This window comes from Streptomyces sp. NPDC002076, from assembly GCF_053593835.1.
On record NZ_JBSFDI010000030.1, the window covers coordinates 1 to 114,330 of the forward strand.

The 114,330-nt window shown below is 69.4% G+C and carries 98 protein-coding genes and 14 pseudogenes; 71 read left to right on the plus strand and 41 right to left on the minus strand.

The features are described 5' to 3' along the window. Positions 1–981: 981 nt before the first annotated feature. Complete coding sequence (locus ACWCQS_RS40475) at positions 982–1,998, minus strand: aldo/keto reductase (protein WP_451009135.1); 1,017 nt, start codon at positions 1,996–1,998, stop codon at positions 982–984. Positions 1,999–2,138: 140 nt separating this feature from the next. Here ACWCQS_RS40475 and ACWCQS_RS40480 point away from each other — a divergent pair, with 140 nt between their 5' ends. Beyond that, positions 2,139–3,023 (plus strand): helix-turn-helix domain-containing protein, encoded by an 885-nt coding sequence (locus tag ACWCQS_RS40480; protein WP_451009136.1) that lies wholly within the window; start codon positions 2,139–2,141, stop codon positions 3,021–3,023. A 757-nt stretch (positions 3,024–3,780) separates the two neighbouring features. Here the strand turns inward: ACWCQS_RS40480 and ACWCQS_RS40485 are convergent. Then, positions 3,781–4,611, minus strand: coding sequence for a helix-turn-helix transcriptional regulator (locus ACWCQS_RS40485; protein WP_451009137.1), 831 nt, complete (start codon positions 4,609–4,611; stop codon positions 3,781–3,783). Between the two features lie 190 nt (positions 4,612–4,801). Between ACWCQS_RS40485 and ACWCQS_RS40490 the strand changes: the two genes are divergently transcribed. The 4 genes and pseudogenes from ACWCQS_RS40490 to ACWCQS_RS40505 all read left to right on the plus strand — a co-directional run bounded on the left by ACWCQS_RS40490 (position 4,802) and on the right by ACWCQS_RS40505 (position 7,812). Beyond that, a complete protein-coding gene (locus ACWCQS_RS40490) occupies positions 4,802–5,800 on the plus strand; it encodes an aldo/keto reductase (RefSeq protein WP_451009138.1) in 999 nt (332 codons plus the stop codon). Between the two features lie 546 nt (positions 5,801–6,346). Beyond that, positions 6,347–6,508, plus strand: a pseudogene (locus tag ACWCQS_RS40495) (dihydrofolate reductase family protein); the annotation flags it as partial. A 206-nt stretch (positions 6,509–6,714) separates the two neighbouring features. Beyond that, positions 6,715–7,251, plus strand: coding sequence for a hypothetical protein (locus ACWCQS_RS40500; RefSeq protein WP_451009139.1), 537 nt, complete (start codon positions 6,715–6,717; stop codon positions 7,249–7,251). A 153-nt stretch (positions 7,252–7,404) separates the two neighbouring features. Further along, positions 7,405–7,812, plus strand: a complete 408-nt coding sequence (locus ACWCQS_RS40505) for a hypothetical protein (RefSeq protein ID WP_451009140.1) — start codon at positions 7,405–7,407, stop codon at positions 7,810–7,812. A gap of 42 nt (positions 7,813–7,854) precedes the next feature. On the opposite strand, the gene ACWCQS_RS40510 is transcribed toward ACWCQS_RS40505, so the two are convergent. Beyond that, complete coding sequence (locus tag ACWCQS_RS40510) at positions 7,855–9,198, minus strand: RNA-guided endonuclease InsQ/TnpB family protein (RefSeq protein WP_451009141.1); 1,344 nt, start codon at positions 9,196–9,198, stop codon at positions 7,855–7,857. A gap of 53 nt (positions 9,199–9,251) precedes the next feature. Here ACWCQS_RS40510 and tnpA point away from each other — a divergent pair. Beyond that, positions 9,252–9,656: pseudogene (tnpA, locus tag ACWCQS_RS40515) on the plus strand (IS200/IS605 family transposase); the annotation flags it as partial. A gap of 197 nt (positions 9,657–9,853) precedes the next feature. After that, complete coding sequence (locus ACWCQS_RS40520; protein WP_451009142.1) at positions 9,854–10,222, plus strand: VOC family protein; 369 nt, start codon at positions 9,854–9,856, stop codon at positions 10,220–10,222. A 132-nt stretch (positions 10,223–10,354) separates the two neighbouring features. On the opposite strand, the pseudogene ACWCQS_RS40525 reads toward ACWCQS_RS40520, so the two are convergent. After that, positions 10,355–10,567, minus strand: a pseudogene (locus ACWCQS_RS40525) (IS5/IS1182 family transposase); the annotation flags it as partial. A 152-nt stretch (positions 10,568–10,719) separates the two neighbouring features. Between ACWCQS_RS40525 and ACWCQS_RS40530 the strand changes: the two are divergent. Then, positions 10,720–11,364, plus strand: a complete 645-nt coding sequence (locus ACWCQS_RS40530) for a dihydrofolate reductase family protein (protein WP_451009143.1) — start codon at positions 10,720–10,722, stop codon at positions 11,362–11,364. 20 nt (positions 11,365–11,384) lie between these two features. Here ACWCQS_RS40530 and ACWCQS_RS40535 read toward each other — a convergent pair. After that, a pseudogene (locus ACWCQS_RS40535) lies at positions 11,385–11,992 on the minus strand (helix-turn-helix domain-containing protein). A gap of 120 nt (positions 11,993–12,112) precedes the next feature. Then, positions 12,113–12,892 (minus strand): class I SAM-dependent methyltransferase, encoded by a 780-nt coding sequence (locus tag ACWCQS_RS40540; protein WP_451009144.1) that lies wholly within the window; start codon positions 12,890–12,892, stop codon positions 12,113–12,115. 249 nt (positions 12,893–13,141) lie between these two features. Here ACWCQS_RS40540 and ACWCQS_RS40545 point away from each other — a divergent pair, with 249 nt between their 5' ends. The 3 genes from ACWCQS_RS40545 to ACWCQS_RS40555 all read left to right on the plus strand — a co-directional run bounded on the left by ACWCQS_RS40545 (position 13,142) and on the right by ACWCQS_RS40555 (position 15,195). Then, positions 13,142–13,378: a hypothetical protein gene (locus tag ACWCQS_RS40545; RefSeq protein WP_451009145.1), complete on the plus strand. Its 237-nt coding sequence runs from the start codon at positions 13,142–13,144 to the stop codon at positions 13,376–13,378. Beyond that, positions 13,375–13,917 (plus strand): hypothetical protein, encoded by a 543-nt coding sequence (locus tag ACWCQS_RS40550; RefSeq protein ID WP_451009146.1) that lies wholly within the window; start codon positions 13,375–13,377, stop codon positions 13,915–13,917. Before ACWCQS_RS40545 ends, ACWCQS_RS40550 begins: the two co-directional genes overlap by 4 nt. Positions 13,918–14,646: 729 nt before the next feature. Then, positions 14,647–15,195: a DUF4142 domain-containing protein gene (locus tag ACWCQS_RS40555; RefSeq protein WP_451009147.1), complete on the plus strand. Its 549-nt coding sequence runs from the start codon at positions 14,647–14,649 to the stop codon at positions 15,193–15,195. Between the two features lie 435 nt (positions 15,196–15,630). Here the strand turns inward: ACWCQS_RS40555 and ACWCQS_RS40560 are convergent, their stop codons facing one another. Then, entirely contained in the window at positions 15,631–17,343 is a 1,713-nt protein-coding gene (locus tag ACWCQS_RS40560) for an MFS transporter (RefSeq protein ID WP_451009148.1), read from the minus strand. A 276-nt stretch (positions 17,344–17,619) separates the two neighbouring features. Here ACWCQS_RS40560 and ACWCQS_RS40565 point away from each other — a divergent pair, with 276 nt between their 5' ends. The 3 genes and pseudogenes from ACWCQS_RS40565 (at position 17,620) to ACWCQS_RS40575 (ending at position 19,601) form a co-directional block, all read left to right on the plus strand. Continuing rightward, positions 17,620–18,414 (plus strand): TetR/AcrR family transcriptional regulator, encoded by a 795-nt coding sequence (locus ACWCQS_RS40565; RefSeq protein WP_451009149.1) that lies wholly within the window; start codon positions 17,620–17,622, stop codon positions 18,412–18,414. 99 nt (positions 18,415–18,513) lie between these two features. Continuing rightward, a pseudogene (locus ACWCQS_RS40570) lies at positions 18,514–18,630 on the plus strand (hypothetical protein); the annotation flags it as partial. A 44-nt stretch (positions 18,631–18,674) separates the two neighbouring features. Further along, positions 18,675–19,601, plus strand: coding sequence for a hypothetical protein (locus ACWCQS_RS40575; protein ID WP_451009150.1), 927 nt, complete (start codon positions 18,675–18,677; stop codon positions 19,599–19,601). A gap of 69 nt (positions 19,602–19,670) precedes the next feature. Here ACWCQS_RS40575 and ACWCQS_RS40580 read toward each other — a convergent pair whose 3' ends face one another. Both ACWCQS_RS40580 and ACWCQS_RS40585 read right to left on the minus strand, forming a co-directional pair. After that, positions 19,671–19,823 (minus strand): hypothetical protein, encoded by a 153-nt coding sequence (locus ACWCQS_RS40580; RefSeq protein WP_451009151.1) that lies wholly within the window; start codon positions 19,821–19,823, stop codon positions 19,671–19,673. 212 nt (positions 19,824–20,035) lie between these two features. Next, the gene (locus ACWCQS_RS40585) at positions 20,036–20,434 is read right to left on the minus strand and encodes a VOC family protein (protein ID WP_451009152.1); all 399 of its coding nucleotides are present in this window, start codon (positions 20,432–20,434) and stop codon (positions 20,036–20,038) included. Positions 20,435–20,527: 93 nt separating this feature from the next. On the opposite strand from ACWCQS_RS40585, the gene ACWCQS_RS40590 reads away from it, so the two are divergent. Next, on the plus strand, positions 20,528–21,517 hold the full coding sequence (locus tag ACWCQS_RS40590) for a helix-turn-helix transcriptional regulator (protein WP_451009153.1): 990 nt from the start codon (positions 20,528–20,530) through the stop codon (positions 21,515–21,517). Between the two features lie 706 nt (positions 21,518–22,223). Here the strand turns inward: ACWCQS_RS40590 and ACWCQS_RS40595 are convergent. After that, positions 22,224–22,402, minus strand: a pseudogene (locus ACWCQS_RS40595) (integrase); the annotation flags it as partial. Between the two features lie 14 nt (positions 22,403–22,416). Between ACWCQS_RS40595 and ACWCQS_RS40600 the strand changes: the two are divergent. Next, a complete protein-coding gene (locus tag ACWCQS_RS40600) occupies positions 22,417–22,572 on the plus strand; it encodes a hypothetical protein (protein ID WP_451009154.1) in 156 nt (51 codons plus the stop codon). A 168-nt stretch (positions 22,573–22,740) separates the two neighbouring features. Here the strand turns inward: ACWCQS_RS40600 and ACWCQS_RS40605 are convergent, their stop codons facing one another. Then, the gene (locus tag ACWCQS_RS40605; protein WP_388635283.1) at positions 22,741–22,989 is read right to left on the minus strand and encodes a hypothetical protein; all 249 of its coding nucleotides are present in this window, start codon (positions 22,987–22,989) and stop codon (positions 22,741–22,743) included. Positions 22,990–23,164: 175 nt separating this feature from the next. Beyond that, positions 23,165–23,291 (minus strand): annotated as a pseudogene (locus tag ACWCQS_RS40610) (CGNR zinc finger domain-containing protein); the annotation flags it as partial. A gap of 612 nt (positions 23,292–23,903) precedes the next feature. Between ACWCQS_RS40610 and ACWCQS_RS40615 the strand changes: the two are divergent. The 8 genes and pseudogenes from ACWCQS_RS40615 to ACWCQS_RS40650 all read left to right on the plus strand — a co-directional run. Continuing rightward, a complete protein-coding gene (locus ACWCQS_RS40615; protein ID WP_451009155.1) occupies positions 23,904–25,028 on the plus strand; it encodes an alpha/beta hydrolase family protein in 1,125 nt (374 codons plus the stop codon). Between the two features lie 510 nt (positions 25,029–25,538). After that, entirely contained in the window at positions 25,539–27,710 is a 2,172-nt protein-coding gene (locus ACWCQS_RS40620) for a SpoIIE family protein phosphatase (RefSeq protein ID WP_451009156.1), read from the plus strand. A gap of 623 nt (positions 27,711–28,333) precedes the next feature. Further along, the gene (locus ACWCQS_RS40625) at positions 28,334–28,792 is read left to right on the plus strand and encodes a hypothetical protein (RefSeq protein ID WP_451009157.1); all 459 of its coding nucleotides are present in this window, start codon (positions 28,334–28,336) and stop codon (positions 28,790–28,792) included. A gap of 279 nt (positions 28,793–29,071) precedes the next feature. Then, on the plus strand, positions 29,072–30,658 hold the full coding sequence (locus ACWCQS_RS40630; protein ID WP_451009158.1) for a S8 family serine peptidase: 1,587 nt from the start codon (positions 29,072–29,074) through the stop codon (positions 30,656–30,658). Positions 30,659–30,738: 80 nt separating this feature from the next. Then, positions 30,739–31,293: pseudogene (locus ACWCQS_RS40635) on the plus strand (RNA-guided endonuclease InsQ/TnpB family protein); the annotation flags it as partial. Positions 31,294–31,389: 96 nt separating this feature from the next. Continuing rightward, positions 31,390–32,310: a GNAT family N-acetyltransferase gene (locus tag ACWCQS_RS40640; protein WP_451009159.1), complete on the plus strand. Its 921-nt coding sequence runs from the start codon at positions 31,390–31,392 to the stop codon at positions 32,308–32,310. A 99-nt stretch (positions 32,311–32,409) separates the two neighbouring features. Further along, a pseudogene (locus tag ACWCQS_RS40645) lies at positions 32,410–33,420 on the plus strand (ThuA domain-containing protein); the annotation flags it as partial. A gap of 26 nt (positions 33,421–33,446) precedes the next feature. Next, positions 33,447–33,673 (plus strand): annotated as a pseudogene (locus tag ACWCQS_RS40650) (SpoIIE family protein phosphatase); the annotation flags it as partial. A gap of 38 nt (positions 33,674–33,711) precedes the next feature. On the opposite strand, the gene metG reads toward ACWCQS_RS40650, so the two are convergent. Beyond that, positions 33,712–35,241 (minus strand): methionine--tRNA ligase, encoded by a 1,530-nt coding sequence (gene metG, locus ACWCQS_RS40655; RefSeq protein ID WP_451009160.1) that lies wholly within the window; start codon positions 35,239–35,241, stop codon positions 33,712–33,714. A gap of 341 nt (positions 35,242–35,582) precedes the next feature. Here metG and ACWCQS_RS40660 point away from each other — a divergent pair, with 341 nt between their 5' ends. The 4 genes from ACWCQS_RS40660 (at position 35,583) to ACWCQS_RS40675 (ending at position 43,230) form a co-directional block, all read left to right on the plus strand. Beyond that, positions 35,583–39,203, plus strand: a complete 3,621-nt coding sequence (locus tag ACWCQS_RS40660) for a hydantoinase B/oxoprolinase family protein (RefSeq protein WP_451009161.1) — start codon at positions 35,583–35,585, stop codon at positions 39,201–39,203. Between the two features lie 316 nt (positions 39,204–39,519). Beyond that, positions 39,520–40,050: a (2Fe-2S)-binding protein gene (locus ACWCQS_RS40665; RefSeq protein WP_451009162.1), complete on the plus strand. Its 531-nt coding sequence runs from the start codon at positions 39,520–39,522 to the stop codon at positions 40,048–40,050. Further along, on the plus strand, positions 40,037–41,026 hold the full coding sequence (locus ACWCQS_RS40670; RefSeq protein ID WP_451009163.1) for an FAD binding domain-containing protein: 990 nt from the start codon (positions 40,037–40,039) through the stop codon (positions 41,024–41,026). Before ACWCQS_RS40665 ends, ACWCQS_RS40670 begins: the two co-directional genes overlap by 14 nt. Continuing rightward, entirely contained in the window at positions 41,023–43,230 is a 2,208-nt protein-coding gene (locus tag ACWCQS_RS40675; RefSeq protein WP_451009164.1) for a xanthine dehydrogenase family protein molybdopterin-binding subunit, read from the plus strand. Before ACWCQS_RS40670 ends, ACWCQS_RS40675 begins: the two co-directional genes overlap by 4 nt. Positions 43,231–43,408: 178 nt before the next feature. On the opposite strand, the gene ACWCQS_RS40680 is transcribed toward ACWCQS_RS40675, so the two are convergent. Both ACWCQS_RS40680 and ACWCQS_RS40685 read right to left on the minus strand, forming a co-directional pair. After that, positions 43,409–43,939 (minus strand): hypothetical protein, encoded by a 531-nt coding sequence (locus ACWCQS_RS40680; RefSeq protein WP_451009165.1) that lies wholly within the window; start codon positions 43,937–43,939, stop codon positions 43,409–43,411. Positions 43,940–44,011: 72 nt separating this feature from the next. Further along, entirely contained in the window at positions 44,012–44,941 is a 930-nt protein-coding gene (locus ACWCQS_RS40685; RefSeq protein ID WP_451009166.1) for an alpha/beta hydrolase, read from the minus strand. Between the two features lie 109 nt (positions 44,942–45,050). Here ACWCQS_RS40685 and ACWCQS_RS40690 point away from each other — a divergent pair, with 109 nt between their 5' ends. Beyond that, complete coding sequence (locus ACWCQS_RS40690) at positions 45,051–45,497, plus strand: MarR family winged helix-turn-helix transcriptional regulator (protein WP_451009167.1); 447 nt, start codon at positions 45,051–45,053, stop codon at positions 45,495–45,497. A 124-nt stretch (positions 45,498–45,621) separates the two neighbouring features. On the opposite strand, the gene ACWCQS_RS40695 is transcribed toward ACWCQS_RS40690, so the two are convergent. The 3 genes from ACWCQS_RS40695 to ACWCQS_RS40705 all read right to left on the minus strand — a co-directional run bounded on the left by ACWCQS_RS40695 (position 45,622) and on the right by ACWCQS_RS40705 (position 48,610). Further along, entirely contained in the window at positions 45,622–46,293 is a 672-nt protein-coding gene (locus ACWCQS_RS40695; RefSeq protein ID WP_451009168.1) for an enoyl-CoA hydratase-related protein, read from the minus strand. A 176-nt stretch (positions 46,294–46,469) separates the two neighbouring features. Next, positions 46,470–47,513, minus strand: a complete 1,044-nt coding sequence (locus ACWCQS_RS40700) for an SLAC1 family transporter (protein ID WP_451009169.1) — start codon at positions 47,511–47,513, stop codon at positions 46,470–46,472. An 80-nt stretch (positions 47,514–47,593) separates the two neighbouring features. Next, entirely contained in the window at positions 47,594–48,610 is a 1,017-nt protein-coding gene (locus ACWCQS_RS40705) for an alcohol dehydrogenase catalytic domain-containing protein (protein ID WP_451009170.1), read from the minus strand. 220 nt (positions 48,611–48,830) lie between these two features. Between ACWCQS_RS40705 and ACWCQS_RS40710 the strand changes: the two genes are divergently transcribed. After that, complete coding sequence (locus tag ACWCQS_RS40710) at positions 48,831–49,403, plus strand: TetR family transcriptional regulator C-terminal domain-containing protein (protein WP_451009171.1); 573 nt, start codon at positions 48,831–48,833, stop codon at positions 49,401–49,403. 100 nt (positions 49,404–49,503) lie between these two features. Then, complete coding sequence (locus tag ACWCQS_RS40715) at positions 49,504–50,223, plus strand: hypothetical protein (protein ID WP_451009172.1); 720 nt, start codon at positions 49,504–49,506, stop codon at positions 50,221–50,223. 72 nt (positions 50,224–50,295) lie between these two features. On the opposite strand, the gene ACWCQS_RS40720 is transcribed toward ACWCQS_RS40715, so the two are convergent. The 5 genes from ACWCQS_RS40720 to ACWCQS_RS40740 form a co-directional block, all read right to left on the minus strand. Continuing rightward, positions 50,296–50,562 carry a hypothetical protein gene (locus ACWCQS_RS40720; protein WP_451009173.1) on the minus strand — a complete coding sequence of 89 codons (267 nt, stop codon included), beginning with the start codon at positions 50,560–50,562 and terminating at the stop codon, positions 50,296–50,298. Between the two features lie 469 nt (positions 50,563–51,031). Further along, positions 51,032–52,234 carry a PP2C family protein-serine/threonine phosphatase gene (locus tag ACWCQS_RS40725; protein ID WP_451009174.1) on the minus strand — a complete coding sequence of 401 codons (1,203 nt, stop codon included), beginning with the start codon at positions 52,232–52,234 and terminating at the stop codon, positions 51,032–51,034. An 81-nt stretch (positions 52,235–52,315) separates the two neighbouring features. Beyond that, positions 52,316–52,639: a hypothetical protein gene (locus tag ACWCQS_RS40730; RefSeq protein ID WP_451009175.1), complete on the minus strand. Its 324-nt coding sequence runs from the start codon at positions 52,637–52,639 to the stop codon at positions 52,316–52,318. Between the two features lie 159 nt (positions 52,640–52,798). Beyond that, on the minus strand, positions 52,799–53,872 hold the full coding sequence (locus tag ACWCQS_RS40735; RefSeq protein WP_451009176.1) for a carbohydrate kinase family protein: 1,074 nt from the start codon (positions 53,870–53,872) through the stop codon (positions 52,799–52,801). After that, positions 53,865–54,923 (minus strand): LacI family DNA-binding transcriptional regulator, encoded by a 1,059-nt coding sequence (locus ACWCQS_RS40740; RefSeq protein ID WP_451009177.1) that lies wholly within the window; start codon positions 54,921–54,923, stop codon positions 53,865–53,867. Before ACWCQS_RS40740 ends, ACWCQS_RS40735 begins: the two co-directional genes overlap by 8 nt. 149 nt (positions 54,924–55,072) lie before the next feature. Between ACWCQS_RS40740 and ACWCQS_RS40745 the strand changes: the two genes are divergently transcribed. The 11 genes and pseudogenes from ACWCQS_RS40745 to ACWCQS_RS40795 all read left to right on the plus strand — a co-directional run bounded on the left by ACWCQS_RS40745 (position 55,073) and on the right by ACWCQS_RS40795 (position 64,784). Next, entirely contained in the window at positions 55,073–56,197 is a 1,125-nt protein-coding gene (locus tag ACWCQS_RS40745; protein ID WP_451009178.1) for a substrate-binding domain-containing protein, read from the plus strand. A gap of 145 nt (positions 56,198–56,342) precedes the next feature. Next, entirely contained in the window at positions 56,343–57,377 is a 1,035-nt protein-coding gene (locus ACWCQS_RS40750) for an ABC transporter permease (protein WP_450986336.1), read from the plus strand. Continuing rightward, a complete protein-coding gene (locus ACWCQS_RS40755; RefSeq protein WP_388635315.1) occupies positions 57,374–58,156 on the plus strand; it encodes an ATP-binding cassette domain-containing protein in 783 nt (260 codons plus the stop codon). The genes ACWCQS_RS40750 and ACWCQS_RS40755 overlap by 4 nt, the downstream gene beginning before the upstream one ends. Positions 58,157–58,173: 17 nt before the next feature. Next, positions 58,174–59,187 carry an aldose epimerase family protein gene (locus tag ACWCQS_RS40760; protein ID WP_451009179.1) on the plus strand — a complete coding sequence of 338 codons (1,014 nt, stop codon included), beginning with the start codon at positions 58,174–58,176 and terminating at the stop codon, positions 59,185–59,187. A gap of 203 nt (positions 59,188–59,390) precedes the next feature. Beyond that, positions 59,391–59,924, plus strand: a complete 534-nt coding sequence (locus ACWCQS_RS40765) for a hypothetical protein (protein WP_451009180.1) — start codon at positions 59,391–59,393, stop codon at positions 59,922–59,924. Positions 59,925–59,934: 10 nt separating this feature from the next. Then, positions 59,935–60,945 carry a hypothetical protein gene (locus tag ACWCQS_RS40770; RefSeq protein ID WP_451009181.1) on the plus strand — a complete coding sequence of 337 codons (1,011 nt, stop codon included), beginning with the start codon at positions 59,935–59,937 and terminating at the stop codon, positions 60,943–60,945. Positions 60,946–60,966: 21 nt separating this feature from the next. Continuing rightward, positions 60,967–62,301: a Dyp-type peroxidase gene (locus ACWCQS_RS40775; protein WP_451009182.1), complete on the plus strand. Its 1,335-nt coding sequence runs from the start codon at positions 60,967–60,969 to the stop codon at positions 62,299–62,301. A gap of 288 nt (positions 62,302–62,589) precedes the next feature. Beyond that, positions 62,590–62,961, plus strand: a complete 372-nt coding sequence (locus ACWCQS_RS40780; protein ID WP_451009183.1) for a hypothetical protein — start codon at positions 62,590–62,592, stop codon at positions 62,959–62,961. Positions 62,962–62,994: 33 nt separating this feature from the next. Further along, the gene (locus ACWCQS_RS40785) at positions 62,995–63,141 is read left to right on the plus strand and encodes a hypothetical protein (protein WP_451009184.1); all 147 of its coding nucleotides are present in this window, start codon (positions 62,995–62,997) and stop codon (positions 63,139–63,141) included. Positions 63,142–63,229: 88 nt separating this feature from the next. Next, a pseudogene (locus ACWCQS_RS40790) lies at positions 63,230–63,631 on the plus strand (sigma factor); the annotation flags it as partial. 13 nt (positions 63,632–63,644) lie between these two features. Beyond that, on the plus strand, positions 63,645–64,784 hold the full coding sequence (locus ACWCQS_RS40795; RefSeq protein ID WP_451009226.1) for an LCP family protein: 1,140 nt from the start codon (positions 63,645–63,647) through the stop codon (positions 64,782–64,784). Positions 64,785–65,019: 235 nt separating this feature from the next. Here ACWCQS_RS40795 and ACWCQS_RS40800 read toward each other — a convergent pair whose 3' ends face one another. The 3 genes from ACWCQS_RS40800 to ACWCQS_RS40810 form a co-directional block, all read right to left on the minus strand. Then, a complete protein-coding gene (locus ACWCQS_RS40800) occupies positions 65,020–65,760 on the minus strand; it encodes a polyprenol monophosphomannose synthase (protein WP_451009185.1) in 741 nt (246 codons plus the stop codon). Positions 65,761–65,902: 142 nt separating this feature from the next. Beyond that, positions 65,903–66,667 (minus strand): hypothetical protein, encoded by a 765-nt coding sequence (locus tag ACWCQS_RS40805; RefSeq protein WP_451009186.1) that lies wholly within the window; start codon positions 66,665–66,667, stop codon positions 65,903–65,905. Further along, positions 66,664–66,975 (minus strand): PadR family transcriptional regulator, encoded by a 312-nt coding sequence (locus tag ACWCQS_RS40810; protein ID WP_451009187.1) that lies wholly within the window; start codon positions 66,973–66,975, stop codon positions 66,664–66,666. The genes ACWCQS_RS40805 and ACWCQS_RS40810 overlap by 4 nt, the downstream gene beginning before the upstream one ends. 85 nt (positions 66,976–67,060) lie before the next feature. Between ACWCQS_RS40810 and ACWCQS_RS40815 the strand changes: the two genes are divergently transcribed. From ACWCQS_RS40815 to ACWCQS_RS40825, 3 genes are read left to right on the plus strand one after another with little or no spacing between them, the layout of a single operon-like run. Then, the gene (locus ACWCQS_RS40815; RefSeq protein ID WP_451009188.1) at positions 67,061–68,086 is read left to right on the plus strand and encodes a hypothetical protein; all 1,026 of its coding nucleotides are present in this window, start codon (positions 67,061–67,063) and stop codon (positions 68,084–68,086) included. Between the two features lie 11 nt (positions 68,087–68,097). Then, the gene (locus ACWCQS_RS40820) at positions 68,098–69,045 is read left to right on the plus strand and encodes an ABC transporter ATP-binding protein (protein ID WP_451009189.1); all 948 of its coding nucleotides are present in this window, start codon (positions 68,098–68,100) and stop codon (positions 69,043–69,045) included. After that, complete coding sequence (locus ACWCQS_RS40825) at positions 69,032–69,829, plus strand: ABC transporter permease (protein ID WP_451009190.1); 798 nt, start codon at positions 69,032–69,034, stop codon at positions 69,827–69,829. Before ACWCQS_RS40820 ends, ACWCQS_RS40825 begins: the two co-directional genes overlap by 14 nt. A 110-nt stretch (positions 69,830–69,939) precedes the next feature. On the opposite strand, the gene ACWCQS_RS40830 is transcribed toward ACWCQS_RS40825, so the two are convergent. Continuing rightward, positions 69,940–70,716, minus strand: a complete 777-nt coding sequence (locus ACWCQS_RS40830) for a methyltransferase domain-containing protein (protein ID WP_451009191.1) — start codon at positions 70,714–70,716, stop codon at positions 69,940–69,942. Positions 70,717–71,174: 458 nt separating this feature from the next. On the opposite strand from ACWCQS_RS40830, the gene ACWCQS_RS40835 reads away from it, so the two are divergent. Further along, entirely contained in the window at positions 71,175–72,092 is a 918-nt protein-coding gene (locus ACWCQS_RS40835) for an NADP-dependent oxidoreductase (RefSeq protein WP_451009192.1), read from the plus strand. Positions 72,093–72,685: 593 nt separating this feature from the next. Here the strand turns inward: ACWCQS_RS40835 and ACWCQS_RS40840 are convergent. Beyond that, a complete protein-coding gene (locus ACWCQS_RS40840; RefSeq protein ID WP_451009193.1) occupies positions 72,686–73,192 on the minus strand; it encodes an NUDIX hydrolase in 507 nt (168 codons plus the stop codon). Positions 73,193–73,335: 143 nt separating this feature from the next. On the opposite strand from ACWCQS_RS40840, the pseudogene ACWCQS_RS40845 reads away from it, so the two are divergent. The 3 genes and pseudogenes from ACWCQS_RS40845 to ACWCQS_RS40855 form a co-directional block, all read left to right on the plus strand. Further along, positions 73,336–73,679 (plus strand): annotated as a pseudogene (locus tag ACWCQS_RS40845) (MerR family transcriptional regulator); the annotation flags it as partial. Then, positions 73,561–73,932: pseudogene (locus ACWCQS_RS40850) on the plus strand (transposase); the annotation flags it as partial. The pseudogenes ACWCQS_RS40845 and ACWCQS_RS40850, both read left to right, overlap by 119 nt. Positions 73,933–74,069: 137 nt before the next feature. Continuing rightward, positions 74,070–74,540 carry a tyrosine-type recombinase/integrase gene (locus ACWCQS_RS40855; protein WP_451009194.1) on the plus strand — a complete coding sequence of 157 codons (471 nt, stop codon included), beginning with the start codon at positions 74,070–74,072 and terminating at the stop codon, positions 74,538–74,540. A 217-nt stretch (positions 74,541–74,757) separates the two neighbouring features. Here the strand turns inward: ACWCQS_RS40855 and ACWCQS_RS40860 are convergent, their stop codons facing one another. Further along, entirely contained in the window at positions 74,758–75,282 is a 525-nt protein-coding gene (locus tag ACWCQS_RS40860) for a transglycosylase SLT domain-containing protein (RefSeq protein ID WP_451009195.1), read from the minus strand. A gap of 415 nt (positions 75,283–75,697) precedes the next feature. Between ACWCQS_RS40860 and ACWCQS_RS40865 the strand changes: the two genes are divergently transcribed. From ACWCQS_RS40865 to ACWCQS_RS40885, 5 genes are all read left to right on the plus strand, one after another. Further along, positions 75,698–76,780 carry an SDR family NAD(P)-dependent oxidoreductase gene (locus ACWCQS_RS40865; protein ID WP_451009196.1) on the plus strand — a complete coding sequence of 361 codons (1,083 nt, stop codon included), beginning with the start codon at positions 75,698–75,700 and terminating at the stop codon, positions 76,778–76,780. Between the two features lie 130 nt (positions 76,781–76,910). Next, positions 76,911–77,330, plus strand: coding sequence for a CBS domain-containing protein (locus tag ACWCQS_RS40870; RefSeq protein WP_451009197.1), 420 nt, complete (start codon positions 76,911–76,913; stop codon positions 77,328–77,330). Positions 77,331–77,807: 477 nt separating this feature from the next. After that, entirely contained in the window at positions 77,808–78,770 is a 963-nt protein-coding gene (locus ACWCQS_RS40875) for a DUF1259 domain-containing protein (protein ID WP_451009198.1), read from the plus strand. Between the two features lie 89 nt (positions 78,771–78,859). Next, a complete protein-coding gene (locus ACWCQS_RS40880; RefSeq protein WP_451009199.1) occupies positions 78,860–79,108 on the plus strand; it encodes an acyl carrier protein in 249 nt (82 codons plus the stop codon). A 292-nt stretch (positions 79,109–79,400) separates the two neighbouring features. After that, positions 79,401–80,123, plus strand: a complete 723-nt coding sequence (locus ACWCQS_RS40885; RefSeq protein ID WP_451009200.1) for a dienelactone hydrolase family protein — start codon at positions 79,401–79,403, stop codon at positions 80,121–80,123. A gap of 229 nt (positions 80,124–80,352) precedes the next feature. On the opposite strand, the gene ACWCQS_RS40890 is transcribed toward ACWCQS_RS40885, so the two are convergent. Further along, on the minus strand, positions 80,353–81,471 hold the full coding sequence (locus ACWCQS_RS40890; protein WP_451009201.1) for a PP2C family protein-serine/threonine phosphatase: 1,119 nt from the start codon (positions 81,469–81,471) through the stop codon (positions 80,353–80,355). A 91-nt stretch (positions 81,472–81,562) separates the two neighbouring features. Between ACWCQS_RS40890 and ACWCQS_RS40895 the strand changes: the two genes are divergently transcribed. The 4 genes from ACWCQS_RS40895 (at position 81,563) to ACWCQS_RS40910 (ending at position 91,218) form a co-directional block, all read left to right on the plus strand. Next, complete coding sequence (locus ACWCQS_RS40895) at positions 81,563–84,379, plus strand: SpoIIE family protein phosphatase (RefSeq protein ID WP_451009202.1); 2,817 nt, start codon at positions 81,563–81,565, stop codon at positions 84,377–84,379. A gap of 194 nt (positions 84,380–84,573) precedes the next feature. After that, positions 84,574–85,560 carry a L,D-transpeptidase gene (locus ACWCQS_RS40900; RefSeq protein WP_451009203.1) on the plus strand — a complete coding sequence of 329 codons (987 nt, stop codon included), beginning with the start codon at positions 84,574–84,576 and terminating at the stop codon, positions 85,558–85,560. A gap of 313 nt (positions 85,561–85,873) precedes the next feature. Continuing rightward, positions 85,874–88,159 (plus strand): SpoIIE family protein phosphatase, encoded by a 2,286-nt coding sequence (locus ACWCQS_RS40905; RefSeq protein WP_451009204.1) that lies wholly within the window; start codon positions 85,874–85,876, stop codon positions 88,157–88,159. A gap of 953 nt (positions 88,160–89,112) precedes the next feature. Next, entirely contained in the window at positions 89,113–91,218 is a 2,106-nt protein-coding gene (locus tag ACWCQS_RS40910; protein WP_451009227.1) for a HelD family protein, read from the plus strand. A 172-nt stretch (positions 91,219–91,390) separates the two neighbouring features. Here ACWCQS_RS40910 and ACWCQS_RS40915 read toward each other — a convergent pair whose 3' ends face one another. Beyond that, on the minus strand, positions 91,391–91,744 hold the full coding sequence (locus ACWCQS_RS40915; protein WP_451009205.1) for a VOC family protein: 354 nt from the start codon (positions 91,742–91,744) through the stop codon (positions 91,391–91,393). A 97-nt stretch (positions 91,745–91,841) separates the two neighbouring features. Here ACWCQS_RS40915 and ACWCQS_RS40920 point away from each other — a divergent pair. Next, positions 91,842–92,016, plus strand: a pseudogene (locus ACWCQS_RS40920) (transposase); the annotation flags it as partial. Positions 92,017–92,076: 60 nt separating this feature from the next. On the opposite strand, the gene ACWCQS_RS40925 reads toward ACWCQS_RS40920, so the two are convergent. Beyond that, complete coding sequence (locus ACWCQS_RS40925) at positions 92,077–93,018, minus strand: NADP-dependent oxidoreductase (RefSeq protein WP_451009228.1); 942 nt, start codon at positions 93,016–93,018, stop codon at positions 92,077–92,079. Positions 93,019–93,118: 100 nt separating this feature from the next. Here ACWCQS_RS40925 and ACWCQS_RS40930 point away from each other — a divergent pair, with 100 nt between their 5' ends. Then, the gene (locus ACWCQS_RS40930) at positions 93,119–93,532 is read left to right on the plus strand and encodes a winged helix-turn-helix transcriptional regulator (RefSeq protein ID WP_451009206.1); all 414 of its coding nucleotides are present in this window, start codon (positions 93,119–93,121) and stop codon (positions 93,530–93,532) included. 105 nt (positions 93,533–93,637) lie between these two features. Here ACWCQS_RS40930 and ACWCQS_RS40935 read toward each other — a convergent pair whose 3' ends face one another. Both ACWCQS_RS40935 and ACWCQS_RS40940 read right to left on the minus strand, forming a co-directional pair. Further along, positions 93,638–94,204, minus strand: a complete 567-nt coding sequence (locus ACWCQS_RS40935; RefSeq protein WP_451009207.1) for a TetR/AcrR family transcriptional regulator — start codon at positions 94,202–94,204, stop codon at positions 93,638–93,640. A gap of 163 nt (positions 94,205–94,367) precedes the next feature. After that, entirely contained in the window at positions 94,368–95,246 is an 879-nt protein-coding gene (locus tag ACWCQS_RS40940; protein ID WP_451009208.1) for an SDR family NAD(P)-dependent oxidoreductase, read from the minus strand. Positions 95,247–95,405: 159 nt separating this feature from the next. On the opposite strand from ACWCQS_RS40940, the gene ACWCQS_RS40945 reads away from it, so the two are divergent. From ACWCQS_RS40945 to ACWCQS_RS40955, 3 genes are all read left to right on the plus strand, one after another. Further along, positions 95,406–96,071, plus strand: a complete 666-nt coding sequence (locus ACWCQS_RS40945) for an ArsR/SmtB family transcription factor (protein ID WP_451009209.1) — start codon at positions 95,406–95,408, stop codon at positions 96,069–96,071. Positions 96,072–96,073: 2 nt separating this feature from the next. Continuing rightward, positions 96,074–96,817 carry an SRPBCC family protein gene (locus tag ACWCQS_RS40950; protein WP_451009210.1) on the plus strand — a complete coding sequence of 248 codons (744 nt, stop codon included), beginning with the start codon at positions 96,074–96,076 and terminating at the stop codon, positions 96,815–96,817. Positions 96,818–96,954: 137 nt separating this feature from the next. Further along, positions 96,955–97,527, plus strand: coding sequence for a dihydrofolate reductase family protein (locus ACWCQS_RS40955; protein WP_451009211.1), 573 nt, complete (start codon positions 96,955–96,957; stop codon positions 97,525–97,527). Between the two features lie 516 nt (positions 97,528–98,043). Here ACWCQS_RS40955 and ACWCQS_RS40960 read toward each other — a convergent pair. After that, positions 98,044–98,895, minus strand: a complete 852-nt coding sequence (locus ACWCQS_RS40960) for a S1 family peptidase (protein WP_451009212.1) — start codon at positions 98,893–98,895, stop codon at positions 98,044–98,046. Positions 98,896–100,134: 1,239 nt separating this feature from the next. Here ACWCQS_RS40960 and ACWCQS_RS40965 point away from each other — a divergent pair. After that, positions 100,135–102,429 (plus strand): SpoIIE family protein phosphatase, encoded by a 2,295-nt coding sequence (locus ACWCQS_RS40965; RefSeq protein WP_451009213.1) that lies wholly within the window; start codon positions 100,135–100,137, stop codon positions 102,427–102,429. Positions 102,430–102,534: 105 nt separating this feature from the next. Here ACWCQS_RS40965 and ACWCQS_RS40970 read toward each other — a convergent pair whose 3' ends face one another. Next, complete coding sequence (locus tag ACWCQS_RS40970) at positions 102,535–102,759, minus strand: hypothetical protein (protein ID WP_388635934.1); 225 nt, start codon at positions 102,757–102,759, stop codon at positions 102,535–102,537. Between the two features lie 145 nt (positions 102,760–102,904). Beyond that, positions 102,905–103,744, minus strand: coding sequence for a patatin-like phospholipase family protein (locus ACWCQS_RS40975; RefSeq protein WP_451009214.1), 840 nt, complete (start codon positions 103,742–103,744; stop codon positions 102,905–102,907). A 138-nt stretch (positions 103,745–103,882) separates the two neighbouring features. On the opposite strand from ACWCQS_RS40975, the gene ACWCQS_RS40980 reads away from it, so the two are divergent. Beyond that, complete coding sequence (locus tag ACWCQS_RS40980) at positions 103,883–104,539, plus strand: TetR/AcrR family transcriptional regulator (protein ID WP_451009215.1); 657 nt, start codon at positions 103,883–103,885, stop codon at positions 104,537–104,539. 40 nt (positions 104,540–104,579) lie between these two features. Here the strand turns inward: ACWCQS_RS40980 and ACWCQS_RS40985 are convergent, their stop codons facing one another. Together ACWCQS_RS40985 and ACWCQS_RS40990 are read right to left on the minus strand one after the other, a co-directional pair. Then, positions 104,580–106,211 carry a sigma-70 family RNA polymerase sigma factor gene (locus ACWCQS_RS40985; protein WP_451009216.1) on the minus strand — a complete coding sequence of 544 codons (1,632 nt, stop codon included), beginning with the start codon at positions 106,209–106,211 and terminating at the stop codon, positions 104,580–104,582. A 317-nt stretch (positions 106,212–106,528) separates the two neighbouring features. Continuing rightward, positions 106,529–107,674, minus strand: coding sequence for a serine hydrolase domain-containing protein (locus ACWCQS_RS40990; protein ID WP_451009217.1), 1,146 nt, complete (start codon positions 107,672–107,674; stop codon positions 106,529–106,531). A 150-nt stretch (positions 107,675–107,824) separates the two neighbouring features. On the opposite strand from ACWCQS_RS40990, the gene ACWCQS_RS40995 reads away from it, so the two are divergent. Continuing rightward, the gene (locus tag ACWCQS_RS40995; RefSeq protein WP_451009218.1) at positions 107,825–108,028 is read left to right on the plus strand and encodes a hypothetical protein; all 204 of its coding nucleotides are present in this window, start codon (positions 107,825–107,827) and stop codon (positions 108,026–108,028) included. A gap of 44 nt (positions 108,029–108,072) precedes the next feature. Here ACWCQS_RS40995 and ACWCQS_RS41000 read toward each other — a convergent pair whose 3' ends face one another. Continuing rightward, on the minus strand, positions 108,073–108,648 hold the full coding sequence (locus ACWCQS_RS41000) for a hypothetical protein (RefSeq protein WP_451009219.1): 576 nt from the start codon (positions 108,646–108,648) through the stop codon (positions 108,073–108,075). Positions 108,649–109,033: 385 nt separating this feature from the next. Here ACWCQS_RS41000 and ACWCQS_RS41005 point away from each other — a divergent pair, with 385 nt between their 5' ends. After that, positions 109,034–109,726 (plus strand): DUF899 domain-containing protein, encoded by a 693-nt coding sequence (locus ACWCQS_RS41005; protein WP_451009220.1) that lies wholly within the window; start codon positions 109,034–109,036, stop codon positions 109,724–109,726. A gap of 965 nt (positions 109,727–110,691) precedes the next feature. On the opposite strand, the gene ACWCQS_RS41010 is transcribed toward ACWCQS_RS41005, so the two are convergent. Next, positions 110,692–111,183 (minus strand): hypothetical protein, encoded by a 492-nt coding sequence (locus ACWCQS_RS41010; protein WP_451009221.1) that lies wholly within the window; start codon positions 111,181–111,183, stop codon positions 110,692–110,694. Between the two features lie 384 nt (positions 111,184–111,567). Here ACWCQS_RS41010 and ACWCQS_RS41015 point away from each other — a divergent pair, with 384 nt between their 5' ends. Genes ACWCQS_RS41015 through ACWCQS_RS41030 form a run of 4 tightly spaced genes read left to right on the plus strand, consistent with a single transcriptional unit; the run spans position 111,568 to position 113,866 of the window. Beyond that, entirely contained in the window at positions 111,568–112,002 is a 435-nt protein-coding gene (locus ACWCQS_RS41015; protein ID WP_451009222.1) for an SRPBCC domain-containing protein, read from the plus strand. Then, positions 111,989–112,339: an ArsR/SmtB family transcription factor gene (locus tag ACWCQS_RS41020; RefSeq protein WP_451009223.1), complete on the plus strand. Its 351-nt coding sequence runs from the start codon at positions 111,989–111,991 to the stop codon at positions 112,337–112,339. Before ACWCQS_RS41015 ends, ACWCQS_RS41020 begins: the two co-directional genes overlap by 14 nt. Before the next feature lie 39 nt (positions 112,340–112,378). Next, positions 112,379–113,044, plus strand: a complete 666-nt coding sequence (locus ACWCQS_RS41025; protein WP_451009224.1) for a copper chaperone — start codon at positions 112,379–112,381, stop codon at positions 113,042–113,044. A gap of 54 nt (positions 113,045–113,098) precedes the next feature. Next, complete coding sequence (locus ACWCQS_RS41030) at positions 113,099–113,866, plus strand: DUF899 domain-containing protein (RefSeq protein ID WP_451009225.1); 768 nt, start codon at positions 113,099–113,101, stop codon at positions 113,864–113,866. Positions 113,867–114,330: the final 464 nt, after the last annotated feature.

Below are 114,330 nucleotides of genomic sequence, written 5' to 3' on the forward strand. Positions count from 1 at the left end.
AACTCCGGCGGATAGTTCTTCATGACCACGAGATGTCCGTTCTCAGATCCTCAGGATCCAGTGTCTCGTGTGTCCAAGATCAGGGGTCAAGGCCCAGCCACGACGGCCCGGCAGATGGCCCCGGGTGCTTCGCCCGGGTATTTGTCAGCCCCGAGCTCGATGGCTGGACCTTCGTGGCCGGCCGGTGGTGCGACCCGATCGACAGCGAACGCGCGGACGAAGTGCTCCGGGGCCTGCGAGAGACTCAGCGCCCGTTACGGCCGTGCGCAGGCGTGCTGCAACGGCGCCCAAGGGGCCGGATCCGCGTGGGTCGTCGCCGAGAACGGTGTCGTCATCCGTCGCTGCAGCGAGGCCGGCGACGGCGATGACCGCCTGCTGACGATCGGAAGCCCGCTGCCGTACGAGCGGGACCGCCGCGTCGAACTGGGACTGGCTCCCGTTTGGAACGCGGCCCACGCCTCGGAAGACGAATGGAAGTGGGCGGTGTTCGATATGGCTCCAGTCCTCGCCCAAGCCATCGGCCTAAGCCCTGTGACCATCGGCTCCGATACCCCGATGCGCGGAACGGGGGTACTGGCCCTCACTGAGTACGGCACTGCCAACGGAGTACCGCCAGGTGCCTACAGCATCCAACGAACCATGACGCAGCGGCAGACGAGGAAGCGTGTCGGCAGGCTGTCATCGAATGCCCAGGGTTACTTGCGACTTCGCGGCAGCTGCGGGTGTACTGGGCCTCCTTGCGGAACCGATTGCGAGGCCGGAGCGCGAGTGCCGGCCGGTCGGACGTGGTGAGGGCTGCCCGCGTCGGTGATGCAGAGGCAGGCCACGACCTGGGGCTACGCGCACCGGCCCGCGTGGGCGGCCATGCGGGTGGAGTTGTCCAGGAGCACTGCATTGGCACCGGCCTGCAGGAGCATGGGTGGGAATCCGGTCGGGTCCAACGGTCCTGCAGGCCGTAGTACACGGCCCTGCCGGCGTGCCTCAGCGGCGTCGCAGGCGCTTGTCGGTGAGCGGTGGGGTGGGGTCGATGTAGAAGTCGCCGGGGTTGACATCGACGCCGGGCGGGACGATGTCGTCGATGCGGTCGAGGAGGTCGTCGTCGAGTTCGACGTCGGCCCCGGCGAGGAGATCGTCGAGGTGCTCGGGCCGGCGCGGGCCGATGAGTACCGCGGTGACGGCCGGGTGGGCGCGGACGAAGGCGGCGGCCAGATGGGGCAGCGGCAGACCAGCCTCGGCGGCGAGGGCGGTCAGCTTCTGCACCGCGTCGGCCTTGGCCCGTACAGCGGGCCGGGACAGGTCGAACATCTTGGCCCCGGCACCGGCGCTGCGGTGCCCGGCAGTGGGATCCCCACGACCGGAGAGCCAGCCGGAGTTGAGCGGCCCGAAGGTGAGCACGCCCATGCCATAACGCTGGGCGGTGGGCAGCACGCGGCTCTCCACACCGCGGGTGAGGATCGAGTACGGCGGCTGCTCGCTGCGGAAGCGGTGGTGCCCGCGCCGCTCGGCCGCCCACTGTGCCTCCACGATCTCCTCGGGCGAGAAGAAGGAGCCGCCGATCGCGCGGATCTTTCCGGCCCGGATCAGGTCAGACAGGGCGGCAAGTGTCTCGTCGATGCCGGTGTAAGGATCCGGCCGGTGCATCTGGTACAGATCGATGTGGTCGGTGTCCAGCCGACGCAGGCTGTCCTCCACCGCTCGGTGGATCCAGCGGGCCGATCCACCGCGTCGGTTGGGATCGTCACCCATGGCCAGCCCGAACTTGGTGGCCAGGATGACGTCGTCGCGGCGGCCCTTGATCGCCCTGCCGACGATCACCTCCGACTCTCCGGCGGAGTACACGTCGGCAGTGTCGATCAGGTTGATTCCGGCATCCAGTGCGGTGTGGATCATGCGGACGGACTCGTCGTGGTCCGTGTTGCCCATCGCTCCGAACATCATCGCGCCGAGCGCGTACTCGCTCACCGACAGCCCGGTGCTGCCGAGGATCCTGCGCTTCATCACTACCTCCTGGTGTTCGATGGCTCTTCCAGTAGCCAAGCACCGGCCGCTACCGCAGTGGGAGATCCACCTGTACCGGGGGTCCAGCAGACCCCCTTTGGCGCGGCCATCACCCTGTCGGGCCGGACTACCGTGGTGGCATGGCCCAGGAACCCAACACCGAGCTGCGGGAATTTCTGCGCTCCCGCCGCGCGAAGATCACGCCGCAGGAGGCGGGCCTGGAGCCCCAGGCCGGTGCCCGGCGGGTTCAGGGCCTGCGGCGTGAGGAGGTCGCACGGCTGGCCGGCGTGAGCGTTGACTACTACGTCCGCCTCGAACGGGGCCGGCCCCTGAACGTCTCCGCCTCCGTGCTGGACGCGGTAGCTCGGGCCCTGCGGCTGAATGATCTGGAGCGCACCCACCTGTTCCGGCTCGCCAAACCGGCCCTCACCCGTCCCCGCCCGCTGCCGAGGCAGCGCGTCCGTCCCGGCCTGCGCCTGCTCGTGGAGAGCCTGACCGACGTCCCAGCCCTCGTCTACGGCCGGCGACTGGACGTCCTGGCGTCCAACCAGCTCGCCCGCGCCCTGTACACAGACTTCGAGGCTCTGCCCGTACGCAGCCGCAACATGGCGCGTCTGGCCTTCCTCGACGACGGCTTCCGCTCGCTGTACGCAGACTGGGAAGAGGCCGCGCGGGGCATCGTCGCCTCCCTGCGCCTGTACGCCGGACGCCACCCCCACGACCCCGCCCTGGCCGAACTGGTCGGCGAGCTCGCGGTCCGGGACACCGACTTCCGCCGCTGGTGGGCCTCGAACGATGTGTTCCAGCGCACCCACGGCACCAAGCACTACCACCACCCGGTGGTGGGCGACCTCATCCTGGGCTACGAGGCCTTCACCCCGGCCGACGACCCGGAGCAGACCTTGGGCGTCTCCACCGCCGAACCCGGATCGCCGTCCGCGGAACGACTCAGCCTGCTCGCAGGCTGCGCCGGGTCCGCTCACCATCCGCATCCAGCTCCGCAAGCGGACAGGCCGCGCCCGTGACACCGCTCATCGTGCACCGGGGCACGTCCCGTGCCCACGGCCGGTAACAGTGGGTCAAATCCCGCATGGATGACGCCTGTTCCGCCAGGGCCGGCAAGGCCGCGAGCAGGGTATCGGGGCGGGGAAGTCTCTGTCCTGCGCGGCTTCGCAGCCTCCGGTGGCCTGCCGGCGCATGACCCGGTAGCGGAAGTCAGCTGGGGAGGGCTCGCGGGGCCCGCTGGTGCAGGGGGCCGCGGCCAGCAGGCCGAGCGCCTGGTCGCGGCCGTGAGCCGGAGTCCGGTGAGCGCCGGCCCTGGGGAGAGTGCGGACGCGTGGACCCAGCGGATGACGACGTTGGTGGATGCCGCCACGGTCGTAGCCGACGGCATCGAAGATGCCCTTGTGGGCGGCGGCCCAGGCGATGCCGCCGGTCGCGGGGGAACGATGAGGGCGGGGCGGGCGGGCCCGGGCAGGGGTTGTTGGTGACGAGGCTGCCGAGGATGACGGGAAGGCGAGCCGGTACAGCAGCCCCACCGCGAAGGCGGAATCGGCGACAGCGGGCAGGCGGTGTGTGGAGCCGATGGAGCTGGCGACGAACGTCGCCGGCATGCGTACTCGCCGTCGACGGCGAGTACACCGTGCCCTGACAAGCGGCTACTCGATCCGAGCGGCACCGTCCGGGGCCAAAAAGAGGCCCGCGGCTGAAGGCACCCTGGCCACCAGGCCAGGGTGCCTTACGCTGCCGGCATCGCTCGGCGTGGCACCAGGCCGAGCCGGCTCAGCTCATGAGCCTGCGCAACGCCCTCTCGGACGGCGATCCGGGCTCGACGGTGTACAGGCCGAGCGTCTGGTCGGTGTCGCCCATGGGTGTAAAGGCTTCGAAGCCGAGGGTCAGGTCCCCCACCAGCGGGTGGTGGTAGTGCTTGACGCCGTGCCGAGGCAGGAACACCTCGTGGTCCGCCCACCACCGGCGGAAATCCCGGTCCGCGGCGGACAGTTCGCCGACCAGTTGGGCGAGCCGGGGGTCCTGCGGATGATGGCTGCCATACAGGCGCAGCATGCCCACGTTCTCCCGGGCGGTTTCGGGCCAGTCGACATACAGCTCGCGGGCCGCGTCATTGAGGAACATGTAACGGGCCATGTTCCGCTCCTCGGACGGCAAGGCGTCGAAATCCACGTACAGGGCACGGGCCAGACGATTGGTGGCCAGAACATCCAGACGGTGTCCCAGGAGCAGAGCCGGTACGTCGGCGATGTTGTCCAGCGCCCTGAGCAGTCCGGGCCGGGCCCGCTGCGACGACACGGCGCGCGGCCGCCCCCGGGTGGCCGCGGCCAGGGCGAACAGATGAGCACGCTCTGTTTCGTCGAGCTGCAGCGCGCGAGCCACGCCCTCCAGGACGGAAGCGGAGACGCTCGAGCTGCGCCCGCGCTCCAGCCGCACGTAGTAGTCGACGCTCACCCCGGCCAGCTGCGCGACCTCCTCGCGCCGCAGCCCCGGCACACGTCGCGCCCCCAGATGTGGGGTGAGACCTGCCTGCTCCGGGGTGATGCGGGCCCTGCGGGTCCGCAGGAAATCCCGAAGATCCGTCTCGGGCCTGTGCTCAGTCACGTCCTTCAGGCTAGCGCCGCCTGCCGGCCCCGTCCGTCCTCGGCTCTTGGGGGGTGTGCTGGACCCCCGGTCGGCCGGCCCCCGGGACAAAGGCTGCTCTTGCTGGATTCCGGCGCCCGATGGTGCCCTGGGTGTGTGACGACCTCGGCCACCGGGCCGGGGCACATCTTCCGAGAACGGAGAGACAGCCATGCGACGGATCCCACTGGGTTCAGACGGCCTCACGGTGAGCGCCGAGGGGCTGGGCTGTATGAGCATGAGCACGACTTACGGGCCGAGCGACGAGCAGGAGGCCCGCGTCACGCTTCGGCGCGCGGTGGAACTGGGAGTGACCCTGTTCGACACCGCCGAGTCGTACGGGCTGGGCCACAACGAGCGCCTCGTCGGCCACGCCCTGGCCCCCGTCCGCGACGATGTCGTGATCGCGACGAAGGTCGGTTTCGGGTACACCGAAGACGGCCAGATGGCTGTGATCGACGGGAGGCCGGTTGTGGACGGGCGGCCGGAGCACATCGTGCGGGCGATCAAAGGCTCGCTGGGACGACTCGGGATCGAGCGGATCGATCTGGTGTACCTGCACCGGATCGACCCCACGGTACCGATCGAAGAGACCATCTCGGCCATGGCCGGCCTGGTGAAGGCCGGACAGGTCCGCCACCTCGGTCTTTCCGAGGCGTCGGCGGCCACCGTCCGGCGGGCACACGCGGTGCACCCGATCACGGCCGTACAGACCGAATACTCACTGTTCGAGCGCGGGGTCGAGGCCAACGGTGTCCTCGCCACCGTACGCGAGCTCGGTATCGGGTTCGTGCCGTACTCCCCGCTGGGCCGCGGATTTCTGACCGGCCGACTCAACCCGGCGGACCTGCATGCGAGCGACTTCCGCAACAGCGATCCGCGGTTCCGGGGCGAGAATCTCGGCCCCAATCTGCGGATCGTCGACGCGATCGTGCGGATCGCTGCCGAGAAGGGAGTGGCCCCCTCGCAGCTGGCCATTGCCTGGACCATCGCCCAGGGCGGGGTCCCGATACCGGGCACCCGTCGGGTGCGGTACCTGGAGGAGAACATCGCTGCCGCGGACATCGCCCTGACCGCCGACGAGCTGGTTGCGCTCGACGTGGCCGCCCCGGTCGGCGCAGCCTCGGGCGACCGCTATGGAGCCGGAAACATGGAGCTCCTCACGCAGTAAGAGGGCAGGCTGTCGGACGGCTCTGTCCCACTCCGCCTCGGACCGGTCCTCACAAAGGCGTTGGCCGTGTGTGACGAGCCAGGAGAAGGTCCGCTGACACAGGCCACGGCCGGGGCATTGCCCAGCAGCGGCTGCAGGTGGGTGACGTCGTTGCGTCTGCCGCCGGTCTGTGACACCGCGAGCGGGATGCCGTGGCCGTCGGTGAGGACGTGGCCGTCGGTGAGGACGTGGTGCTTGCTGCCCGGCAGTGCGCGGTCGACCGGGCCGGGACGCGTTTTGGGTTCCGCCGAGCCGCCCGCGCTTGGGTGAGTCAATCACCGCCGGCGATCAATCCAGCTTCTTCGCCGCGGGCCAAGGGAGGAAGCGCGAAGCTCCATGGCCGGCCCTTGCGTGCCGGGTCCGCTCACGCCGCAGCTAAGTGATCAGCTTGCCGAACGGCCGCGGACTCGACCCGGTGAACGGGGCCGGCCCGGACGGCTACGGCGCCGGTGGGGTCGGCAACCCCGCGTGACCACGATCTGTCCGACGCCGTCACCGCCGCGCGGCTCGGCTCTCGCCCCCGGGCTGGTCGACGCGCTGACGCTGCACCTGGCGCCCGTCGTGCCGGGCACTGGAACTCACCTTTTCACTGGCGGAGCGCCACACACTCCGGTGCACCGGAGCGTGACCTCGACCTCGCCCGCGACGCACCTGACCAACGGCGTCCTCCGACCACGTCGTGAAGAAGCGCTCAGCGTTCGATGCGACAGATCAACAGGTTGTCGCGTGTCAGCGGCTCTTGAGCGTGCGCTGTCGAAGTTTGAGTGGTGTAGGGCGTCTCCGGCCGATCCTCCGGAGTCGTCAGACCCTGGCATCATCGGCGGGTTACTGTACGGACACGCCGCGCTGCTCACGGTCAGCTGAGGAGGATTCCTGTGCCATCGCCCTGCGACCCCCAGCACGCTCCCGTCGGGGATGTCGGCGCAGCACTCATGATGATCGACTCTCGGCTCAAAGCCATCTACGACGACAAGACACAGACCGATCCCGAACAACAAGCGCTGACCGACCAGTTCGCCGCGTCCTTGGGGCCCAGCGGAGTCGATGACATGCTGGACGGCGCGTGCACGCTCATCTACATGTACATGCAGTGGCTGCGGATGGCGTACGAGGACCATGGCAAGGATGTCATCGAGTGCGTGGTGCCCAATCTCGTGGCCACGTTGCGCATGATGCCCAAGAGCGTGCGCCCCGAGGCCATCCCCACCATGGCCGGCCTGCTGATCGCTGCAGGCACCGGGCTGAGCCCCAGCCTGTGGCGCAAGCAGTACGGAAACTGGACCAAGGCCGAGATGAATCCCCTGGAAGCCACCGCCTTCCTGCTCGCCGAACACATCAACCGACTCACCGACGACCGCGACTTCGCCACCCGCATGATCACCGAGGCTCTGTCCAGTGCGGACGAATGCTGACGTACACCCGCGCACATGATCAACGGTGAGGGGCAAACGGACGGAAACCGGACAGTGTTCTCCAGTCCGAATCGAAGGGTTGGCCACACGTCAGGCACGCGAAAGCCTGGTCTACCGCATCAGGCCAACCGCGTTCTGGACACGAGGAGAATCATGGTTCGCACAAGCCTTGTTCGGCGGCTTGCCTGGGTGGCTTCCATTGCCGCGCTCACGACCCTCGGGCTTGCCGGCACCGCCGAGGCGAACGACACCGGATCCTCGCTGCCGACCGCGACGCACTGGTACATGACGCCGAATCCCGGCAACGATTGCGCTCTCAACATCCGCAGCTCGGCAAGCACCAGCGGCGCCATCGTCGGCCATCTGTCGAGTTGCAGCCAGGGCGCCTGGTGTTGGTACCAGACTTCCGACTGCGGTTCATCGGTCACGGGCGGCTTCTACACGTGCAATTACGCAGACGGCAGTACCGGACTGCACAGCAATGTGTGGGTGCGCGTGGCCGACAGGAACGGAAAGCTCGCCTACGTGGCCAGGTGGTGCGGCTTCTCTCAGCAACTTTGAAGTTCTCCCCTCCCTTCGCAAGCTCAGGGAGGGGATTCCCGTCTACCTTTCGGCGACAGGCTTGACGGTTTTACCCGCCCTACGACCGCGCCTTCCGGCGGCCGGGATCTCCATGATGACGTGGCCGATCCGATACAGGTGCAGGATGTTCCGGGCCGCGTTCCAGTCGGCGTTTCCGGTCCATCCACACTCGGTGTTCTTGCACGCGAACAGCTCTTGGGTCTCTCGGCTGCCTGGCATGATGAAGCCGCACGCTGAGCATCGCTGAGAGGTGTACGGGGCCGGTACCTTGACCAGCTCGCCGCCGCACCGGGCGAGCTTGTACGTCAGCATCGTGACCGTCCGCCCCCACGCCTCTTGTGTGATGGAGCGGTTCGTACCGGCCTTGGCCTTGGCCCCGTTGCGCAGGAAATTGCCTTCGTTGTCGGGGTCGGGCTTCGGCTTGGGCGCTTTGGTCATGCCAAGGATGTTGAGCTGTTCGACCACGACCGTGCCGTAGGTGCGGGCGAGGTAGGTGGTCGTCCGGTGCTGCCAGTCCAAGGCTCGTCGCGTGGCTTTTGCTCTAAGCTGCTTGATCTGGTCGTAGGTGTGCTGCAAGCGGCGGGAGGTCTTCTCCCCCTTCTTGCGGAAAGACTTCTGGTGTGCGGCCTGCCGCTCCAGCGTGAGGAGCTTGGCCTTCTCCTTCTCGGTGAGCCACTTGTCCCGGTCAGCGGTTTGGTCCGGGAGACGGGGCGGACGTCCGTGGTCCTGGTGGTCCTCGTTGGACAGGGCGAGGGGGATGTTCACTCCGGCGTCGATGCCGACGTCCGGGCCCTGGCGGGGCTGCGGCTCGGCTTCGAGGGTCTGCACGCGGAATGCGATGTGCCAGCCGAGCGCATCTTTGACCAGCCGGGCGCCAGTGATCCGGTTCTCCTTGGTTGCTTTCTTGCCGACGGGCAGGTCTTTGGTCCAGCGGAAGCGGACCCGGCCCACCTTGGGGATGTTGACCATGCCCCAGCGGCGATGGACGCGGACGACGTTCAGGTCCCGACCCTGCGGGATGTCCACGGACATCGCGCAGCGGAAGCGGCCCTTGAAGTTCGGCTCGCCGGCGCGGCCTTCCCAGCAGTTCTTCCAGCTCTGGAAGTACGTCTTCAAGACAGCCTGCGCGGCCTGCGCGGGCAGCTTGCCGAGGTAATCGAGATCCTTACGCCCCTGCCGTATCGCTTCGTCGGCGGCGGCAAGAGTGCGCTTGCCCTTGGGGAGCATCGTCCACCAGGAGTGCACGCAGTTCCACATCGTGCGGGCCGCGTGCGCCTGGTCGTCCAGGAGTCGGATTTCGGCAGAGATGAGCGCCAGTCGGGCACGGTGCCCGAACTGCCGTTTCACCAGGCCGAGTTCGCTCACAGCGATCACCATACTACGGTTGGTCCATCTCACCACGCTAGAACCCTCATCCTGATGTCAGGACCGGACGCCACGTCGTCTACAACCTTCACATCCACTTGGTGTTCGTCACCAAGTACCGGCGTAAGGCGTTCACCGACGAGATGCTGACGCGCTGCGAAGAGATCATGCGAGAGGTGTGCACCGACTTCGAAGCCGAGCTGAAGCAGTTCAACGGCGAACAGGACCATGTCCACCTGCTCGTGCACTACCCTCCCAAGGTGCAGCTCTCCAAGCTGGTCAACTCCCTCAAGGGCGTCTCTGCCCGGCTGCTGCGCAGGGAGTACGACGCGCACGTGCGCCGGTACCTGTGGGGCGGACACTTCTGGTCCGGCTCCTACTTCGCCGGAAGCTGCGGCGGGGCGCCGCTGACCGTCGTACAGCAGTACATCGAGCGGCAACAGCGCCCCGTGGGCTGAGGTAAACAGTGCCGCCCCGTGCCCACGTGCGGGTCAGAACGGGCTTGAAACGGCCTTCACCACCGCCCTGAAGAGCGGCGCACTGGCCAAGATCAAAGGTCGAGGCCCTCGGCTCGTCCGGCAGGGTGGTTTTACCGATGAGTTCACCGTCCTCGAACGGTCTACCCAGCGACACGACCGTTCTCGACAGGAGTGCCATGTCCACCATCCAGCCAGTGATCATCACTGCCGACCAGGACGTCCTGCTCGGCTTCTATACGAAATTGTTCGGCGCTGAGGAGATCTTCCGGATACCGACGGAAGGCCCCGCCTTCTACCTCGGCTTGCGCATCGGCGACACCGACCTCGGGCTGGTGGCCAAGGCGAACGCGGGGACTGGGGCGGCGTCGCGGATCCTGCTCAGCATCGGTGTCGACGACGTAGACGAGACGCTCGGCCGGGTGGCGGCGCTGGGCGGCTCGGTCCGCAGCGGCCCCAACGACATGCCGTGGGCACAGCGCGTCGCCCACATCCAGGACCCCGACGGCAACCCGGTCAACCTCACTCAGCCGATCCCGGCCCGGTGACGCTGTTCCGGGGGGCCTGTGCTGATCGTGGGCTACCTGCGGTAGAGATCCATTGTCGGTAGTGGTCTCGATGTTCGTCAGGACGAGCAGCGCGCGAAACAGGTGGGTGGCGCGGGCGAGGTCAGTACGGAGCTTGGTGAGGATCCGCCAGTTCTTCAGGTGGGCGAAGCCGCGTTCGACGGCGACGCATCCGGCGGCCAGGACCCGGTTGGCCTCCTTTCCGGCGGATGCGAGCCTGCGGGCGCGGGTGGCCTTGAAGCCGGTGACGACGACGGGATCCTCCGCGTCGTCGTCCAGGCCGAGGAAGCCCAGGCCGACCAGGACCCCGAGGCCGGCAGCACGCAGGTGGGAGGGTCACGCCGCCAACGCGGCCGCTTCCTGACGCGCCGCTGGAAAAAGGTTGCGGGCCGCTGTCGATTCGGCCACGTCCCGTTCGACGTCATGATGTGCGGCGCCTCGCCACACGATGACGCGACAGGACCTGACGAGGGACACAAGTGGATCAACTGCTGAGAGTCATGAACTTCAACGTCTCGAGTGACGGAATCGGTGCCGGTGAGCACCAGAGTCTCGAGCGGCCGTTCGGCCTCGACCATCCCGAGAGGCTGTTCGCCTGGGCCGGAGCCACGGCGAGCTGGCCCATGCGCACGGATCCCGGGGGGAGCCGGGGCCTGGACGACTACTTCACGCGCGACTTCGCACACAACATCGGCGCCGAGATCATGGGCCGCAACAAGTTCGGGCCCCAGCGCGGGCCCTGGCACGATCACGAGTGGCGCGGCTGGTGGGGGGAGGAGCCCCCGTTCCGTACTCCGGTGTTCGTCATGACCCACCACACGCGTCCTTCGTTCACGCTCTCCGACACTACGTTCCACTTCCTCGACAGCGACCCGGCCACCGTCCTCGAACGGGCGCGGGAAGCGGCGCAGGGCAAGGACGTCCGGCTCGGCGGCGGGGTCACCACCATCCGGCAGTTCCTTGATGCCGGCCTTGTCGACACCATGCATGTGGCGGTCTCGCCGGTAGAGCTCGGATCCGGGCTACGGCTCTGGGAGTCCCCCGATGAGCTGCTCGACCGGTTCCACCTGGAGGTCGTGCCCAGTGCGAGCGGCGTGAGGCACCACCTGTTCTGGCGAAGGTGAGGCGAGGGGCCCACGCGAGTTCAGGCTGGGGCTGCGAAGGGGCGTCCGCCCCATCGGATGCCCTTCTCGCTGCAGATGCGCGCGCGTTCCTTGCACTGGGCGGCGAGTATGGCGTGGTGGCGGGCGTTGGCGTTGCGCCGGCGCAGGTAGCGGTGCAGGGCCTGGGTCTGTGCGGAGTGGCGGAGGTGGTGGGAGTTGGCCAGGCTGAACTGGCGCAGCGGGGCGAAGTGGGCCTCCGTGGGAGTGGGGGACGCCGTGGGTGCGGTGGTAGGTCGCCGGCAGGGGGTTGCCCTGCTTCGCCCAGCAAGAGCCCGCGGTGGGCCGGATCCCCAACGGCCCGAACTCGTCCTCGTCGTCAGGGGTGAGCACGCGGGGACGGCCTCCTGCCCAGCGGGGGTCCAGGCAGGTCAGGCTGATCTCGTTGAACCGGTGGATCACATCCGGGGACGGTGTCCTCGTCGGCCTGCACCAGGTGGGCTGTCACCGGCAACCTGGTGCCGCCCGCCGAGGCGAGCGGCATCATCTCGCGCCGGTAGCGCACCGAGCTGGTGCTGCTCCGGCGCACGATCTGCTGCAGCTTCTGCCCCTCGTGGGAGATCGGTCTGCGCACACGGACGGGCTCAGCCACCGCGCCTCCACCCGTCGATCGGACGTCACCGCACATCCAACCGCCACGACCGCCAACCCGGCGAACCTACGCGGTCACAGCACTAGCCGACGATGTCACGGCCCTTGTCGACGTGATGCTTCACAGCCGCCGGACGCGCAGCACGCCGGTCAGCATCGGGAGGGTGAACTCGCCGCGGGCGGTCTCCGGTGTGCTCGCCAGGAAGGCGCGGATCCGGCCCAGCGTGGCATCCCGTTCCTGTTCCGGCATGACCAGCACCCCCGCGCGTGTCGCGATGGTCGCGACGAGGGTGTCGGCGGTGCGGCGCTGCCCGTGCGGGAACTCGGCCTGCTCCGGCGAGCCGAACCGGGCGGCTACACCGGTCTTTGGCAGGTGCATGTTTGCCGTCTCGGCGCGCCAGCTGGTGGGCGTGTCACGCGGGCCGATGGCCGCGCTCCCGCTGATCTGCGCGAGCCCGGCAACCCACTCGACCTGGTCGTCCATGACGTTCCACAGGCCGGCCAGGATACCGCTTGGCGCTAGGACCCTGGCGATCTCGGGTCCCGCCACGGCCATGTCGAACCAGTGCATGGCGTTGCCGGCCAGCACGGCATCGACGGACGCGTCTGGTAGCGGTATGGCCTCGGCACTACCCGACAGGGCGCGGACAGCCGGCAGCGAGCGGCGCAGCTCGGTGAGCATCGCCGGGTCGGGCTCGACTGCAATGACTTCGAAACCCAGTGCGACCAGCGTGGCGGTCAGCTTGCCTGTGCCGGCGCCGAGGTCGAGCACGCGCGGGCCGGGCGCGGGTTCGAGCGCCCAGCGGACCGCGGCATGCGCGTAGTCCGGACGGTGCTCGGCGTATGCGACCGCCGCTGCGCCGAACGACGAGGCGTGAAGCAGCCGTTCATCCCAGGCCATGGGATTACGCTATCCGTGCTGCCGACGGTCGCCCACCCCGCCGCACCACTTCGGCGACGGCCACCCGCACACTCGGACCAGGGGCACCGCGGGCGGCCTCGGACACCTCCGCATGCATCGGCCAGCCCCGCCCGCGCCTGCCCAGCGATACGCCGCCGACGTCGACCGCTCCCGCGACACCGCCATCGACGGGACTCACCCTGCCCCAGTGGCTCGGGCCCGGTCGAAGGCCATGTCAACCCGATCACGATGCTCAACCGCCAGCTGTCGGCCGCGCCCGATTCCAGCTCCTCCGCGAGTGCGTGGTGCTGCACTCGTAGGGCCGAGGTGAACCACCCGGTGTGCGCCGCGGAAAACAAGCCGGCAGGCATCGAAGAGCTCGTCGATCTGCTCGGCCAGGCGCTGGTCTGGGTGGTGGAACTCGGCTGGGGCTTGCACGTACTGGACGGGCGGGTACGCCTTCGCTGGGTGAAGCTGAAGGAGTGAGCATCAGTAGCGAGCGCCCGGTAAGTACTGAGCAGATCTACGCAGCGCTGGCCGCTCTGGCGGCTGAGCCGGTTGCGGATCAGGAGAAGCGACCCGAGGGGCCGCAGGAAGAAGACCGCCTGCACCTGCTGGGCAGTCTGCTGGCGAAGACGGAGCTCGAGATCACCGCCGCAACCCGTCTGACCGAGGAAGGGGAGATCGAGGACGTGCTTGAGACGTTGCTCGGCTGGGGGGAGCAGGTAGGAGATCCCGGCCTCGCGGTCAACGTCCTGACAAACCGGCTGCAGCGCACGGCGGTGCAGGTCTCCGAACCCGAGGCGGAAGAACTGCCACCCGGCCGGGAGGCCGCCTTCGCCGCCGTCATGACAGCGGTGTACACCCTCAGCGCTCAGCTGCACGCCGAGCGCGGCGATACGGAGGGAACACGAAGCGCTCTGAGTGGGGCGGAAGAAGCCCTCATCGACATCCTGCAAGGCATGCATGACCTGCGCGTCGCCATCGGCGACGCGGCCGGATCGGAGGACCAAGCCGACGACTGATCCGCAAAAGCATGCGCCACAGCGGGTCGAACACTGCCGCTACCTGGCTCGTGAAGGGCCTCGCTACTGGTCGTGGGTATCAATCGTGAGGAGGACTGACCAACAAGTGCCATCTCACCTGTGACGTCAAGAGGCGCGCGGACGATGAGGAGTCGCTCGAGCCGGCTCCTTACCAGTCGCTGACGTGCCCGTCATCGGCCGGTCCTGCGCTGTACGCGCCTGCCATAGTGGGTGCGGTGCCGGGCTGTCCTGCGCGGCGCATCCGCCGCGCTCCCCGCGTCAACACAAGGCCAGGTCCGGGCTGGTCTCGGCAGCAAGGATTGTCGGCGTGGGCTGGGAGGGGATGATCGGTGGTCCTGCGGTCCGCCTGACCGGACAAGAGGCCGTCGCTGCGGCACAGGAGAAGCGGCTGCTGCAGTGACAGGGCGCCCCGGGCTGCTGCCCGGGGCGCCCGCATCGCCAGCGGCATCCCCTCGATTTTAGGCAGTGTTGCCGTATCTGCACCTGGGGTGGAGAAGGGCCTGGGAGCGGGCAGCGCCGAGGCTGGGCCGTGTCTGATGGTTCGAGTCGCTCGACATGGCGTCTCAGGCGCCGACACCGAGGCGCCGGCGTCCTCGGTTGCCGAGCAACTCAACCGGGTGAACCATGACATAGGTACTGTTTCTCACTCTTCGAGCAATAGGGATGGGGCTTTCGTCGGGGCTTGCACGTGCGACCTGTGGAGGATTCATGGACACGACTCGATCCGCTGCCCGTTTCACCGCCGTCTGCGCCGCCGCTTTGTCCCTCATGGGCGCCGCGTCGCTCCCGGCTCTCGCTTCGTCGACGGCCTCGCCGTCAGCGGTCTCCGCTCTGGACAGGCAACTCCTCACCGCAGCCCACCAGGGCAACCTGTGGGAGATCACCGCCAGTCAGCAAGCTCAGAGCGCCGCGACCACAGCCTGCGTCAGGCGGGTCGCCGCCCACTTCATCCGCGACCACCGCGCCCTCGACGCCGGTGTCGTCAAGACCGCGCGACAACTCGGGGTGACACTGCCGTCCGGGCAAACGGCCGCGCAGCTGAGGCAAACCGCCGCCCTCAAGTCCCTCGCCGGGACGCGCGCGTACGATGCCGCGTGGCTCAAGGCCCAGTACCCCGCCCACGTACAGACCCTTGCGCTCATCGACAAGGAGATCGCCTCGGGCACCAACCCGCTCGTCAAGTCCCTGGCCAAGAGCGCGCGCCCGGTCGTGACACGCCACACCCAGATGGTCAACCACGGCGTGTGCCACGCATAGCGCCCGCCGACTCACGGACATGATCCCGGCCCACTGATGTGTGCCTTGGCGAGTGTGCCGGTTGGAGCGGCTCGTCCGCAGCCACTCCCCACTCCACGTCGGTCTCGGAATCGCTGTGCATGGTCCGGGACGCTGCAGGGCGCGCTGCGCTGCCGTTGCTGCGGCACGACCGAGACGTGGCATCGACTCGTCCTCCTCCGCGGGTCTCTCTGAGGTGTGACTGCACACTAACCGGCGTGCGTTTCAAGGGTCGTTGAAGGCCCTGTTGCTCATCGGCAACAGGGCCTTCTGTATACCCGCACACCCCAGGAGACCTGCCATGCCTCCTCCCGAATTCTTGCGGCCCGCTCGGGCCGGGCGTCGACGGAAACTGGCCGGCCGGACAGCCACCGCTAGGTGGTGCCCGGCCGTTCGTCTCGCCGAGGCTGCCGGGGCTCAGTGACCGGCAGAACCCTCGGGGCGTGCGTGCCGCGGCAGCAGGAAGGAGAGCAGGAACGTCAGGACGAGCATGCCGTCGACGATCCACAGCACCGTCTTCATCACGGAGCCGAAACCGCTGCGGAAGGCCGACGTCGCGGTGGTCTCCAGCGCGCCGGGTATCCGAGCGCCGGCCTGCGGCGATGTCACGGCGGACCGGGTGTCCTTCTCGAGGCGGGCGCAGGACGCCGGGGTGGCGGCAGGATCCTTGGCGACGGCACGGTCCGAGGCGCACCTCCGCAGGTCTGCCACGAGGCGGTCCTGGGCATCCGGTGCCACGTGCGCGGCGCTCAGCTGACCCCGCAGGCCGGCCGAGTGGTGGTCGACGGCGGTGGCGATACCACCGCCCAGCAGGCCGAAGAACACGGTGCCGAGGAGCGCCACGCCGAAGGCGCCGCCGAGCTGCTGCATCGCGGTCATCGTGCCGGACGCCGAGCCCGTCTCGTGCTGCTCGACGCTGGCGAGCACGATGTCGAAGAAGGGGGCCATGAGCAGGCCCATCCCGATGCCGGTGAAGAGCAGGGCCGGCACGAGCTGCCAGGGGCCGACGCCGCTGCCCACCGTCTCGAGGGTCAGCCACACACCGAACACGCCGAGCGCCATGACCACCGTGCCCGCCTGGAGCACGGCCCGGCCGAACCTGGCGACAGCCTGAGCGACACCGAAACCGACGATCATGCCGGCCGACCAGGGCACCATCACCAGGCCTGCCTTCAGCGGCGAATAGCCGAGGCCGATCTGGGTGTAGAGGTTGAAGACCAGCATGAAGCCCTGCATGGTCGAGAAGAAGACCAGCCCGAGCGTCATGCCTCCGCTGAACCCGCGCTTGCGGAAGAGGCTGGGGACGACCAGCGGGTCCCGGCCGGCCTTGCTGCGGCGCGACTCGTAGATGGCGAAGGCGACGAAGACGGCCACCGAAGCGGCCATCATCGCGAACGTCCACCCGGGCCAGTCGTACTCACGGCCCTGCACCAGCGGGAAGATGATGAGCAGCGCGGCCAGCGAGACCAGGAGCATGCCGGGTATGTCGAGGCGCGGCTTGTCGCCGGACCGGCCCCTGGGCAGGTAGCGCAGGGCCCCGAGGAAGGCCGCGGCACCCAGCGGCAGGTTGATCAGGAAGATCATCCGCCAGCCGGTGCCGAAGTAGTCGGCGTCGACGAGCCAGCCTGCCAGGATCGGCCCGCACACCGCGGACAGCCCCATGATCGGGCCGAACATGCCGAAGGCCTTCTGTGATTCCTTCGGCGGGAACATCTCCTTGATCATGCCGAGGCCCTGCGGCAGCATCACCGCGCCGAACAGGCCCTGCACGACACGTGCGGCGATCAGCATCTGGGGAGACACGGCGACCGCGCACAGCAGCGAGCCCAGGGTGAAGCCGGCGGCGCCCACCAGGAACATCCGGCGTCGACCGTGGATGTCCCCGAGCCGGCCGCCGGTGACGAGTCCGACGGCCATCGAGAGGGTGTACGCGGCGGCGAGCCACTGGAGGGTGGAGGCGCCGCCACCGAGGTCGGCCCGCATGGAGGGGCCGGCGATGTTCGTGACGACAGCGTCGAGGAGGTCCATCACCTCGGCCGCGAGGATCACGAAGAGCGCAGCCCAGCGCCACCGGTAGGGCGCTGGCGAGTCGGTGGGCGTCTCGGCGGACGCGACACCGGTGGTGGACATCGGAAACTCCTCACGGAAGGCCGCGTCGCGTCTAGGTTCCGCGGGCGCGGTGGGATGGCTGGACGGAAACTGCCCGGCTCGCTGGTGCGGTCCAGAAAGACAGGAGGCCGGACGCTGGAGAACAATGTTCACCGTAGCAGAACACTGCTCACCAAGAGAACGGCGTTCATTAAGATATAGCGCAATTCTTGGGCTTCGACAAGATATATCGCGTCTGGCAGTGAGACACATCCACCACGAGCAGAACACTGTTCTCTGGATCCCTAGACTGGTCCCATGAGCGACGCGGCCGCCGACACCCCAGCACCCCCTCCGCCATCCCCGTGGGAGCGCGAGCGCCCCGCTCGCACCCACGTCGCGCCCGTACGCATGCCACTGTCGCGCAAGCGCGTCGCCGAGGCCGCCCTCACCGTGCTGGACCGGCACGGGCTCGACGGCCTTTCGATGCGTCAGGTGGCGGCCGAACTGGGGGTCGCGGTGTCCGCCCTCTACGCCCACGTCAGCTCCAAGGACGACCTCCTGGAGCTCATGTACACGCGGCTCTTCGACGACTACGCGTTGCCCGCGCCCGATCCGGAGCACTGGCAGGAGCAGTTGCGGGACTTCGCCCGCGCCTGGCGTCGACGTCTGCTGTCCCACCGGGACATGGCCAGGATCTCCATGGGGCACGTCCCCTTCACCGCCGAACTGCTCCCGCATGTCGAGGCGTTGCTCGCCATCTTCCGCACCGCCGGGCTGCCCGACCGCATTGCGGCGGAGGCCGGCGACCTCATCTCCACGTACATCGACGGGTTCGTCCTGGAGGAGGGCATGTGGCGGGACCGGGCCGCTCAGCACGGCGGTCACGCTGCCTCGCCGGCCCGGCCCGACTGGCGCGAGATGACCGACGAGATGCAGAACTACTTCGCGTCCCTGCCCGCGCAGGACTTCCCCCACCTGCGCGCTCTGGCCGGGCTGATGGTGACGGACTCCTCCGACGAGCGGTTCGACATCGGCCTGGAAATCATCCTGCGCGGCCTGGCGAGTTACCTGCCGGACCCTACGACGGGCCCGGTACCGGAAGCCGACTGAGTCCGGAAGCCGAACGAGTCCCGGAGTCCGGCGCAGCCCGGGAAGCCCGGCGGCGCATGTGGCACGCACCGGCGCTGATCGGCCGGGGACGTCTCAGCCGCTCATGACCAGACGCCACTGGTGTTCCAGGAGGCGTTCGCCGCACCGTGGCCGACCGCAGCAGCCGAGCGCACCATCCGTCACCTTTCGCGGGGTGGGAGAGAACGTACTGAGTAGGAGAACTCATGTGCGTCATGACGCGGGCTGGCAGGCTCCGCGGCATGACAAGCGGCAGAGGGGCGCTGACGGCCCTGCATCTCTTCTTGGTATGGGCGACGATGGCGGCCGCGATGCCGGCGCTCGGCTTCGAGTTGGTGGTGACGGCCTGGGGCGGTGGCGCCGGGGCGGCGGTGCCGGTCCTCGCGTTGGGCGTGCCGCTGATGGTGGGCCTGCTGGCGTTGGCGGGCATACCGGCGCAGACCGTGGTGCCGCTGTGCGGCTCGGTGCGCCGGCGACTCGGTTGGGCGGCCCTGGTCTTCGTCCTCGGCACGCTCGGCGTCCTGGCGGGCCTGGTCGCGTACGACGGGAACGTCTACCTGGGAAGCGCCGGCACACGGGTCGCGCTGACGGGTGTGCCGTACGCCGTCGCCGCAGCGCTCTTCGTGCCGAGCCGGTGGGTGCGGCTGGGGGCGGTGGCCGTGCTGGTGGCCGGTGTGGGCTACGGGGGCTTCATCGGCCCGGAGCAGGCGCAGCAGGGCCGGCACACGGCGGAGATCGCGCGATACCGGAAGCATCCGGAACTGCTCTATCTGGGTGCTGCGCCGCATGGAATGCACGTATCCCGTGCCGTGGTCGGCCCTGCCTACTTCAGCGTCGATTACCGCCCCGTCCGAGAGGGATACGAGTTGGGGTACGTGGGCCTCGTGGTGCGTTCACCGCTCACACAGACGCCGCGATGCCCAGAGCCCGTGGAGAAGGGCGCGACCTGCACGGTGGACGGACACGGCGAGATGCGCATGATCCGCCGCCTCCCCGGTGACACCCGCGACATCACCCTCACCCGCCAGTACCACGACGCGGAGGTCGAGGTCACCAGCCAGTCCCTCGGTGAACCCGGCCTGCGCCACCTCCTGGACACTCTGCACCCGCTGTCGAACACGGAGTTGGAAACGCTGATGCGGGAAAAGGCGATCACCCAGGGCTACTGAGCCATGCCCGCCTCGGGCAAGGTAGCCGCCCCCTGCCCGGGCTGCCGCCCTGGGCGGTCGGGACCTTGGTTACGCGAAGTCCACGAAGATGAGCTGCTGCGGGATGCCCGCGAGTGGTTCGGGCGGCTGGTCGAAGACGATCCGGTAGCCGCTCCCGGCGGTCCGGCTGATGGGCGGTCGGTCGCCGAGCGCGGCGTGCGGCCGCTCGTAGTTGTATTTCACGAACTCCGCGACTGCGACTCGGCGTTCACGCTCGGTTGTGTAGTCGCGGACGTACGCCTACTCGCGGGAGAGGGCCCCGTATTCCTCTCCACTCCTTCAGGGGTCAGCGGTGCGTTCCCGTGCCCCTGCTGGTGGCGCTCCTGGACGCGGCCGTCGCGTTCACCGAGAGCCCTGGGATCTCAGGGCTCCCGCGTGAGCGGCTGTGCATGGCGTCAGCGTGCGAACTTCTCGATGGCCGCCGGCGTGACGGGGGTGAAGAAGTTGACGAGGTTGCCGTCGGGGTCACGGAACAGCAGAGACCGGTTGCCCCAGGGCATCGTGGTGGGCTCGTTGACGAAGTCGGTGACGAAGCCGGTCAGGTTCTGGTGAACGCGGTCCACGTCGTCGACGAGGAACTCGGTGATCACGCTGTGGTTGTCCGCCGGGCGGGCAGAGCCCGGGGCGAACAGCGGGACGGTGCGGGTGCCGGCGATCGCGAGGGTGGCGCCCGCGGTCCTGAGTTCGGCGAAGTCCTTGGTGGCCCACGTCGCCCGCGCCCCTGTGGCTCGCTCGTAGAACTCGACGAGTCGCGCTACGTCGCTGGTGATGATGCGGATCGAGACGAAGTTCATGGGGATCTCCTTGGCTGTGCTGGAGGCGTGCACGTCGCAGGCTAGGAGAAATAGTGGACAGAATCGGTCCTGTATTCGCGTTAGGCTGCGAACATGCCTCGACCCACCGCCCGCGTGCTGACACTCCTGGAGCTGCTGCAGTCGGGCGGCACCCGGACGGTGGCCGAACTCGCCGACCGGCTCGGCGTCGAAGGGCGCACCGTGCGCCGGTATGTGGACCAGCTGATCGACCTGGACGTGCCCGTGGAATCGGTGCGCGGCCGCTACGGCGGGTACCGGCTCGCCCCCGGGTACCGCTTGCCTCCGCTCATGCTCAGCGACGACGAGGCGCTGGCCGTGCTGCTCGGCCTGGTCGCCGGTCGCCGAGCAGGCTTGACGACGACCGAGCACACGGCAAGCGAGACGGCATCGGCGAAGATCCGGCGGGTGCTGCCCAAGCGCATCGCCCGTCGGCTCGACACACTCCTGGAAGCTCTCGCCTTCACGGATCAGCCTGATGATTTCGACACCCCGGACGCCGAGGTCCTGCTCACCATCGCCGATGCGGTGCGCCACCGCCGACCGGTCTCGATCCGCTACACCGACCGCGACGGACGGCGCAGCGAACGCACGCTGCACGCGTACGGGATCGTCGCCCACGCGGGCCGGTGGTACGTCACGGGCAAGGACACCCGGATCGGCGAGGACCGAACCTTCCGGCTCGATCGCATCGCAGACGCGCGGACCCTGCCCGGCTCATTCGAAGCGCCCGTGGGTACCAGTCCGGCACAGCGCGTGTTGTCAGCGTTCGCCACGGCCGAGTACCGGCACGAGGTGACGTTGCGGATCCACGGGACAGTCGGGCAGATCCGCGCCCACCTTCCCGCCAGCGTCGCGAGCCTGGAGGAGTACGCGCCCGTGGTAGGCGAGGACCGGGCGACCGAGCGCTGGCTGCGCGTCGAGCTGCGGGCGGAGCGGCTCGATTGGTTGCCTCCGGTACTCGCCTCACTCGACCGGCCGTTCGTCATCGAGCGCCCCGATGAACTGCGCGACCTCGTCATCGCGCTCGCCGATCGCCTCGCGTCCCACGCCCGCCAAGCCTGACCGCGAGGAATCCATGTCATGGGATGGCGCAGTTGGCCATCGCGGATGCGCGGCCAGTGCTGTGACCGCGTAGGTTCGCCGGGTTGGTGAGTTCCTCTCCCCGCGCGCGAAGCGTTCCAGGGCCTGCAGCCGAATGCGCCTCCGCCCGGTCCTCCCCCGCGTCGGTCAACCCGCCTCCTAGCCCGTATCTCAGGTCCCGGGGGCTACCGGAACCCACCGGTCACCACCAGGCAACCGGCCTCGTCTCACACTCTCGTGTTCAGTAGCTCCCGCCACAGGCCCGACCACCGGCTAGTCCTCCCTCGCGGAGCAGCAGTCACTGGGTAGCCGCGCCGAACAGCCACAACCCGTAGGGCATGAGGATCAAGGGAACCGACATCAGCAAGCCCATCCTCCAGGATGTCCTCGACCCGACAAAGAGGCCGAATGCCACCATGAGGATTGGCCAGACGACCAAGGCGGCAAAGACGATCACACCCATACCTGAACCCACGCCTGCCCCCTCTTGTCACCGGCCCGGCGCGCATCGGCAGTCTTCTCTCCGATCACGCATCATTATTTGAACACGTTCAAATGGCTCGTGGCTAGCGATCTGACCCGTATCGTTCGCCGGGTTGCAGGCAAGTAGCACGGTTCGCTGAAGTCGTCCTCGCCAGCCTGCGAGGCATGCGCCACGTTCAACGTCGGCGACTGATCGGGCTGCTGCTCGACCTCCCCAGCGGATGCCCTTCTCGCTGCGGGTGCGGGCGTGTTCGCGACGCTGGGCGGCGAGGACGTCACGGTGGCGGGCGTTGGTGTTGCGCCATCGAGGTAGGCGTACAGCGCCCGGGGCTGTGCGGGGTGGCTGCGGTGGTTGGAGTTGAGGATGGCGAACTGCCGCAGCGGTACGACCAGCACCTGTGCTCGACGCGACGAACGGTGGCATCACGCACTACGCCCCCAACAGATGGGATCACGGGGCCGGTTGGATCGTCACTCAGGTCGAGTACGCCAAGCCGGAACTGGTCGTGATCGGCCCGCCGCTCAAGCCCGTCGTTCCGCAACCCACCACATGACACCGTCTCCTCTCGGCTGCCGGCGTCGGCCGCAGGACATCCGTCCCGGCCACGCCGGGAGAATTCCGGGCTTTGCCGGCCACCACCGCAGCCGGGCCTACTGCCATCGGCACCTCCCTGTGCGCCCCCGAGCGCCGGGCCTGCCCAGGGGCTCCCTGGCGTGGCGGGTTATGCGTCCGTCCGGCACAGCGCGTACAGAACGGCCATGGTGTGCGTCGTCGTCCGGCAGGGCGTCTCGGCGGCGAGCGCACGGCCGGCGGCCAGCAGCAAGTCCGCCGCGTCGCGCACCGTGCAGCACGCCTGGAACTCCCCTGCGATGCCGAGCTGTTTCGCCAGGTGACGGACCTCTTCCTCGTGCGTGACGAGCTGACTGCGGAGGGCTCCGGTATCGAGAGGCCGCAAACTCTCTGTATCCATCCGACCACGGTAGCGATCCGCCTGCGCTGATTGCGCCCCTTTCTAGATATATCTGCGAAGGTTTTTGGTCGCCGAAGACATGTGAACACAGGTCCAGTTGGTCCATGTACACATGTACGTACGGATGACGACCACCGCAGTCATCCGGTGACGCAAACCCACAGCCTCGCACCTCGCCGCAGGACTCCATTCCGCAGCGCTGCTGGTGCATGCCCCGCGAACGGTCGACGTGGGTGCGGGTGCACTCAGGGTTTCCCGCATTCCTTTGAGCGGGGCTCGTCCGGCCTGCTCAGCAGCTCGATGCCGTGGGAGCACAAGCATCCTCGACAGGGAGTCCCGCACGACAGGGACGCGTGGCCGTCAGTCAATGAGGCACTCACCTTGGCCGGCTGCGACGGCGCTGATGCGGCGGGTGGTCGACGGCCTGACCGGCGACAGGCCGGTAGCCGCACCGGACCGCTGGGCGGTCCCGGCTGGCCGACGAGGGTGAGACTCTCGCCGTCCGCACGTGCTTGCTCATCGTCCTCGACGAGGAGTGGTGGCATCGCATGTACGCCGAACGCCACCTGGCCGTCCTCGAGGAACGGGCTGACTCATGGACCGACGGACAAGCGGCCCAGACGGCGTACCTCCACATGCCTGCCACTCACGAAGACGCCAAAGTGGGACACGACAGGCCTGCTGGACACGACAGGCCTGCTGGAAGGGAGTATCCGCCCGTGGGGATACCGAGCTCGCTTCGCTTCCTGGGGACAGGCACAGACACCGGGCGGCGCCGGTCAAGGCGCCCCCGATTGCGTGCCACAGCGGTCACGGTCGCGCTCGCCGTGGCAGCGGCGGGCTCTCCCGCCTCCCGTCCGTCGGACCGTACCGGGACTCTCCATGGAGGGGAGGACCGGCACCTGGAGTCCGCTGTGATCACGGTGAATCACGCCTACCAGGTACCCGATCGGCTGCCGAGCGCAGAACCGGGCACGCTGATCGCGGCTACAGACCATGGTCCTGATGCGCGGCTGGGGAGCGCGCGACGCTGGACGGTGCTGTACCAGTCCACCAACGCACGCGGCGCGAACGTTGCTGTCAGCGGCACCGTGCTGCTGCCGTCGGGCCGCGCTCCGCAGGGAGGGTGGCCGGTGGTGTCCTGGGCACATGGAACGACCGGCGTGGCCGACGCGTGCGCACCGTCACAGTCGGCGAACCTGGGCTCGGAGGTCTTCGCTCAGGAGCTGCGCACGCTCCTGCGCGCCGGGTACGCGGTCGCCGCCTCGGACTACCCCGGGCTGGGCACCCCGGGCCCGCACACCTACCTGGTCGGCGCGGACGAGGGCAACGCCGTGACCGACATCGTCACCGCGGCTCGCCGCCTGGTGCCCGGCCTGGCGCCGGTGTGGTTCGCTGTCGGGCACTCACAAGGGGGGCAGGCGGCGCTGTTCGCCACCCACACCGCGCGCCGGACGGGCGCCCAGCGGCTTGGTGCGGCGGTGGCCATTGCCCCGGCCAGCCACCTGGAGGCCATGCTCGCGGGCGTGAAGGCCTCGCATGTGCCCAGCGAGCTGTCTTTCGCTTTCTATTCGCTCGTCGGCCTGGCCGCGATCGGGCCCGGTGGCCCTGCGACGGATCTGCGCTCGCTGCTGGGGCCCTCGGCGGCTGCCACGGCCTCCCGGGTCATCGCCGACTGCGTGACGCACAGCCATCCCGTGCTCAAAGGGGTGAACACCGAGCGGATGCTGCCACTGAAAGGCGATCAGCTGCGGCGCATGGGTGAGCGGATGGGCGCCTACGGCGATCCGGACCGCTCCGCCATCACCGTTCCCACCTTGGTCATCCAGGGTGACGCCGACCAGGATGTGCCGCCTGCCTGGACCGACGAGGTCGTGGCCCGCCTGCGTCGCCTGGGCTCCCCCTCCCTGGTCTATCGCGTCTACCCCGGTGCGGGCCACGATCAGGTACTGGGGCAGTCCGTCTGCGATCTCCTGGTCTTCCTCCGCGCCCACGGCGGGGCCGGTGTCTGTACCCCGCCCCCGAGCAGCCACGGTTGAACCGGTTGGGCAGGACGCCGAGCCCTGTTTCGGTGTCGAACCGACCGCTGCGTTCGACGGCGCCTTCGCCGCAGGCGCCTGACGACTGCGGTCATGGACTGTCAGCCGGTGTGGCTGGCGGGCCGCGATGGTGTTCACGACGACGTCATGGCTGGTCAGGGGCCTGTCACGCCGGTTCATCGAGATGTGGCGCGAGTACGGCAGCCGCCGCCTTGGTCCGCGGCGATCGTCGTTGAGGGTGACGGACGGGCGGTCGTGCCGGCTCACTGCCTGCCACCGGCGGCGGAGGTACTCCGCGGCGGAGGCTGCCGTGTGGTGCTCGCATGCGACGCTGACCAGCCGGTATGCGGGGCGAGGTGGCGGATTGCGCGGGTGGTCTTCCGGCGAGGTTCGGGGTGTGCCGACGTGCTCGGCCCGGCTGCCGGCTGGAATCAGCGGAGACATGTGCCAGAGTGGAGGCACCGAAACGGCGCGGTCAGCGCGCGGACGGGACAGGAGAGGGCGCCTGTCATGTCCATCCATTTCGATCCCCGCAGTGCGGCGACGCCCCGCCCCGTCTCCGTCGACCGGCGGGGCGAGGAGTACGCGGACCTGTTCGGACAGGCCCCGGTGATCTTTGCTGCGCTCAGTGGGCCGGGACACCTACTGGAAGCGGCGAACTCGGCATTCTTCGAGACGCTCGGGTGCGACCGCGGGCGCCTTGGCGAGCCGGTCGGAGAGGTGATTCCGGAACTGGCTCCGCAGGGCGTCCTCGACCGGCTCGATGGGGTCTACCGCACCGGCGTCGCGTACCGGGCCCGGGACGGACGGCTTCTGCTGGGCAGGCCGGGCATGCAGCGGGAAGGCTTCTTCGACGTCACCTACGAGCCCCGCCGGGACACCGCCGGCCGGATCGACGGGGTCGTGGTGATCGCGGTCGAAACCACCGCGTACCACCACGCTCATCTCCTGGCCGCCGAGCAGCGCGCGCTGCTGGAGCAGATCGCACGTGACGCCCCGCTGGACGAGATCCTCCGGGGGATGGCCACGGCGATCGAGGAGCTCTCCCCGGACATGCTCGTCTCGGTACTGCTCGTCGATCCCGACGGACAGCGCCTGCGGCACGGCACCGGCCCACGCCTGCCCGACTTCTACAACGAGGCGGTCGACGGGGCACCCATCGGCGAGGGCGTCGGCTCGTGCGGCACGTCCGCTTTCCGGCGTGAACCCGTGATCGTCACGGACATCGCCACGGATCCCCTGTGGAAGGACTACCGTGACTTGGCACTGCGAGCCGGGGTCGCCGCGTGCTGGTCCACACCCATCCAGGACGCGGACGGCCGACTGCTGGGCACCTTCGCGATGTACCACCGCACCCCCAAGGCTCCCGAGGCCACGGACATGGCCCTCAGCGCCTCCTTCACCCGCATAGCCGCGCTGGCCATCGAACGCCATGCCGCGGTGGAGGCACGCCGCGCCGCCCAGGAACGCGAGAAGGCCGCCCGAGAGGATCTGGCCTTCCTGTTGGAGGCCAGCACCGCCATCACGGGCGAGACACACTATTCGAACAGCCTCCAGCGCATGGCCCGGCTGACCGTCCCGATCCTGGCGCCGCTGTGCGCTGTCCACGTATCCGAGTGCGGCCAGACCCAGCGCATCGCCGTCGCCGCGTCGACCCGGGAGGGGGAGAAGCTCCTCTCCTCCCCCACGCTGTGCGACGAGGTGGACGCCGCTGTCGCCCGCGTACTTGCCTCCGGCGCCACCGAGTCCGCCCCCGCGAGCGCCCTGCGCGCCCGGCTCGGCGTCAGGGACTATGTGTGCGTGCCGCTGGCGACCAGGGGCCGCACCTTCGGAGCGCTGACCCTCCTGGCCACCGACCTGCCCCTGGACGAACGCGACGTCTCGCTGGCCGAGGAACTCGCCCGCCGTGCCGCTTCGAGTGCCGACAACGCCCATCAGTTCACCGACCGCGTCCGGCAGTCCCACGATCTTCAGGCAGGCCTGTTGCCTCCCGAGTTGCCCAGGATTCCCGGCGCCGCCCTGGCGGCCTCGTACCATCCCGCAGGTGAGGGCCTCGAGGTCGGCGGCGACTTCTACGACGTCTTCCCGCTGCCCGGCGACCGCTGGGCCCTCATGATCGGCGACGTCTCCGGACGCGGCGCTCTGGCGGCCACCACCACCGGAATGGTCCGCCACACCGCACGCGCCGCCGCCCGCCTCCTCGACGAACCGGCGGCCGTGGTCACCGCCATCAACGACGCCTTGACGGGGAACACGACCGATGACGACCAGTTCGTTTCGCTCGTCTACGGAGAACTGCGGCACAGCGCGTCCCACCTCACGCTCAACCTGATCCGAGCAGGTCACGTACCGCCGCTCGTGCGCCGCGCCGACGGCACGGTCGTAGAACTCACGGAGCCGGGCCTGCTGTTGGGTATCGGTCCTGACCCCGGCTTCTGCCCGTGCCGCATCGACCTGTACCCCGGTGACAGCCTCGTCCTGGTCACGGACGGCATCACCGAGGCCCGTTCCGCCGACGGCGAGTTCTTCGGCGAGGAGCGCTTGGCCGACGCGCTCGTCGCCGTCCGGACCACGACGCCCTCAGCCACTGCCGTCGTCGAGTCCATCACCACCGCAGTCACCGCGTTCGCAGGCAGTGCCACCCTCGACGACCAGGCCGCACTGGTGATCACCGCCGTCTGAGGGTCACGATGGCGCGGCATGCGCTCTGCCGCCCTCGTTCTCCCCGCCGGTGGGGACCGCCCCAGCGGTGCGGCAACATGCTCGGACACCTGTAGTGTCCGGCCTGCTGCGTACTGACAGCGTCCTTGGAGATGGCAGGTACTGCTGGTGCCGGCCCGTCTGCGGTGCGGCGACACACCGAATCCGAGACCTCTTCGAGTACCCGCCCGGAGAAGGTCTCGGCGCGGTGGCGCAGTTTGCGCATCCGACTGCACCTGCCGGAGGACGCGGTGTTCGCGACTGGAGGTACAGCAAGGTCACGAAGGATCCGAAGGCCGGGGAGAACCCCACAGAGTCTCCGCCGGCGTCCGGCCCCACTCGCCGGGCTGCACCATGGCCCGGTACGGGCACTCGTGCAAGGACGGGGCGCGCCGACTGACCGCCTCCGGTGCGGGCCGACTCGGCCCGTCATCTCTCGTCCGGAGGGTTCTTCCCTCAGCGGTCTCATTGCGATCGGTTCCCGGCTGGGCGTGAGCGATTGCGGTCTTGGTTACACCAACTTAACGTCCGAGGAGTCGGGTTCTTCCGATAACGCCGATATCAACTTGTATGTCGGCTTCCCCGTGCCATCGAACGGAGCATTCATGTCGGTGATGACCGGTACTCCGCCCCTGCAGCAGTTCGGCCAGCAGATGGGCGGCCCGCAACAGCAGATCGCCCAGGTCGTCCAGCAGGCGATCCAGCAGGCGTGTCAGCAGGCGAGCCAGCAGATCGCGCAGCGGATGCAGCAGACGCTGCAGCAGATCCAGCAGGTCCAGCAGCAGCTTCAGCAGCAGGGCCTCGCCCATCAGGCGCACCCCTACCTGGCTCTCGCCCTGCACCACACGCTGCAGCAGGGCGTCCGGAGCGCGGTGGAGCAGTCCGTGCAGCAGGCGCTGCCGACCGCGATCGTAACGCTGCTCCAGCAGAGTCAGCAGAGTCAGCAGAGTCAGCAGCCGTGGGGGGGCGGGTTCGGCCAGCAGTCGTTCGGCCAGCAGTTCCCCCAGTACCAGCAGCCCAGCTTCGGCTACGGCCAGATGGGTCAGCCCTTCGGTATGGGCTGACCTGAGGCGGCAGCGCGATGCGGTGTGTCCCGGAGTCGTTCCCGGGCACACCGCATCACCGTGGAAGCACAGGCCGCCCGTTGCCCACAGGAGCACACACAGGACGTAGGCGTGGTGAAGGTGGAGGCAATGGTCAAGGAAAGGCCCGGGAACAACCGGGAGAGCGGATCCGAAGGCACACAGCCGAATAGGTCGGTACCTGAGGGCAAGGCGGCGGGGCCAGGCAGGGAAGGTGCTCGCTCACCGCGGACGGTTCAGCCGCGCCGGGAACGGTACCTGGTGGCACCGCTTCCGCAGCATCTGCTCCCGCCAGGGGTGCCCGAACTCGGCATGGACGCGGTGTGTGACCGGCTGGAGCAGATGCCCGAGGTCAAGGTGATGCGCAGGCTCCGGCCCTCTGCAAAGGCCCAGCCGTACGGCCTTCATCCCTCCTGTCCGGAGATCGCGGTCGTAGAGGCAGCCGAGGCCCTGATCCCGGTGATGCGGTCGCTGCACGTACACATCGAGCCGGACCTGCCATTGGCCGGAACCGGACCGGCCACCATGCCGACCGCGGGAATTCTGCCGCTACGCGACCCGGGGCTGGTCATGCAAATGGAGCAACCCGAGGACATCTCCCTGCGCGTGTGTGGCCCGGACGGCGAACCCTTGGCCGGCGCCGGGGTATTCCTGATCGGAGCGACCTGGCCGAGCCAGGGTGTCACCCGGGCGGACGGCACGGTCACCATCACGCCGGCCACCGAGACCGCTCGCTCCATTGAGTCCCTGTACGTCCGGCCCGCAGGCGGATACATGGACCGCTGGATTCATCGGCCCGACCTGTCCGCGGGCGGGGAGAACGTCGTCACTCTCACTCCACTGACGCAGGTGTACCCGGAGCTGGAGGAACGGCAAGGTTACGGCTGGGGCCAGCAGGCCATGCGGCTGGACCGGCTGCCCCCCACGTTCCGCGCCTTCGGCGTCAAGGTCGCCCTCATCGGCTCGGGTGTCAGTGCCGACCATCCCGACCTGAACCAACCCGTGCGCTCCGGGGTCGATCTGGTACGCGGCACGGACGACGGCTGGGCACGTGACGTGACCGGCTCCGGCACACATGCGGCAGGGATCGTCGCCGGGGCGGACACCGGCAAAGGCGTCATCGGCATCGCAGTCGACGCCGAGATCGAGGTCTGCAAGGTCATGCCGGACGGGCATTTCAGCGACCTCATCGCGGCCCTCGACCACTGCATGGAACGCGAGATCGACATCGCCCACATCGCGGTGGCCGTCCCGTACCCGTCGGCGCTGGTCTCCCGCAAACTCGCCGACGCCCACGCGGCCGGGATCGCCTGCGTCGCCCCGGCGGGCGACACGGCCGGGCCGGTGGCCTTCCCGGGCTCGCTGCCCACCGTGTTCACCGTGGGCGCTCTGGGAGTCTTCGGCTCGTATCCACAGCAGACGTCCCAAGCCTGCCATTCAGGAGCACAGTTGACACCGGAAGGGCTGTTCGCCGCACCGTTCAGCTGCCACGGCCCGGGAGTGGACGCCGCCGCACCCGGTGTGGCGGTCCTCTCCTGCTCGCCGCAGGGCGGCTACACGGCCCTCGACGGAACCGGCACCGCCTCGGCCCACGTCGCCGGCCTTGCCGCTCTCGTTCTCGCTCACCACGAGGACTTCCACGGCCAGTTGCTGCCCCGCGGACCCGGCCGGGTCCACCATCTGTTCGAGATCATCGCCGCCAGCTGCCGCCAACTCGCCGCCCCGGGCACCGCGGAGGCGGCCCGGGTCGGACACGGCCTGCCCGACGCCCTGGTCGCCCTCGGCCTGGCCCCCGGAGTGCAACTTGCTCCTGCGATGTCGCCCTACACCCCCTCCATGGCCGGTTGAACCAACCCGCGCGGCAAGCTAACCCAACGGCACCCGCTGTGCAGGACGGGTGCCGTTCGGCTTGTCGCGGTGAGGTCCCTACGTCCACCGGCTACCAGGCTGCCGGGCGCGGCCTGAACCGCTACCGCAAGCGGCAGCTTGCCTTGCGGACCAAGCTCCAGAAGAAGCGCACCAAGAGCGCCAAGCGCCGGTTGAAGGAGCGCTCCCGCCGCGAACAGCGGCACGTCAAGAACACCAACCACATCATCACCAAGACGATCGTGACCGAGGCTGAACGCACCTTTGCCGGGATCTGCCTGGAAGAACTCAAGGGGATCCGGCAGAGGGTACGGCCCCGCAAGCCCCAACGGGTCACCCTCCACTCCTGGGCCTTCGCCCAGCTCGCAGACTTCATCGTCTACAAGGCCAAGCGGGCCGGTGTGCCCCTGGTCCTCGTCGATCCCGGGTACACGTCGCAGATATGCGCCGAGTGCGGCCACGTCGACAAGCGCAACCGTGTCGACCAGGGGCTTTTCATCTGCCGGGGGTGCGGGGTCGTTGCCCACGCCGACCGGAACGCTTCCCACAACATCGCCCAACGCGGCGAGAGGGTGTGGAACGCGGGGCGTGAGTCACGCGTCCCTGCCACCCCGTAAGGGGTGTCTGGACGGAGGAGCCAACCCAGCAGCCAGTTGGGCACTACGTCCAAACCCGGCCCTTCAAGGCCGGGTCAAGTTGACGGATCCTGAAGCATGCGCCCGGATGACTGGCACCTCACCGAAGACATCGACGACTTTCTCGCCCGCGCCGGAGACTTCCTGTGCTCGCGCCCCGTCATGCACAACACGCCGCTGACAACGCTCGAGAAACTGCGCACACGTGGGGCGAACGCATACGGTGCCGAAGCCACCGTCTTCGGCCGAATGGAGTCAGGGGGCGAGGTCCGCGCCATCTTCTACCGCACTCCGCGCGGCCGCCTGACCCTCACCGCCCTCTCCCCCGAGCAGGCAGAAACTCTCGCCGCCCATCTGACCGATCTCGGCCACCCCTTCTCCGGTGTCACCGCGGACCACGACACCGCCACCGCTTTCGCCGAGGCCTGGCAGCGGCACACCGGCGCGGCGCCGGTACGCGACTGGCGGGGCCTTCTCCACCGGCTCGGCACGCTCACCCCGCCGGAACCGGTCCCAGCGGGCCGGGGCCGACCCGTGGGCGAGCGCGACCAAGAGCACCTCATGCGCTGGTGCCGCGAGTTCGCCGCGGACGTCGGGGAAGTCGTCTCCATCGACGCGGCTTCCTGGGCCGGCACACGCTTCGCCGAGAAGCGCTACACGTACTGGGAGACCCCGGACGGCACGCCCGTCTCCATGGCGGGTGCGAACCCGATGGTCGCGGGCCAGGTCCGGGTGGACCCCGTGTACACCCCGGCCCACCTCCGCGGTCGCGGCTACGCGGGCGCCGTGACGGTCGAGGTGAGCCGAGCCGCGCTGGCCGCAGGCGCCACGGATGTCGTCCTGTTCACGGACCCGGCCAACCCCACCAGCAACGCCCTGTACCGGCGCATCGGATACGTCCCGGTTGCCGATTTCACTGGTTACAGCTTCTCCTACGGCCGACCAGAAGCCGGCTGGGAATACGACCGACGCAACACACAGCTGCCGCCCGGAAGCTGACCGGCCGGAAGCGACGCCGTCACGCCGCCAGTCGGTCCGCCCAGGCCTGGTCCAGCGTCCGCGCCGGCGCACACCGCCCAAGCCGCCACCCCCTTCAAGGTGCTCGCCTTCTATGACGGCACCTACGACGCAGCGCACATCAGCTTCGGCCACGAGGCCAACACGTGGTTCCCGCAAGCCGGTGCGCAGAACGGGTTCACGTACACCTCGACCACGGACTGGAGCGAGCTCAACACCGCGAACCTGGCCAACTACCAGGTGGTGATGTTCCTCGACGACTACCCGCACACCGCGGCCCAGCAGTCCGCCTTCCAGACGTTCGTGTCGAACGGAGGCGGCTTCATCGGCTTCCACGTCTCGGCGTACAACGACGACACAAGTGACTGGCCCTGGTACCACAACACCTTCCTGGGCACCGGCACGTTCAAGAGCAACTCCTGGGGGCCGGCCTCGGAGACGCTGAAGATCGAAGACACCGTCCACCCGGCCACGGCCGGCCTGCCGGCCACCATCACCTCATCGGTCAGCGAGTGGTACAGCTGGCAGAACGACCTGCGGCAGCACCCCGACATCGACATCCTGGCGTCGATGGATCCGTCGGCATTCCCGATCGGCACCGACCCCAACCAGACCTGGTACAGCGGCTCTTACCCCATCGTGTGGTCCAACCGCCACTACAAGATGGTCTACAACAACTTCGGCCACAACGCGATGGACTACTCCACCAACACCACTCTGTCCTCGACGTTCGCGAGCGCCCAGCAGAACCAGCTCCTCCTGCAGGAGATCAAGTGGGCGGCGGGACAGTCCGGTCCGGTCACCCCGCCCCCCACCGTCACAGGCCCGATACACGGATACGGCAGCAAGTGCGTGGACGTCGCCGGCGCGAACACGGCCAACGGCACGGCGGTTCAGCTCTACGACTGCAACGGCACCAGCGCGCAGAACTGGACGGTCGGCGACGGCACACTCACCGCACTCGGCAAGTGCATGGACGTGACCGGGGCCGGCACCGCCAACGGCACCAAAGTGCAGCTGTACGACTGCAACGGCACCGGCTCGCAGGTCTGGCAACCGGGGGCGGCCGGCTCCCTGGTCAACCCGCAGTCGGGCAAATGCCCAGGCCGAGCTGATGGGGTCACCTGCCGCCGGTCCTCATCCGGGCCGGCAGACCACCGGAACTCCTCGATCTGCCCACCGGCGCTCCGCTCGGAGTCGGCGGCGTTCCCCTCGAGACGACCACCCTCGACCTGCGCCGTACCGCTCCGCGGAGGAGACCTGCGGCCGGCTCCTGCAGCGGCCCCGGCACCCCGCCGGCCGCGCCGACGTCGCCCTGCTCATCGCCCGAGTACAGAACGGTTGATCGGCGACGGACCGCGGACTGCCTTGTGGCCCGGGGCGTCACGCATGCGGCGTGGCCTCTTGGAGTCGGAGGAACAGCGGGGTCGCGGGCGGCAGGCTCCCGTCCACGGGCGTCACCTGCGCCGCGATCCGGGCCGCGGCGTCGGGGATGAAGGGCCGCAGTTCCTCGGCGAGGACACGACACGCCGCAACCAGGGCGGACAGGACCGCGTCGAGGCGTTCGCCCGCAGCGGCATTGCCGTGGCGTTCCGCTCGGGCCAGCTCCCAGGGCCGCGTGACATCGATGCACCGGTTGGCCTCCTCCACGATGTCCCAGGTGGCGCCCGTGGCGCGGCGGAAGTCGAAGTCGGCCAGGGCCGCGTCGATCCGGGCGGGAGCCTTCGCGCACACGTCCAGCAGCGTCATCACAGTCAACCGGTCGGTGCCGAGCGAGGGCACCGTCCCACCGCGGTAGCGGTGGACCATGGTCACGATGCGGTGGACGAGGTTGCCGAGGCCCCCGGCGAAGTCCGCGTCGGCGCGCGCGATCAGCCGGTCGGGGGTGAAGTCGGCGTCCCCGACGCGGGGGACCTCACGCAACAGCCACCAGCGCACCGCGTCGGTGCCGTACGCCTCGGCGAGGGCGACCGGGTCGACGGTGGTCCCGCCGGATTTGCTGATCTTGCGGCCGTCGACGGTGAGGTAGTCGTGGACGAGGATGTCGGTGGGCAGCGGCAGACCGGCCGACAGCAGCATCGCCGGCCAGTACACGGCGTGGAAGCGCACCACTCCCTTGCCGATCAGATGGGTACGGCGCTCGCTCGTCACCCACCACTGGCCGTAGGCGGGGTCGTCGGCGCCGTAGCCGAGGCTGGTGACGTAGTTGCCCAGCGCGTCCCACCACACGTAGACGACCTGGGTGGGGTCGCCGGGCACGGGGATGCCCCAGCCGCGGGCACGGGTGTGGGAGCGGGAGACGGAGAAGTCGTGCAGGCCGCCCGCGATCAGGGACAGGACCTCGTTGCGGCGGGCGGCGGGTTCGATGCGCAGGGTGCCGCCGTCGATCAGCTCATGCAGCCGGTCGGCGTAACGGGACAGCCGGAAGAACCAGTTCTCCTCCGCCACGAGCTGCGGCTCGGTGCCGTGCTCGGCGCAGCGCCCGTCGACCAGTTCGGCCTCGGCGTAGAACTGCTCGCAGCCGACGCAGTACAGGCCTTCGTAGTGCTTGCGGTACAGGTCTCCCGCCGCCGCGCACCGGCGCCACAGCCGCTCGACGCCGACGCGGTGGCGCGGATCGCGGCTGGTACGGATGAAGTCGTCGAGCGACAGCGTGAGCGGGCCCCGCAGGGCGGCGAAGGCCTCGGCGTTGCGGTCGACCAGCGACTGTACGTCGATGCCCTCGGTCTCGGCAGCCAGGACGTTCTTGAGGGAGTTGTCGTCCGTCCCGCTCAACAGGCGTACGTCGGCGCCCCGTTGGCGTCGGTGCCGGGCGAGGGTGTCCGCCTGGACGAGCTCCAGGGCGAAGCCCAGGTGCGGGCGGGCATTGACGTACGGGATCGTCGTGGTGATGTAGTGGCGAGGTGCGGTCATCGGAACCTCCTGTCAGGGAGACGAGGCCCGGTCCGCACAACCACGTCGAGGCCCCGTCACCGGGGCCTCGGATTCGTCACGCGTCCATGCTCAGCAGCCCCGTCGACGGGGCATCATCCGATGCTGAGGCCAAGGCGTGATCATGAGGCAGATGCTAGCAGCCGGGCATGCGGGACGGCATTCGGTTTTCGCGAGGCCACGGCTTGCCTGACGAGGCGGCCTGGACGGTGCGGTGGCCGGCTCTTCAACGGCCGGACACAGGTTCGGGTCCTGCGCCGGGCCAGGCCCAAGGGCAACGGGAGGCTCTGCGGTGGAGCAGGTCCAGAGCGCACAATGGGTGCATGACTGGTCGCTGGCAGTTCTGGATCGACCGTGGTGGCACTTTCACCGATGTCGTGGCGGTGACACCGGATTCCGAGCTGGTCAGCCGCAAGCTGCTGTCCGAGCAGCCGGAGGCGTACCGGGACGCGGCGGTCGCCGGTATCCGCCAGATGCTGGGTCTGGAGGCGGACGAGCCGATTCCGGGCGACCGGATCGAGGTGGTGAAGATGGGCACCACCGTCGCCACCAACGCGTTGCTGACACACACCGGTGAGCCGACCGTCCTGGTCGTCACCCGGGGCTTCCGGGACGCCCTGCGCATCGGCTACCAGAACCGCCCCCGCATCTTCGACCGGCGCATCCTGCTTCCGGAGGCCCTGTACGACCGGGTGATCGAGGTGGAGGAGCGGGTGGGCGCACACGGCGAACTCGTCCGTCCACTCGATCTGGACGCGGCGCGCGAGGCGCTGGCCGCGGCGTACGCGGACGGTTTCCGCAGCGCCGCGGTCGTCTTCCTGCACGGCTACCGCCATTCCGCGCACGAGGCGGCCGTCGCCGAGGCGGCCCGCGCCATCGGCTATCAGCAGGTCAGCTGCTCGCACGAGGTCAGCCCGCTGATCAAGCTGGTACCGCGAGGCGACACGACCGTGGTCGACGCCTACCTCTCCCCCATCCTGCGCCGCTATGTGGACCAGGTGGCCGCGGAGCTGAACGGCGTACGGCTGATGTTCATGCAGTCGGGGGGCGGCCTGCGCGAGGCGGGCCGCTTCCGGGGCAAGGACGCCGTGCTGTCCGGGCCGGCGGGTGGGGTCGTGGGCATGGCGCGCGCCGCCACCGGAGCGGGCCATGTCAGGGCGATCGGCTTCGACATGGGCGGCACCTCGACCGACGTGTCCCACTACGCGGGCGAGATCGAACGGGTCCTGGGCACGCAGGTGGCCGGGGTGCGGATGCGGGCGCCGATGACGGACATCCACACCGTCGCCGCGGGCGGTGGCTCGATCCTGCACTTCGACGGCATGCGCTACCGCGTCGGCCCGGACTCGGCCGGCGCCGACCCCGGCCCGGTCTGCTACCGGCGCGGCGGTCCGCTGACCGTCACCGACGCCAACGTCATGGTCGGCCGCATCCAATCAGCCTTTTTCCCCCGGGTGTTCGGCAAGGACGGCAACCAGCCGCTGGACGAGGCCGCGGTCCGTGCCCGGTTCACCGAGCTGGCCGAGCAGACCGCCGCGGCGACCGGAAAGCGCCGCAGCCCGGAGGAGGTCGCGGTGGGATTCCTCGACATCGCCGTGCTCAACATCGCGAACGCGGTGAAGAGGATCTCCGTGCAGCGCGGCCGCGACATCACCCGCTACGCGCTGGTCGCCTTCGGCGGCGCCGGCGGCCAGCATGCCTGCGCGGTCGCCGACCGGCTCGGCATCGACACCGTCCTGGTCCCGCCGCTCGCCGGGGTGCTGTCCGCGTACGGCATCGGAGTGGCGGACGCGGTCGCGCTGCGCGAAGCCTCGGTCGAGGCCGCCCTCGACCGGCCGGAGACGGCAGCCCGCGTCCAGGCCGTCCGCACGGAGCTGGAGGAACAGGCACGCACCCAACTGCGCGAGGACGGTGTGCCGGACGCCACTGTCCGCACGGCCGCCCGTGCCCTGCTGCGCTACGAGGGCACCGACTTCTCGCTGCCCGTGCCGCTGGGCCCGGCCGACGACATGCGGGCCCACTTCGAGCACGACCACCGCGACCGCTACGGCTTCACCATGAGCAAGCCGCTGGTCGTCGAGGCCATCGAGGTCGAGGCCACCGGTTCCTCCGGCCCGCGGACCGCCACGCCGACCGCCCTGCCGCCGCAGACCAGCGCACTGCAAGAGACCGACACCGTACGGATGTTCACCGAGAACCGCTGGCAGCCCACTCGGCTGTACCGACGCCGGGACCTGCGCCTCGGTGACAGCGTCGAGGGCCCGGCGATCATCGCCGAGGCGGACGCGACCACGGTCGTCGACCCCGGCTGGCGGGCCGCGGCCGACGAGCACGGCGACCTCGTCCTCACCCGCTCCCGTCCCCGCCCGTCCCGTACGGCCGTCGGCACCACCGTCGACCCGGTGATGCTGGAGGTCTTCAACAACCTGTTCATGTCCATCGCCGAGCAGATGGGTGTACGGCTGGAGAGCACCGCCCACTCGGTCAACATCAAGGAACGCCTCGACTTCTCCTGCGCACTCTTCGCCCCCGACGGCAGCCTCATCGCCAACGCGCCCCACATCCCTGTGCACCTGGGCTCCATGGGTGAGTCCATCAAGGAGGTCCTGCGCCGCAACCAGGGCTCGATCCGGCCCGGCGACGTCTACGCCATCAACGACCCGTACCACGGCGGCACCCACCTGCCCGACATCACCGTCGTCACCCCGGTCTTCGACGAGGCCGGCGAACGGCTCCTCTTCCTGGTCGCCTCGCGCGGCCACCACGCCGAGATCGGCGGCATCAGCCCCGGATCCATGCCCGCGTTCAGCACCGTCATCGACGAGGAGGGCGTGCTCTTCGACAACTGGCTGCTGGTGCGCGACGGACACTTCCGCGAGGACGAGACCCGCCATCTGCTCACCAGCGCCCGCTTCCCCTCACGCGACCCGGACACCAACCTCGCCGACCTGCGCGCCCAGATCGCCGCCAACGAGAAGGGCATCCACGAACTGCGCCGGGTCATCGACCAGTTCGGCCTCGATGTCGTCCACGCCTACATGCGCCACGTCCAGGACAACGCCGAGGAATGCGTACGCCGCATCATCGCCACCCTCGACGACGGCGAGCACCGCTACGAGACCGACAACGGCGCCGTCATCCAGGTCGCCCTGCACATCGACCGCGAACAGCGCAGCGCCGTACTGGACTTCACCGGCACCTCACCCCAGCAGCCCGGCAACCTGAACGCACCCACCTCCGTCGTCATGGCAGCGGTGCTGTACGTCTTCCGCACCCTCGTCGCCGACGACATCCCGCTCAACAGCGGCTGCCTGAAGCCCCTCGACGTCCGCATCCCCGCGGGCTCCATGCTCTCCCCCGCCTATCCGGCCGCCACCGTCGCCGGAAACGTCGAGACCTCCCAGGCCGTCACCGGTGCCCTGTACGCCGTCCTGGGCGCCCAGGCCGAGGGCTCCGGCACGATGAACAACGTCTCCTTCGGCAACGATCGCTTCCAGTACTACGAGACCGTCGCCTCCGGCGCCGGCGCGGGCGAGGACTTCGACGGCGCGGATGCCGTGCAGACCCACATGACCAACTCCCGCCTGACCGACCCCGAGATCCTGGAGTGGCGCTACCCGGTGCGCGTGGAGGAGTTCCGCATCCGCGAGGGCAGCGGCGGCGACGGCCGCCGGCACGGGGGGTGCGGAGTGGAGCGCCGGATCCGATTCACCGAGCCGATGACGGTCGCCGTCGTCTCCGGTCACCGCCGCATCCCGCCCTACGGGATGGCCGGCGGCAAACCCGGCGCCCTCGGCGAGAACCTGATCGAACGCGCCGACGGCAGCACCCATCGACTGCGCGGCTGCGACACGGCGGACGTCGCGAGCGGCGACCTCCTGGTGATCCGCACCCCCGGCGGGGGCGGATACGGACCCACCGACGGCATCGCGCCCGCTCAGTGACGGTCGGATGCTCGGGACCGCCGTGAGGTCCACATGCGCCGAGAAGAAGCACTGTCGATGCCGCCGACCCGCGCGCAGCCGGGGTCGGTGTACAGCGTGTCGACCAGCGAGACGAGGACACGGACCAGGTCGACACCGAGGAGGTTCAGGTCGCCCGCGCGCCCCGCCCTCTCGGTCGGAGCACATGCCGATCACCTGTCTGGCTTATATCGTGAAGCGAAGTGGTCAATCTTCCCAAAAGTGTCGAATCGGCTCACCGGGTCTGCGCCGCGGGTGGGGCTGGAGCTCTTGTGCGACCCGTTCGGAGGAGGACGCGATGACGGACGTGGCGAGCAGGCGGGACGCGGGTGAGCGGCCTGTGGCCCCGGAGCGGGTCATGACGCTCACGGTGAACGGACGGTCGTACGCACTGCGGATGGACACGCGGGTCACCTTGCTGGACGCCCTGCGGGACCGGCTGGGCCTGGTGGGTACCAAGAAGGGCTGCGACCAGGGCGCCTGCGGCGCATGCACCGTCCACGTGGACGGCCGCAGGGTGCTGGCCTGTCTGACCCTGGCGGCGCAGGCGGAGGGTCGGGCGATCACCACCATCGAGGGCATCGCCGGCGCCGACGGTCCGCACCCGGTGCAGCAGGCGTTCATGGAGCACGACGCCTTCCAGTGCGGCTTCTGTACGCCTGGCCAGATCATGTCCGCGGTGGCGCTGCTGGCCGAAGGCCGGGCGGGCTCGGACGAGGAGATCCGGGAGTTCATGAGCGGAAATCTGTGCCGGTGCGGCGCCTATCCCAACATCGTCGCGGCCATACGCGAGGCGGCCTCCCGGGGAGGTAGCGATGCGCGCCTTTGACTACGTCAAGGCCACCGACACCCGCGAGGCGGTGCGGTTGCTGGCGGAGGACCCGGCAGCGTCCTGCCTTGCGGGCGGCACGACACAGCTCGACCTGATGAAGGACGGAGTCCTGGAGCCGCCGCGGCTGATCGACATCACCCGGCTCCCGCTGCACGGCATCGAACGACGCGGCGAGACCCTTCACGTGGGGGCCCTGGCCACCATGGAGGAACTGGCCGCCGACGCCACGGTGACCGAGCGCCTGCCCATGGTGCGCGAGTCCCTCCTGCTGGGCGCATCGGTGCAGCTGCGCAACATGGCCACCATCGGCGGCAACCTGCTGCAGCGCACCCGCTGCCGCTACTTCCGCGACCCCACGGTCGGCGCATGCAACAAGCGCACGCCGGGTTCCGGCTGTGCCGCGGTGCAGGGTGCGGCACGGATGCACGCCGTGCTCGGCGCGAGCGAGCAGTGCATCGCGCTGCACGCATCCGACCTGGCCGTCGCCCTGGTGGCGCTCGACGCGGTCGTGCACATCCAGGGGCTGTCGCAGGCCCGCACCGTGCCGCTGACGGAGTTCTACCTGACGGCCGACGACAGCCCCCAGCGCGAGAACGTCCTGGAGCACGCCGAGCTGATCACCGAGGTCGAGATCCCGCTCCCGCCGCCGGCCGCCCGGTCGGGCTATCTCAAGGTCCGCGACCGGGCATCGTACGAGTTCGCCCTCACCTCGGCCGCGGTGCTGCTCGTCGTGGAGGACGGCACGATCCGTCAGGCCCGGGTGGGCCTCGGCGGCGTGGGCACGAAACCCTGGCGGGCCTACGAGGCCGAGCACGTGCTGACCGGCGCGTCCGCCACGACGGCCACGTTCCAGGATGCGGCCGAGGCGACGATGCGCGATGCCTTCACCGTCCCCGGAACAGCGTTCAAGGTCCCGCTCGCCCGGCGCACCCTGGTGCGCGAGTTGCAGACCGTCTCAGGAGTGACCGCATGAGCACCGTGGAAAGCAGGCCGCGGGTCGGCACGGGCGTCAACCGGGTCGACGGCCCGCGCAAGGTCACCGGCACCGCCCCGTACCCGATGGACTTCAGCGTCCCCGGCCAGGCCTACGGTGCCCTGGTGCAGAGCACCGTCGCCGCGGGCCGGATCGTCCGCATGCACACCGACGCGGCCGAAGCCGCCCCCGGCGTGATCACCGTACTGACCCACGAGAACGTCCCGAAGGTCGGGACGGGCCCAGTGACGGTCCTCGGAGCCTCGCCTCCCGCACCGCTGCGCAACGACCGGATCGTCCACCACGGGCAGCACATCGCCTTCGTGGTGGCCGACACCCCGGAGCAGGCCACCGCAGCGGCGCGGCTGGTGCGGGCCGACTACGACGCCACGGAGCCGCTGCTGGACCTCCAGGACCCGCGGGCCGAACAGCTCGTCGACCCGTGGGGGACGGACACCTCGCGCGGCGACACCGCCGCAGCGCTGGAGTCCGCGGAGGTGACCCTCCGGGCCACGTACACCACGGCGGCCAACACCCACAACCCGCTCGGCCTGTTCGCCACCCTGGCCGTGTGGGAGGGCGACAACCTCACCGTCCACGACACCAGCCAGTGGCCGTCGATGGTGCGCACCACCCTCGCCATGGTCTTCGGTATCCCCGAGAGCGCGGTACGGGTCCTGGTCCCCTACGTCGGCGGGGGCTTCGGTGCCGGGCTGCGCGCATGGCCGCATGTGGTCCTCACCGCGATGGCCGCCCGGATGATCAAGCGACCGGTCAAGCTGGTGCTGACCCGGCCGCAGATGTTCACCTCCATCGGGCACCGGCCCAGTGGGGTGCAGTGGCTGAATGTAGGTGCCACGCGCGACGGTGCACTGGTCGCCCTGGACCACCGCAGCCTCAGCTCCCTGAGCATGGAGGACACCGACTACGAGCCGTTCTCGTCGGGAAGCGCCTTCGCCTACCGGTGCCCCCACGTGATCACACAGGACCGGCAGGCCCGGCTCAACATCGCCGTGCCGACGTCCATGCGCGCCCCGGCCGAGGCGCAGGGCAACTTCGCGCTGGAGTCCGCGCTCGATGAGCTGGCCCGCAAACTGCGCATGGATCCCCTGGAGCTGCGGCTGCGCAACCACACCGACGTCGACCCGCGCAACGGTCTGCCCTGGTCCGGCAAGTCGCTCCTGGAGTGCTACGAGGTCGGCGCGCGGCGCTTCGGCTGGTTCGACCGCAATCCCGAGCCGTGCTCCATGCGTGACGGCAACTGGCTCGTCGGCTACGGCATGGCGAGCGCGTGGTTCCCCTATTTCGCCCAGCCCTGCGCGGCGCAGGCCACCGTCAACAGGGACGGCAGCGCACTGGTACGCAGTGCGGCGACCGACATCGGCACCGGCACGTACACCGTCATGGCCCAACTCGCCGCAGAGGAGCTGAGCCTGCCCCTGGACCGGGTCCGCTTCGACCTGGGCGACTCCGACATGCCCAACTCGATGATGGCGGGCGGCTCCGGCCTCACCGGCGCACTGGGCAACGCCGTGCACGACGCCTGCCGGCGACTGGTCCGCTCGTTCGCCGAACTGGCCTGCGACGACGCCGACTCGCACCTGCTGGGCTGTTCCCCGGACGACGTGGAGTGCACCGACGGGAGGGTCCACCCCGCGGGCCGCCCCGACCTCGGGGAGCCGTACGCCGACATCCTCGCCCGGCACGGGCTGTCCGAGCTCACGGCGAACGGGAACAGCACCCCGCCGGTCCCCACCGAGCTGGGCATGTCCCTCGCCGGCGCGTACGGCGCGAAGTTCGTGGAGGTCCGGGTCGACGCGGACCTCGGCCTGATCCGGGTGGCGCGGGTGGTGTCCGCGATCGACGGTGGCCGCATCCTCAACGAGAAGACGGCGCGGAGCCAGATCATCGGCGGGACGGTCGGCGGCATCGGTATGGCCCTGTTCGAGGACACGGTCACCGACCCGCGCACCGGGCGCATCGCCAACGGCACGTTCGCCGACTACCTGGTCGCGGTCAACGCCGATGTCCCGGACCTGGACGTGGTCTTCGTCGGCGAGCCGGATCGCGGCACCGCCACCGGCACCAAAGGCATCGGCGAGGTCGGTCTGGTCGGCATCGCGCCCGCGATCGCCAACGCCGTGTACCACGCAACCGGCAAGCGCATCCGCGATCTGCCGATCACACTCGACGCCGTGCTGTGAGCGGCCGTCGAGCGCGCGCCAGACGTCGAAGCCGCCCCCTTCTACACATACCGCCCTTGGCAGCCCGCCGTCACCGACCACAGCGACGTCAACGCGATCACCGAACTCGCGATGCTCGCCGACGACGCCGGGTGCCCAATCTCCGTCGTCGCGGCTGACGTGCCTGCGGCAGCCGCCATCACGTGCGGTGGCCAGTGAGGTTTTCTCCGATTCTGCTGGGGCTGAGGGTGACGTGCTTGAGGGTTCGCCAGCGTTCCTTCAGTTCCCCCGCGGTCCGCTCGCCGCGCGCCATCACGTGTCTGATCAGCGCATTCGTGGCGCGGATTCCTCGGTCCAGGGCGGTCTCGGAGCGGCCTTTGGGGCGGCGTACGGGCACGTGAATGCCGATGCGGCGCGGCCAGGAACTGAGCGCGGCACAGGTCCAACTCCTCGTGCAGATCAGGAGCTTGGGCGGCCAGCGCCGCCTGGCGGAACGGGCCCAGGGCGCGAGAGCCCCTCGGCGTGCGATCCCGCGCCGGTGCGCGGCCGGCAACCGGGCGAGGAACTCCACGATGTGGCGTGGGACGTCGAGCGCGGCAGTAGGGGACCAACGTGAAGCCGTCTTGCCGGCCGGTTTTTGATGGTGCGGCTGATCCGGTTGAAGAAGTTGGTCGGCGCGATCTCCAGGTTGATCGCGCCGATCTGCCGACCCGGCCAAACTCGCGCTCATGGACCTGCCGACCCCGGCGTGACTCCCTACCGGCGAAGGACGCGCATACGCGAAGTGGTCCACGGGTCGGTGTCAGTGGACCGGTTCGAGATGGTCGGCGCCCGGTCGCCCGGCGCTCAAGTGGGCGGTGAGGAAGCGGGCGGCGCGGTCGAGTGCGGCGTCCGCCTCGTCGAGGCGGCCGTAGTGGTGTTGGAAGACGTGGGGAAGGCCGGGGCCGACTTCGAGCGTGACCTCGACGCCGTCGGCGCCCGCGCGGCCGGCCAGCCGGACCGCGTCGTCGAGGAGCACCTCGTTCGCCCCGACCTGCACGAGGAGTGGGGGCAGTCCGGTGAGGTCGGCGAACACCGGACTGGCCAGGGGATGCGCCCGGTCGCCTGCGCCGACGTAGAGATCGGCGTAGGCGCGCACGTCGGCCTCTGTGAAAATGGGGTCGGCGCTCTCCTTGGAACGGATGCTTCCTCCAGCGAGGGTGAGGTCGGCCCAGGGGGAGAAGACGACCAGGGCGGCTGGTTGCGGCAGCCCGGCCTCCCGGGCGGCGAGCAGAGTCGCGATGCTCAATCCGCCACCCGCGGAGTCACCGGCCATGACGAGGTCCCGTGGGTCGGTGCCCGACGCCAGCAGCTCACGGTAGGCCGCGAGACCGTCGTCGACAGCCGCGGGGAAAGGGTGCTCGGGCGCCAGCCGGTAATCCACCGACGTCGCGCGCAGCCCGGCACGGCGGGCCAGTTCACCGACCAGCCCTGCGTGGGTGTCCGGTGAGCCGATGACGTAGCCGCCACCGTGCAGGTAGAGCAGTCGGCCACGGCCGGAGGCTTCGGCCGGCTCCAGCTCCAGGGTCGGCCGCCCGCCCAGGACGGTCCTGCGGGTGACCACGCCCTCCGGTGCGGGGCGGGTGACAGCCGCGGTGAAACCGCTGCGCTGCTCCTCGGGAGTGGGCCGCCTCTCGCTGCGAGGGGCGGAACGGAGTACGGCGTCCAGGGCGTCGCGCTGCTGTCGGGACATGCGGGGCCTCCATGGGTCGGGGTGCGAGGATGGATTCCTTGGAATCCACCTGCTTGCCCCAACCGGATTCCAAGGAAGATGATTCCCAGGAATCTACTGGAAGGCTAATGTGAGCCACATCACCCCGATCTTCACCGATCTGGTCCGCGTCGAGACCCGGCTCTACAACGCGGTGAGCGCCCGGTTGCGCGCCGAACAAGGGCTGGGGCTGGGACAGTTCGAGCTTTTGGAGATCATCGACCGCGTGCCGGGGTGCCGCGTGCTCGACATCGTCGGCGAACTGGCGATCACCGTGGGGGCCGTCAGCAAGGCGGTCGACCGGCTGGTGGCTGCGGGCTGGTGCCTGCGGGTCGCGCACCCCCAGGACCGCCGCTCGTCCGTCCTCCGCCTCACATCCGCGGGTGAGAAGCAGTTGTCCGCTTCCCGCCCCGTTGTCGAAAGCGAGCTCATCTCACTGACCACGGCGGTTCGCCCCGACGACCTGGCCCGCATCTCCTCAACCCTGGCCACCCTTCGCGCAACCCTCGAGGCGGGCTCCCACGGCCGGCCGGGATGAGGGGAATTCGGGGGCGCCGCGGGAGTTTGCCGCGACGCATCCGCACGGTGGCGATCACCGGCCAGGAAGAGGGTTGGCAGTCTTCGTGCCCCGCCCCGGGCCGGCGACCGCCGCCGGCACGACGTCAGCCCAGCGGGTCGGTCGTGTCGCGGAGCACGGTGAGGACAGGGGCGTACAGGCGCGTCTTGATGGTTCCGAGGGTGTCGCCTGCCTTGCTCGCGTGGGCCTGGGCAAGTTCGAGGGCGGCAGTGCGCAGGGTGCCCTCGTCCACGGCCTGATCGACGATTCCGGCGGCGGCGGCTTCCTGGCCGCCGAAACGACGGGCGGACACCATGGCGTGCTGGGCCGTTTGCGGGGTCAGCCGGGACTGGATGAGGGCGGACATGCCCGGAGTGAAGGGGATGTTGATCTCCGCCTCGGGCAGGCACCAGAAGCCCCGGTCGGCACGCATCAGACGGAAGTCATGGGCCAGGGAGAACATCGCTCCGGCGGCGAACGTGTGTCCCTGCAGCGCGGCCACGGTGATCAGCGGGAGGGACAGGAACCTTGCGAACAGACCGTGGACGGAAACGACGTACTCCAGGTGCTCGTCGCTGTGCGCAGCGAGCCATTCGAGATCGAGACCGTTGGAGTAGAACTTCCCGCTCGCCGCGGTCACCAGGGCGCGGGGGCCTTCCGACTTCTCCACCTCGTCCAGGGCTGCGTCGACCGAGGCGATCCAGTCGGGGTGGAAGCGGTTCTCCCCGTCACCGAGGTCGAGAACGAAGACGGCGTCATGGCGGTCAAGCGAAGGCATGGTGGCTCCTTGGCGGCATGTCGGTGGGGCAGGGCACATGGGTCGGACGGCGTCGGGGTCTGCTGGAGCCGCAAACCGGGGCGGCGGGCTGTCACCTTCCGGTGCACCGGGCCGGTCGGCGTTCGAGGAAGGAGGCGATGCCTCTGTCGGGCGTCTCTCCGCCGCCGGAGCGGAAGTCAGCTGGGAAGTGCTCGCCGGGCCCGGTGGTGCAGGGTGGCCGCGGCCAGCAGGCCCAGCGCCACGGTCGCGCCGGCAAGGAGGATGCCGGTGAGGGCCGACCCTCCGGGAAGTGCGCTCGCATGGATCCAGCGGATGGCGAAATTGGTGGACGCCGCTATCGGGAAGCTGAAGATCCACAGGCCCGGATGGAACGAGGGCTGGCGCAGCTCGGGGAGGAGGAAGACGACGAGGAGGACGGTGAAGAGCAGGGTCCCGGCGAAGCCGTAGCCGACGGCATCGAAGACGCCCTTGTGAGCGGCGGTCCAGGCGATTCCGCCGGTCGCCGGTGGGATGGTCAGGACGGTGAGGGCCGGGCGGGCGGGCCCGGGCAGGGGGCCACCGGTGACGAGGCTGCCGAGGATGACGGTGCCGAAGGCGAGCCAGTACAGCAGCCCCACCGCGAAGGCGGCGTCGGCGACACCGGGCAGCCTCAGCGTGGAGGCGACGGCACTCGCCACGAACGGTGCGGAGGAGACCGGCAGCAGGTACCCCGGGTGCAGGGCCGTCGCACTCAGGGCACCCGTGAGCCAGTGGGCGAGCAGGCGTGCGGCGATGAGGGCGGCCACGGTGACGAACACGGCGTAGGCCCATCGTGGGCCTGTGATCCCGTACCGCGAGAAGTGGCCCGCGATCAGCATGCCGATGATGGGGACGTATCCGAGGGTGAAGCCATCGCCGGGGTGACGCAGGTCGTGGCGCAGGTTGCGCCAGCGGGTGCCGCCGTGGCGCAGGTACTGGGCCAGCAACACCAGCCAGATCAGGCCGCTGACGGTGAACAGGGCGTCGCTGACTTGGGGTGCCACCGGGACGGTGGCCGCCGCCGCCTGCCAGGCTCCGCCGAGGCCGGCGGTGCCGAGGGAGACGGACAGCAGCCTGATCCGTGCGGCGCGGGTCGCATGGGGCACGTTGACGTCGGAGACGATGTCGGCGGCTGGGCGCGCAGGCCCGCTGCCGCGCGGGGCCGTGCTGGTGTGCTCTGTCGTGTCGACCATGTCGGTCATGGGGGAACCTCAAGGGGATTGCCGAGGGCGCGGGCCTGGGAGCCGCCTGCCCGGCGGCGCAGGTGCAGGTCGTGGCGTAGTCAGGCGTCCATGTCCAGGACGACACGGAAGCGTGCCTTGCCCGAGAGCATCCGCTCGTAGGCCTCCATCGCCTGGGTGAACGGCATGGTCTCGGTGGAGGGGCGGATGCCATGGGCGAGGGTGAAGGCGAGGTTGTCCTCGTTCTGGATCGACGATCCGGTCAGGCTGCCGACGATGCGGCGGGTGCCGAAGATCAGGTCGGCCGTGGCCACCGTCAGCGGGTCGGGGGCGGCGCCGACCACGACCAGGCTGCCGCCCGGGGCCAGTCCGCGGACCAGGGGGTTCATGGACGTACCGCTGGATGCGGTGGCGACGATGAGCGATGCGCCGCCCAGGTCGGCAAGCGCCGTGCCGGGGTCGGTGCCGGTGCTGTCGATGTACTCGTGGGCGCCCAGTTCCCTGGCGAGCTTCTCCTTCTCCTGGCCGCGGGCGACGGCGGCCACACGGTATCCGAGGCTGCGTGCGTACTGCACGGCCAGGTGCCCCAGCCCGCCGATCCCCTGCACGGCGACCAGGGCACCCGCGCGGGTGGGGGCCTGCTGGAGCGCGGTGAACGTGGTCAGCCCGGCGCACAGCAGCGGGGCCGCCTCTACAGCGGGCATGCCGTCGGGGAGGCGCACCAGTCCGCTCGCACGGGCGTAGGTCACCTCCGCGTATCCGCCGTCGATGGTGGTGCCCGTCTGCTCCTGGTTGAGGCAGTTGACGAAGTCGCCGCGGCGGCACGGTTCGCACTCCCAGCAGTGCCCGTTCAGGAAGCCGACGCCGACGCGGTCGCCGGGCTGCCAGGCGGTGACGCCCGCGCCCACGGCATCGATCACACCGACGATCTCGTGGCCCGGGACGACGGGGCGTGACGGGTCGGGGCGCAGTCCCTCCACGGCCAGTACGTCGGAGTGGCAGACACCGCACGCCTCCACCCTGAGTCGGACGTGCCCGGGCTCCGGGTCGACCAGCTCGCGCTCGACGAGCCGGAGCTGGTGGACTCCGGTGGCCTCAAATGCTCTGTACGCGGACATGACGCTTCTCCTCGGTGCTGCCTCTGCCGACACGGGAAGGGCCGAGGCTTGGGGCGGGGACTTGTTCAATATGACCGGTCACTTTAAATTTAGTCAAGCAGGTCCGATGGCCGAGCCGTGGGTACTGTGGCGAGCGGTCTCCCCCATGACGCTCCCCCATGACGTGGGTTTGACCCGAGACAAGGCGACCGGACATATTGGAACGGAGGTGGTGGTGAGGATGGCACGCGCGTCCAAGCGCGAGGAGATCGCGCAGGCAGCCCTGGAGCAGTTCCGCACGCGGGGCTTCAACGCCACCGGCATCAGCGACATCACATCGGCGGCCGGGGCGCCCAAGGGCTCGTTCTACAACCATTTCGCCAGCAAGGAGGAGAGCGCCCTCGAGGCACTGAGCCGCTACGCCGCCGGGTTGCGGTTCGACCTGCTCGACACGCCCGGACGCCCTGCGCTGGAGCGGCTTCGGGCGCACTTCGAGTTCCTGGGCACGGACACGGTCGACAGCGGCTTCGCCCGCGGGTGTCTGGTGGGCAACCTGGGTGCGGAGGTGGCGGACCACTCCGAGGAGATCCGCTCCGCCGTCCAGGGCGGCTTCCAGCGGTGGGCCGCGCACATCCGGCGGATGCTCACCGAAGCCAAGGAAGCCGGTGAGCTGGACGCCGCTCTCGACGTCGAAGAGGCCGCACTGTTCATCCTCAGTGCCTGGGAGGGCACGCTGATCGCCGCCCGGGCCGACAAGTCCCGCGCCCCCTTCGACGCCTTCTTCCACATGGTCTTCGGCGTCCTCCTGCGCTGATCGCGGTCGGCCGCTCACGACTCGCAGGCGCCGCCACCCACACCAAGGCTCCGCCGCCCGCAGGCAGGCGCGGGCGAGCACGACCGAGCAGGAGTCCGACATGAACACGTTGCTCGCAGAGGTCCTCGATGCCCATGGTGGCCTCGACCGCTGGAACGCACTCACCACGGTCCGCGCCACCATCGTCAGCGGTGGCGACATGTTCGTCATCAAGGGGATGCCGCAGGACCCCACCCCCCGGGAGATGACCGTCTGGCTGCACGAGCAGCACGCCTCCGTGATGCCGTTCGGCGCCCGCGACCAGAAGACCGACTTCACGGCCGACCGCGTCAGTATCGAGAAGCTCGACGGCCGCGTCGTGGCCGAACGCAACGAACCGCGGAAGTCGTTCACCGGGCACGGCCTCGACGCCCCGTGGGACCCACTGGACCGCGCCTACTTCAACGGATACGCGCTGTGGACGTATCTCACCACGCCCTTCCTGCTGTCGATGCCCGGCTTCACCCTCACCGAAATCGAACCATGGCGGGAAGGAGACGAACTCTGGCGCGGACTGCGCGCCACCTTCCCGCCAAACATCGCCAGCCACAGCACGCAACAGGACTTCTACTTCGGCCCCGACCATCTCCTGCGTCGGCATGATTATCACGTCGACATCGCAGGCGGGTTCGCCGCAGCACAATACGTCTACGACACCGTGGAAGCGGACGGGATCCGCCTGCCCACCAAACGCCGGGCCTACCGAAGCGATGCGGACAACCGTCCGATCCTGGCACAGACCATGGTCTCCATCGACGTCAGCAACGCTCGGTTCACCTGACATCGGGCCTGTATGTGGCGCGTGCCGAGCGTGGCTGGTGGCTGCGCGCGCCGTACCGCTTCAACGGCGGGCTCAGGCGCCGAGGTTGGCCAGCCAACGCAACGCGCTGAGACTCGACAGGAACAAGTACTCCCCGCCACGAGTGGTGACAAAGCGCTCGACGCCGTGCAGACGACGCCGGACGGGTCGCTGAGGGATCGTGAAGATGCCCGTGCCGTCGTTGTCGCCCGTGAGCAGGTCCTGCTCCACGTCCAGGCCGGTGAAGTTGCCGTCGTTGAACCATCGCGACTTCACGAACTCGAACCGACGGTCGAGATGCGCGTTGACAGCGATGAACACGACGCCGCGGTCGGCGCCGTCGTCGTCCAGCGTGCCGGCCGGCAGCGGCGGCCGAAGCTGGTGCTCCGCCGGTGCCGGATACGGGAACTCCCGGGAGGCCGGCGCGGACGCCCGGTCGACGCCGTCGCTGACCCGCGGGCCGTGGAAAGCGTTGACGATCAGTGTTTACAGCGTGTCGATGACATCGTCGTTGAGCGACCGGCCACCGCAAGGTCGTGTGCGCATGCCCCCAACAGGGCGCGCTCGATCTCGGGAACCGTCGGGCTGCCTGGCCACGGTCGGAGTCGCGTCCCCGGAGTCGCCGACGTCTCGGACCTTTGCGTCGTCATGACTCCCTCGCCCTTTGATCTTCTCTTGGCCGGTCTGCGGACTCCTTCTCCGTTCTGAGGGTGTTCGAATTCTTCCCACTGCCGGCTTTGTCGCCCTGCAGGACGTCAGCAAGACGATCACGACCGCATGGGCCGAGGGCTCAGGAAGGGTCCTCCGCAACCGGCTTTGAGCCGGAGTCGAGTCGACGGCGGCCGTCGAGGGGGCGGGCCATGGTGTGCGGTCGGTGGAGGTGGTGGACGCCAAAGCGTTCGATGGCCAGGAGAGCGGCGTCGTCTCCGGGTTCGTGGCCGATGTGGTTCAGCAAATCGCGGTGGATGTGGCGTATCAGGGCTTCGGGTCCGGACGTGGGCGCGGAGGCCGCGCGCTCGGTGAGGGGGTAGAAGGCTCCTTTGGGTGAGCGGGCCTCGGTGACGCCGTCGGTGTAGAGCAGCAATGTGTCGCCGTCCTCGAAGGTGAAGGGGTCGGCGCGATGGCTTGGGGCAGGCAGTTCACACATGCCCAAGGGCGGTACGGGGCGTCGTGCGTGCAGGACGGTGACCTGGCCGTCGTGCAGCAGCAGGGGCGGGGGGTGACCGCAATTGACCATCTCGACCTGCGTGTCGTGGTCGGGGACGTCGAGGAGCAGGGCGGTGATGAAGTGCTCGCCCGGGTCTTGCTCGGTGTCGGCGACGTCCTTCAGATGCCTGCAGACGCTCGCCTCCAGGCCCGCGGCGAGTTCGGGCAGGGTGTTGTAGTGGTGCGCGCCCTCGCGGAACGCGCCCAGCAGCATGGATGCCTCACCGATGGCGGCCAGTCCCTTGCCGCGGACGTCGCCGATGATCACGCGGGTGCCGCTGTCGGAGCGGGCGATCGCGAACAGGTCGCCGCCTATACGGGTCTCGTCCTCGGCTGCCAGGTACAGCCACGCCACCCGCAGCGGCCCGATCCGGCGGCGTGGTGGCCGCAGCAATACGAGCTGCGCCGTCTCGGCCACCGACCGTGCCCGGTTCAGCTCACGGCTGCGCCGCTCGCGCACGTGGCAGACGAAGACGACCAAGGCGGACAGCAGGGTCAGGCCAGTGATCTGCGAGAGGTGGTTGGCGGTGGTCAGTCCGCCGTGGAACACGGCGATGAGCACTTGGGCGGCCACAGCCAGTGCTCCGACGAGGGCGGTCAGTCGCGGCCCGGCCAGGGACGCGGTGAGGGCCGGCGCGATCACCAGCAAGGGGCCCAGGTGGACGTCTGGCGGGGAATGGATGTCCACCACGGTGATCACAACGATCAGCGCAAGGGGGATTGCCACCAGCCTGCGGCCCAGCTGCTGCTCCGGGAGGCGGTCCACCGGCACACGCCCCGCGCCCATACGTATCGGTATACACCCTGCTGCACTGCATGTCCCACAGCCGGATCCGCGCCTGGCGCCTACGCCGCTCCGTGTTCCACTTCATCCGAGGCCCGCACTGCCGGCACGGCCATGGGCACTCCCGCCTGCCAGGACGATCACGCCGCGGACCTCTCCTTCGGGATCCAGGTACAACCATCCGTCCTGGAACACCATCAGCGACGCCGGCTGTGCGGGGTCGTACTGGGCGGGCACGTGAACCCAATACTTTCGCGACGTGCCCGGGTAGATCGCACTCCCGTTCCAGCCGAACTCGATGGTCTCGCCGACAGGCACGCCAGGCCGGACAGCCGAGTCGGGGCCATGGGCGTAGCGAACGTCCGACTGGTCAACCGGAAGCGGCTGGTACGGCACCTCGATCGTCACGATGGCCAACCTAGGAGAGATCACACGCCCTCTCACACGGGTTTGTGCTCATGTCTCACGGCTTGACTTCTCCGCTGGGAAGCCACGAACGACGCCCAGCGCGGACGGATCACCGTGACCTGCTCCGTGCCGAACAGGGCGAGGGGCGCCGCGTGACCGTCAGCTCTGCACGGACTGCACGGGCTGCGGAGTTGGGCTGCCCGTGCCCACCAGGCCGGTGCCGTCGGGGAACGTCAGATCCGTCACCTCCAGGGGCGCCTGGGCAGGCAGGTGGGGGCGGGACAGGGCGGTGGGCGGGTCGGCGCCCAGGCGCTCGCAGGTCAGCGCGGAGACGAGGACCGCGTCGTCCACGGCGATCCTCAGCACGCCCGGGTCGGCTGCGGCCAGCGTCTGCGGGATGTGCAGGCCGTGGCGGGCCAGTGCGCCGAGCAGGCCCGCGGTGAACGCGTCGCCCGCGCCGACGGTGTCCACCACCGCGACCTTCCGCCCGGGACGGCTCAGGCTTCCCGCAGTGGAGTGGAAGGCGTGAGCGCCGTCGGGCCCGTCGGTGATGACGACGAGCAGTGCGCCCAACTCCAGCCAGTGGGCAGCGATCCGCTCGATCGGCGTGTCCGGGTAGAGCCACTCGATGTCCTCACGGCTGGCCTTGACCAGGTGGGCGATGCCGACGCTGCGTTCGACGGCCTGCCTGCCGCGTTCCGGGTCGTCAAGCAGGGCAGGGCGGACGTTGGGGTCGTAGCTGAGCAGCGTCGTGCCCCCGGCGCGCAGGCGCTGGGCGACGGAGTGGATGTGCTCGGCGGTCGGCGGGGTCCAGGAGGCGACCGAGCCGAAGTGCAGTACGGCGGTGTCCTGCGGGACGAGGGCTGTCTCCGCCTCGGTCCACTGCCAGTCGGCGGTACCGTCCAGGTAGAAGTCGTAACTCGCCCTTCCTTCCGCGTCCATGGAGACCACGGCGAGCGTGGTGGGCTCGGCGGCGGCAGGGGCGTACGTCAGGTCGATGCCCTCGGCGGCGGCGTGCGTGCGCAGCATTCTGCCGAAGGTGTTGTCGGCCAGGCGTGCCATGAGCGCGGTGCGGTGTCCGAGCCGGGCCAGGCCGACAGCGACGTTGAACGGGCTGCCGCCGGGTCGGGCACGGTAGTCACCGGGTGCGTCGAGCTGGACCAGGTCGATGAGTGCTTCGCCGATCACGGTCACGGCCGGGAGTTGTGCGGCGGCTGGTACGTCTTCAGTCATGGCAGGGCCCTTCGACTGTGAGCTCGCCGGAGCCCCGCTCGATCAGCCGGGTCGGCACGGTGACGGTGCGGGTCGGCGACTCGTCGCCGTCCAGCCTGCGAAAGAGCATCTCGGCGGCCGTCCTGCCCACCTGCTCGACGTCCTGGGCGATGACGGAGATGCCCGGACTGAGGATGTCGGCCAGGGGAAAGTCGTCGAAGCCCACCTGGGCGGTGGTGTCCTGCCGCCCCATGGCGCGCAGCGCGCGGACGGCGCCTACGGTCACGAAGTTCTGGCTGGTGAACAGCGCCGTCGGCGGATCAGGTAGCGACAGGACCTGCTCGGTCGCCGCGATGGCCGCCTCTTCGCTCGACCCGACATGCCGCACGATCTCGTCGTCGTACTCGATGTGCGCGACCTCCAGGGCGTGCCGGTAGCCGGCGAAGCGCTGGGCGGCGGTGGGGATGGACGCCCGGTCGCCGAGGTAGGCGATGCGGCGATGGCCGGACTTCAGCAGGTGGTTGACGGCCATGATGGCACCCTGCCGGTTCTCGGAGACGACGGCGTCCGCGTCGAGCAGGCCGGCCTCGCGGTCGACGAAGACCATGCGCGTGCCGGAGCGCTGCTCGCTGATGAGATAGCTCTGGTCGCGTCCCGCTGGGACGATCACCAGCCCGTCGACCCGGCGGTCGATGAGCGCCTGGGCCAGTTCCCGTTCACGGGTCGGGTCCTCGTCGAGACTGCCGACCAGCACCAGCACTCCGCGTTCGCGGGCGACGTTCTCCACGGTGCGGGTCAGGACGGCGGAGAAGGGGTTGGCCGCGTCCTCGACCAGCATGCCGATGGTGGCGGTGCGGCCATCGCCGCGGCGCAGGCTGCTGGCCGTCAGGTTGGGACGGTAGCCCAGTTTGTCGGCGGCCTCCCGCACTCTTGCCACGATGCCCGGATCGACGGTGGGCACGTCGTTGAACACGCGCGAGACCGTCTTGATGGCCACTCCGGCCAGCGCCGCGACCTCACGCATGGTGGGGCGGCTACGGGTGGACCGGGGCGCGGCCTCGCCCTGAGTCATCGTTGTCTCCAACCGGTTGTGCGTTACCTACTCGTTGCGGACGCATGTCTATCAGCGTCTTGACGGGCTCGTCCATACAGGCCCAGTATCTCGCCCAGTCAACGTTGTCTCAACGTCGGCCAGAAGACGGCTCCGAAAGGGATCAAGCCATGAACATCTCCACCAGCCAGGTGTCGAGTCGCCGTGGTCGGCGTGCCCGGGCGGCAGCGATCGGCGTCACCGTCTGCCTCGGCGCCACGCTCGTGGCCTGCGGTTCTTCGAACGGGAGCTCCTCCTCGTCCGCCTCGGGCGGCGGCAAGGTGGGTGTGTCGCTGATCCTGAAGACGCTCACCAACCCGTACTTCGTGAGCATGGAGAAGGACGCCAAGACCCAGGCGGCCAAGGACAACGTGAGTCTCACGGTGGCAGCGGGCAACAGCGACGGCGACACCCAGACCCAGATCACGGCCATCGACAACGCCATCTCGCGCGGCGACAAGGGCATCCTGATCACGACGAACGGCGATGCCGTGAACGCCGCCCTGAACCGGGCCAAGCAGGCCGGTCTGTTCGTGATCGCCCTGGACACCGCGCCCAACCCGCCCAGCACCGCGGACATCACCTACGCCACCGACAACGAGCAGGCGGGCAAGCTCGACGGCCAGTACGCCGCGGCCGCCCTGAACGGCAAGCCGGCGGTCATCGCCATGCTCGACCTGTTCAACAACCAGGTCGTCTCCGTCGACATCAACCGCGACCACGGCTTCCTCGAGGGCATGGGCATCGACCCCGGCAGCAAGACCGAGAACGGCAAGGAAGCCAAGTCCGGCAAGTACACCGGCGGCAAGGGCGGCAGCTACACGATCGCCTGCCACCAGCCCACCCAGGGCGCCATCGACGGCGGCCGCACCGCGATGGAGAACTGTCTGTCGGCCAACCCGAACATCAACGTCGTCTACGCGATCAACGAGCCGGCGGGCGAGGGCGCGTACAACGCGCTGAAGGCGGCCGGCAAGGAGAAGAACGTCGCGATCTACGCGATCGACGGCAGCTGTGCCGGCCTGAAGAACGTCACCAGCGGCGAGTTCGCCGCCGACGCGGTGCAGTACCCGGGCAAGATGGCGTCCCTCGGCGTCAGCTCCATCGCCAAGCTGGCCCGTGGCGGCAGCAAGCCCAGCGTGACCAACGGCAAGTCCTTCTACGACACCGGCACCGCCCTTGCCGCCGCCAAGTCGCTGGGCGGCCTGACCGTGCAGTCCCCGTCGCAGGCCGCCTCCGCCTGCTGGGGCAGCTGACACCCCGAGCGGGTGCGACCGCCCCCGAGCGGGCGACTGCCCGAGCCGGGTGCGGCGCCGGAAGCCACCGTGACGGTACCGGCGCCGCACCCGCACCACACGAGCCCATGAGCCCGTACCAGGGAAGACACCGGAAGGACCCCCTGTGACCACTCACGTGGACCCTCAAGCCGCACCGGCACCGGCGGAGGAGTTCCTCAACCGGCCCGCCACCCTCAGCCAGCGCATCCACTCGGTGCTGCACCGTCAGCCGGCGCTCAGCCCGGCCATCGTCCTGGTGCTCGCCGCCGTGGTGTTCTCCCTGGTGAACGAACGCTTCTACGCGTTGCAGAACCTCTCGCTGGTCGCCCAGCAGGTGGCCGTCATCGGTTCGCTCGCCGTCGGACAGACCGTCATCATCCTCACCGCCGGCATCGACCTGTCGATCGGCGCCGTCATGGTGCTCGCCTCGCTGCTGATGTCGAAGCTCGTCGCGGACAGCCACTGGCCCGGCTGGCTCGCCCTGCTGGCCGGCGCGGTCGTCGCGATAGCGGCCCAGGCCGTCAACGGCCTTTTGGTGACCAAGGTGAAGCTGCCGCCCTTCATCGTCACCCTCGGCACCCTCAGCGTCTTCACCGCGATCACCCTCATCTACGCCAAGGGCCAGACGGTGTCGCTGCAGCCGGGCAACATCCTCATGTGGAGCGGCCAGACGGTCTCCCTCGGCCAACTGAACCTGACCTACGGCGTCCTGCTCATGATCGCCCTCTACGCGGTGGTCGGCTACGCCCTGCGCTACACCGCCTGGGGACGCCACCTCTACGCGGTCGGCGACGACATCGAGGCGGCCCGTCTCGCCGGCATCTCCGTGAACCGGGTGCTGCTCAGCGCCTACATGCTGGCCGGTCTCACCATCGCCGTGGCGGCCTGGGTCCTCGTCGGCCGGGTCGGCGGCGGCGATCCCAACAGCGGACTCAACGCCAACCTGCAGTCCATCACCGCCGTCGTCATCGGAGGCACCAGCCTGTTCGGCGGACGCGGCGTGGTCTTCGGCTCGCTGATCGGTGCGCTGATCGTCCAGGTCTTCGTCAACGGCCTCGCCCTGGCCGGCATCGACCCGAACTACCAAGTCCTCGCAGTCGGCGTCCTCGTGATCGCGGCTGTCTCCGTCGACCAGTGGATCCGGAGTGTGAAGTCGTGACGACCGCCACCGCCCCCGTTCTCGAGGCCAAGGGCCTGGTCAAGGTCTTCGGCCGGGTCGTCGGCCTGAACGACGTCGACCTCACCCTCCACCCCGGCGAGGTCCTCGCCGTCATCGGCGACAACGGCGCCGGCAAGTCCACCCTGATCAAGTGCCTGTCCGGCGCCCTCGTCCCCGACCAGGGCAGCATCCTCGTCGACGGCAAAGAGGTCCACTTCAAGCGGCCCCAGGACGCCCGCGACGCCGGCATCGAGACGGTCTACCAGACCCTCGCCGTGGCCCCCGCCCTGGACATCGCCAGCAACCTCTTCCTCGCCCGCGAGATCCGCCGCAAGGGCATCCTCGGCTCGGTGTTCCGCATGCTCGACACCGGCGAGATGAAGAAGCAGGCCGCCGACCACATCAAACGGCTCGGCATCGGCACGCTGCAGAACATCAACCAGGCCGTGGAGACCCTCTCCGGCGGCCAGCGCCAGTCCGTGGCCGTCGCCCGCACCGCGGCCTTCGGCGGCCGGGTGGTGATCCTCGACGAACCCACCGCCGCCCTCGGCGTCCGCGAGACCGGACAGGTCCTCAAACTCGTCCGCGACCTGCGCGACCAGGGCCTCGGCGTCATCCTCATCAGCCACAACATGCCCAACGTGTTCGAGGTCGCCGACCGCATCCACATCCAGCGGCTCGGCGGCTGCGCGGGCGTCATCACCCCGCAGTCGCACTCCATGGAGGACGCGGTGGCCATCATGACGGGTGCGAAGAAGCTCGCCCCCGAAGCGAGCTGAAGGGAACACCAGGGGACGTGACCGCCGAGTACCGGATCGCCGAGAACCGCCTCGGCGGGGAACCCACCCTCGTCGTCTGCGCACCGGACGACTCGGCGCGCGTCGTCCTCGCCCTGCGCGGCGCGACGCTGCTGAGCTGGCAGGTCCGGCACGGCGCGGCAGGCCGGCTGAAGGAGCTGACGGACGGCTACCGCGACGAAAAGGAACTCCTCTCCCAGGACGGCGTACGCGCCGGCCTGCTGGCCCCCTTCCCCAACCGCGTCGCCGACGGCCGCTACCGCTACGACGGCCACGACCACGACCTGCTGCCCGGCAGCCTCGGCGACCGCACGATCTACCACGGCTTCGCCCGCGAGACACCCTTCGAACTCGCCCACGCCACCACGACAGCCGATTCCGCCCGCCTGCTGCTCCACACCACGAGCATCAGACCGGACCGGCACCCCGGCTACCCCTTCGCCCTCGACCTCGAAGCCGAATACACCATCACCGGCCGCGAGTTGAGCATCGTGATCCGGGCGACGAACGTGGGCGACACCACCGCCCCCTACGCAGCGGGCTGGCACCCCTACTTCACACTGTCGCGCCCCGTCGACGACCTGCTCCTGCACATCCCCGCCCACACCCTCATCCGCACCGACTCCTCCCTCATCCCGCTGACCGGCGATGCGGCCCTGCTTCCCCTGGACGACTGCCCTGACATGGACTTCCGGGCACCGAAGCGGCTCGACGACGCGGTCATCGACGCCTGCTTCGCGGACCTGACGCCCGGCCCCGGCGGCCGGATCGACACAGTACTGACCAACCCGGCGACCGGCGAGGAACTGCGGGTCTGGCAGGACAGCGGGTACATGCACGTCTTCACCGGAGACACCCTGGCCCGCGACCGGCGCGCCTCCATCGCCCTGGAACCCGTCGAGACGATGACCAACGCCTTCAACCGCGCCGAACACGCCACCGCCCTTGCCCTGGAGCCCGGTCAGCGACGCGAGTTCAGCTTCGGGGTCGAGTACGGGGCTTCGGGAACCTGAGACCCTGGTGCCCCCGTGACGGCTTGTCCCGCACCGTCCGCTCACGCATCGCTCACGCATGAGAGCCCTGCCGAGCGGCATCTTCCACGCGAAGCCTGACCGTCGCCACACAGGACCAGATCTCCTCCTGCCCAGCGGGCGCGTCCCATGAACGGGCGGCAGAATGGATCCGTCCCGGCCACTGGATGGCGGGAGGAGCGGACATGGAGATCAAGCCTCAGGCGGTCGTCCTCCCCAAGGAGACCGATCATCTGGAACAGGGGAAGTACGGGCCCGTCTTCCCCAGGACTCCAGCATGTTACGGGTTCACCATCGTCGCGCGGGTCAAGGCCGGCCACGCCGATGCGCTGCGCGAGTACGGCTACGCGCTGGCCAAGGCTCTGGACCAGGATCCGTACCTTCTCGCGCCGCTGAAGCTGCACTACCTGCGCTGGGTTCTCTTCGACGACGACACGCGCTTCATGTATCAGGGGACCTTCGACACCGACTTCGACAAGTACACCGAGGACGCCATCGCGCTGTTCTCGAAGGCGGGTGTGAGTACGGCGTTCGAGCATCTGGAGGGTTTCCCGGAGGATTGGCGGACCAATCCGGAGGCGTTCATCAGATTCGTACGTGAACATCACTGTCCGAGCTTCATCGAGTACGGAGAGTATCCGTACGTGACGGCGGACGAGATCAAGAAGGCGTTGCGGATCAAGGGCGCCCTGTCCGAAATGCTGGACCAGTTGCAGTGAGGGCTGGGCGATGAGCAAGGCTGAAACTGCGCGGACATACAACCAGCGGCACGTTCCCCGGAAGTACACCCCTGCCGGGCGTCGTGTGAGCGTCTACGTCTCGTGGAGCTATCCGGCCGAGGCGGGCCGGAACGCGGCCGAGTTGGACAACCGGTTCTCCACCATGACCGAAGTGCGTCGGGTGGCGTGGCCGGCGTACGAGGACCCGAAGTGGTCGGACCCCTATCGGTTCCAGCAGGGCATCGCAGGATCACTGGAGCTGTTCTTCTGGGCCTGGGTGCCGTTCCAGGACTTCGTCGAGGAGGTGACCAGGCATCCGGTCCCGGTCTACCAGCGCATCGACCAGGCCGGATTCCACACCCCGCTCGATGGGCGGGTGCTCGACGACACGGACGTCCTGTTCGTCTTCGGGCTGGACCACATGATCACCGGGCAGGAGGCGCACCCCGGGGAGATCGAGGCGCTGCGGGCCTTCCTCGCCCGGGAGGACGCCCGTCTGGTCCTGGGGCCCCATCACGACGTCGGTGCGTCGGACGATCTGTCCGTACGGGAGGTGGAGTACCGCCACCACGGCGATCCCCTGGTGCCTCGCCAGCAGCGGTTCGCGACCTATGTCAGGGACTTGATGAAGGGCCTGGACGTGCCGGTCGTCAACCGGTACGGGCTGCGTCCCGCCACCGGTGCGGACAACCGGATCGCTCCTCTGTCGACCGTCAGGGATCTGGACGAGAGGGGATGGCTGCGAGGGGTCACGAACTTCAACTTCCACATGCACCTGCCGCACTACGCGGTGACGACCGATGAGCCGAAGGACATCCATGTGCTGGCCCGGCAGCCGATCGACATGTCGCGGCCCCATCCGTTCACCGAGGACGGGAATACCGAGTTCAACATGTTCCTGTGGATGCCTCCTGGCGGTGACCGCGCGGCAGATGTGTTGCTGGCGGACTCGACGATCTTCAGCACGCTCTTCGGCGCCGACGACAGCCTGCGGCACTTCTGGCGCAACCTCGTCTCGTAGCGATGCCGCAGGGAGGCCGACGTGAGCGCACCCACGGACGTCACACTGGAACTGGACGACATCCAGCGCGGGGTCCTCAGCCCGCGGCCGACCCCGTACGCGGCGACGTACCTGGTCTTCCGCATCGACGACCGCTCCCAGGGGCGGGAATTGATGCGGCGGGCGAGCGCGGCGGCGACTTCCGCCGCCGACTCCTCCAGTCCTCTCGGCGACACCTGGGTCAGTGTCGCCGTCACATACTGGGGACTGGAGGCACTGGGGGTGCCGCGCGCATCGCTGGCCACGTTCGCCTGGGAATTCCGGCAGGGAATGGCGGCCCGCGCACGAGCGCTGCGCGACGAGGGAGCAAGCAGCCCGCAGCACTGGGAGGCACCGCTCGGCACACGTGACGTCCATGTGGTGATCACGGCGATCGCACCCGACCCCCCGCGCCTGGAGGCGGCCATAGACCGCGCCCGGCCCGTCTACGACCGTCTTCCCGGCGTGACGGCGATCTGGCGGCAGGACTGCTACGCACTGCCCACCGAGAAGGAACACTTCGGCTACCTCGACGGGGTCAGCCATCCGGCCGTCGAAGGCAGCGGCATTCCAGGGTCCAATTCGTTGGAAGCGCCCTTGAAGAGCGGGGAGTTCGTCCTCGGTCACCCGGATGAGATCGGCGGTGTCCAAACGCCCCAGCCGACCGTGCTGGGGCGTAACGGCAGTTATGCGGTCTTCCGTAAACTCCACCAGAACGTCGCCGAGTTCCGCCGCTACCTGAGGGACAACTCCACCGGGGCCGAGGACGAGGAACTGATCGCGGCGAAGATCATGGGCCGCTGGCGCAGCGGAGCCCCGCTGGCCCTCTCCCCGGAGCACGACGACCCGACCCTCGGCACCGACCCGCACCGCCGCAACACCTTTCTGTACGAGCGGGACGATCCGACGGGATTCATCACGCCCGGCGGATGCCACATCCGCCGGGCCAACCCGCGCGACGCCTCGGTGGCCGGGGAGGTGCGGCTGCATCGCATGATCCGGCGCGGCGCGGTCTACGGACCGCCGCTGCCCGAGGGGGTGCTGGATGACGATGGAGCGGACCGGGGTCTGATGTTCGCGTTCATCGGCGCCCACCTCGGCCGGCAGTTCGAGTTCGTCCAGTCGGAGTGGATGAACGACGGCGTCTTCTTCGGGGCCGGCAACACGAGGGACCCCGTCGTCGGAGCCGCGGACAGGCAGATCGGCTACACCATTCCCCGGCGGCCGGTGCGGCGCCGCCTCGCCCCGCTGCCCCGGTTCGTCGTCACCCGAGGGGGCGAGTACTGCTTCCTGCCGAGCCTGAGCGCCCTGCGCTGGCTCGGGGACCTCCGCGACTGACAGGGCGGGCAAGCGCCATGGACACCCTGCGTCTCATCCTCAACGCGGTCACCGTCATCCTCATCGCGGCCACCATGTCCCCGCCGGCCTGCGCGCCACCGATCCGGCACTGCGCGGCGTCTTCGCCGACGTCCCCCGGACGTTGCCGGCGCTGATCGCCAACCTGGTGGTCATCCCGGTGCTCGACTGGGGCATCGGTGCGCTGTTCAGTCTCCCCTCGGCTTCCTTCATCGCCCTCGTCCTGATCGCCTCGACCCCGGCGGCCCCTTCGGGGCGAAGCCGGCCGCAGTGCAGCGCGGCGGCGGCGTCGTGGGCGCGGCGGTGCAGGTGCTGCTCGCCTCCATCGGCAGCCTCACCTCCGCAGCCACCGCCAGCGCCATCCTCACCGCCGCCGACATCGGTACCAAGGTCTCCCCCACCGCACAGTCATGGCACCCCATGGCAGCAGTTCTCTCCAACATCACGTTCCTCATCGTGCTGGCTGGCATGCTGCTGGGGAGCCGGCACGACGTCGTCGACCTCTCTTCGGCTCACTCGCCCTGCTCGCAGGCTTCCTGCTCGCCGTCTTCGCCTTCGCCGACCAGCCCGCCGTTCTGGGCGCACCCCCCGCGATCCTCCTCAGTGGTCTTGCGGCAGTCCTCCCGATCGACTACTCCGTGATTCGCCCCCAGAAGATCAACTGCTGAGGTAGCGGTGCAGGGCGCTGGCAGCGGTATCGACAAAAGCCTGGGGGACGGCGTCGGCACCATCAACATGCTCGGCCGGTACTCCTTCCACCTGCCCGACCTGCCCGGTTGCCTGCGCCCCCAACTCGCCCCCGAGACTCCCGAGATCGGTTGACTCGCCGACAGACCGGCGCTGTGATCCAGGGCTTTCATGCATGACTGCTCGCGACGTCGTTACAGTGAGCCGATCGAAAGGATCTTGGATGAGGCGCCGCGACGAAGAGAGCTTCCTCGCGTTCGCGGCTGCGCGTTCGGGTGCGTTGTTCCGCTCGGCGTGTGTGCTGTGCAGCGGCGACGAGCACCTGGCAGAGGACCTGGTCCAGGAGGCCCTGGGCCGCCTCTACGCCAGGTGGCCCCGGATGAGGCAGGTCGAGAATCCTGCGGCGTACGCCCAGACGGTGTTGGTGCGCACGTTCCTTACCCACCGTCGTCGCCGTAGCAACGGCGAGCTGCCGACGTCCGTTGTGCCGGAGCCGCCCGCGCCCGCCGAGGCCGACGCGCCGTTGAGGGTGACCCTCTTGAACGCGATGGGGCATCTGTCGCCCTCGGACCGGGCGGTCTTGCTGCTGCGGTACTGGGAGGACCTCAGCGTCGAAGAAACCGCGGACCACCAACAGCCTGAACTACGGTCCTGGCTGCACGGTGTCCGCAGTCAACGCCCTGACCGGGGTCCACATCGACCACTTCATGGTGGTGGACTTCGGCGGTGTGGTGAGCATGTCCGACGCTGTGGGCGGCGTCCAGGTCTGCACCACCGGCAACGTGTACGACCCGGGCTCCCACCTCAAACTCTCCAAGGGCACCCACACCCTGGTTGGCCGGGGCGCCCTGGAGTTCCTGCGCACTCGGCACGCCTTCGGCACCGCAAGTGACATGGACCGCACCCAGACCCAGCACATCTTCCTCAGCGCCCTCATCCACAAGATGAAGAGCGACAGCACGCTGACCGACCCCACGAACGTCTTCAGCCTGACGGAGGCCGCTTCCAAGGCGTTCGCGGTGGACGACGGGCTCGCCGGCGTGACGAAGCTGGTCACCCTGGCCAACACGCTGGGATCCATACCGGCTGACCACATCACCTTCACGACCATGCAGGCCGCGCAGGACCCCTACAACCCGACCGCCTGGCTGGTGCCGGGGCCGAACGCGCATCAGCTCTTCAACGCGATCGCCAACGACCAGTCGCTGACACCGACCACCTCGTCGTCGAAACCGACGCCGGGCGCCACCGCCTCCACCGACCAGTCGGTGGACCCGTCGACAGTCGAGGTCCACGTGCTGAACGGCACCGGGATCACCGGCCGCGCGGCCGCAGTGCAGAGCGAGCTGGACGGCAAGGGCTACTCCGACTCCGTCCTCAGCCGGGGCCCGACGCCGACCGTGGCCGCGAGCAAGGTGGAGTACCCGACCTCCGACCCGATCCACAAGCGTGAGGCCCAGCAGGTGGCCGGCGTCCTCGGCCTGCCGTCCTCCTCCCTCACCACGACCTCCGGCATCACCTCGATCCACGTCGTGGTCGGCCCCGACCTGAAGCCCGACGGCGGATCGTCGACCCCCAGGCCCCCGGCGAACATCAGCGCGGCGACGACCGACGCCCACACCGAGAACGCCGGCGACACGGTCAAATGCGCTCCGGCCGGCCCGTGGCCCCTGGGCGGCCTCCCCGCCTCCGCCGCGGCCTACCAGGGCCTCACCGTCGCGCAGGCCTATGCGAAAGCCACGAGGAACGGCATCCCGGACTCAGACAAGACCAACTGATCGAGCCGCAGGCAGGCGGCGCGCCTGCGGATGGACCTTCGGGTGGGGGCGTCATCACCCGCGGGCGTCGGCTCGCGCCAGCAGGCTGGTGAGCTCGGCGATCGCCTCCGGAGACGGCTTGAGCAGCGGCGGATGCTCTCCGGCTTCGAGGGCTCCCCGCAGCTTCTGCGCGCAGTCCCGGGGCTGTGACCTGCGGAAACACTGTCCAGGGGCGCCCTCATGGCGGCCACGCGGGTCAACTCCGGGTGGTACTGCCGAAGCGCAGCTTCCATGGGGTGAGTGCGGATTCGAGTTGTACGCTCAGGCTCATCTTCGATGCCCCTTGCACACGTTCCTCGAAGCGGATGGGCACTTCGACGATGGTCAGCCCCTGCCTGACGGTGCGGTAGTTCATCTCGACCTGGAAGGAGTAGCCGTTGCTGCGGATCGACGGCAGGTCGATCGCTCGCAGTGTCCCGGCCCGCCATGCCTTGAATCCGGCCGTGGCGTCCTTCACATGCAGCCGCAGGATCGCGTTGACGTAGAGGTTGGCCCAGGCGGACAGGGCCTTGCGGTGCCACGGCCAGTCGGTGGCGGTCGAGCCGCCTGCCACGTAGCGGGATCCGAGTACGACGGCGGCGTTCTTCGTCAGCAGGGTGTCGACCATGGCCGGGATCGCCGAGGCCGGGTGCGAGAGATCGGCGTCCATCTGGATCACGACGTCGGCGCCCTCGTCCAGTGCACGGGTCATTCCGGCGAGGTAGGCGCGGCCGAGTCCGTCTTTGGCGGTGCGGTGCAGCACGCCGACGGTGTCCGGTGACTCGGCGGCGAGTTTGTCGGCCACCTCGCCGGTGCCGTCGGGTGAGTTGTCGTCGACCACGAGCAGGTGCAGGTTCGGCACGGGCAGGTCCGTGAGCAGGCCGGCCAGGACGGGGAGATTGTCCCGCTCGTTGTAGGTCGGCACGACGACAGCGACCTTCGGGGGTGCGACAGCCATGGCAACTCCTGGGTCAGGGTTCGGGCACGTTCAGCGGTACCGGCGCTCGGCGTTGGCGGAGCGCCGGTCGGGTCCTATTGGCATCGTCGGGCGCCTGGGGTCGATGTGACGGGCAGGCCCGACCTTGCGCTTCTGCCGGCGCCTATGCCTTCTTCCGCCGTAGATCGCGGCCCGCGCTGATGGCCGTGACGGCCAGAAGACCCAGCGTCACAGTCTCGGTGAGGGAGCCGGGGAAAGGAGGGGTCCGGACGGCGGCGAGGAGGCTCTGGCTCGCGGCGAGGGTCAGTCCCGCGCCGATGTGCAACAGGGCCGTGGACAGTCGGCGTGTGGTCGGCAGGGTGGCCGTGCGGGAGATGCGGGCAACGAGGACGCACAGGCGGAGTGCGACGAATCCGAGCGTGAGCCAGTAGTAGGTGACCGCCGCGGCATCGGCGAAGCCTGTGAGGTGTTCGGCCGCGCCGCTCCATGCCGTCAGGCACATGACGGCGACCGCGGCGGTCGGGGCGGCCAGGGTGCGCACTGCTGCGGCGGTCAGGCTGCGGAGTGCTGCGCCGCTCATTGGGGGAAGCGGTGCGGCGAGGCCGATGCCGAGCAGGAGCGGGGCGAGCCACAGGCTGGTGGCGGGGTGGTGGATGTCGGCGGTGAGGGTGGTGGAGGGTTCGGCCGAGCGCAGCAGCAGGCAGGTGGCCGAGGTGAGTGCGAACAGGGCGACGGTCAGGACGCGGCGGGTCTGTCCGGTGAACGTCTCGGGCCAGTCGCCGGGGTGCAGCCACAGTCGCGCGGCCCCCGCGAGGGTGTCGGGCCAGCAGCGGATTCCCGATGCGGACACCTCGTGACGGATGTCCTCGCCCCATCGCTCGCGCACGGCCGGCGGGTAGAGGCGGGTAAGGAGCGTGGCCGCGGTCATGCCGGTGTGATCCCGAGTGCGCGCAGGCCTGCGGCGGAGATGCGGGCCATCTGCTGGAGTTCGGCGCGCAGTTGGTCGCGGCCCGCGTCGGTGATGTGCATGGTGCGGTGGCGTTCCTGGGCTTCTGCCGCCTGGTCCGCGGGCCGGATCAGCCCGCGTCCCTCCAGCCGGGACAGGGCGCCGTAGAGGCTGCCGGGGCCGAGTCTGCGGCCGGTGAGTTCTTCGATCGCCGTGTTGATGGCGTATCCGTGCAGTGGCCCGTCCGCGAGGACGGTGAGCACGAGCATCTGGGCGTCGTTGCTGTGCATGGATCTCCTTGACTCCGGTCGATCCACATAATACGAGCCGCGATACTACTTGTCACGTAGTACGAGACGCGTACTATGACGGCCCATGGAACACGTGAAGGAGAACGGCCGGGCTTCCTCGGCCGTGGTATGGGGGAGCCTCGGCGCGGCCGGTGTGTTCGAGGCGTTGACGGTGCTGGAGACCCAGGACAAGACGGTCAGGGCGGCAAGCCCCTGGCAGGACGACCCGTACGACGTGGTGGTGTCCCTGGCTCAGTTTGCGGTGCCGATGCTTGCGCTGGTGATCGCGTTACGGCTGCTCGTGTGGCGGGCGCCTGGGGGTGCGGACCGGGCGCGGCAGACGGTGCGTGCGGCGGGGGCGATGGTCACGCTGGTCGGGCTCACGGTGGTGTCCGAGTGGGCCGCGGTCATCGCCAGGACGCCTGCCTCATCCTCGGGGACATGGGCATCGGTGCTGATCAGCGGGCTGGTCGTGACCTCCGTACTCACTTTGGCGGCCGCGGTGTTGCTCGTGCGATGTCACCGAGGGCACGGCTCGGCCGGCCCTTGGCGGCATGACTGGCTCGGCGACGCCGTCTTCCTCTGCCGACGGACTCCCGTACTGCGGCGCTGGATCGGCCCGGACGCGGCGGTCTGGGTGCGCCGTCGCGCGATGACGGTGTTCGTCACGCTGAGCACACTGGCCGCGGCGGCCCTCACCAGTGCGCAGGCCGTCGGCGAACGCTGGACGGATCCGCTGCTCATCGCCTGGTTTCTGGTCGTCACAGCGACCACCAACCTCGCGTTCTGCATGATCAGCAACGCGGCCGCCGGATTCATCGCCCGGCCGCCGCGCACCCGGGCCCGCCGTATCGCGGAGGCAGCGACCGTCGCCGGGTGCGTCGCAATCAGCGTCGCGACGGCGTTCCGCGACGCACTGTGGCCGGTGTTCGGGACGGGATCGCTGACGTCCGTCCCAGCTTTGGCCGCCCTCACGCTCGGCGCCGGTCTGGTGACGTCCCTGGTCACGGCTGCTCTCCTGCTCGCGTGCTTCCCGTACGACTCCTCCGGCCTGCGCCGCCGCCGCGGCGCGGCCGCCACCCACCTTCGACGACCAGGTATGCACCGGTGAAAGGCGTGACGATGGAACCGTCCACAGCGCACGAACGAGCAACACCGACGATCCGCGCCCGCGAGCTGTCCAAACGGTACGGCCGCAGGCAGGCCGTCAGCGGGCTCAGCTTCACCGTGGAAGCCGGCGAGATCTGCGCGCTGCTCGGCCCGAACGGTGCGGGCAAGACCTCGACGATGCGGATGCTGGTCGGCCTCTCGTCCGCCGACACCGGCAGCGCGCGCATCCTGGGCGAGCCGGTCGGCCTGGGTGCGGACGTGCTGCGTCGCGTCGGCGTGCTCATCGACGGCCCGGCGTTCGTGCCGCACCTCACCGGTCGTGCCAACCTGCGGCTCCTGTGGTCGGCGACACGACAGGCATGGCCACCCCCCGCTCTGGACGACGCCCTGAACCTCGCAGGGCTCGGCGAGGCGCTCGACCGCAAGGTCAAGGGCTATTCGATGGGGATGAAGCAGCGGCTGATGCTGGCCCAGGCCCTGATGCGGAAGCCGGATGTGCTGATCCTGGACGAGCCGGCCAACGGACTGGACCCCGGCGAGGTCCGGGCCCTGCGCGAGTACCTGGGGGAGCTGGCCCGGGGAGGGGCCGCCGTGCTCGTCTCCAGCCACCAGCTCGCCGAGGTGGAGCAGTTGGCGACCCACGTCGTCGTGATGAACCATGGTCGGCTGATCGCCGCAGGACCGATGGACGAACTGCTCGGCGCCGCCGGCACCTACCGCCTCCAGGTGGACGACACCGAGAAGGGGGCCGCCGTGCTGCGCGCACTGCCCGGCGTCGCGTCGGCCACGACGCAGCGGGACGAGATCGTCGTCACCGCCCCCGGTGTGCTCTCCCGCGACCTGGTGCGCGCGCTCGTCACGGAGGGCATCGGCGTCACGTCCGTGCAGCAGGAGAGCAAGTCCCTGGAAGAGGCGTTCCTGACCATGACCGAAGGAGCCGGTGAGCATGCTGCGCGTTGAACTGACCACCCAGCTACTGCGGATCCGCACGCTCGTCGTGCTCGCCTGTCTGGCCGCCGTCCCCGTGCTGTCCGGCTTTTCGTACGCATCCGAGGCGGGGCATCGCAACGGCCGTCAGACCGGCCTGTTCGGCGCCTCCCCCTACTCCGCACTCAACCACGCCATGGCGAGCATGGCGTTCATCGAACCGCTGCTCCTCCCGATCATGGTGGCTCTGCCGGCTGCCGCGATCGCCTCGTCCGACCGTGAGTGGGGAACCCTGCGCTACCTGTACGTCGCGCCCGTGAGCCGAGCACGCCTGCTGGCGGCCAAGCTCGGAGCGCTGGCCGTGGTGACCTCGATCGCCACCCTGTGCGTGCTCACGGCCGGCCTGCTCGCCGGCGTTGCCATCTACGGCTGGCACCCGTTCCACATCATCGGCGCTCCGAATCTCACCGGCGGCGAGACGGCCACCCGGGTCCTGTTGGCGACCGGCTACTGCCTGCTGTGCATGCTGAGCATCGCAACGATCGCGTTCGCTCTCGGACTCCTCCTGCCCCGCGGCATCGAAGCCCTCGGCACCACCGTGGCCTTTTTGATCGCAGCCAGCCTCTTCAACGGCTCGCGCACCCTGCACGCCCTGCAGGCGGTCCTGCCCGTGCATTACTGGCGGAACTGGACACACCTGTTCGATCCCGCCGGGACCGCCGGCCTAGGCACCGGCATCGTGGTCCAGATCGCCGCGATCGTGCTGGCCACCTGTGTCGCAGTCCTCGTGCTCCTGCGACGGGACCCCGCGGCATGACAACCGGTCAGCCCCCGATGCCCGAGCTCCGCGACGAGTCTCGCCGCTACGTGCCGCGGTCGGCGAGACGATGAAGACCACCGCGCCGACCACGGCCATGCGACGCGCGACTATGCCTCGGCCACGACGATGTAGAACGTCACCGCCGCGAAGAAGGGGCCCCGCTCGAGATGGCTCAGCCAGGCTTCCGCCGCCTGGTCGCTGAAGTAGCCGGCCTCGACGGCACGCCGCGTGGTGCGTTCCAGGCCGAGGATCCTGTCCGCGACCCGGACGTCCCGGAAGACCGGTGTGACAGGGATGACCGTGGGCACCGTGAAGCCGCTCGCGGCCGCCAGACGCGCCAGCTGCCTGCCGATCCCCGCGTTGCGGACCACCCGTTCAACCACATGGCGGGTGTAAGCGCGCGTCAGGTCGCTGTCCGGATGGTCCACGGCCAGGGTCTCCCAGTCGGGCTCGCCCATGACCAGCCGCCCGCCCGGCCGCAGCACCCGGCGGACCTCACCGAGCGCGGCCAGGGGATCGGCGACGTGCTGCAGGACCCGGTCCGTACGGGCACGGTCGACGGTGTGGTCGAGCACCGGCAGGTCGTGAACGTCCGCGTGGCGGACGTTCACCATGGCCTGACCGGCGGTGCGTGCCCTGGCAGCATCCACCATGTTCTGGTCATGGTCGATGCCGGTGACTGCGCCGGCTGAGGTGACTGCTTGGGCGAGCTGCTCGAGGTCGGTGCCGGGGCCACAGCCGAGGTCGAGCACCATGTGCCCCGCACGCAGATCGAGTTCGTCGAGCATCCGCCGCTTGTAGGAGCGGCCGAGATCGCTCGTGGCGAGCCGGTCGAGATAGCTGACGGGATCGGGCTTGGCCGTCTCGAACGCAGATGACGTCATGCGTCCCAGTCAACCAACTGACCGATCAGACGCAGAGGCCGTATGACAAGTTCCAGCCGGTCCGTCGGCTCCCAGGCCATCCATCGTTGCCTTGCCGGCTGCCCTGGAAACCGGCCCGGCGAGTTGCGGCCTGGGCCCGACTTCCCTCCACGCAGGAGAGCATGCGCAAGCCGGTGACGATTACGACTGCCCCTCGCTGCCCCCAGGCCGCCGACCTGTGCCTGGAGGTTTGGGTATGTGTGTGGCTCAGGTGCTCTCCGTCGATGTCCGGGGCCCGAGTTGCACGGTGCGAGTCAGGCCACAGGTGCGTCCTGGGCGTGGACGGCATCGACCGTCGGTCGAGCTCTTGGGAATACGAATCCGCTCTCGATCTTTGAACGCGGTGGCACGGTCGACGTCGGCCCTCTGGCGCGCGGCCGTCCAAGCCCTGTCGAACGAGGAAGTGCGGTGATCACGCGATGCAGGCGGTGCGGTTTCACGAGTACGGCGGGATCGAGGTGCTGCGAGTGGAGGAGGTGGAGCGGCCGGTGCCCGGTCCTGGGCAGGTGCTGGTCGAGGTCCGCGCGGCCGGGATCCAGCCCGGGGAGGCGCACATCCGCACGGGCGCGCTGCACGAACGCTGGCCGGCGGCGTTTCCCTCCGGGCAGGGTAGCGATCTAGCTGGCGTCGTGGTGGAGGCCGGCCCGCACGTCCGGGGCTTCGCGGTGGGCGATGAGGTCTTGGGCTTCACCCACAGGCGGGCCAGCCATGCGCAGTTCGTCGTGGTCGACGACGTGAATCTGGTCTCCCGTCCGGCGGGGTTGGCCTGGGAGGTGGCCGGGGCGCTGTACGTGGCCGGCACGACCGCCTACGCCACCGTTTTCGCGGTGGACCCCGGCCCGGACGACACAGTCGTCGTCTCCGGTGCGGCGGGCGGCGTGGGGTCGCTTGCCGTGCAGCTCGCGCGGCGGCGCGGTGCCACGGTGATCGGGCTGGCGAGCGAGCGGAACCACGCCTGGTTGAAGGATCGTGGTGTCCTCCCGGTCGAGTACGGGCCAGGCGTGGCCGAGCGGATCCGTCAGGCGTCCGGCGGCAGGGTCGACGCGTTCATCGACACCTTCGGCGACGGCTACGTGGCACTGGCAGTGGAGCTGGGCGTGCGGCCCGAGCGAATCAACACGATCCGCGACTGGCAAGCCGCGGCCAAGGTCGGCGCGCGAACCTACGGAGAAGGCGCGGCGGCGTGCGCGGTCGTGCTCGGCGAGCTGGCCCGGCTTGCCGCGCGGGGACAGCTGGAGGTGCCGATCACCCATACCTACCCGCTGGAACAGGTACGAGACGCTTTCCGCGAGCTGGAACAGCAGCACACCCACGGCAAGATCGTGCTCCGGCCCTAGCCGCGGCCACCCGAGGCGACCATCGACCAGGCATCCCCGAACAGGAAGGCAACGTCACCGCCGGCGGCCAGATGACTCCCCATCAACTGGCCGCCAGCGGCGAATTGCAACTGGCCACTGACACCCGGGGAGCTCTCCCAGGAGGTTGAGGTCTGGCAGAGGCAGAATGGGAACTTCCGTGGCGAGCGGTTGGGACGTGTCCGAGTAGCGATCGCATGGCCGGGCATGCTGGGCGCTCGGCGGCGGGACAAGGCCGAGGTGGCCGCGGTGGAGTACCACCGGCCCGACGATCGTTTCGCCCCCCCCCCAGACCAACACCGCCACATTGCCTTGGCCCAAGAACATGCGGCCGGGCAGGCCACCGGTGCCGCGCTCGCCAACGACTTCGCCGCGACCTGGCCGAAGCACTGGCGCGCAACCACTCGATGCCGCAGAGACCACGCAGGTCGAACGCAGTCCTCGCAGAGAGAAGCCGGGGCATCTCCTGAAGCTGGGCAGCGAGCGAGGCGAGAACCTGGGTGCAGAAGTCGCCGAGTCTTTCGATCACCTTCCCTGATAGAGCCCGTCGCTTCTTGAGCATGGCTGTCGATGCCCTATTCCGGATCAGTGTCTTCCTTGAATTGACCCAGATACACAGGGGCTCGATCAAGGTCAACGGCTGCCAGCACATCGGGCAAGAGGGAAGCCATTCTCTTCGGGCGGACAATCTCCGTCGTGGTGGCCAGGTCCGCTATGGACCACCATCGATGCCCATAACGAGCCTCCTCCGTCCTGATGTTCATAGCCTGGGCCTCATCAGGCGTGACGCGGGCCAGGCGGTATTCCTCATACTGGTCAAAGACTTGGCCATCGACACTGAAGATCGCTTGCCGGGTCCAGACGACGGGACTCAATCGCCCAACGACTAGCGCCAGTTCTGTCTCCTCCCAGACCTCGCGCACGGCAGCCTGCGGATAGTCCTCGCCTTCCTCGACAGCACCGCCGACGGTGAACCACCATCTTGCGCCTGACTTGCGCGGATCGCGGCCGCACAGCAGAAGTAGGCGATCGTCGCTGTCTACCAAGAGAACACGAGAAGTCCACCGCTTCGTCAATGCCATGAACGCACATGCTATCTGGAGCTTTCCGCCGGCTCCTCGGCGAGCTGTCGGGATCGAGCGCATGTCGAAGGAGTGCGCAGACTTGGCCCTCCCGTAGAGGGAGACATGGAGGTGGGGTCAGGGACGGCAGCACCCTTTACCCGATCGGCGCACTGGCTCGGCGCACCGGGCTGACGGTCAAGACGATCCGGTTCTGTTCCGACCGCTGCATGGTGACGTCGGCCGATAGCACCCTCGCCGGATACCGCCGCTACGGCCCAGACGCCGTCGCCCGGCTGGCCTCTATCCGGACGCTGCGCGACCTCGGCCCAACGTGATCCGGCGCGTCACGGATCAGGAGCGCACCCTCAGCGACGTTGCCGCACAGCATGCCGCCGCCCTCGACGTACAGATCGACAACTTGCGTCTCCGGCACGAGGTGCTGGCCGTCGTGGCCAGACACAACCTGGTTCGAGCCGGTACTGGACAAGAATGGCGTTCCTCGCACAGGGCTCGGACGTCCCCGCCGCACCCCGGACAGCGTGGGCGACAAGGCGTACGGCAACCACGAGATCCGCACCTACCTCCGCAAGCGCGGCATCCGACATGTCATCCCGAAGAAGAAGGACCACAAGGCCGCCCGCCTGCGCCAGGGTTCACACGGTGGGCGGCCTCCGGCCTACGACAGCGTCCGGTACAAGGATCGCAACACGGTGGAGCGGCCCATCGGAAAGCTCAAGCAGCCGCACTCGCCAAGCCGACTACGCCGACAGGGCCTTGAACACGCCCAGACCGACGCCGGCGCCCGCACCATCGCGCTCGACTCCGACACGGTCCAGGTCCTCAAGCGGCGCCGCGCCCAGCAGGACAAGGACCGAGAGGAGTGGGGAGCGCCTGGGTGGGGACAGGCCGCGACTTCACCCAGGAGAACGGCGAGATGCTCCACCCCGACAACGGCACCCGGCGGTTCGTCGAACTGTACGAGGAGATCGGTCTCCCACCGGTCCGGCTCCACGACCTGCGCCACGATGCCGCGACGCTGGCCCACGCGGCCGGGGCCGATCTGAAGGACATCCAGGAGATACTCGGCCACTCCTCGATCACCATCACGGCCGGCACGTACACGAACCTGCTCCCCGAGGCGGACCTGGCGATCGCCGAGGCGGCAGCCCGGCTCGTACCGCGCGCCCGCGCCGCTACCAAGGACGACGCTCCGGAAGCCCAGGCCGAGGCCATGGCGGCGGAGGCGAACGTGCCGGACGGTACTGATCCGTCCGGAGAAATATCGAGGTCTGCCACCCCGTCCGCTCACGCAAACGGCCCCGGACGAGACGTCCGAGGCCGAATAGGACCCCTCCCTGGGGGATAACCCCCGGGTCAGAGCGGTCATGCGTTGTGCCCCCGGCAGGATTCGAACCTGCGACACGCGCTTCAGGAGTGCGGGTGTTCACCGGCGCGGCCATGGCTCGACCACGGGAGACGTACCCGAACTCGGCGCTCACCTTGACACGTTGGGCGCTACGGCCAGGCCGTCAGTGCCTTGTCCACGATGACCGGGGACCAGCGTGCACCCGGGTAAACCCCGATCAGTACGCGGAGTTGACGTTGTCGATGGAGCCGTAGCGGTGGGCCGCGTAGTTGGCGGCCGCGGTGATGTTGGCCACCGGGTCGGTGACGCTCTTGGCGGTACCGGCGACGTGGTAGGTGTTGAAGGTCGGGTCGATGACCTGGAGCAGGCCCTTGGAGGGGGTGCCCTGCTTGGCGTTGACGTCCCAGTTGTTCTGGGCGGTGGGGTTGCCACCGGACTCGCGCATGATGTTGCGCTTGAGGCCCTCGTAGCTGCCGGGGATGCCCTTGGCCTTCATGATCTGCAGAGACTGCTTGATCCAGCCGTCGAGGTTGTTGGCGGTACCGGCCTTGGCCTGGGAGCCGGCGCTGCTGTCGTGCGAGGACGTCTTGACCACGGAGGAGGCCGACACCTGCGTCGCTTCGGCGGCCTGGGCGTTCGCGGGCATCAGAGTGAGGGCGACGGCCGCCGCGCCGGTCGTGGTGATGCCGGTGAGGGCGAGGGTGCGCAGGCGAGCGATGCGGGTGCGGTTGATCATGGTCATAGAAAAGCAACTCTCCGGCGGGGAAATCGTCGGCACCGGCCGCTGTTCGCGGCGGCGTTGGCTGCCCGCAGGGAAGGGGCAGACCTAGAGGGATTCGCTCGGTCCGTGTTCCGGCTCCCAGCGACGACAGCAATAGTTAGCGGGGGCCAGGGCGGGACGCAATGATGTGACGTACTACCCCACTACGGAGAAAATGTCCAAAATGGGTAGGTTATTAGTCATCTTCCCTGTTCAGACACATATGGGCCTACGGCCGTCTTTAGGATGTGATCCCGCTCTCGTGGGCAGCGTCACGACTCCAGTCCCTCCAGATCGGGTTTTGCAGCGTTCCGGTTCACCCTTGCGGCCCTGTGAGTACCAGCCGGCGGTCGGCGATGACGGCCCCGCCTGACCGGGTACGCGGCAGGATTTCGACGTGACAGGCGTCACCCGTGACGAGGAGGCGGTGGCGCGGCTGGAGACTGGCGCGGTCGACGGCATGGTGATCGGTGGCGCCACCGTGTGGGCCGTCGCCGCGCTGTTCCTGTCCGTTGTGCCGTCCTACGCGGGTGGTCTGCTGTACAGCCGGAACCTGGCCCTGCTGGGTACGGTCGTCGCCGTGATGCTCGCCGCCTCCTGCGCCGGACAGCTCGCCTCCCGACACGGCCTGCGCCCACGGACCGCCCAGATCCTCGGTCTCGTGCTGCTCGCGGCGGGTCTGGCCGCGCTGGCCCTGGCCTTCGCGGCGCACTCGCTGCCGCTGGTCCTGGCCGGTGCGGTGCTGGCCGGCCTCGGGCACGGTCTGGGCTTTCTGGGCGCGCAGACGGACGTGAACGACCTGGCTCCCGGCGAGCGGCGCGGCGAGGTCACCGCGGCCTACTACACCTGCATCTACCTCGGCGTCGGAGGCTCGGTCGTCGGTGTGGGGCTGGTGACCGAGGCGGCTGCGCTGTCCACGGCGGTGTTCATCGTCTCCGCCGTCATCGGCATCGTGGCCGACGAGATCGGCAGGACGTACGGGCGTCTGGATGTGCTGGTCAACAACGCCGGTGTGATGGTCGAAGTGTCCGCCGCCCGGTTGACCGCCGCCGAGATCCGCTCCGTCTGTGAGGTCAACATGCCCGGAGCGGCGACCATGGTGCATGAGATGCTGCCGCTGCTGCGAAGCTCCGCGCACCCACGGATCGTGAACGTGTCCAGCACCACGGCGTCGTTGTCGCTCACCGCAGCCGGCACGGACTTCGGCGGCGACGCCGCCCACCGCATCGCCTACTCGGTCTCCAAGACGGCGCTGAACATGCTCACACTCCAGTACGCGCGGGCGTTCGCCGCGGACCCGGATCTCGCGCACATCAAGATCAACGCTGTGACACCCGGCTATGTCGCGACCGGCATGAGCAAGGGACGGGGCACCCGGACCGTCGACGAAGGCGCCGCGGTCGTCGTCGCGTTCGCAAATCTCGCCGACGACGGTCCCACGGGCCAGTTCCACAACGACCGCGGCCCGGTGCCGTGGTGACGCCGGCACCCTGCGGCTGACGCTCCCTGTTGGCATGGCGAACCTGGCGTGGCCGAAGTGACGATCGGGTACTCGGCCGCCGTCACGGGCACAGGCCGGTGCCCGTCGCGGAAGGCAGGTGGAGGTACCCATGGCTCAGCAAGTACGGGAGATCATGACGTCGGACCCGGTGACGGTGACCGAGCAGACGCCGCTCACCGAGGTGGCACGGCTCATGCGGGAGCGGGACATCGGCGACGTCATCGTCGGGGACGCCGACCATGTGCGGGGCCTGGTGACCGACCGCGACCTGGTGATCAGGGCCATCGCCGAGCATCGCGATCCCGACACCACGGCCGTCGCGGACGTGTGCAGCACCGACCTGATCACCTGCTCATCGCAGGACGCGGTGGACCAGGCGGTCCGGCTGATGCGCGACAAGGCTCTGCGGCGGCTGCCGGTCGTCGACGACGGCCACCTCGTCGGTGCCCTCAGCCTCGGCGACCTGGCCCTCGAGAAGGACCCGGGCTCGGCCCTGGCCGACATCAGCGCCGCTGAACCGAATCACTGAGGGAGCCATTCCGCTCATGGCGGATCGTCGATGATCCATAGCCTCTACGACGTATCCGATCCCTCTACGACGTATCCGACGTGCGCCTGCACGACACGGCCGTCCGCCGCGATGGGACTCGCGGCGGACGGCCGCCTGCCTGACGAGCCGGGCCGACCGGACCGGCTGTAGGTGCTGGAGTGGCTGGCCATTGGCTCGGGTGGCCGCGAGATCAACCACGCCGTCGTGGCCCGTCGCAACGGCGTGGATGCCGACGACATCACGCTGATGTGCCCAGCGGCGCGGTGACCGGATGGGCCCTCCGCGCCGGCCTGCACCTTGCTGTCCGTGCCGCCGTGCCGCAAGCCAGTGCCCACCGGAGTGACGGGCGGCCGCCCGCCTGGCGCGCCGCCGCCGTTCGGGACCGGACGATGCAGAAACTGCCACAAGGCGGCAATCCGCACGACAGCCTTCAGCGACGAGATTCAGGAGGCGTTCTTGGCCACCCGCGTCCACCACCCCTGCCGCAGTCGCTTCACGATGGCTGTCGCGGTCCTGGCCGGCGTCCTTGGTCTGCTCTGTTCCGGCTGCAGCCCCGAGGGGCCGGCTGGCATCGAGGCGGCCTCGGTGCACTCGCCGGGCGTGAACTGGACGGCGGTGCAACAGGCCATCGGCACGAAGCTGGCCACTGAGGACGGCGGTGTACACACCGCCGAATGGCTGCGCACCGACCTGCACGTGGTCAACGCGGGCATCACCGAGAGCCCGGGGATGGAACTCGGCGCCGAGGCGTCTTTCCACGAGACGTCGCCCGGCAAGGTGGTCGTGATCGGTGAAGCCACCCTCACCCAGGACGAACTGAGCAAAGTGGCCGACCGCCTGCAACAGGGCAGCGTGGAGATCACCGCGATCCACAAGCACCTCCAGGCGGAGTCCCCCCGCCTGTGGTGGCTGCACTACGCCGCCTACGGCGAGCCGGTGCCCCTCGCGCACGCCGTGCACGCCGCGCTGGCCGCCACCGGCATCCCCGCACACCAGCCGAGCGAGACTCAGTCCGCGCTCGCGTTGGACACGGCCGCACTGGACCGTGTCATCGGCACCAAGGGCGAGAACGAGCACGGCACCTACCACTTCCACGTCCCCGTGGCCCAGAAGGTGACCGACACCCGGGCCCAGGTGACCCTGCCGTACCTGATGGAGGCATCCACCCTCCTGATGTTCCAGCCGCTGGGCGCAGGCCGCGCGGCCGTCAACGGTGACTTCGCCATGACGGCCGAGCAGGTCAACCCGGTGATCAAGGCACTACGCTCGGGGGGCATCACGATCATCGAGCTGCACAATCACATGCTCCACGAGCAACCCCGCCTGTTCTACCTGCACTTCTGGGCAACCGGGCAGGCCACCGCCCTGGCCCACAGCCTGCGTGCGGGTCTTGACGAACTCCACGCACCCCGCACCTGAGCGGCCCGCGACCACACCCCCGACTCCCGCAGTCCGGTACGCAGTCCGCCTGCCACACCCTCTCGATATCTGTAAAGGAGCGCCCTGACATGACTGTCGTTCAGGAGAACACCGTCGCCGTTCTCGCCGAGATCGTGCACGAGATCGCCGGGATCCCGGCGGAGGATGTCCAGCCGGACAAGTCGTTCACCGATGATCTGGACATCGACTCGCTGTCCATGGTCGAGGTCGTTGTCGCTGTCGAGGAGCGCTTCGACGTCACGATCCCGGACGAGGTCGTCAAGAGCCTCCAGACCGTCGGCGATGCTGTCGCCTACATCCTCAGCCACCGGACCTGAGCCGCCGTTCTGCGCCGGCGAGGTTCACGCTGGGGTCGAAGGCGTCCGAAGCCCCTGACGACACGGCCTTGGTCTTCAGGCGAGTGGCTCCGTGGCATCCGGCCACGGAGCTTCCGCAAAAGCCTGTTGGCGGACCACGGTGTCCATTGCTAGTTTTCCGGAGGCCGTGCCAGAGAAGGAGGAGGTGGTACCCGTGAACGCAGTATCGACATGGGTGCTCCCCTCCGGGGTCACGGTCGGGCGATAGGTCGTCCGGGAGCGCCGTTCAGGAGCACTCCCGAAAGGCACGACCGTGCGACTCACTTCTGAGCAGCGCCTCGACGACGGTGTCCTCGAACGCGAATTCACCCTCGGCGAGATCCCCGGCATCCTGTGGACGCCTGGATCCGCACCGGCCCCGCTGATCCTGATCGGCCACAACGGCGGCTTGCACAAGGGGGAACCCCGGCTGGTGGCCCGGGCCCGGCACTTCGCGGCGGAGTACGGCTTCGCGGTGGCCGCCATCGACCACCCCGGGCACGGTGCCCGGCCCCGTTCCGCCGTCGATGATCAACACCGCGCCGACCTCCGCCGGGCGATGCAGGCCGGCGAGCCGGTCGACGAGATCGTCGACGCCTTCATCGTCCCGCTGGTCGAAAGGGCGGTCCCGGAATGGCGGACCACCCTGGACGCCCTCCTTTCGCTGCCCGAGATCGGCGGCCCGGTCGGGTACTCGGGGATGACCGCCGTCGGCATTCGGCTGGCGGTGGTCGAGCCGCGCATCTCGGCCGCCGGCTTCTTCGCCGGGGGTTTCGTGCCCGGCGCCCTGCGCGAGGAGGCCCGGCAGGTCACCGTTCCGCTGCTGTTCCTGCTGCAGTGGGACGACGAAGGGAACCCCCGGCAGCGGGCCCTGGACCTGTTCGACGCCTTCGGCACCAAGGAGAAGACGCTGCACGCCAATCTGGGCGGGCACGCCGGCACCCCGTGGTTCGAGGTGGACGACGGGGCCCGGTTCTTCGCCCGGCATCTGAAGTGAGGCCGGGCCGTCAGGCCGGCAGCAGACGGTAGGCGGCGTCGGCCAGGATGCCGCTCATCGAGGACAGGGTCCCGCTCCCTCGATGGCGGTGGCCGGCAGCCGCACAACCGCCCCGACCGCGGCGGTACCGGCCGTTCGGGGCGGCGCTCGGCCACCAGTGCCCGGGCCGGGCCGGTTCGCGGAACGCATATCAGCCGCGAGGAAGGCCCCCGATCCGGCTCCCGGTCACCTACACAGAGCCCTCTTGAGCCACGGGGTACCTGCAGCGGACGGCAACGGCCGCGATGTCGTCGTCGAGCCTTCCCCCGCTGTAGTGGAGCAGATCCTGGTGCAGCTGGTCCAGCAGCTCACGGGGCGCTGCCGGGCCGAGCTGCCGCATCCACTCCGGCAGCGGGAAGAACGTGCCGGTGCGGTCCCGGGTCTCGGTCACGCCGTCGGTGTAGAGCAGCATCTGGTCGCCCGAGGCAAAGGTGATGGTGTCGACGTGGTAGTCGTCTCCTAGGAGCGCCGCGAGATTGAGGGGCGGCGAGGGAACGGTGGGCTCAAGGACGCGGATCTCTCCGTTGTGCATCAGCAGGGGTGGGGGATGCCCGCAGTTGAGGATCTTCGCATGCCCACCGCCGTACGGGATCTCGGCGATCAGAGCGGTGGCGAAGTGCTCCGGCTGGTCCGGGTCGAGGATCGCGACGCTGTAGCGGCACATGCTGGTCTCCAGGCGGTGGATGATGCCCCTCAGGTCGGGCTGGTCGTACGCGTTCTCCCGGAAGCAGTTGATCACCGCGGAGGCCGCTCCCACCGCCGACAGTCCCTTGCCGCGCACGTCACCGATGAGCAGCCGAACCCCGTACGGCGTGTCGGCCACCTCATAGAAGTCGCCCCCGATCCGGGCCTGCTCCTGGGCCGCCAGATACAGCGACTCGATCTCGACGTGCTGGACCCGGCGCGGCAGCGGGCGCAGCAGCACTTGCTGCGCCGCGTCGGCGACGAGCCGGATCTGGAAGAGTGTCTCCTCTCGCTGGAGTCGGAGATGGCTCGTATAGGCGGCCGCCAAAGTGACCGCAACGATCGCAGCCGCCGTGTAGGGCGTTCCCAGATCGGAGTAGACGAGGCTGAGCCCGATCATGACCAGCAGGCAGAACGCCCCCAGCAGGATCGTCGAGAGCACGGGCCACATCGCGGCGGCGAGGGCGGGTGCGGCCGGCAGGAGACGGCTGAAGGCGATCTCCCTGGGGGTGGCGAAGGCCAGGGCGGCGATGAGGACGGTGAGAAGCACGGGGGACAGCAGTACGGGCTCGGGTCGGCCACCGTACAGAGGGCGGTGACGTCGAGGCCGTCCTGTCCTGATCATAAGAGGTATCTTAATGGGGCATAACGGGCTTCGTGCCGTGCGACGGGATGGATCAGCGTCGGCCTCTCCCCGGTGGTGTTATCAAGGGTGTATGGAGGTATTTTCCGGGCGTCCTAGGAGCCCGGAACGTCATCCGCCCGCCGGACGCTCACGCGAACGTCGCGCTCCCGTGCTGGACCTGCGCAGTGCGGCCGGTCAGGTGTTCCTTCTCCAGGTCTTGATCGTGGTTCTGCTGGTCGTGGCCGCGGTGGGGGCCACGGTGCTCCAGACGGCGCGTGACGCTCTGCAGCTGGGGCGACGGGAGTCGGTCGTTGCGGCCCAGTCGTTCGCGAGTGCTCCTGGCGTGGCCGCCGCGCTGCAGAGCCGCGATCCGACGGCATTGCTCCAGCCTCGGGCAGAGGCGGCGCGGAAGCGTGCGGGTGTGGATTTCGTCGTCGTCATGAACACGAAGGGGATTCGCTACACGTATCCCTATCCGCGGGAGATCGGTAAGAAGTTCGTCGGCACCATCGCACCGGCGCTGCAGGGCCGTACCGTCGTCGAGCAGGCCGGCGGGCCGCCACTGCCCGCGGGCAAGGGGACGGCCGTGCAGGCGGTGGTCCCGGTGACCGACGCGCACGGCAAAGTGGTCGGCCTGGTCTCCGCCGGAATCACGGTCAAAGCCGTCGCGGGACTCTGGCTGCCCCAGCTCCCGATCATGCTGGGCACCGGTGCGGCCGCGTTGGCGCTGGCCGTGACGGGAACGACGCTGGTGTCCCGGCGGCTGCGGCGGCAGACGCACGGCCTGGCCCCGGAGGAACTGGCGCAGCTGTACGAGCACCACGACGCGGTTCTGCACGCGGTGCGGGAAGGAGTGCTGATCACCGGCGCCGACGGACGGCTGATGCTGGCCAACGACGAGGCGACACAGCTGCTCGGACTGCCCGCGGACGCGCGGGGGCGCCCGGTGCGGGAGCTGGGACTGCCGGAGCCGATCATGGGTCTGCTGACGTCGCCGGAGTCGGTCACCGATGAGGTCCGTCTCGCGGGGGACCGCTTGCTGGCGGTGAACAAACGGCCGACGTACCCGCAGGCCGGCCGGGGAGGCAGCGTGGTGACCCTGCGGGACACCACGGAGCTGGCGGCGGTCACGGGGCGGGCCGAGGTCGCGCGGGAGCGGCTGAAGCTGCTCTATGAGGCGGGGGTGGCGATCGGGACCACGCTGGATGTGGAGCGTACGGCCCAGGAGCTGGCCGACGTGGCGGTGCCGCAGTTCGCCGACCTCGTGACGGTGGATCTGCTCGAAGCGGTGCTGCGGGGGTGGGAGCCCACGGCGGAGGGCTGGCGGCATCTGCGCCGGGCGGCGATCGGCGGCGAACAGCGGATGATGCCGGTGTATCCGCTGGGCGAAGTGATCACGTTCGCCCGCCGAACGCCGCAGATGCGGGCACTGCAGGAGCGAAGGGTCTTGGTGGAGGCGGATCTGCGGCAGGCGCACGGCTGGCGGGAACAGGATCCGGAGCGCGCCAGGAAGGCCCTGGAGTGCGGGTTGCGGTCGCTGATGGCCGTACCGCTGCGGGCACGGAACGTGCCGCTGGGCGTGGCCAACTTCTACCGGACGGCGGATTCCCCGTCATTCGAGCCGGAGGACCTCTCCTTCGCGGAGGAACTGGCCGCGCGGGCGGCGGTGGCCCTGGACAACGCCCGGCGGTTCACCCGGGAGCACGCGATGGCGGTGACGCTGCAGCGCAGCCTGCTCCCGCGGAGGCAGCCGGAGCAGGACGCACTGGAGGTGGCCTGGCGGTATCTGCCCGCGGAGGCGGGCGTGGGCGGGGACTGGTTCGACGTCATCCCGCTGACGGGTACTCGAGTGGCTCTGGTGATGGGTGACGTCGTCGGTCACGGGCTGCACGCGGCGGCGACGATGGGCCGGCTGCGCACCGCGGTGCACAACTTCTCCACCCTGGACCTGCCCGTGGACGAGGTGCTCGGGAACCTGGACGACCTGGTGGTCCGCATGGACAACGAGGAGAACACGGGCGACGCCGCGGACCGCCACGAGGGCGCGGGGGTGACCGGAGCGACCTGTCTGTATGCGGTCTACGACCCGGTGGCGGAGACCTGCACGATGGCCCGTGCGGGGCACCCCGAGCCGGTGGTGGTGCGGCCGGACGGGACGGTCATGTGTCCTGCCGTGCCGGCCTCCGCGCCCCTCGGTCTGGGCGGCTACCCCTTCGAGGCCGTGGATGTGTCCCTGCCGGAGGGTTCACAACTGGTGCTGTTCACCGACGGCCTCGTCGAGGACCGCACCCACGACATCGACGTCGGGATGAAGAGGCTGCGCCGGGCCTTGGCCGGGTCCGGGAACCGCACGCCGGAGGAGACGTGTCAGACGGTGATCGACGCGCTGAAGCCGTCGCACTCCTGCGACGACATCGCTCTGCTGACGGCACGCACCCGGAAGTTCCCGTCCTCGGGTGTGGCCGAGTGGGACGTGCCACCGGACCCGGCGCTGGTTCCCGCGGTACGGGCGCGCTGCCGGGAGACATTGCTGGAGTGGGGGCTGGAGGAGTCCGCGTTCGCCACGGAGCTGATCGTCAGCGAGTTGGTCACGAACGCGATCCGGTACGGCTCGCCGCCGGTCGCCGTACGGCTGCTGCGCGGACGCTGTCTGATCTGCGAGGTGTCGGACGGCAGCGGCACCTCGCCGCGCCTGCGGCGCGCGGCGACCACGGACGAAGGCGGACGAGGGCTGTTCCTGGTGGCGCAGTTCGCCCAGCGATGGGGAACGCGGTACACCATCCGCGGCAAGGTCATCTGGACGGAACAGGTTCTTCACGACGGCACGTCCGCCGCCGAGGGCCTGGCACCGGTCGACTTCCTTCTCGACCAGTTCGACCTCGACCAGTTCGATGATCTCGGCTTGTGAGCCGAACTGACCACCGGATCGGCGCGCGCTCGGCATGCCTGTGTGCGTGGCCGCTTCGGCGGTGCTCCCATACGGACGGAGGCACCGAGATTTGGGACACGTTTTACGCGACGTACGCAACTGTGCCCGGCCCCTCGCTGTCTGACAGGGAGTCGGGCCCGTCAGGGCTGAGGAGCGAGAGAGCGGGGCAGGTCGTGGGACGGCGCAAGGGCGGCATAGGGATCGCACTCGTCACGGCTGCGATGCTGGTGGGCGCGAGTGCCTGCGGCGGCGGCAGTGACAAGGCGAGCGGGGACGACGCGAAAGCCTCGGGCAAGCCGAGTGCGAGCACCTCCCCGTCACCGACGAAGCCCGCGGGCCCGCCGATGCTGCTGGACACGATCACCCCGCAGACGGGAACCACGGTCGGCGTGGCCATGCCGATCTCGGTCGTCTTCACGGACCCGGTGGCGGCAAAGGCACGGGCCGCGGTGGAGAAGCACATGAAGGTGAGCGCCTCGCAGCCGGTGGCCGGTGCCTGGCACTGGTTCGGTGACAGGCGCGCCGACTGGCGACCGAAGACGTACTGGCCCTCCGGCACGAAGGTGAAGATCGACGCCGACATGACGGGCGTCGGCAACGGCAACGGACGCTACGGCGTGCGCAACTACACGCACACCTTCACGATCGGCGACGACGTGCGCGCGGACGTCTCGGTGACCGGCCACACCATGAAGGTGACCCGGAACGGCCAACTGGTGCGCACCCTGTCGATCAATGCGGGCAGCGCCCAGTATCCGACGTGGAACGGCACGATGGCCGTCATCGACAAGCAGGAGAAGGTCCACATGACCTCCTGCAGCGTCGGCATCAGCTGCGACAAGGGCAGCCCCAACTACTACGACCTGACCCTGCCCTGGGACGTCCATCTGACCCAGTCCGGCACGTACGTGCACTACTCGACCGGTGACCCCAATCCGGGCAGCGGCAGCGCCCGCGGCTCACACGGCTGCGTCCACCTGTCCATGTCGGACGCCAAGTGGTTCTTCGGCCAGGTCAAGCAGGGCGACCCCATCACCATCACCGGCTCGCCCCGCGCCAAGGCCCCGGCCGACAACGGCTACGCCGACTTCAACCTGCCATGGGACCAGTGGCTCGCGGGCAGCGCGTCCGGGGAGGGGACGACCGCGACGCTGTCATGACCTGCGGTGGCGGCGCCGGTCAGCACTCGATGTCGACCGGGAGGCCACCGTCGTGCACGCCCCTCGGGCTGATCGGAAACGGTCAGCCTTCGGGTGCGTGGCCCGGTGGGGCGGCCCGGGCGAGTGCCTGCCACTCCGGGGCCGGCAGGGCGAGGAGTCGCCCGATCTGCTGCGCGTCCGGCAACGGGCCGTAATTGCCCATGTGGCAGCAACGCTCCTCGGCCGAACGCCGCTCGCCGAGGTGAGCCGCCCGATCACGTACCCCACTATGGAAGGGACGCGTGTGCGCGGGCCGGAGCGGAGGTGGGCTGCCATGTCGAGCGGTGCCGTGCTCGTGCGCCTCGCCGACGACGGGCGGATCCTGGAGTGGTCCGCGCGGGCGGAGGACCTGCTCGGCCGGTCCCGGGAGGAGGCTGAGGGCCGCACCGTGGCCGAGCTGATGGGCGGGGGCGACGGCACCGTGGGACGCGGGGCCTTGCTGGCAGGTCTGGGCTCGGTGTCCGTGCGGCCGGTGGTCTCCGGCGACTCGCTCACGTGGGAGGTACGCGACGAGCAGGACGACGGCACCACGGCCCGGGATCTGGCGATCCTGCGGACGCTGTTCGTCCACTCACCGATCGGCCTGCACATCCTGGACGGGGATCTCCGCATCGTCCGGTCCGGCAGCGGCATGCGCGAAGCACCGCCGAGGGCGGAGGGCGCGCCGGTCGACCAGGACTTTCCCGAGGCCCTGGGCCCTGAGGATCCCGAGAAGGAGCGCGCCGTGGCGCGCCGGGTCCTCATGACCGGGGAGCCGGCGCTGCAGCGCGTCGTACGGGCCGTGCCGAAGCGGGGCACGGGCAGACCCGTTTACTACTCCCTGTCGTACGTGCGCCTCGAAGGGGCGGACGGCGTGGTGCTGGGCCTCGTCGCCTGGGCGCTCGACGTGACCGAGCACGAGCGCGCACTGCAGCGGCTGAAGCTCCTGCAGAAGGTCCGTGCCTCGGTAGGTGAGCGGCTCGAAGTCGTGGCTGTGTGCCAGGAGTTGGTGGACGCGGTCGCACCGGCGTTCACGGGCATCGTGGTGGTCGAAGTCATCGAGGACGTCATCCGGGGCGAGGAGCCGCCGCTGGCTCCGGTGGACCAGGACGTGCCGTTGCGGCGAGCCGCCTTCAAGGGGCTGATTTCGGCTCACCCCGTGGGGGACGTGCGCCGGCTGCCGGACGGCACGCCCTTCTCCCGTGTCCTGAACGACCTGCGGACCAGGCTCGTCACCGTGACCAAGGACAGTCCCTGGCTGTCGGCGGACCCGGCCCGGGCCAACTCCATCGTCCGGTCAAACGCGCACTCACTGATCGTCGCCCCGCTCGCCGTGCGCGGCCAGGCGCTGGGGGTGGTCAGCTTCTACCGGCACCGGGACGAGGAACCCTTCGACGAGGGGGACATCCCGCTGACGTCGGACATCTGCGCACATGCGGCCCTGTGCATCGACAACGCCCGCCGTTTCACCCGGGAGCGGACCATCGCCGCGAGCATCAAGCGCAGGCTTCTGCCGCAGCGGACGTCGGCACCGTCAACGATGGACGTGGCCCCCATGCACATCCCGGGATCGGGTGGTGGAGGCGCGTGGTTCGACGCGATCGAACTGGCCGGGGGCCGGACGGTACTGGTGCTCGGGGACGTGGTCGGCCGGGGTGTCGCCACCGCGACCACGATGGGACAGCTGCGGACGGTCATTCATGCGCTGGCCGCGATGGACCTGGAACCGAACGAACTGATGGCACGGCTCAGCGACACCGCCGCGCAGCTCGCCTCCGAGCGGGCGGCGCTCCCCGCCGGGGATCCGCTGCACCGTGAGCCGCTGACCGCCTGCTGCCTGATCGCCCTGTACGACTCCGTCGACCACACCTGCACCCTCGTCCGTGCCGGCCCGTCCGAGCCGTACCTGGTCCGCCCAGGGGCAGAGGCGGAGAGGCTGCCCACGCCGGCGGGACCGGTGCTGGCCGGCCCCGACCACGCCCCCTTTCCCGCGACCGAGATCCCGATGCCGGCCGGCACCATCCTCGCGGTCGGCACCGAGAACCTGCTGCAGCGCGAACCGCGGCTGCGTACCGTGCTGCGCGAGGGAGCGGAACTGCCGCTGGAAGAGGTCAGCGACACGCTCGCCTACACGCTGCGGGACAACCACCCCGAGAGCGAGAAACTGGTGCTCCTGGCACGCGCCCGAGGGCTGCCCGACGACCAGGTGCTGACGCTTCCGCTGGCCGGGGACCTCGCGACCGTCCCGGAGGTCCGGGCGACGGTGCTCCGACAGCTCGAAGCGTGGGAAATCAGCGCGGAAGCAGCGTTCACGACGGAACTCATCGTGAGCGAGCTGGTCGCCAACGCACTGCGCCACGGCGCGCCGCCGTACCGGTTGCGGCTCATTCTCGACGAGCGCCTGACCTGCGAAGTCCGCGACGCGGGCGACAGCGTCCCGCACCTGAAGCACGCCCGCACGATCGACGAGGGCGGCCGCGGCCTCTTCATCGTCGCGAGCGTCGCCGACGGATGGGGCATCCGATACCACGCGCAGGGCAAGACGGTCTGGGCACAGCAGCGCCTGGGTACGCCGGGGTAGCCGCGGACGACGGTCACGGTGTAGGCAGCGCACTCGTCGCCTTGCCGTGGCACGGTGTGAGGGTGAATCGGGCGGCGCATTATGATCTTCGGCCTGGTTCGAGGAGGGGGTCATATGGCGTGAACGGCGGGCGTGATCCGGAGAGTACGGAGTTGTACCGGCGGGAGGCGCAGTCGCGGGGGCTCTGGTTACGAGGACGACGAACCGGACGACGGCGACGAGCGGCTGGTCGAGTGGTTCCACGAGGTGTCCCGGTGATTCCTGTAGTCCGATGTGGGCGGGATCATGTCGACGATCCGGCCACCTCTCCCTCTCCGGAAAAGAGGGCGACGGCTGGATCCTGCATCCGCTGACCGCACACCAGTCGGCGCCCAATCCCCCGAGGCCGGCCCCGGAGAAAAGGCCTCTCGAGGAATTGACGCGCCTGCTTCTCGGAGAGCCCTGGACACCGGACGAGTACACCGCGCGGGAATCCTTCGTGTCCGGCCGTATCGCCCGTTGGAACGGCGAAGGCCCCTATACCGTCCGTTCCTGAAAGCCCGTGCTCGCACCCACCCCGGCAGAATTCCCCCACGAAGGGCGCGAGGTGAGCCGAGGTGCCCGCATCCACGTCGACGCGGCGGCACCTCCCTCTGCGCCCACCGGCGCACGGGCGTACGGCACTTCTTCGAGCTCCGGGGCCGCCCGGACGCCCAGGAGATCCTCGCCGACGGCGGTGTACCACCAGGCCCAGGAGTACTTCTGGGGCGGCCGGTGAACAGGTGACGTTCCCGGCCGGCAGGTGTGTCGTGCGCGCGGGAGGGCGTCAACCGGCGTGTCCACCCTGACAGCAGGCGGGTGCGGTGGTGCATCGGAGGCCACATTCCACTGGTTTGGTCAATATTTACTTTTCCGGAATCCGTGTGCATAGTGGCGCCTCGAAATATTGGTGGGTTGAGCCGAGGGGCCTTTTCTTGTCTCAGATCAACGATGGTGCCGCGCGTGAGGTGGAGCTTGAGCGAGTTCAGGTTTCCGTCATAGGCGAGCTGTTCGACGAGCGGCTGGCCGGTACGCGGGAGCAGCTGGCGCGCGTGCTCGCGTCGCCGCCGGACGGCGCGGGCGAGGCGTACGAGAGGGAGGTGGCGGCTGGGCGGCTGGCGCGGGAGGTACGTCGGCTGGAGGGGGCCGAGGACGGTCTGGTCTTCGGGCGGATCGACCTGGCGGACGGGACCGTTCTGCGGATCGGGCGGCTGGGGCTGCAAAGGGATTCGGACGAGCTGCCACTGCTGGTGGATTGGCGGGCCGAGGCCGCGCGGCCCTTCTATGAGGCGACGCCGGTTCATCCCATGGGGTTGCGGCGGCGCCGCCATCTGCGCCTGGCGGGCCGCACGGTTGTGGGGGTGAGCGACGAGCTGCTTGACGGCTCCGCGCCCACCGGCCAGGACGTGGTCGGCGACGGTCCGTTGGCGGAGGCGCTCCAGGAAAGGCGCACGGGACGGATGGGTGCGGCGGTTGCCACGCTGCAGGCCGAGCAGGACGCGATCGTCCGGTCGCCGCACCGCGGGGTAACGGTGGTGCAGGGTGGTCCGGGCACCGGAAAGACGGTGGTCGCGCTGCATCGCGCCGCGTATGTGCTGTACGCGTTCCCGAAGGCAGCCGAGCGCGGCGTGCTCGTACTGGGCCCGAACGCGCGGTTCCTCGACTACATCTGCCAGGTCCTGCCCTCGCTCGGGGAGAACGACGTCGTCTTGGCGACATGCGAGGAACTGGCCGGCGTCGTACCGGGCGCCGCGGACCCCGTCGAGGTGGCGCGCCTGAAGGGGAGCGCCGCACTGGCCGACGCGCTGGCCGCTGTGGTCCGCTCACGTCAGGCCCCGGACGGCGACTTCGACGCGCGGATCGGGCAGGAGTGGATGCGTCTGCGGGACAGGGAGGTGGCACAGGCGCGGCAGTCGGCACAGACCAGCGGCCTCGCGCACAACCGGGCGCGTCGGCTGTTCAAGGAGCTGCTGGTCGACGCCCTCGTCCGAGAGCTCGCCCGCAGTGGCGCCGAGGCGCTTGAACGTATCGACGCCCAGGTCGCGGAGCTGACCGGCCTCGACCTCGACCGGGCTGCGGCAGCGGACCTGCGCCGCCTCGGTCTTGACGAAGCGCCCGCCACGGGCGCCGACGAATTCGACGCCGACGCCGTGCGCGCCGACCTTCTGGACGATGCCTTGCTCGATGAGGCCGTCGATGACCTGTGGCCGCGGCTCACGCCCGGCGATGCGGTCCGCGCCCTGCTGACGGACGGCGACGCGCTGGCCGCGTACCTGCGGCATTTCACCGACGACCAGCGGGCCCTGCTGTGGCGAACGCCCGATGCACCCTGGACGGACGCCGATGTGCCGCTTCTCGACGAGGCGGCGAGCCTGGTCGACGGCCCGCCTGAGCACGCCTTCGGGCATGTCGTCGTCGACGAGGCGCAAGAGCTCACCGCCATGCAGTGGCGGATGGTCGTGCGGCGTTGCCCGGGCAGGTCGATGACACTGGTCGGGGATTTCGCCCAGGCGGGTCCGACGACGGTGGCCCGGGACTGGAAGGAGGCGCTCGGCCCGCACCTCGGACGGCGCTTCGATCTGCGCACCCTGACCGTCAGCTACCGGACCACACAGGAGATCCTCGCGGCCACAGGGGACTTGCTCGCCCGGATCGCCCCGGGCCGGCCGCCGATCCGATCGATCCGGCGCGGCGAGGTGCCTCGAACCCTTGCCGTGGCCCCCGAATCGCTCGTCACCGCCCTAGAGCGGGAGCTGCGAGCGCAGGGCGCCGCGTACCCGGGCGAGTTGGTCGGGGTGATCTGCGCCGACGGCAGGACGGATCAGCTCGCGGCGGCCGGGATCGAGCAGCATGCCCGACTGGTGCCGGCCTCCCAGGCGCGTGGCCTGGAGTTCGACGCCGCCGTCGTGGTCGACCCTGACGAGATCACCGCCGGCCGCCCCGGGGGCGAACGCGACCTGTACGTCGCCCTCACCCGGGCCACCAAGCGGCTGTGCACAATCACCGTCCCGCGGCCCTGCTGCGGTGGCCAACTGAGGTGACTCGTGGCCCGAAGCCCCACCTGCGGCGGCCGGTTCACCGAGATCGTGTCCGACCTGACCGCCGCTGACGCCAGGGGAGGCTAACGGGGCGTGTGCCGCGCGGGCCTGACGGAGATTCACATCTCGACAACCCCGTGGGCCGGCAGCACGTCCCGCCTGTCCGAAGACGCGGTCAGGCGGGCTGCCACAGCTCGACCCGATTGCCCTCAGGATCGGTGACCCAGCCGAATCGACCGACACCCTCCATGTCCTGCGTTTCCTCGGCCACGTCCGCTCCCCTGGCGCGCAGTTGCGCGAGCATCGCATCCAGGTCGCGGACCCGAAAGTTGAGCATGGTTTGCTGGGTGCGGGACCCGAAGTAGTCGGTCTCGGACTCGAACGTCGCGAACACCGTCGGCGCGGCTGCCTGGCGCCACATTCCGTGCTCATCGACGTCCAGGCCCAGGCAATCGCGATACCACGCGCTCAGGGAGGCCGGATCGGCGGCCCGCAGGAAGTATCCACCGATTCCAAGCACACGTTCCATGCCGCCATCTTGCCAGGACGGCGATCGGGCGGGCGGGTTGAACCGCCCCGCTTCGACCGCGAGAGCTGCAAGGAAACACCGTCTTGCGGGGGCCGGCTCCACCGAGTCCTCGGCCGATCTGCTGCGCGACTGCCGCAGGCGCGGGCATGCCGGATTTCGATCTGGTCGTCGGCGCCGGGGCGATGGGGTTGTGGAAGGCGCCGGCCAAGGTGTTCTCAGCTGCCCGGCATCAGCGGTGCTGGTTCACGAGGCCCCGCAATGTCACGAGTTCGCGGACTCCTGGACGAGCGGCAGGAGGACGCCGCAGGCTAATCACGTCTCGCGCGATCCGTTCAGACCGTGATCGCAAGCTTGCCCTGCACTCCGCCGGCGGCCAGCACCTCGTGCGCCTCGGCCAACTTCTCCAGGGGGAAGACCTGCTGCAGGTGCATCCGCAGCCTCCCCGCCTCGACCAGCTCGGTCAGTGCCTCCAGGCCGGCCGGGTCCGGCTCCACTCCGACCGCCGCGAAGCGTACGCCGGACCGGCCCGCCAGGTCAGGCAGGGTGGTGCTGAGCCGCTCCACCGCAGTCACCAGCACGCCGCCCTGCCGCAGCACGCCGAAGGAACGCTCGGCGTTCCCGCCGCCCAGGGTCTCCAACACCACGTCCACCGGCGCATCCTGGAGCACCTCGGTGTAGTCCTGGGTCCGGTGGTCGACCAGCTGGTCCGCACCCAAGGCGCGCAGGAAGTCGTGCTTGCCCGCGCTCGCCGTGCCCACCACCTCCGCGCCGAGGTGCTTGGCCAATTGCACCGCGATGTGCCCGAGCCCGCCGCCCGCACCGTGGATCAGTACCCGTTGCCCCGGCCGCAGCTGCGCGATCTCCACCAGTGCGTGCCAGGCGGTCAGACCGACCAGCGGCAGCACCGCGGCCTCCTCGTGGCTGATCCCTGCGGGCTTGCGAGCCAACTGCCGCGCGGGCGCGACCAGGTACTCGGCGTTCGCACCGGCCGCGGCCGGGAAGTACGGCATCCCATAGACCTCGTCGCCGACCTTGAACCGGTGCACCCCCGGATCGACCTGCTCCACCACCCCAGAGACGTCCCAGCCCAGGACGAAAGGCGGCTCGCCCAGCAACGGAAAGGCGCCGGAGCGGACGAACAATTCCACGGGGTTGACGCTGGTCGCCCTGACCCGGACCAGCACCTGCGTCGGTCCGGGTGCCGGCTTGGGCGCGTCGTCGACGAGTTCCAGCACTTCGGGGCCGCCGAAGGTCTTCTGGGTGATCGCACGCATCGTCATGCACTCCTGTCCGGAGAGTGGTTGGTGATGTCCCCATCCTCTGCAGGGCGGTACCTGTTGAACAGAAGGCACTCCAAAGGTATATAGGTACCTCATGGGTACTACTGACAACCTGCGCTTCTACGGCGGCGCGGATGCGTATCTGGCTGCCTGCCCCTCGCGCCAGATCCTGGACGTACTCGCCAACAAGTGGACCATGCTGGTCATGGGCGCACTGTCCGGCGGCCCGATGCGCTTCGGCGAACTGCGGCGCCGCCTGGACGGCATCACTCAGAAGATGCTCACCCAGACCCTACGGACCCTGGAGCGGGACGGCCTGGTCACCCGCACGGTCTACCCGACCATTCCACCAAAGGTCGAATACGCGTCCACCGATCTGGGCGAGAGCGTCACCGCGCTGATGCACGCGATCCGCGCCTGGTCCGAGGACAACATCAATGCCGTCCTCGACGCCCGCGACGCCTACGACGCACGGGCGGCCCAGGAAGTACAGCCGGTCACGGCCTGATCCCCGGCTCGACAGCGCCAGCTCGCCCCCGGACCTCAAGCAGGCATACAGCGCCCCGAAAGGGCCAATTCAAGTCCAGGGCCGGCGCGATCCGGAAGACAGCCCCTAACGGATGTACAAGCCTTCCAGCAGCGCGGCGAGATAGCGGCTTGCTGTCTCGACGCGCGTTTCCGGAGCACCGTGGACGTTCGCGGCGTAGGCGATTCCGCACATCAGCGGGACCAGGTCGTCAGAGGTCAGGTCGGCGCGCACGACCTTGGCGTCGCGGGCCCGCTCCAGCAACTCCCGGCCGACCGACCGTATGGTCCGCTTGAGTTCGGTGGTGCGCGGCAGAGCGTCAGTGAGCGCGGCCGTGACCGTGGCGAGGGAAGCGTCGGTGACCTGCGCTTCGATGGTGCGGGTCAGGAAGCCGGCGAGGGCGCGCCCGGGGTCGTCGTCGGCCAGCGCCCGCTCACCGTGGGCGGCGAGCGTCTCCAGGCTGGGGGCGGCGACGGTCTCCAAGAGCGCCTCGGCGGTGGGAAAGTGGCGGTAGACGGTGCCGACGCCCATTCCGGCGCGGCGGGCGATGTCGTTGAGCTGCAGTGGGGTGCCATCGTCCACGAGATCGCGAGCCACAGCGACGATCCGTTCCCAGTTGCGGGCGGCGTCCTTGCGCAGGGGGGCGGTCGTCATGCGAGAAGTCTAACTGGATGGCTCATCCGGATCGCCGTCGTATGCGATCCGGATGAGCCACCCGCCCCCCGACACGCCCTCCAACCCGCCTACGGACACATCGCCGCCCCCTGAAGAGCACCGATCCGTCTCGCGTTCATGCCGGACTCCGCTGCAGTTCCCGTCATGCCGTCGTGAGTGGCGCAAGGCGTTCACTGAGGCGCCGTACGGCTTCGGCGATACGGGGATCCTGCGCCGGACGAAAAGGGGTGACCGGATGCGCCTGGGGTCCGATGACGACGCCGGTCCGGCCCGCCAGCGAGCCGTCGGTGGCGGCGAAGATCGAGGGCTTGGCCGCCTGGGACGCCGGACCGGAGGTCGAGCGTTCGAACCTGCGGCGGACCAGCGGCCACAGCAGCCGCAGCCCGGGCGAGACGATCTTCGGATCGCGCATGGTGCCATTGGTCATGTCGGTCGCGGCGCCGCCGGGATCTGCCGCGAAGACCGAGACGCCCGTCCCCTGGAGCCGGTCGGCAAGTTGCAGGGTGTAGGCGAGATTGGCGAGCTTGGCGCGGCCGTACCAGTGGAAGCCGTAGTAGCCCCCCGGCGGCTCTACGGCGTCGAAGGCGCGCTTTGCGAGAGCGGTCGCGCCCGAGGTGACGTTCACGATCCGACTCGGCGCACCGGCTCGCAGTGCGGGCAGCAGCAGTTCGGTCAGCAGATACGGCGAGAGGTGGTTGACGGCGAAGGTCGCCTCGATCCCGTCGACGGAAACCTGCCGGTCCGGAAACATCGCTCCCACGTTGTTGACCAGCACGGCCGGCGGACCATCCGCGGCGATCCGGCCGGCGAGGGCGCGGACCTCGTCGAGCGAGGCAAGGTCCGCGGCCAGGAACCGGGCGGAGTGTGCCGGCGCCGCGGCGTTGATCCGTTCGACGGCACGGGCACCGCGCTCGGCGTTGCGCCCCACCACGGTGACCGCGAGCCCTGCCCTGGCCAGCCCCAAGGCGGTCTCGAAACCGATTCCCGCTGTCCCTGCCGTGACCACCGCTGTCTGCTTCATCACGCAACCGCCTCCGCCTATGTGGATAGCTTATCCGATTCCTGGTCAGCGTAGCAGATCCGGATGACCTATCCGGTTTCACTTCCAGCGCTCACATCCACGGCTACCGACAATGGAATTTTTCTTGACAGGAATATCTGTCGGATGCACCCTGGAACGGTGCTGGACGTCGCTGTGATCGAAGAACCCGCCGCGGCCGAGGCATCCCTGGACCCGATACGGTCCCGGATCCTCGCCGCCCTGGCCGAACCCGGCTCGGCCGCCATGCTGGCCACTCGCCTGGGGCTCCCCCGGCAGAAGGTCAACTACCACCTGAAGGAGTTGGAGCGTCACGGCCTGGTGGAACTCGCCGAGGAGCGGCGCAAGGGCAACGTCACCGAACGGATCTACCGCGCCACCGCCACCTCCTACGTGATCTCCCCCACCGCTCTGGCCGCCGTCAGCCCGGACCCCTCCCGCTCACCTGACCAACTCTCCGCCCACTGGCTGCTCGCGCTGGGAGCCCGGCTGGTGCAGGAGGTCGGGTCCCTGCTGACCGGCGCCTCCCGAGCCCGGAAGCGGGTCGCCACCTTCGGCATCGACACGGAGGTCCGCTTCGCCTCCGCGGCCGACCGCACGGCGTTCGCCGACGAACTGACCCAGGCCGTCGCGGCCCTCGTCAGTCGCTACCACGACGAGACCGCCCCGGGCGGCCGCAGCCACCGTGTGGTCGTCGGACTCCACCAGATCCCCGCCCGGCAATCGGGCGACGCGGGCAAGCGGACCGAACCAGAGCAGTCCGGGGAGACGGACGCAACTGAACCCGACGCAGGACAGGACGACTGACGATGACACACCCGTTCGAGATCGAGCTGGAGACGACGCTGCCGGCGAGCCCGGAGCAGGTCTGGGAGGCGATCGCCACCGGACCGGGGATCGACTCCTGGTTCATGGGGCGCAATCACGTGGAGCCACGCGAGGGCGGTGTCGCCGGCATGGAGACCGGCGGCCATCGCGAGGAGGCGGTGGTCACCGCCTACGAACCCGGCAAGCGCTTCGCCATCCGCACGGCCACCGGTGCGGACGGCCGCTTCATGGCCTTCGAGTACCTCATCGAAGGCCGGGACAAAGGCAGCACCGTGCTCCGCGTCGTCCACAGCGGTCTGCTCGGCGACGACTGGGAGGACGAGTACGACGCGCTGCGCCGAGGCTGGCCCTTCCATCTGCACACGCTGGGCGAGTACCTGGCGCACTTCAGGGGCCGCACCGGCGTTCCCGTCTTCGCCATGGCCATGCCCGGCGAGCGTCCCGCAGGGGAGGTCCGGGCGGCGCTGGCCAGCGCTCTGTCACTGCCGACCTCGATCACCGTGGGCACGCCGGTGCACGCGGAGCCGAAGGCCCTGCCGGCCCTGGACGGCGAGGTGGTCTGGGCCGACGACGAGCGCTTCGAGATCCGCACCGGGGACGGGATCTACACCTTCCACCACGGCACCAGCGGCGGCCCGGTGCTGATGTTCCATCACCTCTTCGGGCCGGACACGGATGGCGCCGAGGCCGCCTGGCAGCAGTGGCTGACCCAGCTCCTCGGCTGACGCCCGCACACAGCTCCTCCGCGCCGACCAGGCCGGCACCTCAGCGCCGGTTCGCTCGGCCTTCTCATGCGGCCGAAGCATGGCCGGGGCAGCCGAACGACTCAGTCGACCAACCCATATGAGAAAAGGAATCACGCATGCGTACCCTGATCAGCACCGCCTTCATCTCGCTCGACGGCGTCGTGGAGGCCCCCGGCGGCGAGCCCGGCTACCGCAACTCCGGATGGACCTTCAAGGATGTCGAGTTCGTCCCCGAGGCATTCGAGATCAAGGAACGAGAGCAGCAGGAAGCCACCGCCATCCTGCTGGGCCGGGTCAGCTACGAGGCCTTCAGCCCGGTGTGGCCGGACATGCCGGAGTTCGCGCACTACAAGACGATGCCCAAGTACGTCGTCTCCACCACGCTCACCGAGGACAAGCTGGTCTCCAACTGGGGCGCGACCACCATCCTGCGCTCACTCGACGAGGTCGCCGACCTCAAGAAGACCGAGGGCGGCCCGATCATCGTCCACGGCAGCGCCGCCCTGAACCACAGCCTCTCGGACGCCGGCCTGATCGACCGCTACCACCTGCTCGTCCACCCCCTGCTGCTCGGCGCCGGCAAGCGTCTGTTCAGCACCACGGACAAGGACACCCAGAAACTGAAGCTGGTCGAGCACGAGGTCTACTCCAACGGCCTGCAGAAGCAGGTGTTCGACGTGGTCCGCTGACCAGCTCCTGGCGACGGAACTCGATGGCGACACGGACGGTAGCCGTGCAAGAGTACGTTGCTCCAGCCGCCGAAGAAGAAGACCAAATGGGCCGCGGCCTACTGGATCGCCGAACAGATCGCCGACGGATCCCTCGATCCTCCCACGGGGACACACCTCATCTGGGCGGACATCGCGTATGACCTTCGGTATCCGGAAGACCTACAGCCACTCGTCCACTGCGCTCTCAACCTGGCCTCCTGGGAGGAGTCGTGGGGCATCTCCGACAAACCGGGAAGCCATCGAGGCAGCGAAACAACTCCTGAGCAAGAAGAGACCGGACAAGCCCGAAGGCTGACCGGGTGGGCGCCGCGGCCCTGACCGGGGCACCGATTGGTATCCGCCCGGTCCGCACAAGGGCGACTGTCGGGCGTGCGGCCACCAACCGTCGAGCCGCCTACGCACGTTCAGCCTTCACGACAGGCGGCTGGACGGTCGTACCCGGGTGCCGGGAGGATGCCGGCGCGGAGGTGGTGTCTAGTAGATGCTGACGCCGTAGGCACTGAGCGCCTCGGGCACCGGCTGGTAGAACGTGGTGCCGCCGGTGGTGCAGTCGCCGCTGCCGCCGGACGTGATGCCGAGCGCCTTCGTCCCGTCGTAGAGAGGGCCGCCCGAGTCACCGGGCTCGGCACAGACGGTGGTCTGGATCATGCCGCTGACCGTGCCGCCGCCCTGGTAGCGGACGCTGACGTTCAGCGCGGTCACTGTGCCGCTGTGGGTGCCGGAGGTGGAACCGGTGCGCTTGACCGCCTCACCGACGTAGGCGTTCGCCGCACTGTAGCCGCCGGGGTGGCTCAGAGCGGTGTTGCCGTAGCGGACCAGGGCGTAGTCGTTGCCCGGGAAGTCGTAGCCGATGGTCGGGCCGATGAGGGTGGTGTGGGCCTGGTTGGTGTACCAGGTCTTGGCGACCTTGCCGCAGTGGCCCGCGGTGAGGAAGTAGTACGTGCTGCCGCTGACCACGTTGAAACCGAGCGAACAGCGGTACTGTCCACCGTAGATGGCGTCGCCGGCGCCCAGCAGTGGGCGGAAGACGCCGTCGGCGTGCCGGACCTGCACGGCACCCGGGTCGCCGCCGGCGGCCTTCTCGATGCGGGCTATTGCGGCCTTGGTGACCGTACTGTCGGCGGTGACGACGACGCGTCCGGATGCCCGGTCCACGTACCAGGCGGTGCCGTCGACACCGGCCCGGGCGATGTTGTCCGAAACGCGGGCCAACTGCGCCGCGCCGCGAACCGGGGAGCTTGCGGCGCCGGCGGTGGGAACTCCCGCCAGGGTGGCGGCGACGAGACCTGCGGCGACGGCCGGCAGACGGGTGCGTTTGGTTCTCACTGATCCTCCTCTTGGGAAGCGCGAGGCCCTACGGGGTGGGGGCCCGTGAGACGAGCCAGAACGACGTGTTCCTGACATGCACCGATCAGTGAGAATGCCGCCGTAGCGCCCCGCGCACAAGAGACTCACAGCAACGGAATCCCGGCACCCGATGGAGAAGCGGAGGGAGGACCGCACCGGCCAGAGTGAAGGCGAGTTCGCCGACGACCGCGAGGACGTCCGACGGGCCCGGCCGGCTCGTTGCTGGACGTCAGCGACACGGCTCCCGGCTGGTCGGACAGTGGGGGTGCCAGGGCCGCGCCGGGTCCGGATCGCATGGCCACAACGGGCTGTACTTGGCCGACGGTTGCCACCGGCCTTCAGCCCATCGGGATTCGTCGCGGATGAAGGAGACGGATCTGCGGGTGACTGTGCCAGGCCGGCGCGCGGCCAGGTGGCCGCCTGAGGCGCCGAAGCCGCTGCCGCCTCGGCCCGAGAACTCCCCCGACCCCACCGGCGCGCCGGATCCCGTGCACCAACTCGTCACCGCCGCACACTCCCGGGCCGACGCCCGGGCCGAGGCGGCCGATCTGCCCGGAGCGATGCGTGTATTGGAGGATCTTGTCGCGGAGCTGAACGCCTCAGTCCTGTGGGTGACCGCCGTGGTGACCGGCGCGGCGGCATTGGTCGGGCTGAACGCCGCTGGGCAGGCCGCGAGTGTGTCCGGGGCAGTGGTCAGTCTGGCGGGACTCCTCATTTCGGTCATCGCGCTCGTCAGCGGTGGTGTCAGTAGTGGTGGCTCCGGAGCCGTTCGAAGGTGCGTGCCGGGTGGGGTGGCATCGCGGCCGGTGGCGACATCACCGAGGGCGCCCTGGGCGAAGGCTCCGAACGGTGACCCCGCTCCCCCGGTCACGCCGGAAGGACACGGCCGACCAAGGCCAGCCGGGCGCAGCTTCCCAACCGCCCGTACCCCGCCACTGCGAGTCCGCCGGTCGGTGCGGTGTGGCAGCCGGCGGTACTGGTGCCGGTCCAACTCGTCCACGCCGCGATGGCGAGAATCACCGTACGGGTGAAGGCTGTCCCCGATGAACATGCATCACTGCCGACCGGTTCCCGGTTGTCGCCACGGCCCCTCAAGCCCTCCCCCGGCGGCGTTTTCCCGGCTCCAGCCCCTACGGCTGCGCCGATTGGCGGCTACTCGCGGCCAAGCGGCACCACAGTTCGTACACCCGGGCATGGATGGGCAGGAGGTGGGTGCCGATGGCGAGTGATGACCTGATCATGCGCGTGGACGAGGGCGGGCGGGTGACGGAGTGGAGCCGTCCTGCGCAGGAGATGTTCGGGTGGGCTGCCGAGGAGGCCGTCGGCCAGTCCGTCGCTGCGCTTGCGGGCGAGGCCGCGGCCGATGAGCAGGGGCGTCGGGCGCGGGTCGAGGACGCCGGCGCTGTGCTGGTGAAGCCGGTGCTGACAGGCCCGTCAGTGGTGTGGGAGGTGCATGCCGCCGCCGATGCCGTCTCTGAGCAGGACTTGTCGATCCTGCAGGCCATGTTCACCCAGTCTCCGGTGGGTCTGCACGTGTTGGACGACCAGTTGCGCATCGTCCGCATGAACACGGCGACACGCGCGCTGCGTGACGCGCCGATTGCCGGACTGCTGGGCCGGAGCTTCACCGAGGCGTATCAGTTGGCCGATCCGCAGGAGGAAGAGGCTGCGGCACGCCGGGTCCTGGAGAGCGGGCAGCCGGTGGTGAACCGGCTGGTACGCGGGGTGACGGGGCGGAACGCCCGAAACCGCAGCATCTATTCCGTCAGTTACGTGCGTCTGGAGAACGATCGTGGTGAGGTCTTGGGCCTGATGGCCGCCGTAGTCGACGTGACCGACCGCGAGCGGGCCCTGCAGCGTCTCGCCGTGCTGGAGGAGGTCCGCAAGCGGGTGGGGGAACGGCTGGATGTGATCGCCGTCAGCCAGGAACTGGTGAATGCGGTGGTACCGGCCTTCTCGGGGATCGCGGTGGTGGAGGTGATCGAGGATGTGGTGCGAGGTGAGGCGCCCCCGCTGGTCCCCGTCGATCGCGGTGTGCCCCTGCGTCGGGCAGCGTTCCAGGGCAGGGTGTCGGCCTATCCGGTGGGTGATGTACGGCACCTGCCGTACGGGACTCCGTTCGCTCGGGTGCTGACGGATCTGCGGCCGCGCCTTGTGTCGCTGGAGGAGGACAGCATGTGGCTTGCGGCTGATCGGGCCCGGGCGGATGCCATCAGATACTCCGGTGTCCACTCCTTGATCGTGGCCCCGCTGGCCCTGCGGGGCCAGGCATTGGGCGTGGTGAGCTTCTACCGGCATGAGGACGAGGACCCCTTCGAGGAGGGCGACATCGCGCTTGCGTCCGATGTGTGCGCACACACGGCGCTGTGTATCGACAACGCCCGCCGCTACGCGCGGGAACGGACCATCGCGGCGACGTTGCAGCGCAGGCTGCTTCCCCAGCGGCCGGCAGTCCCGTCCACCGTGGAGATCTCCCACCTGCACATTCCTGGTGCCGAGGGTGGTGGCGACTGGTTCGATGTCATCGCGCTGGCAGGGGCGCGGACGGCGTTGATCGTCGGCGATGTCACCGGGCGAGGGATCGCCGCGGCGACCACGATGGGACAACTGCGGACCGTCATCCACTCCCTGGCCGCACTGGACCTGCAGCCGGATGATCTGATGGCCCGCCTGAATGACACTGCCGCCCGACTGGCCGCCGAACGTGCCGCGCTGCCGTCAGGCGACCCACTGCACCACGAGCCGCTCACTGCGGGCTGTCTGATCGCCCTCTACGACCCGGTCGAACTCCGATGCACCATCGTCCGCGCCGGGCTGTGTGAGCCTGTCGTGGTGTACGCCGACGGCAGCTCGGCCACTCTGTCCGTGCCCGCGGGCCCCCTGCTCGCCGGCACCGGCAACGCCCCTTTCCCGGCGACCACGGTCGACCTTCCCGTAGGCAGCACCCTGGTGATCGGCACAGCGCCGCTGGCCGAGAACCTTCTGGCGCCATCCGCGCCACTGCGGCCCCTCCTGAGCGAGGGCGCAGACCGGCCGCTGGCCGACCTGTGCGACACGATCGCGTACGCGCTGACCGACGACGCCCGGTCGGTAGAGGCGCTCATGCTGCTCGCGCGCACCAAGGCGCTGCCCACGGACAAGGTCCTCACGCTGCCCTTGCCCGCCGGGCCTGAAGCCGCACCGTACGCGCGCGCAGCGGTACGCCGCCAGCTGCAGGCGTGGACCGTCGACCCGGAAACCGCGTTCACCACCGAACTCATCGCCAGCGAACTCGTCGGCAACGCGGTCCGCTACGGAGCCCCGCCCCTGCGACTGCGCCTGATCCGCGACCGATCCCTGACCTGCGAAGTCAGCGACACCTCCACCAGCGCGCCCCACGTCAAACACGCCCGCACCATCGATGAGTCCGGACGTGGGCTGTTCATCGTCGCCAGTCTCACCGACAGCTGGGGCACCCGCTACCACGACCAAGGCAAGACCGTCTGGGCACAGCAGCCCACCGAGGCGACATGAGAGCGTCACACCCGCCGCCGAGCCGTGACGAGGTATGACCACTCGGGCCGCCCGGCGTGCGCGATGCACCCCCGTGCGTGACGTCCGGCGGCAACGGGGGGCCGACTACACCTCGCCGGTGGCGAACAGCTCCAAGTGCCCGCACTTGGGGCAGCGGTACGCCTCTATCTGCCGCCGGGGTCGACCCCTCCGCTTGGCACCCCCGAACATCCCCCGCTCCAACGCACCTTCGATCCAGCGCGCGTAGCCACGCGAGTGCTCGCCGGCATCCTCGATGAAACCTTCTGCCAGGCCGACGGTTCCACATTGCGTGCACGTGTAGTTGCTCATCCGGTGAGTGTAGAAAAGGGTGCGCAAGTACAGGAGAGCGGAGATCGAAGTCTTCAGGGTGGCGACGGCCTGCTGAGCCGCGGAAAGGCTGTCCCGACGGCCGCGTGCGGCAAGGAGAGTTTGGCGACGTGCGCTTTGACGCAGGTCACCCCTGCCAGATGTCGGCCACCCAAGGCGCCAGTGCACTGGCCTGGGCGTAGCCCGCGCGGGCGGCAGCCGGACGGCGTGTGTCGTCCGCCATGTTGCGGCCCATTGCGCGGCACGCGACCCGGTCCGGGGACAGCAGGCTGACGCGCGCCCCGCTGTCGGACAGTTCCGCGGCCTGCTGCGAGGCGCTCGGATGCGGCCCGACCGCCCGGGGGACCGGCACGACCGCCAGCACCCGGCGGTACCCGCGTGCGAGCTGCAGGTTGGCGGTCGAACGACTGCCGCCGTCCATCCAGCGCCGGCCCGCCACGGTGACCGGCGGCCATACGACGGGGACGGCGCAGCTCGCCGCGACGGCTTCGAGCAGTGTCACTCCGGAGCGTGAGTCGAACACCTTGAGTCGTCCGGTCCGCGCGTCGACCGCAGTGATCCGCAGTTCCCGTCCGGGCCAGTCGCGTACGTCGCCCAGGAGCGCGCCGACTGTGTCGAAGACGTCGGACTCCGGCCCGGTCCGGGCGCGGAGCGCCGCCCGGGCGAGGCGTTCGACGGACCTCTGGGAATCGCGGGAGCCGAGCGCCGCCCAGAGGAAGCGCGCTGTCTGACGCACGGTCACCGGCAGCCGGACCGCGTCTGCTCCGGAGAGCTGACGCTCGTACAAATCCTCGGCCGGGACGCCGCACCGGAGCCGCGACCCGAAGACGGCGCCGGCTGAGGTGCCGATCACGACGTCGGCGCTGCTCAGATCGATCCCGGCCTCGGCGAGCCCGGCGAGCACCCCGGTCAACCAGGCCCCGCCCACCGGCCCGCCGCCACCGAGCACAAGTGCGGTGCCGGACATGCCTCCCCCTCCCCGTGAACGACCGCGGACGCCCCGCCCGCGGGAAGCAAAGCGGGGAACGGTCCCCGTTTTACTGGGCCGACGATAGCATCCGTACCGGGGAACGCTCCCTGGTACAGGTGAGGAGAGGGAGACACAATGGACGACCGTCCGCCGGTAGGGCGCCGCGATGCGCTGCGCAACCGGACACTGCTGACGGACAAAGCCCGCGAGGTCTTCGCCGAACAGGGCCTGGACGCCCCGCTCGATGAAATCGCCCGGCGCGCGGGCGTGGGCAACGCCACCCTCTACCGCCACTTCCCGACCCGTGCCGCGCTCGTCGACGAGGTCTTCCGCGATGCGCTCACGGAGACCACGGCGGCGGGCGAGCGGGCACGAACCGCCGAGGACGCATGGACGGGTCTGACGCAGTACCTGCGGACAGTGTTCGCAGGCCTGGCCGCAGACCGCGGCACCAATGACCTCATGACCACGAACCTGGAAGGCGTGCCGTCCCTGGAGGCGATCCACGCCCACAACCGCGAAACCATCGACGAGCTGCTCCGGCGCGGTCAGGAGCAGGGAACCGTTCGCCCGGACCTCACCACCGAGGACCTGCTCTTCACCCTGGCAGCACTGGGGAGGGCCGTTCCCGCGCTCACCATGGTCGCCCCGGAGGCCTGGCTCCGCCCGCTCGCCCTGCTCCTCGACGGCCTTCGCCCCAGCCCGTGCGCGCCCCCGCTGCCCGCACCGGCCCTCACTTCCGGCCAGCTCGGCCAGGTGCTGCTCAACCTGGGCCCGCACAGACGGCGTTGAGAGTGCCCTGACTGACACCGTTGCCCTGATGGATCTGCCGTCACTGCTTGGCGCCAAAGTCCTGCGTCCACCACGGCCCGCCCGCACCCTTGTGAACACCCACGCCGATGTCCTTGAACGAGCAGTTGAGGATGTTCGCCCTGTGTCCGGGACTGTTCATCCAGGACTCCATGACAGCTGCGGCGGTCTGCTGGCCTTGGGCAATGTTCTCGCCGTACGTGGACCAGTGATAGCCGGCGGCCGCGATGCGCTGTCCGGGGTCGGCGCCGTCCGGGTTGGTGTGGTCGAAGAAGTGACGAGTGGCCATGTCGTCGGAGTGCCCCTGGGCCGCTTGTTGCAGTTGCGGGTCCTCGGTGAGGGGGCCGCAGCCGACGCCTGCCCGCTCCTTGTTCACGAGCACGACCACCTGGCCGACGGCGTCCGTCCGGTCCGGCGGTGCCTGCGCTGTGCTCGCCGGGGTCGCGGCCGGTCGGGCGGACGGCCGGTCGGTGGGCCCGCTCTTCTTGCCGCGGCCCACTGCCTTCGCAGCCCGCGACTGCTTCGGCTTCGCCGGGGACGGGGAGGGCGAGGCCGACGGCGACACACCAGCGGTACTGGGCGTGGTGAGGTCCAGGGCGGGGGCGGCAGCTCTTCGCTCCGCGCTCGCGGTGTCGCGGCCGGATCCGGAATCCGTACCGAAATACCACAGGCCACCACCGACGACGCAGGCCGCAACGACGGCCCCTCCCGCCGCCCGGCGCCGCGTGCGCCGGCGCCGACGGGACTGGCGGCGCGAGCCGGTCCCGCCCCGTATGCCGCGTCGCGCAGCGCCCGGGTCCGAACCGGAGGCGCCCCCGGTGATCCCCAGCGCCGCGGCAGAACCTGCCGGGACAGCACTCCCGGAAGAGGCGGACACCTTGGCGAGCAACGCAGTCGACACCGCGACCAGCGCCAGACCGGCCAGCAGTCCTTCCGCGGGCATCAGACCGCTCCACAGTCCACTGCAGCGGCTACAGCCACGCGCATGCCGGGCTATTCGCTTACGCCACAGAGCCGATGGCCTGCCGTCCCAGGAAGCCAGCACGATGCGCAGCTCCTCGCATCGTGGCCGTGCGTCGAGCGCTCGTACGACCACGCGGGCCGCCTCGAGCTGCGCCTTCATCCGCTGTACGCGGACCGCTGTGTGCTGGGGCGAAAGGTCCAAAGCCGCAGCCACCTCGGTCCGGGTGAGCTCGCCGGCACACTCCAGCCACCACAGGGACAGCAGTCCCCGATCATCGGGCTCCAGCCAGCGGGTCGCCTGCGCCGTCTCCTGGCGCTGTCCGGCGAGCTGGAGTTGCACCACCGTGAGGTCGACGAAGTCGGCACCCGGATCGGCCAGTTCCTCGGCCTCCTCCATCGTGCCCGGGGTGAAGCGCCGGTTCTGCCAGTGGGCCCGGACCTGGTTCATCGCGATCGCCACGAGCCAGGAGCGAAAACGCTCGGGAGTACGCAGTTCACCAAGCCCGTCCAGGGCGCGCAACATGGTCTCCTGCACCACGTCGTCGACATCCACCGAGCCGTTCAGAGCCCGGCCCACAATGTTGTAGACCAGCGGAAGGTAGGCGTCGACCAGCGCGTCCTGGGCTTGGGTGTCGCCCTCCCTGGCGGCCGTGACCAGTACCGCTGTCTCCACCGCGTCCTGCGTACTCATGCACATGCTTCCTGTCATCGAGGCCGAACGATTGTGTCCGATACCTGGGAGATCACTCGATGCGCCCCGGATAACAGTTCTTCGAGAGTGAGTTTCAGTTCGGGTGTCGTCGACAGGGGGGGTTCAGATCGGCGTGCGCGCCGAACCAGACGAGGACCGCATCGGGGCGGTGTCTGGTGACGACCGGAAGTGCGGCCAGGGGGCGGGTGCGCAGCGGCTCAGCGCGGACCCAGGTGCTGGCCACTTTCCCTGGGAGACGCTTGTCCGGGAGGGCCACGCCTTCTCACCGACGAGTCATCGAGCCGGTCGGGCGGCCTTCAACTGCGCGCCGCGCTCCTCCAGAAGTCCCGCATCAGCGGCGTTGGTGTCGGGTTCTCCATCGCCACCTGCGTCAGGAGGATCGCGACCAGGCCCGTGGACGGGACGATGTGTGCCGTCGTCCCCGTGCCGCCCACCCAGCCGTAGCGGCCGGGGACGTTCCAGGGCTCGGCCGAGATGACGTCGACCTGGCCGCCGTAGCCCCAGCCCTGGCCTTCGAGGAAGAGGGTCGCGCCGGCGCGCTGTCCGGCCGTGAGGTGGTTGGTGGTCATGCGGCTGACGGAGGTCGGCGTGAGGAGGCGGTGGCCGTTGCCCTCGCCTCCGTTCAGCAGCATGCGAGCGAAGGCCAGCCAGTCGTCGGCCGTGGAGACCAGTCCCCCGCCGCCCGAGTGGAAACGCGGGACGCGGCTCCACTGGCCGTCGGGAGTGTCGGTCAGTTCCAGGGTTCCGTCCGGGGCCGGGGCATAGGAGGAGGTGAAGCGGTGCCGCTTCGCCTCGGGGACCGCGAAGGCCGTGTCCTTCATGCCCAGCGGCTCGAAGATCCGTTCCGCGAGGAAGTCGGGCAAGATGCGGCCCGACGCCCGGGCGACCAGGATTCCCTGGAGGTCGGAGGAGGTGCCGTACAGCCAGGCGTCTCCCGGCTGGTGCAGCATCGGTACCTGCGCGAGCAGGCCCAACCAGGTGTCCGGGTCCGGCCAGTCCTGCAGGGCGCGGCCGTCCTTCTGGACCGTGAAGAGGGACCGCACCGCCGGGAGGGAGAAGTCGTCGGGGAAGCCCCAGCCTGTGCGGGAGCTGAGCAGGTCCTCGACCGTGATCGGGCGGGTCGCCGGGACGACGTCGGCGAGCGGGGCGTCAGGGGTGCGCACCACGCTCGGTTTCGCCAGTTCCGGCAGCCACTCCTCGACCGGAGCGTCCAGGGCGAGTCGCCCTTCTTCCACCAGCATCAGGACCGCCGCCGCCGCGATGGGTTTGGTGATGGACGCGGTACGGAAGATCGTGTCCCTCGCCATCGGGGCGGTGCCCTCGGTGTCCACCGAGCCGGCGGTCACCACCTCGACGTCATCGCCGCGGGCGACGAGACCGACGGCGCCCGGCACCCTCCCGTCGTCGACATACCGGTGCAGGGTGTCTTGCAGAGCATTCACCGGTGGCCTTCCGGTCGGGGTTCGTCCAACGGGTACGACTCCCGGGTCGACGGGAACTCATCGGCAGCAGTGAACGTACGGTGTCGCCCGCTCTGAGACCACTGCCGCGTCAGGATGCCAAGAAAATCGAACACGTGATTGAATTCGGCCATGAGTCCCATTCCCGACGACCTCGCCCAGGCACAAGAGCAGTGGCACGCCATCTATCGGCAGCTCGCCGTACGCCCGCGCACCACGCTGCGGCAGCGACTGATCCATCTGTCGGCAGAGGTGCTGTTCCACCCGTACTGGCAGGGACGGCGGTCAGGAGCCTGGGCTGCGCTGCATGCCACGGGGCGGGAGGGCAGAAGCTGACGGTGAGCGACGGACGCATGGGCGAGATCCACCAGCGAGCACCGTCAGGCGCTCTCGCCCCGTGTCGAACCAGCCCCGCGGCCGGGCGCCGACGCAATGTCGACGAACAGCGGCATTCTGTGCAACGGCGGAGGCTCTCCCGGCAGACCCAGCCGTTGCCAGGCCAGACGGGCCGACACCTTCAGCACCCGTCGCGCCCGCACTATGAGCAGGACGGCGAGAGGCAGCTCGACCAGTACCGCTGAGGCGGCACTCCACCACACATCCGGTCTTCCCCAGTCCAACGAGACATCGAACCAGGCATCGCACATCAGCAGTGTGGCCGCCACGAACGACAACGGGACCATGGCCTGCCGTCTCAGCCACACCGCCAATCCCGCACCGGCCAACGACACCAGCAGCATGACATCGAAGCCGACCCACACCATGGGCCAGTACCGAGCCTCGAAGCGATCCGGCAATGACACCGCGAGGTACACGGTCCAAGGCACGAGCAACAGCACGGACACGCCGAGCTGCCGTAGAACCCGCCGGTAGCGGCGGCGCAGCGCGGCACCGTCCAGTGAGAAGGCGCCGGCTGCCATACCGGCGGAGGCAGTGGGGTCCCTCTGCTCGCTCATCTTCGCCTGTTCCTTCCGGCAGCTGATGGCGCTGCGAACTGCCGCTCTTGGTGCACCGCCTTCATGGTTGCATCCCACCGGGGTGGGGTGGGGCCCGGCACCGTGGGAATGCCGCTGCCACTGTTTCACCTGGGTGCGAATCGACGGGTGGTCCTCGGGCAGGGCCCGGGCCGTGCGCACGGCGGAGTCCGTGGGCGGTCATCCGCTGGTATGGACCGCCTTCGGGGCGCTGGTCCACGGGGTCCTGGCCGGCACCGGCCGACTGATCGCAGTGGGTCGCCGTTCGCGACTGTTCCGATCGCGCACGCCGGACGCCGATGAGTTCGACGGCCGGGCGGGGTCTACATCTCAGCACCGCAGGCTGCGCACACGACAGTGAGGGATCATGAGCGCCAACGCACTACCGCCCGTCGTCGACGCCGAGACCTGGCGACGAGAGCTCGATGCCCTGCGCGTCCGGGAGAAGGCCGCGACCCGAGAACTGGACGCGATCGCCGCCCAGCGTCGCCGCCTGCCCATGGTCCGGATGCCTGAGTACACCCTCGAGGGTGAGAAGGGGCCGGTCCGGCTGGTGGACGTCTTCGAAGGCAGTACGCAACTGATCGTTTACCACCACATGTGGTTCCCCGGGAAGCAGTGGCAGTGCCCGGGCTGCACGGGCTTCACCTCACAGTTCACCCGGCTGGAGTTCCTGGACGCCTATGACGCCCGGTTCGTCATCGTCACCCAGGGGCCGATCGACGACGCGCTCGCTTACAAGCGGCGCGTCGGAAACCACATGACCTGGTACTCCACGGCGAACAGTCCGTTCGGAAGCGACGTCGGCGCACCGCCCGGCGGGGGATTCGCCGTCAACGTCTTCCTGCGTGACGGCGACACCGTCCACCGGACCTGGCACACCAACGGTCGTGGCGTCGAACAGCTCAGTCACACCTTCTCGCTCATCGATCTGTTGCCCTACGGGCGACAGGAGGACTGGCAGGATTCGCCCGAAGGCTGGCCGCAGGATCCGACCTACAGCCGGTGGAGCTCCTCCGAAGACATCGCGGCACTCTACGGCCCGGGACAGCACGAGTAGGACCGCCACCGCCAGGCAGTCCACGGGGATCGGCTGCCTCCGCGTCGTCGCGCACAGCGCCGGCCTGCTGTGCGCGGCGAGGAGCATGGCGAACGACTCACCTGTCTCCGCCGCCAGTTGTTCGACTCCGGACACCCGTGGAGCCGCCCATTGCCGTGCCCGCTTCGGTCAGATCCTCCTCAACGCCGGCCTCGGCCGTCCAGCCCCAGTGATCAATGCCTCAACTCCGAGCGGGTGAAGGCCACTTGCCGGACGAGAGCACCGCGTGACGTCTTCCGGCGTTTCCTCCGCCGCGCCGCTGAACGCTCCCAGCGAGGCCATGGCCGATCTGTTCGGTACGGACGCCGTTGCGCGGTGGGTCGCATGGTGAGCCACTCCGGCCACACACTGCATCAGGTCGCGCCCAGCTCCCTTGTCGGGCCTGACGACGAACGGCTCACCCTCCAGGGGCGGGTGTGGTGCGACGGCCGGTGGCTGCTGTGCTGGTGACGGCGGCCGACGTCGCAAGGAGGGGCGGTCGGCGGGCCTCCGGGGCATGCGGAAGCGCAAGAGTTGGCCCATGCGGCCGTCCGGCTGCAGGCCACCGTCGTCGCCGTGACTCGGCCGTCCGGCCAGGTGACACATCATCCCTGGTCCATGCCCCGGGTCACAACCCAGGGGGACGGGCAGCGGCCCCAAGTTTGCGTCTCACACCTGTCTCACCCGTTCGGCGGTGGGAAACGCCGGAAAGGAAGCCGGCGGCCACGACGTCGGGCCAGGAACTGACGGGACGCGTTCGGGCGGGCATCACCAGGCGGATCGGCCGGGTGAACGAAAGGACGGCCGCCCGGACTGCAGTCCGGCAGCGCCTGGTGCCCCGCTCCGGCGGGCTGCGTTCGGCGCGTGTGGTGCCGGACAGTGGTCAGTACTGGGCCCCGGCCCGATTCCGGCGGGCCGGGGCTCCAGATCATTCACTTGACGCCGGCCTAGCCCCAGCGGTCCCGGACCACGCGGAAGCTGGCGACCACGCCGTGATGGACGTGGATCTCATGGGTGGGGCACACGCGCACGCCGTCGCTCTGGCTGTGGGGACCGACGACGGCGACCGGAGCACCGTTGTCGCAGACCGCCCCACGGAAGACCTCGACGGTCTTGTGCGTGTCGTTGCGGACGTTCAGGGTCTTGGCGCCCAGACCGCTGACCACGGTGATGCAGTCGCCCGGGTGGGCGGAGTAGGACCGCTCGTTGATCAGGATCCGGCCCCAGTCGCCTTCACGGCCCTCACGGCCACGGCCCTCACGGCCCTCGTTGCCCTTGCCCTGCCCGGACATGCCGTCGGCAGGAGCCGCTGCGGCGACGACCGGGGCCGACTGGGGCACCGGGGCGGAGGCCGCCGATGCGTAGGTGATGCCGGTCGCGACCAGAGCTGCGGCGGCCGCAGCTCCAGCGGTGACCACGGTGGAACGGGGGACCTTCATATCGCTTCTCCTGTCTGCTGTCTCAGAGATACCGGCTCGTCAGCCGGCCGTGATCAAAATTACCTAAAGCAGACGAACCAGTCATATTGAATGACCGCCCTCAGGCGCCGAACGGGGTATTTCCGCCGCCATATGCCGTCGCATCAGGGGCACGGATGCGCGTGAAGTACCCCAAGAACAAAGCAGATTGATGCGACATTAACCCTTTTGGTTGATCCTCTGATGCCCACTCACCATGCAGACCCACGGCGTGTCGCTACATAAGGGGAGGCCGGGTCGTGCTACGGGGCGGGCTGCCTGCAACCGGACAGCGATCCAGTTGACGCAACCGCTTGGTTGCCATACTATCGCAATCACACAGTTGCTATATCTCTGGAGGCAGACATGGCATTCCCTGATCGAATCGAGCGGACCATCGAGATCGCGCACCCGCCGGCCAAGGTGTGGGCGGCACTCACCACGGCCGAGGGACTGAGCGCCTGGTTCGGCAACGAGGCCGCGATCGATCTCCGCCCGGGCGGCACGGCCTGGATGAAGTGGGACGGCGGCCACACCGCCGACATGCGGGTGGAACGGGTCGAGGAGCCGACGGTGTTCGGCTTCACGTGGCGCATGGCCGAACTGTCCGAGGACGATCCGCGCCGGACCTATGTGGAGTTCACGCTCGAACCGGTCGGCAACGGCACCCGGCTCACCGTGGTCGAGACCGGCTTCGCCCAGCTCGCGGACGAGGTCTACCGCAAGGAGTACGACGGCCACACCGAGGGTTGGGCGCGCGAACTGGGCGAACTGGTCGACTACCTCGATGCCGCGGCCTGACGTCGAGGCGATCGCCGAACAGGTCTTCGCCGCCCTGGCCGACCCGAGCCGGCGCGCCATCCTGGCCGCGCTGGCTTCAGGGGGGCCGGCCACGGCCACGGACCTGGCCGGCCGGCTGCCGATCACCCGGCAGGCGATCGCCAAACACCTGGCCCTGCTGGCCGATGCCGGCCTGGTGACGGCCGAACCGGGTGAGCGGCGCCGGGTGCGGTACCGGCTGCGGTCCGCACCGATGCAGGTGGCGCAGCAGTTCCTGGCCGCGCTGGCTCGCGACTGGGACAGCCAGCTCGGCGCCCTGAAAGATCACCTCGACGAGCAGGCGCGCGGATCCGCGTGACGAGGACCGCCGCCTGACACACCGGTGGGAGAGCCGACGGTGAACGTGGACATCCGGCGCCCGAGCGCCCCGGCGATGGTGCTGGGGGTGACGCTCGGGCTCGCCGCGGCATGCTGGGTGGCCGCGGTCCGGCTGATGCACGGCATGGACATGGGGGTCGCGACCGGACCCGGCTCGTTCGGATTCTTCGCCGCGACGTGGATGACGATGATGGCGGCGATGATGCTGCCGGGCGCGGCTCCAGCGGTCGCCTGGCACGTCCGCCTGGTCGGCAGGGTGCGCGGCGCGCTGCCGTTCACCGGTGCTTACCTCGCCGTCTGGGCGCTCGCCGGTGTCGTGGCGTACGCGTTGGACCGGCCGCACGGATCACCGGCCGCCGGCGCCGTGGTGATCATCGCGGGCGCCTATGAGCTCACGCCGGTCAAGCGGCGTTGTCGGCGACGCTGCCACGAGGTCGCCGGTTCCGGGCTGAGGTTCGGGCTGTACTGCGCCGGATCGAGCATCGGGCTGATGGCGATGCTGGTGGTGCTGGGCGTGATGAGCGTGTTGTGGATGTCGTTGGTCGCCGCCCTCGTCTCCGCGCAGAAGCTGCTGCCCGCGAAGACCGCGATCGATGTACCGCTGGCGCTGGCGATCGTCGGGCTCGGCATCGTGATCGTCGTCGCACCCTCACTGCTTCCGGGGCCCACGCCACCGCCGATGTAGCGACGCGCGGCAGGACAAGGCATGACAAGGCAGAACAAGGCAAGGAGACAGGCGATGACCGGTCACAAGACAGGGACACGCGAGGAGTGGCTCGCCGCGAGGCTGGAGCTGCTCGAGGCGGAGAAGGAGCTGACCCGGCGCGGCGACGAGCTGGCCCGGCGGCGGCAGGAGCTGCCCTGGGCCCGGGTGGACAAGGACTACCGCTTCGAGACCGACGAGGGAACGGCATCGCTCACCGACCTGTTCCGGGGACGCTCGCAGCTGCTCGTCTACCACTTCATGTTCGGGCCCGACTACACCGCCGGATGCCCGTCCTGCTCGGCGATCGCCGACGGCTTCAACGGCTCCGTGGTCCATCTGGCCCAGCACGACGTCATGCTCTGGGCGGTGTCGCGAGCCCCGCTCGCCAAGCTCCACGGCTACCGGCAGCGCATGGGCTGGACCTTCCCGTGGGCGTCGTCCTACGGCAGCGACTTCAACTTCGACTTCGGGGTGGCGCACACCAAGGAGGAGTGGGAAGCGGGACTCGTCGCGTACAACTTCGGTGAGGAGGACATGCGGCCGGCGTCGGACGACGAGCAGAGTTCCCGCGACGCCTTCAGCCGATCGATCGTCGGCACGGACTGGGAGACCTACCGGCGGGAAGGGCCCGGCGTGAGTGCGTTCGCGCTGCAGGACGGCGAGGTTTACCACACCTATTCGGCGTACGCGCGCGGGCTGGACGCCCTGTGGGGCATGTACCAGTGGCTCGACCGTGCGCCGCTGGGCCGCAACGAGACCGGCTTCTGGTGGCGCCGCCACGACGAGTACGACAACCGGTGAGCGCGGGGTCGACCAAGTTCCGGCATCCCGGAGGCCGTACCGGCGCGTGGCGCTGCAGCGGCTGGGTCAGGCCGCTGCGGTGGGCGAAGACGACGAGTTGAGCGCGGCCTTCCCGCAGCGGCCACAAGGTCGACGTGGGGGCGCAGCGCTCGTGACTCGCAGCGCACCGCACGGCCCGCACCGAAGTCCAACGGACAGGCAGCCCGGCATGGTTCGGTTCGCATAGGATCGCTTGGCTGATCAGAGGTGCTAGAAGCTCACGACGCCGGCCACCGCGTCGGCATGTCAAGTGGCGGGCATGTGGCGGCCGTTCCCTGCATCCGCTGGGCCCGGAGAGGACTGAGACCGTTGGCGGCATACGCCCTGCGCGGTCATGTCCCGCGGGGTGGTGTAGTCACGGCAGCTGTTTCGGTTCCGGTTGTGGGGTGATCTGTGGTTCGGGTTCGGTTGGCTTGGTGGTGAAG

Bases quoted from the DNA above. Each gene is read 5' to 3' on its own strand.
- ACWCQS_RS40820 (WP_451009189.1), top strand. From the start codon at position 68,098: ATGGAACCGTCCACAGCGCACGAACGAGCAACACCGACGATCCGCGCC.
- ACWCQS_RS40620 (WP_451009156.1), top strand. From the start codon at position 25,539: ATGTCCATCCATTTCGATCCCCGCAGTGCGGCGACGCCCCGCCCCGTC.
- ACWCQS_RS40665 (WP_451009162.1), top strand. From the start codon at position 39,520: ATGACGGACGTGGCGAGCAGGCGGGACGCGGGTGAGCGGCCTGTGGCC.
- ACWCQS_RS41030 (WP_451009225.1), top strand. From the start codon at position 113,099: ATGACCGGTCACAAGACAGGGACACGCGAGGAGTGGCTCGCCGCGAGG.
- ACWCQS_RS40860 (WP_451009195.1), bottom strand. From the start codon at position 75,282: ATGACCATGATCAACCGCACCCGCATCGCTCGCCTGCGCACCCTCGCC.
- ACWCQS_RS40540 (WP_451009144.1), bottom strand. From the start codon at position 12,892: ATGGCCTGGGATGAACGGCTGCTTCACGCCTCGTCGTTCGGCGCAGCG.
- ACWCQS_RS40480 (WP_451009136.1), top strand. From the start codon at position 2,139: ATGGCCCAGGAACCCAACACCGAGCTGCGGGAATTTCTGCGCTCCCGC.
- ACWCQS_RS40575 (WP_451009150.1), top strand. From the start codon at position 18,675: ATGACAAGCGGCAGAGGGGCGCTGACGGCCCTGCATCTCTTCTTGGTA.
- ACWCQS_RS40685 (WP_451009166.1), bottom strand. From the start codon at position 44,941: ATGTCCCGACAGCAGCGCGACGCCCTGGACGCCGTACTCCGTTCCGCC.
- ACWCQS_RS40695 (WP_451009168.1), bottom strand. From the start codon at position 46,293: ATGCCTTCGCTTGACCGCCATGACGCCGTCTTCGTTCTCGACCTCGGT.
- ACWCQS_RS40555 (WP_451009147.1), top strand. From the start codon at position 14,647: ATGGACACGACTCGATCCGCTGCCCGTTTCACCGCCGTCTGCGCCGCC.
- ACWCQS_RS40940 (WP_451009208.1), bottom strand. From the start codon at position 95,246: ATGAAGCAGACAGCGGTGGTCACGGCAGGGACAGCGGGAATCGGTTTC.
- ACWCQS_RS40895 (WP_451009202.1), top strand. From the start codon at position 81,563: ATGGAGGTATTTTCCGGGCGTCCTAGGAGCCCGGAACGTCATCCGCCC.
- ACWCQS_RS40705 (WP_451009170.1), bottom strand. From the start codon at position 48,610: ATGTCCGCGTACAGAGCATTTGAGGCCACCGGAGTCCACCAGCTCCGG.
- ACWCQS_RS40585 (WP_451009152.1), bottom strand. From the start codon at position 20,434: ATGAACTTCGTCTCGATCCGCATCATCACCAGCGACGTAGCGCGACTC.
- ACWCQS_RS40935 (WP_451009207.1), bottom strand. From the start codon at position 94,204: ATGACGACCGCCCCCCTGCGCAAGGACGCCGCCCGCAACTGGGAACGG.
- ACWCQS_RS40880 (WP_451009199.1), top strand. From the start codon at position 78,860: ATGACTGTCGTTCAGGAGAACACCGTCGCCGTTCTCGCCGAGATCGTG.
- ACWCQS_RS40970 (WP_388635934.1), bottom strand. From the start codon at position 102,759: ATGAGCAACTACACGTGCACGCAATGTGGAACCGTCGGCCTGGCAGAA.
- ACWCQS_RS41005 (WP_451009220.1), top strand. From the start codon at position 109,034: ATGAGCGCCAACGCACTACCGCCCGTCGTCGACGCCGAGACCTGGCGA.
- ACWCQS_RS40545 (WP_451009145.1), top strand. From the start codon at position 13,142: ATGCTCAACCGCCAGCTGTCGGCCGCGCCCGATTCCAGCTCCTCCGCG.
- ACWCQS_RS40950 (WP_451009210.1), top strand. From the start codon at position 96,074: ATGACACACCCGTTCGAGATCGAGCTGGAGACGACGCTGCCGGCGAGC.
- ACWCQS_RS40475 (WP_451009135.1), bottom strand. From the start codon at position 1,998: ATGAAGCGCAGGATCCTCGGCAGCACCGGGCTGTCGGTGAGCGAGTAC.
- ACWCQS_RS40905 (WP_451009204.1), top strand. From the start codon at position 85,874: ATGTCGAGCGGTGCCGTGCTCGTGCGCCTCGCCGACGACGGGCGGATC.
- ACWCQS_RS41015 (WP_451009222.1), top strand. From the start codon at position 111,568: ATGGCATTCCCTGATCGAATCGAGCGGACCATCGAGATCGCGCACCCG.
- ACWCQS_RS40890 (WP_451009201.1), bottom strand. From the start codon at position 81,471: ATGATCAGGACAGGACGGCCTCGACGTCACCGCCCTCTGTACGGTGGC.
- ACWCQS_RS40800 (WP_451009185.1), bottom strand. From the start codon at position 65,760: ATGGCTGTCGCACCCCCGAAGGTCGCTGTCGTCGTGCCGACCTACAAC.
- ACWCQS_RS40740 (WP_451009177.1), bottom strand. From the start codon at position 54,923: ATGACTCAGGGCGAGGCCGCGCCCCGGTCCACCCGTAGCCGCCCCACC.
- ACWCQS_RS40505 (WP_451009140.1), top strand. From the start codon at position 7,405: ATGGTTCGCACAAGCCTTGTTCGGCGGCTTGCCTGGGTGGCTTCCATT.
- metG (WP_451009160.1), bottom strand. From the start codon at position 35,241: ATGACCGCACCTCGCCACTACATCACCACGACGATCCCGTACGTCAAT.
- ACWCQS_RS40840 (WP_451009193.1), bottom strand. From the start codon at position 73,192: ATGGCATTGACGAAGCGGTGGACTTCTCGTGTTCTCTTGGTAGACAGC.
- ACWCQS_RS40915 (WP_451009205.1), bottom strand. From the start codon at position 91,744: ATGGAACGTGTGCTTGGAATCGGTGGATACTTCCTGCGGGCCGCCGAT.
- ACWCQS_RS40830 (WP_451009191.1), bottom strand. From the start codon at position 70,716: ATGACGTCATCTGCGTTCGAGACGGCCAAGCCCGATCCCGTCAGCTAT.
- ACWCQS_RS40710 (WP_451009171.1), top strand. From the start codon at position 48,831: ATGGCACGCGCGTCCAAGCGCGAGGAGATCGCGCAGGCAGCCCTGGAG.
- ACWCQS_RS40605 (WP_388635283.1), bottom strand. From the start codon at position 22,989: ATGGATACAGAGAGTTTGCGGCCTCTCGATACCGGAGCCCTCCGCAGT.
- ACWCQS_RS40930 (WP_451009206.1), top strand. From the start codon at position 93,119: ATGGGTACTACTGACAACCTGCGCTTCTACGGCGGCGCGGATGCGTAT.
- ACWCQS_RS40640 (WP_451009159.1), top strand. From the start codon at position 31,390: ATGCGCCCGGATGACTGGCACCTCACCGAAGACATCGACGACTTTCTC.
- ACWCQS_RS41010 (WP_451009221.1), bottom strand. From the start codon at position 111,183: ATGAAGGTCCCCCGTTCCACCGTGGTCACCGCTGGAGCTGCGGCCGCC.
- ACWCQS_RS40660 (WP_451009161.1), top strand. From the start codon at position 35,583: ATGACTGGTCGCTGGCAGTTCTGGATCGACCGTGGTGGCACTTTCACC.
- ACWCQS_RS40560 (WP_451009148.1), bottom strand. From the start codon at position 17,343: ATGTCCACCACCGGTGTCGCGTCCGCCGAGACGCCCACCGACTCGCCA.
- ACWCQS_RS40805 (WP_451009186.1), bottom strand. From the start codon at position 66,667: ATGACCGCGGCCACGCTCCTTACCCGCCTCTACCCGCCGGCCGTGCGC.
- ACWCQS_RS40565 (WP_451009149.1), top strand. From the start codon at position 17,620: ATGAGCGACGCGGCCGCCGACACCCCAGCACCCCCTCCGCCATCCCCG.
- ACWCQS_RS40735 (WP_451009176.1), bottom strand. From the start codon at position 53,872: ATGACTGAAGACGTACCAGCCGCCGCACAACTCCCGGCCGTGACCGTG.
- ACWCQS_RS40700 (WP_451009169.1), bottom strand. From the start codon at position 47,513: ATGACCGACATGGTCGACACGACAGAGCACACCAGCACGGCCCCGCGC.
- ACWCQS_RS40980 (WP_451009215.1), top strand. From the start codon at position 103,883: ATGGACGACCGTCCGCCGGTAGGGCGCCGCGATGCGCTGCGCAACCGG.
- ACWCQS_RS41000 (WP_451009219.1), bottom strand. From the start codon at position 108,648: ATGAGCGAGCAGAGGGACCCCACTGCCTCCGCCGGTATGGCAGCCGGC.
- ACWCQS_RS40925 (WP_451009228.1), bottom strand. From the start codon at position 93,018: ATGCGTGCGATCACCCAGAAGACCTTCGGCGGCCCCGAAGTGCTGGAA.
- ACWCQS_RS40870 (WP_451009197.1), top strand. From the start codon at position 76,911: ATGGCTCAGCAAGTACGGGAGATCATGACGTCGGACCCGGTGACGGTG.
- ACWCQS_RS40770 (WP_451009181.1), top strand. From the start codon at position 59,935: ATGAGCAAGGCTGAAACTGCGCGGACATACAACCAGCGGCACGTTCCC.
- ACWCQS_RS40965 (WP_451009213.1), top strand. From the start codon at position 100,135: ATGGCGAGTGATGACCTGATCATGCGCGTGGACGAGGGCGGGCGGGTG.
- ACWCQS_RS40765 (WP_451009180.1), top strand. From the start codon at position 59,391: ATGGAGATCAAGCCTCAGGCGGTCGTCCTCCCCAAGGAGACCGATCAT.
- ACWCQS_RS40520 (WP_451009142.1), top strand. From the start codon at position 9,854: ATGTCCACCATCCAGCCAGTGATCATCACTGCCGACCAGGACGTCCTG.
- ACWCQS_RS40955 (WP_451009211.1), top strand. From the start codon at position 96,955: ATGCGTACCCTGATCAGCACCGCCTTCATCTCGCTCGACGGCGTCGTG.
- ACWCQS_RS40995 (WP_451009218.1), top strand. From the start codon at position 107,825: ATGAGTCCCATTCCCGACGACCTCGCCCAGGCACAAGAGCAGTGGCAC.
- ACWCQS_RS40825 (WP_451009190.1), top strand. From the start codon at position 69,032: ATGCTGCGCGTTGAACTGACCACCCAGCTACTGCGGATCCGCACGCTC.
- ACWCQS_RS40810 (WP_451009187.1), bottom strand. From the start codon at position 66,975: ATGCACAGCAACGACGCCCAGATGCTCGTGCTCACCGTCCTCGCGGAC.
- ACWCQS_RS40670 (WP_451009163.1), top strand. From the start codon at position 40,037: ATGCGCGCCTTTGACTACGTCAAGGCCACCGACACCCGCGAGGCGGTG.
- ACWCQS_RS40675 (WP_451009164.1), top strand. From the start codon at position 41,023: ATGAGCACCGTGGAAAGCAGGCCGCGGGTCGGCACGGGCGTCAACCGG.
- ACWCQS_RS40715 (WP_451009172.1), top strand. From the start codon at position 49,504: ATGAACACGTTGCTCGCAGAGGTCCTCGATGCCCATGGTGGCCTCGAC.
- ACWCQS_RS40815 (WP_451009188.1), top strand. From the start codon at position 67,061: ATGGAACACGTGAAGGAGAACGGCCGGGCTTCCTCGGCCGTGGTATGG.
- ACWCQS_RS40625 (WP_451009157.1), top strand. From the start codon at position 28,334: ATGTCGGTGATGACCGGTACTCCGCCCCTGCAGCAGTTCGGCCAGCAG.
- ACWCQS_RS40590 (WP_451009153.1), top strand. From the start codon at position 20,528: ATGCCTCGACCCACCGCCCGCGTGCTGACACTCCTGGAGCTGCTGCAG.
- ACWCQS_RS40835 (WP_451009192.1), top strand. From the start codon at position 71,175: ATGCAGGCGGTGCGGTTTCACGAGTACGGCGGGATCGAGGTGCTGCGA.
- ACWCQS_RS41020 (WP_451009223.1), top strand. From the start codon at position 111,989: ATGCCGCGGCCTGACGTCGAGGCGATCGCCGAACAGGTCTTCGCCGCC.
- ACWCQS_RS40490 (WP_451009138.1), top strand. From the start codon at position 4,802: ATGCGACGGATCCCACTGGGTTCAGACGGCCTCACGGTGAGCGCCGAG.
- ACWCQS_RS40975 (WP_451009214.1), bottom strand. From the start codon at position 103,744: ATGTCCGGCACCGCACTTGTGCTCGGTGGCGGCGGGCCGGTGGGCGGG.
- ACWCQS_RS40680 (WP_451009165.1), bottom strand. From the start codon at position 43,939: ATGAGCGCGAGTTTGGCCGGGTCGGCAGATCGGCGCGATCAACCTGGA.
- ACWCQS_RS40725 (WP_451009174.1), bottom strand. From the start codon at position 52,234: ATGGGCGCGGGGCGTGTGCCGGTGGACCGCCTCCCGGAGCAGCAGCTG.
- ACWCQS_RS40985 (WP_451009216.1), bottom strand. From the start codon at position 106,211: ATGAGTACGCAGGACGCGGTGGAGACAGCGGTACTGGTCACGGCCGCC.
- ACWCQS_RS40745 (WP_451009178.1), top strand. From the start codon at position 55,073: ATGAACATCTCCACCAGCCAGGTGTCGAGTCGCCGTGGTCGGCGTGCC.